This is a genomic window from Pseudomonas bohemica (assembly GCF_002934685.1).
In the GTDB taxonomy this organism is placed as follows: domain Bacteria; phylum Pseudomonadota; class Gammaproteobacteria; order Pseudomonadales; family Pseudomonadaceae; genus Aquipseudomonas; species Aquipseudomonas bohemica.
This window is the reverse complement of record NZ_NKHL01000105.1, coordinates 50,600-135,642: the sequence shown is the minus strand read 5'-3', so window position 1 is coordinate 135,642 and position 85,043 is coordinate 50,600. Positions and strand designations below refer to the sequence as shown.

72 protein-coding genes and 2 pseudogenes are annotated in these 85,043 nt (G+C 60.5%); 42 read left to right on the top strand and 32 right to left on the bottom strand.

Annotation, left to right across the window (positions count from 1 at the left end; all coding sequences use genetic code 11):
- Positions 1 to 103: 103 nt before the first annotated feature.
- Entirely contained in the window at positions 104 to 961 is an 858-nt protein-coding gene (locus CE491_RS12630; protein WP_110948680.1) for an SDR family oxidoreductase, read from the bottom strand.
- A gap of 258 nt (positions 962 to 1,219) precedes the next feature.
- Here CE491_RS12630 and CE491_RS12625 point away from each other — a divergent pair, with 258 nt between their 5' ends.
- A complete protein-coding gene (locus CE491_RS12625) occupies positions 1,220 to 2,200 on the top strand; it encodes an aldo/keto reductase (RefSeq protein WP_110948679.1) in 981 nt (326 codons plus the stop codon).
- Positions 2,201 to 2,255: 55 nt separating this feature from the next.
- On the opposite strand, the gene CE491_RS12620 is transcribed toward CE491_RS12625, so the two are convergent.
- The 9 genes from CE491_RS12620 to CE491_RS12580 form a co-directional block, all read right to left on the bottom strand.
- Complete coding sequence (locus CE491_RS12620; protein WP_407681341.1) at positions 2,256 to 2,606, bottom strand: RidA family protein; 351 nt, start codon at positions 2,604 to 2,606, stop codon at positions 2,256 to 2,258.
- A gap of 12 nt (positions 2,607 to 2,618) precedes the next feature.
- Positions 2,619 to 3,812, bottom strand: a complete 1,194-nt coding sequence (locus tag CE491_RS12615) for an NAD(P)/FAD-dependent oxidoreductase (RefSeq protein ID WP_234407582.1) — start codon at positions 3,810 to 3,812, stop codon at positions 2,619 to 2,621.
- A complete protein-coding gene (locus CE491_RS12610; RefSeq protein WP_110948676.1) occupies positions 3,805 to 5,181 on the bottom strand; it encodes an NAD(P)/FAD-dependent oxidoreductase in 1,377 nt (458 codons plus the stop codon). Before CE491_RS12610 ends, CE491_RS12615 begins: the two co-directional genes overlap by 8 nt.
- The gene (locus CE491_RS12605) at positions 5,178 to 5,531 is read right to left on the bottom strand and encodes a (2Fe-2S)-binding protein (protein WP_110948675.1); all 354 of its coding nucleotides are present in this window, start codon (positions 5,529 to 5,531) and stop codon (positions 5,178 to 5,180) included. The genes CE491_RS12610 and CE491_RS12605 overlap by 4 nt, the downstream gene beginning before the upstream one ends.
- Positions 5,521 to 6,663 carry an NAD(P)/FAD-dependent oxidoreductase gene (locus CE491_RS12600; protein WP_110948674.1) on the bottom strand — a complete coding sequence of 381 codons (1,143 nt, stop codon included), beginning with the start codon at positions 6,661 to 6,663 and terminating at the stop codon, positions 5,521 to 5,523. Before CE491_RS12600 ends, CE491_RS12605 begins: the two co-directional genes overlap by 11 nt.
- On the bottom strand, positions 6,660 to 7,457 hold the full coding sequence (locus tag CE491_RS12595; protein WP_110948673.1) for an ABC transporter permease: 798 nt from the start codon (positions 7,455 to 7,457) through the stop codon (positions 6,660 to 6,662). The genes CE491_RS12600 and CE491_RS12595 overlap by 4 nt, the downstream gene beginning before the upstream one ends.
- Before the next feature lie 6 nt (positions 7,458 to 7,463).
- The gene (locus CE491_RS12590; RefSeq protein ID WP_110948672.1) at positions 7,464 to 8,336 is read right to left on the bottom strand and encodes an ABC transporter permease; all 873 of its coding nucleotides are present in this window, start codon (positions 8,334 to 8,336) and stop codon (positions 7,464 to 7,466) included.
- The gene (locus CE491_RS12585; protein WP_110948671.1) at positions 8,323 to 9,396 is read right to left on the bottom strand and encodes an ABC transporter ATP-binding protein; all 1,074 of its coding nucleotides are present in this window, start codon (positions 9,394 to 9,396) and stop codon (positions 8,323 to 8,325) included. Before CE491_RS12585 ends, CE491_RS12590 begins: the two co-directional genes overlap by 14 nt.
- 78 nt (positions 9,397 to 9,474) lie before the next feature.
- Complete coding sequence (locus CE491_RS12580; protein ID WP_110948670.1) at positions 9,475 to 10,551, bottom strand: ABC transporter substrate-binding protein; 1,077 nt, start codon at positions 10,549 to 10,551, stop codon at positions 9,475 to 9,477.
- Between the two features lie 221 nt (positions 10,552 to 10,772).
- Here CE491_RS12580 and CE491_RS12575 point away from each other — a divergent pair, with 221 nt between their 5' ends.
- On the top strand, positions 10,773 to 11,705 hold the full coding sequence (locus tag CE491_RS12575; protein ID WP_110948669.1) for a LysR substrate-binding domain-containing protein: 933 nt from the start codon (positions 10,773 to 10,775) through the stop codon (positions 11,703 to 11,705).
- On the opposite strand, the gene CE491_RS12570 is transcribed toward CE491_RS12575, so the two are convergent.
- Positions 11,699 to 12,700: a quinone oxidoreductase family protein gene (locus CE491_RS12570; RefSeq protein ID WP_110948668.1), complete on the bottom strand. Its 1,002-nt coding sequence runs from the start codon at positions 12,698 to 12,700 to the stop codon at positions 11,699 to 11,701. The genes CE491_RS12575 and CE491_RS12570 overlap by 7 nt on opposite strands.
- 138 nt (positions 12,701 to 12,838) lie before the next feature.
- Between CE491_RS12570 and CE491_RS12565 the strand changes: the two genes are divergently transcribed.
- From CE491_RS12565 to CE491_RS12555, 3 genes are all read left to right on the top strand, one after another.
- Positions 12,839 to 13,708, top strand: a complete 870-nt coding sequence (locus CE491_RS12565) for a LysR family transcriptional regulator (protein ID WP_110948667.1) — start codon at positions 12,839 to 12,841, stop codon at positions 13,706 to 13,708.
- Between the two features lie 168 nt (positions 13,709 to 13,876).
- On the top strand, positions 13,877 to 14,329 hold the full coding sequence (locus tag CE491_RS12560) for a GlcG/HbpS family heme-binding protein (protein ID WP_199885081.1): 453 nt from the start codon (positions 13,877 to 13,879) through the stop codon (positions 14,327 to 14,329).
- Between the two features lie 231 nt (positions 14,330 to 14,560).
- On the top strand, positions 14,561 to 14,794 hold the full coding sequence (locus CE491_RS12555) for a hypothetical protein (RefSeq protein ID WP_110948665.1): 234 nt from the start codon (positions 14,561 to 14,563) through the stop codon (positions 14,792 to 14,794).
- 8 nt (positions 14,795 to 14,802) lie between these two features.
- On the opposite strand, the gene CE491_RS12550 is transcribed toward CE491_RS12555, so the two are convergent.
- Positions 14,803 to 15,120: a hypothetical protein gene (locus CE491_RS12550; protein ID WP_110948664.1), complete on the bottom strand. Its 318-nt coding sequence runs from the start codon at positions 15,118 to 15,120 to the stop codon at positions 14,803 to 14,805.
- A gap of 197 nt (positions 15,121 to 15,317) precedes the next feature.
- Here CE491_RS12550 and CE491_RS12545 point away from each other — a divergent pair, with 197 nt between their 5' ends.
- Positions 15,318 to 15,776, top strand: a complete 459-nt coding sequence (locus CE491_RS12545) for an REP-associated tyrosine transposase (RefSeq protein WP_110948663.1) — start codon at positions 15,318 to 15,320, stop codon at positions 15,774 to 15,776.
- Between the two features lie 194 nt (positions 15,777 to 15,970).
- Here the strand turns inward: CE491_RS12545 and ydiJ are convergent, their stop codons facing one another.
- Positions 15,971 to 18,994 carry a D-2-hydroxyglutarate dehydrogenase YdiJ gene (gene ydiJ / locus CE491_RS12540; RefSeq protein ID WP_110948662.1) on the bottom strand — a complete coding sequence of 1,008 codons (3,024 nt, stop codon included), beginning with the start codon at positions 18,992 to 18,994 and terminating at the stop codon, positions 15,971 to 15,973.
- Between the two features lie 159 nt (positions 18,995 to 19,153).
- Here ydiJ and CE491_RS12535 point away from each other — a divergent pair, with 159 nt between their 5' ends.
- Complete coding sequence (locus tag CE491_RS12535) at positions 19,154 to 20,038, top strand: LysR substrate-binding domain-containing protein (RefSeq protein WP_110948661.1); 885 nt, start codon at positions 19,154 to 19,156, stop codon at positions 20,036 to 20,038.
- Between the two features lie 210 nt (positions 20,039 to 20,248).
- On the opposite strand, the gene CE491_RS12530 is transcribed toward CE491_RS12535, so the two are convergent.
- Both CE491_RS12530 and CE491_RS12525 read right to left on the bottom strand, forming a co-directional pair.
- Positions 20,249 to 22,591 carry an FdhF/YdeP family oxidoreductase gene (locus CE491_RS12530; protein WP_110948660.1) on the bottom strand — a complete coding sequence of 781 codons (2,343 nt, stop codon included), beginning with the start codon at positions 22,589 to 22,591 and terminating at the stop codon, positions 20,249 to 20,251.
- 26 nt (positions 22,592 to 22,617) lie between these two features.
- On the bottom strand, positions 22,618 to 23,733 hold the full coding sequence (locus tag CE491_RS12525; RefSeq protein WP_110948659.1) for a catalase family protein: 1,116 nt from the start codon (positions 23,731 to 23,733) through the stop codon (positions 22,618 to 22,620).
- A gap of 317 nt (positions 23,734 to 24,050) precedes the next feature.
- Between CE491_RS12525 and CE491_RS12520 the strand changes: the two genes are divergently transcribed.
- Both CE491_RS12520 and CE491_RS12515 read left to right on the top strand, forming a co-directional pair.
- Positions 24,051 to 25,424 (top strand): iron-containing redox enzyme family protein, encoded by a 1,374-nt coding sequence (locus tag CE491_RS12520; RefSeq protein WP_110948658.1) that lies wholly within the window; start codon positions 24,051 to 24,053, stop codon positions 25,422 to 25,424.
- Positions 25,425 to 25,428: 4 nt separating this feature from the next.
- Positions 25,429 to 26,412, top strand: a complete 984-nt coding sequence (locus tag CE491_RS12515) for a N5-glutamine methyltransferase family protein (RefSeq protein WP_110948657.1) — start codon at positions 25,429 to 25,431, stop codon at positions 26,410 to 26,412.
- Between the two features lie 127 nt (positions 26,413 to 26,539).
- Here the strand turns inward: CE491_RS12515 and CE491_RS12510 are convergent, their stop codons facing one another.
- Complete coding sequence (locus CE491_RS12510) at positions 26,540 to 27,790, bottom strand: IS256 family transposase (protein WP_110948656.1); 1,251 nt, start codon at positions 27,788 to 27,790, stop codon at positions 26,540 to 26,542.
- A 249-nt stretch (positions 27,791 to 28,039) separates the two neighbouring features.
- Between CE491_RS12510 and CE491_RS12505 the strand changes: the two genes are divergently transcribed.
- The 10 genes from CE491_RS12505 (at position 28,040) to CE491_RS12460 (ending at position 38,726) form a co-directional block, all read left to right on the top strand.
- Positions 28,040 to 28,639, top strand: a complete 600-nt coding sequence (locus CE491_RS12505; RefSeq protein WP_110948655.1) for a biliverdin-producing heme oxygenase — start codon at positions 28,040 to 28,042, stop codon at positions 28,637 to 28,639.
- 92 nt (positions 28,640 to 28,731) lie between these two features.
- Positions 28,732 to 29,157, top strand: a complete 426-nt coding sequence (locus tag CE491_RS12500; protein ID WP_110948654.1) for a YbaN family protein — start codon at positions 28,732 to 28,734, stop codon at positions 29,155 to 29,157.
- A 62-nt stretch (positions 29,158 to 29,219) separates the two neighbouring features.
- The gene (locus CE491_RS12495) at positions 29,220 to 29,570 is read left to right on the top strand and encodes a DUF5064 family protein (protein ID WP_110948653.1); all 351 of its coding nucleotides are present in this window, start codon (positions 29,220 to 29,222) and stop codon (positions 29,568 to 29,570) included.
- Between the two features lie 148 nt (positions 29,571 to 29,718).
- Positions 29,719 to 31,227 carry a sigma-54-dependent transcriptional regulator gene (locus CE491_RS12490; RefSeq protein WP_110948652.1) on the top strand — a complete coding sequence of 503 codons (1,509 nt, stop codon included), beginning with the start codon at positions 29,719 to 29,721 and terminating at the stop codon, positions 31,225 to 31,227.
- A 364-nt stretch (positions 31,228 to 31,591) separates the two neighbouring features.
- Complete coding sequence (gcvH, locus tag CE491_RS12485; protein ID WP_110948651.1) at positions 31,592 to 31,975, top strand: glycine cleavage system protein GcvH; 384 nt, start codon at positions 31,592 to 31,594, stop codon at positions 31,973 to 31,975.
- A 10-nt stretch (positions 31,976 to 31,985) separates the two neighbouring features.
- Positions 31,986 to 34,844 (top strand): aminomethyl-transferring glycine dehydrogenase, encoded by a 2,859-nt coding sequence (gcvP, locus tag CE491_RS12480; protein ID WP_110948650.1) that lies wholly within the window; start codon positions 31,986 to 31,988, stop codon positions 34,842 to 34,844.
- Positions 34,845 to 34,956: 112 nt separating this feature from the next.
- Positions 34,957 to 36,333, top strand: a complete 1,377-nt coding sequence (locus tag CE491_RS12475; RefSeq protein WP_110948649.1) for an L-serine ammonia-lyase — start codon at positions 34,957 to 34,959, stop codon at positions 36,331 to 36,333.
- 70 nt (positions 36,334 to 36,403) lie between these two features.
- Complete coding sequence (gcvT, locus tag CE491_RS12470) at positions 36,404 to 37,525, top strand: glycine cleavage system aminomethyltransferase GcvT (RefSeq protein ID WP_110948648.1); 1,122 nt, start codon at positions 36,404 to 36,406, stop codon at positions 37,523 to 37,525.
- A gap of 402 nt (positions 37,526 to 37,927) precedes the next feature.
- The gene (locus CE491_RS12465; RefSeq protein ID WP_110948647.1) at positions 37,928 to 38,140 is read left to right on the top strand and encodes a cold-shock protein; all 213 of its coding nucleotides are present in this window, start codon (positions 37,928 to 37,930) and stop codon (positions 38,138 to 38,140) included.
- Between the two features lie 97 nt (positions 38,141 to 38,237).
- Complete coding sequence (locus tag CE491_RS12460) at positions 38,238 to 38,726, top strand: RDD family protein (protein WP_110948646.1); 489 nt, start codon at positions 38,238 to 38,240, stop codon at positions 38,724 to 38,726.
- Positions 38,727 to 38,823: 97 nt separating this feature from the next.
- On the opposite strand, the gene lptG is transcribed toward CE491_RS12460, so the two are convergent.
- Complete coding sequence (gene lptG, locus CE491_RS12455; protein ID WP_110948645.1) at positions 38,824 to 39,885, bottom strand: LPS export ABC transporter permease LptG; 1,062 nt, start codon at positions 39,883 to 39,885, stop codon at positions 38,824 to 38,826.
- Positions 39,878 to 40,993: an LPS export ABC transporter permease LptF gene (gene lptF, locus CE491_RS12450; protein WP_110948644.1), complete on the bottom strand. Its 1,116-nt coding sequence runs from the start codon at positions 40,991 to 40,993 to the stop codon at positions 39,878 to 39,880. Before lptF ends, lptG begins: the two co-directional genes overlap by 8 nt.
- 304 nt (positions 40,994 to 41,297) lie before the next feature.
- Here lptF and CE491_RS12445 point away from each other — a divergent pair, with 304 nt between their 5' ends.
- The 5 genes from CE491_RS12445 (at position 41,298) to rlmF (ending at position 48,022) form a co-directional block, all read left to right on the top strand.
- The gene (locus tag CE491_RS12445) at positions 41,298 to 42,788 is read left to right on the top strand and encodes a leucyl aminopeptidase (RefSeq protein WP_110948643.1); all 1,491 of its coding nucleotides are present in this window, start codon (positions 41,298 to 41,300) and stop codon (positions 42,786 to 42,788) included.
- A gap of 65 nt (positions 42,789 to 42,853) precedes the next feature.
- Positions 42,854 to 43,282, top strand: coding sequence for a DNA polymerase III subunit chi (locus CE491_RS12440; protein WP_110948642.1), 429 nt, complete (start codon positions 42,854 to 42,856; stop codon positions 43,280 to 43,282).
- Positions 43,283 to 43,289: 7 nt separating this feature from the next.
- A complete protein-coding gene (locus CE491_RS12435) occupies positions 43,290 to 43,727 on the top strand; it encodes a DNA polymerase III subunit chi (RefSeq protein ID WP_110948641.1) in 438 nt (145 codons plus the stop codon).
- Positions 43,728 to 43,953: 226 nt separating this feature from the next.
- Complete coding sequence (locus tag CE491_RS12430; protein WP_110948640.1) at positions 43,954 to 46,800, top strand: valine--tRNA ligase; 2,847 nt, start codon at positions 43,954 to 43,956, stop codon at positions 46,798 to 46,800.
- A gap of 202 nt (positions 46,801 to 47,002) precedes the next feature.
- Positions 47,003 to 48,022, top strand: coding sequence for a 23S rRNA (adenine(1618)-N(6))-methyltransferase RlmF (gene rlmF / locus CE491_RS12425; RefSeq protein ID WP_110948639.1), 1,020 nt, complete (start codon positions 47,003 to 47,005; stop codon positions 48,020 to 48,022).
- Between the two features lie 188 nt (positions 48,023 to 48,210).
- On the opposite strand, the gene CE491_RS12420 is transcribed toward rlmF, so the two are convergent.
- Entirely contained in the window at positions 48,211 to 48,492 is a 282-nt protein-coding gene (locus tag CE491_RS12420; RefSeq protein WP_110948638.1) for an HU family DNA-binding protein, read from the bottom strand.
- Positions 48,493 to 48,845: 353 nt separating this feature from the next.
- Here CE491_RS12420 and yejK point away from each other — a divergent pair, with 353 nt between their 5' ends.
- On the top strand, positions 48,846 to 49,847 hold the full coding sequence (gene yejK, locus CE491_RS12415; protein WP_110948637.1) for a nucleoid-associated protein YejK: 1,002 nt from the start codon (positions 48,846 to 48,848) through the stop codon (positions 49,845 to 49,847).
- A gap of 5 nt (positions 49,848 to 49,852) precedes the next feature.
- Positions 49,853 to 50,203: a glutaredoxin family protein gene (locus tag CE491_RS12410; protein WP_110948636.1), complete on the top strand. Its 351-nt coding sequence runs from the start codon at positions 49,853 to 49,855 to the stop codon at positions 50,201 to 50,203.
- A 1-nt stretch (position 50,204) separates the two neighbouring features.
- Here the strand turns inward: CE491_RS12410 and CE491_RS12405 are convergent, their stop codons facing one another.
- Positions 50,205 to 51,137, bottom strand: coding sequence for a glutathione S-transferase family protein (locus CE491_RS12405; protein WP_110948635.1), 933 nt, complete (start codon positions 51,135 to 51,137; stop codon positions 50,205 to 50,207).
- A gap of 191 nt (positions 51,138 to 51,328) precedes the next feature.
- Here CE491_RS12405 and CE491_RS12400 point away from each other — a divergent pair, with 191 nt between their 5' ends.
- Positions 51,329 to 52,294: a hypothetical protein gene (locus CE491_RS12400; RefSeq protein ID WP_110948634.1), complete on the top strand. Its 966-nt coding sequence runs from the start codon at positions 51,329 to 51,331 to the stop codon at positions 52,292 to 52,294.
- On the opposite strand, the gene CE491_RS12395 is transcribed toward CE491_RS12400, so the two are convergent.
- The 7 genes from CE491_RS12395 to CE491_RS12365 all read right to left on the bottom strand — a co-directional run bounded on the left by CE491_RS12395 (position 52,278) and on the right by CE491_RS12365 (position 58,886).
- The gene (locus CE491_RS12395) at positions 52,278 to 52,613 is read right to left on the bottom strand and encodes a GIY-YIG nuclease family protein (protein ID WP_110948633.1); all 336 of its coding nucleotides are present in this window, start codon (positions 52,611 to 52,613) and stop codon (positions 52,278 to 52,280) included. The two genes, CE491_RS12400 and CE491_RS12395, sit on opposite strands and share 17 nt — an antisense overlap.
- Positions 52,614 to 52,659: 46 nt before the next feature.
- Entirely contained in the window at positions 52,660 to 53,145 is a 486-nt protein-coding gene (locus tag CE491_RS12390; RefSeq protein WP_110948632.1) for a nuclear transport factor 2 family protein, read from the bottom strand.
- Between the two features lie 88 nt (positions 53,146 to 53,233).
- On the bottom strand, positions 53,234 to 54,541 hold the full coding sequence (locus tag CE491_RS12385; RefSeq protein ID WP_110948631.1) for a CynX/NimT family MFS transporter: 1,308 nt from the start codon (positions 54,539 to 54,541) through the stop codon (positions 53,234 to 53,236).
- A 183-nt stretch (positions 54,542 to 54,724) separates the two neighbouring features.
- Positions 54,725 to 55,489 carry an amino acid ABC transporter ATP-binding protein gene (locus CE491_RS12380; RefSeq protein ID WP_110948630.1) on the bottom strand — a complete coding sequence of 255 codons (765 nt, stop codon included), beginning with the start codon at positions 55,487 to 55,489 and terminating at the stop codon, positions 54,725 to 54,727.
- A gap of 10 nt (positions 55,490 to 55,499) precedes the next feature.
- Positions 55,500 to 56,597, bottom strand: a complete 1,098-nt coding sequence (locus tag CE491_RS12375) for an amino acid ABC transporter permease (RefSeq protein ID WP_110948629.1) — start codon at positions 56,595 to 56,597, stop codon at positions 55,500 to 55,502.
- A 10-nt stretch (positions 56,598 to 56,607) separates the two neighbouring features.
- Positions 56,608 to 57,789, bottom strand: coding sequence for an amino acid ABC transporter permease (locus CE491_RS12370; protein ID WP_110948628.1), 1,182 nt, complete (start codon positions 57,787 to 57,789; stop codon positions 56,608 to 56,610).
- A gap of 65 nt (positions 57,790 to 57,854) precedes the next feature.
- The gene (locus tag CE491_RS12365) at positions 57,855 to 58,886 is read right to left on the bottom strand and encodes an amino acid ABC transporter substrate-binding protein (RefSeq protein ID WP_110948627.1); all 1,032 of its coding nucleotides are present in this window, start codon (positions 58,884 to 58,886) and stop codon (positions 57,855 to 57,857) included.
- Positions 58,887 to 59,380: 494 nt separating this feature from the next.
- On the opposite strand from CE491_RS12365, the gene CE491_RS12355 reads away from it, so the two are divergent.
- Positions 59,381 to 60,037: an alpha/beta hydrolase gene (locus CE491_RS12355; RefSeq protein ID WP_110948625.1), complete on the top strand. Its 657-nt coding sequence runs from the start codon at positions 59,381 to 59,383 to the stop codon at positions 60,035 to 60,037.
- A 282-nt stretch (positions 60,038 to 60,319) separates the two neighbouring features.
- A pseudogene (gene rhlB / locus CE491_RS12350) lies at positions 60,320 to 61,615 on the top strand (ATP-dependent RNA helicase RhlB); the annotation flags it as partial.
- 148 nt (positions 61,616 to 61,763) lie between these two features.
- Here rhlB and moaE read toward each other — a convergent pair.
- The 5 genes and pseudogenes from moaE to CE491_RS12325 all read right to left on the bottom strand — a co-directional run.
- Positions 61,764 to 62,213 (bottom strand): molybdopterin synthase catalytic subunit MoaE, encoded by a 450-nt coding sequence (gene moaE / locus CE491_RS12345; RefSeq protein WP_110948624.1) that lies wholly within the window; start codon positions 62,211 to 62,213, stop codon positions 61,764 to 61,766.
- A 2-nt stretch (positions 62,214 to 62,215) separates the two neighbouring features.
- Positions 62,216 to 62,467, bottom strand: a complete 252-nt coding sequence (locus CE491_RS12340; protein WP_407681340.1) for a MoaD/ThiS family protein — start codon at positions 62,465 to 62,467, stop codon at positions 62,216 to 62,218.
- Positions 62,464 to 62,949 carry a cyclic pyranopterin monophosphate synthase MoaC gene (gene moaC / locus CE491_RS12335; RefSeq protein ID WP_110948623.1) on the bottom strand — a complete coding sequence of 162 codons (486 nt, stop codon included), beginning with the start codon at positions 62,947 to 62,949 and terminating at the stop codon, positions 62,464 to 62,466. Before moaC ends, CE491_RS12340 begins: the two co-directional genes overlap by 4 nt.
- 224 nt (positions 62,950 to 63,173) lie before the next feature.
- Positions 63,174 to 64,568, bottom strand: coding sequence for a PhoH family protein (locus CE491_RS12330; RefSeq protein ID WP_110948622.1), 1,395 nt, complete (start codon positions 64,566 to 64,568; stop codon positions 63,174 to 63,176).
- Between the two features lie 413 nt (positions 64,569 to 64,981).
- A pseudogene (locus CE491_RS12325) lies at positions 64,982 to 66,145 on the bottom strand (polysaccharide deacetylase family protein); the annotation flags it as partial.
- 285 nt (positions 66,146 to 66,430) lie between these two features.
- Between CE491_RS12325 and yaaA the strand changes: the two are divergent.
- The 13 genes from yaaA (at position 66,431) to CE491_RS12255 (ending at position 84,955) form a co-directional block, all read left to right on the top strand.
- Complete coding sequence (yaaA, locus tag CE491_RS12320; protein WP_110948620.1) at positions 66,431 to 67,210, top strand: peroxide stress protein YaaA; 780 nt, start codon at positions 66,431 to 66,433, stop codon at positions 67,208 to 67,210.
- A 1,044-nt stretch (positions 67,211 to 68,254) separates the two neighbouring features.
- On the top strand, positions 68,255 to 69,571 hold the full coding sequence (locus CE491_RS12315; protein ID WP_110948619.1) for a nucleotide sugar dehydrogenase: 1,317 nt from the start codon (positions 68,255 to 68,257) through the stop codon (positions 69,569 to 69,571).
- A gap of 132 nt (positions 69,572 to 69,703) precedes the next feature.
- Positions 69,704 to 71,185: a mannuronan synthase gene (gene alg8 / locus CE491_RS12310; protein ID WP_110948618.1), complete on the top strand. Its 1,482-nt coding sequence runs from the start codon at positions 69,704 to 69,706 to the stop codon at positions 71,183 to 71,185.
- A gap of 53 nt (positions 71,186 to 71,238) precedes the next feature.
- Positions 71,239 to 72,411 carry an alginate biosynthesis protein Alg44 gene (locus tag CE491_RS12300; RefSeq protein ID WP_110948617.1) on the top strand — a complete coding sequence of 391 codons (1,173 nt, stop codon included), beginning with the start codon at positions 71,239 to 71,241 and terminating at the stop codon, positions 72,409 to 72,411.
- Between the two features lie 2 nt (positions 72,412 to 72,413).
- On the top strand, positions 72,414 to 73,826 hold the full coding sequence (gene algK / locus CE491_RS12295; RefSeq protein WP_110948616.1) for an alginate biosynthesis TPR repeat lipoprotein AlgK: 1,413 nt from the start codon (positions 72,414 to 72,416) through the stop codon (positions 73,824 to 73,826).
- Positions 73,823 to 75,328: an alginate export family protein gene (locus CE491_RS12290; RefSeq protein WP_110948615.1), complete on the top strand. Its 1,506-nt coding sequence runs from the start codon at positions 73,823 to 73,825 to the stop codon at positions 75,326 to 75,328. The genes algK and CE491_RS12290 overlap by 4 nt, the downstream gene beginning before the upstream one ends.
- A 27-nt stretch (positions 75,329 to 75,355) precedes the next feature.
- Positions 75,356 to 76,987, top strand: coding sequence for a mannuronan 5-epimerase AlgG (algG, locus tag CE491_RS12285; protein ID WP_110948614.1), 1,632 nt, complete (start codon positions 75,356 to 75,358; stop codon positions 76,985 to 76,987).
- A 13-nt stretch (positions 76,988 to 77,000) separates the two neighbouring features.
- Positions 77,001 to 78,440, top strand: coding sequence for an alginate O-acetyltransferase (locus CE491_RS12280; RefSeq protein ID WP_110948613.1), 1,440 nt, complete (start codon positions 77,001 to 77,003; stop codon positions 78,438 to 78,440).
- Positions 78,441 to 78,447: 7 nt separating this feature from the next.
- A complete protein-coding gene (locus CE491_RS12275) occupies positions 78,448 to 79,584 on the top strand; it encodes a mannuronate-specific alginate lyase (protein ID WP_110948686.1) in 1,137 nt (378 codons plus the stop codon).
- A 200-nt stretch (positions 79,585 to 79,784) separates the two neighbouring features.
- Positions 79,785 to 81,350 carry an MBOAT family O-acyltransferase gene (locus CE491_RS12270; RefSeq protein ID WP_110948612.1) on the top strand — a complete coding sequence of 522 codons (1,566 nt, stop codon included), beginning with the start codon at positions 79,785 to 79,787 and terminating at the stop codon, positions 81,348 to 81,350.
- A 10-nt stretch (positions 81,351 to 81,360) separates the two neighbouring features.
- Entirely contained in the window at positions 81,361 to 82,551 is a 1,191-nt protein-coding gene (locus CE491_RS12265; RefSeq protein WP_110948611.1) for an alginate O-acetyltransferase, read from the top strand.
- A 38-nt stretch (positions 82,552 to 82,589) separates the two neighbouring features.
- Complete coding sequence (locus CE491_RS12260; RefSeq protein WP_110948685.1) at positions 82,590 to 83,246, top strand: alginate O-acetyltransferase AlgF; 657 nt, start codon at positions 82,590 to 82,592, stop codon at positions 83,244 to 83,246.
- A 254-nt stretch (positions 83,247 to 83,500) separates the two neighbouring features.
- A complete protein-coding gene (locus CE491_RS12255; RefSeq protein ID WP_110948610.1) occupies positions 83,501 to 84,955 on the top strand; it encodes a mannose-1-phosphate guanylyltransferase/mannose-6-phosphate isomerase in 1,455 nt (484 codons plus the stop codon).
- The last annotated feature ends 88 nt before the right edge of the window (positions 84,956 to 85,043 follow it).

Genomic DNA, 85,043 nt, shown 5'->3' with positions numbered 1-85,043 from the left:
CGAATGAAAAGAGCCCCTGACAAAGGAGCTCTCCTGATAAAACGCGTTTGAAAAAAACGCAGTGCGGACGGCGGGTGGTATCGCCGCCCGCAGCGGTGTTGCGTCACAGTATCGGCTTACCGCCGGTCACGCCATACCGCGTTCCGGAGATGTAGCTCGCTTCATCCGAGGCGAGAAGGACGTAGATCGGCGCCACCTCAACCGGCTGGCCTGGCCTGCCCAAAGGCGTTTCCTCGCCGAAGCTTTTCACGTCGTCTTCGGTCATGGTCGATACGATCAGCGGCGTCCAGATCGGCCCCGGCGCTACGCTGTTCACCCGGATACCCCGCGGCCCGAGCATCTGCGCAAGCCCGGCGGTGAAGTTGGCGATCGCACCCTTGGTGGCCGCGTAAGGCAGCAATGTCGGCTTGGGGGTGTCTGAGTTGACCGAGCTGGTGTTGATGATCGAGCCGCCCGCCGCCATCGACGGCAACGCCGCCTTGCAGATGCGAAACATGGCAGTGATATTGATATCGAAAGTCTTGACCCACTCTTCGTCGGGAATCTCTTCCAGTGTCTTGTGGTTCATCTGGAAGGCGGCGTTGTTCACCAGTACATCGATGCGCCCGAACCTGGCAACTGTGTCGTTGACGATGGCAGAACAATGCTCTTTTTGCGCAAGATCCCCAGGCAGCAACAGACACTGCCTGCCCGCCTCTTCGACCCAGCGCGCGGTCTCCTTGGCGTCTTCATGCTCATCCAGATACGAGATGGCAACGTCAGCACCTTCACGCGCGAAGGCGATGGCCACCGCACGGCCGATGCCGCTGTCGGCACCAGTGATCAGGGCGATCTTGTTGTCCAGCCGGCCCGACCCCTTGTAGCTGGTCTCGCCGCAATCCGGGTACGGCTCCATCCGGCTCTGATCGCCAGGCACCGGCTGCTGCTGCGGTTTAAAAGGCGGTTTGGGGTAATCCGTCATGACACTCTCCTCAAAGGGTCCACACGCAACGTGCGCATTGAAGGTGGACTTTGTGTCGTGGCGATGAGTTCGGGTTTTTTGCCAACAGGTATCCTGTCCGGTCACTATCGTGCTTCAGCAAAGCGGGGTAGCTTGCGGCGAGACCATTGGATCGCAGCGATGGCTAGCCCTCCTCACCCGACGGCCCAGGGCGGCGCGGAACAAATTCCCGCCGGGCTCAATCAATACCCCGATCGAAAGCGCTTTGGAGGAATGCACATGAAGTATTCGAAACTCGGAAAGACCGGCCTTGACGTCTCACCCATCTGCCTGGGTTGCATGACCTATGGCGTGCCGGGGCGTGGAACGCACCCGTGGACGTTGGACGAAGATCAGAGTCGCCCACTCATTCGTCAGGCGGTCGAGGCCGGGATCAACTTTTCCGATACCGCCAACGTCTATTCCGACGGCACCTCCGAAGAGATCGTTGGACGAGCGCTCAAGGATTTCGCCCGCCGCGACGAAATCGTCATCGCCACCAAGGTCAACGGACGCATGCATGAAGGCCCCAACGGCGCTGGTTTGAGTCGCAAGGCCATTTTGCAGGAAGCAGATAATTCACTTCGCCGGCTGGGCACTGACTACATCGATCTGTATCAGATTCACCGCTTCGACTACGACACCCCGATCGAGGAAACGCTGGAGGCATTGCACGATCTGGTCAAGGCCGGGAAGGTCCGCTACATCGGTGCCTCATCCATGTTCGCCTGGCAATTTGCGACGATGCTGCATACCTCAAGTGCCAATGGCTGGACACGTTTTTCGACCATGCAGAATTACGTAAACCTGCTGTACCGCGAAGAAGAACGCGAAATGCTGCCGCTGTGTCAGGCGCAAGGCATTGGCGTCATGCCCTGGAGCCCGCTCGCCCGCGGCCGCCTCACACGCCCCTGGAATGAAAGCAGTGAACGGGCCGAGTCCGACGAGTTCGGCAAGACGCTGTACGCCCACACCGCGGACGCCGATCGCAAGGTGGTCGAAGCCGTTGCCAGGGTAGCCGAGGCGCGAGGTGTAGCACCGGCACAGGTGGCCCTGGCCTGGGTGCTCTCGCATCCCGGCATCAGCGCACCGATTGTCGGCGCTTCGCGCACCGGGCACCTGGACGACGCATTGGCGGCCGTCGAGCTCAAGCTCAGCGACAGCGAACGCGCCGAGCTGGAAGCGCCGTACGTTCCGCATGCCGTGGTGGGATTCGCCTGAGGCGCTTACGCCATACAGGGCCAGTAGCACGCTTCTGGCCCTGTATCTAGTTGCCTCAGCCTGCAGCAACGACCGTGATTTCAACCAGCAGATCCGGCGCGGCCAGGCGTGACTCAACCGTGGCGCGAGCCGGCGCCTGTCCTTCCGGCGCCCAGGCGTCCCACACTTCGTTCATGCCGGCGAAGTTAGCCTGAATGTCCGACAGCCACACCTGCGCACTGAGGATCCGCGTCTTGTCCAGTCCGGCCTTGGCCAGGAAGTTGTCGATCTTTTCCAGCACCTGTGCGGTCTGGCCTTTGATGTCCAGGGTGCGGTCGGTAGCGGTCTGGCCGCCGAGAAAAGTGAAACCGTTGCACTGGACGACGCGGCTCATGCGCTGATTGGTTTCGATACGGGTGATTTCCAGCATGTGAACTCCTCAATGGTGCGGGATGGTTGTAGCGGGTTGAAAAACCGGGGTGGGCGCGGGGCTCGCTGCGTCGAATCGATCGACCGCGAACGCGTCCAGGGAGATCTCCGAATGTTCGCCGAGTATCTGCTGCGCCAGGCGTTTTCCGGTGCCGGGCCCCATCTGGAAGCCACTGCCGCAAAAGCCGAACGAATAGCTCAGGTTGCTGGCCTTGCGGCTCGGGCCAATGACCGGAAGATCGTCGGCCGTGAATGCCTCGACTCCGGCCCAGACGCGATTGACGCCCAGATGCTTCAAGTGTGGAAAAAGATCGGTCACCGTGCGGGCGCTGGTACCGAGGCGCGTCATATCGACTTCGCCGTGACGCGCGGGAAAGTCCAGTGAGCCAATCAGCTTGCCGCCGATCACTACGGTGCCGTTGGCAAATTGCTTGAACGACAGCGAACGGCCCGTCGCACCCAATACCGGCGCGCAGAACGGCGCGACGCGGTGCGTGACCATCAGCATCAGCCCTTCCGGGTGGGCCGGCACTGCTTCGCCCACCTGCGCCGCCAGCTCCCGCGCCCATGCGCCTGCGGTAACCACCAAGTGCTCAGCGCTGAATACACCGCCAGGCGTCGTGACTTTCCACAGGCTGCCACTTTGTTCGATGCGTTGCGCCGGGGCGCTTTCGTGCACCCGCACGCCAAGTTTTTCCGCCGCCAGGCGGAACGCCGTGACCGTTTTGTAGGGCACCGCGTAGCCGTCGTCCTTGACCCAGATGCCGCCGACGACGTGCCGGGCGACCGTGGGAATGATCTCGAAGACCGCTTGCTGATCGATCAGCACTTCGTGTTCGAATCCCAGCGTCTGAAGCTGCTGCACTCGCTGGCGGCATTGCTCAAGCTCGGCGGGGTTTTCCGCCAGTTTCAGCTGACCGCTGGGCACGAAACCACCGTCGTCACCCACGGTGTGCTTGAGTTCGTGCCAAAGGGCTCGCGACGACAGGGCCAAAGGAATTTCCTCGATGTGACGCCCGAGGGTGCGCACCCCGCCCGCATTCACCCCGGAGGCATGGCGCCCGCAATAATCGGCTTCAAGCACGGTGACCGCGACCCCGCGCCGAGCCAGATGAAAGGCCGTGCTGAGGCCATGAATACCGCCGCCGATGACCAGCACATCGCGCTGCCTCGCGCTCGACTCTCTCACCGGGGGCCTATTCACCGGCGAGTTCCCCCAACGTGATCGGCTTGATCGGCGGACGAATGCGGTAATAGCCCACTTCTCCTGCCGACACGCCCCGCGCCTTGGCGATGACTTCGGTCACGGTCAGGCCACACATGCGGCCCTGACACGGCCCCATGCCGCAACGGCCGAAGGCTTTGGCCTGATTGGGTCCGGCGCATCCCAAGGCCACGAACTTGCGCAATTCGCCAGCGCTGACTTCCTCGCAGCGACAAACCATGACCTCGTCTGCGGGAATGCGATTTTCTTCCTTGGCTTGATAAACCGCATCGAGAAACGGCCGGATTCGCAGATTGGCCTCAAGGCCAGTGCGCAACGGCGCGGCCTGACGCTCACGCTCGGCATCGCTGAGCCTACCCAGACGCGAGGCAATCCCCAGCGCTGCCAGCTTGCCCTGCAACGCTGCCGCCTGAGCGCCACCAATACCAGCGCCGTCTCCGGCGACGTAGATGCCGGGCACATCCAGCTGGCCCCAAGCGTCGCTCACCGGGCTGAAACACAGCTGGTTCTCGTCCCAGTGATGCCGGGCGCGCAGCGATTGACTGAACTGGATGTTCGGCACCACGCCCTGATGCAGCAGCACGCAGCGCGTCGCCACCCGTTGCGCCTTGCCGCCGACGCTGAAAGTCAGCGCGCTGGCGGCCTCGCTGCCTTCTACCGCCAACTGCTCGGCGCCGGTGTAATGGGCGATACCCGCACTGCGCAGGCTGCGCATCAGGTCCAGCCCCTTGCGCAGATACGGCCAGGCGCGCAGCGCCGCGAACAGATGCCGCCGCGCACGCCAGTAATCTTCAGGGCGCGTGGTATCGACCAGTGCCTTGATCTGCACCCCGGCGCGCAGGTATTGCCAGCCAAGCAGGTAGAGCAACGGCCCGCAGCCCGCCAGTACCACCGGCTCGGCGGGCGCCAAGCCTGAGCTTTTCAGCAGAATCTGCGCGGCGCCGGCACTCATCACGCCGGGCAGGGTCCAGCCGGGGATCGGAAAAGGTCGTTCCATCGCCCCGGTCGCCAACAGCACGGCCCTGGCCTGCACGGTCTGCAAGCGTCCGTCGCGCAGGTAAGTGACCTTATGCTCGCGGGTCACCTGCCACACTGCGGCGCCTTTCTCGTAGCGCACGGTGGAAGCCGCAAGCGCCTGAGCCAAAGTGTGGCCGTGCGCGTAATCCGGTCCGAGCATGTCGCGGCGCGACAGAGGCGCCAGCGTGATGCCCCGGTAAATCTGCCCGCCGGGACTGCCCTGCTCGTCGAGCAAGACCACCTGCAAGCCCAGGCCTGCCAGCGCAACCGAGGCCGACATGCCCGCGGCGCCCGCGCCTATCACCGCCACATCGACACTCAAAAGGCTCATGACGGCACCTCGAGGGTCTGCACATTCACAGGTTGAAAAATCAGATCCCGGGCGCCTTCCTGAGAGCGAATGCGCATGCCTTCACGGACCTCGATCAGGCAGCTCTGGCGATTGGGCACACCGTCGATTTCCACCAGGCATTCGAAGCACACACCCATCATGCAATACGGTGCGCGGGGCGATTCACTGACGGGCGTGGCGCGCAAGCGGCTGATACCGGACATCAGCAGTGCCGCGGCGACGCTGCTGCCCGCGGGCACGCTCAGCGGTTGGTCGTTGAAGGTCAGGGCCACGGTGCGTGTCGAGCTGACTTCGCTGGCGACCGGTTTGAACAGCGGATCAGTGCGCATGGGAAAACACCTTGTCAGTCAGAAAACGCTCGCCGGAAAAAACGCCCAGTTCGTCAGGCATCGCGCCGCCCAGAATCCACGGCGCGATGCGCAGCGCATGGGCGGCGGCCAACGTGACGCCGCTGTGGCAGGTGACCACGAACGCGCCGGGATGCTGGGCCGATTGCTGGTAAATCGGGAAACCATCGGGACTCATCACCCGCAACGCGCCCCAGGCACGGATCAGCCGAACGTCGCGTAACAGCGGGAACGTTGACACACCGCGCCGGGCAATCGCGGCGAGCACTTCGGTGGAGGTGCTGTCGTCGAAACCCACCTCCTCCATCGAGTCGCCCAACTGCACGGTGCCCTCATCGGTCTGTCGCACGTTGATGGTCGGGTAATCGAGAAACGGCCGGACACGCTCGCTGATCAGCACCTGCCCGCGATTGGGCGCGACCGGCGCATGCAACCCGACCTGCCGCGCCAGCCCCGGATTGCCCAAGCCGGCAGCGAGGACGACGCGCGGGGCGACGAAGCGACGCTGGCCTGCCGTGACGCAGAATTCTCCCGGCGCGCCGTCGATGCGATCGACGTGCACCCCAGCGTGGAACCTCGCGCCGTTTGCCTGGGCCGACGTGTGCAAGGCGCGCAGCAGTTTCAGCGGATTGACGTGGCCATCCTGGGGCGTGTAACTGGCGCCGACCACGGCGGGACCGATCAATGGCAGGCGTGCCTTCAGCTCAGCGGCGTCGAGCATTTGGAAGGGATAGTCGCCCAGTGCATCCTGCAGGGTCTGCAAGCGCGACTGGCGCTCCAGCAGTTCTTCGTCACTGAAGCACATGTGAAAACCGCCAGGTTGTTTAAGCTGCACATCGATGCCGCTGTCGGCCATCAACGCCTCGGCAAAGCCCGGCCAGCGGCTGGCGGATGAGCGGGTCCAGCGCGAGTAGTCCGGCAGGTCGTGGCCTTTGCCCTGTACCCAGACCAGCCCGAAATTGCCCCGCGAAGCGCGGAACGCATCGTCGCCCTGGTCCAACACCACGGTGTCGGCACCGCTGCGCGACAGCCCATAGGCCACCGCCGTGCCCACCAGCCCGCCGCCGATAACGATCACCTGGGCCTGGGTGACGTCCTGTATCTGCTGGCTCATTTGCCTTCTCCGATCAATACCCGGTCAAGCCCGACCATGCGGTCGAGTATCAGCATCAACAACAGAGTGCCGATGATCAGCACCGTGGATATCGCCGTAATCAACGGGTCGATCGTCTGGGATATCTGGTTGTACATCGCCACCGGCAAGGTCGTGGTGCCGGGAGTCGCCACGAACACGGTCATGGTCAGCTCGTCGAAACTCTGGATAAACGCGAGCATCCAGCCGCCGACCACACCGGTGCGGATGCGCGGCAACACCACTCGGTAAAACGCCGTCCAGCGACTGGCGCCGAGCGACATCGCCGCCTGCTCGATGTCGCGCTCCAGGCCAATGGTCGAGGCCAGGGTCAGGCGCAGCGCATAGGGCAGCACCACGATCACGTGGGTCAGGGTCAGCGCCCAGAGCGAACCGCCGATGTGCGCCAGGGAAAAGAAGCGCAGGAACGCGATGCCCAGCACCACTGACGGAATCATCAGCGGCGACAGCAGAAACCCGGTTACCGCGCCGCGTCCGGGAAAGTCGTAGCGGCTGATGGCCAGGGCCGCCGGGATCGCCAGCAATGCAGCAATGGTTGCCGACGCCAGCCCCAGCTTGATCGATAACATGAAGGCGTCGAGCATTTCCTGATTGTCCAGCAACGCCCCAAACCAACGCAGCGACAGGCCATCAGTGGGCAGCGACAGGTAGCCCTTGCCAGTGAACGCCATCGCAACCACCACCAGCAGCGGCGCGACGATGAAGGCGACGAAGGCGGCATGAAACAGCAGCGAGAAAAATCCGTTCTTGTGCATGGTCGTCTACTCGAAGACTTGCTTGAAGCGGCGCTCGGCCAGCTTGCTGCAACCCAGAATGATGATCAGGTTCGCCAGCAGAAGCAGCATCGCAATGGCCGCGCCAAGGGGCCAGTTGAGGGTGCCGAGGAACTCGTCATAAGCAGCGGTTGCCACCACCTTCAAACGCCGCCCGCCGATGATGGCCGGGGTGGCGAAAGCCGAGGCTGCCAGGGCGAACACGATGATCGACCCGGACAGCACACCGGGCATGATCTGCGGCAGGATGATCCGGCGAAACACGGTCAGCCGCGAAGCACCGAGGGACAGCCCCGCCCACTCGACCTGCAGGTCCAGACGCTGCAGCGTGGCCCAGACCGCGATGACCATGAACGGCACCAGCACGTGAGTCAGGGCGATGATCACGCCGACCTGGGTGAAGAGCATTTTTACCGGTTGATCGACGATCCCCAGCGCCTGCAAGGCGTCGTTGATCAAACCGTTGTTGCCCAGCAGGATCGCCCAGCCCAGGGTGCGCACCACCACTGAAATCAGCAAAGGTCCCAGCACCACCAGCAAGAACAGCGAGCGCCAGCGTGGCGCCATGCGCGCAATGATGATGGTCTCCGGAATGCCCAGCAGCACGCACAGCACCGTTACCGCCAGGGCCATGCCGCCGGTGCGCAGGAAGATCTCGTGGAAATAACTGTCCTTGAACACCTCAAGGTAATTGCCGAGGCTGTAACCCGGCATCACCCCCTCGCTGTCACTGAACAGATTCAGCGACAGCACAGCGGTCAGCAGCAGCGGCGCCAGCAGCAAGGCGATGAACACCAGCAGCGCCGGACCACTGAGAATCCACGGGGCGGCACCGACGCGTTCGGCGTCATACATGGCCATGGGCAACCTCCCTGTCGAGCAGACGCAAGTCGTCATCGGACCAGTCCAGCCCCACCTCGCTGCCCTCCTCTGGCGGCGGCGTGCCGAGGTTGGGCTGAGTCATGTGCACCAGGCCCAAACGGCTTTCCACGGCGATCAGCCACAGATTGCCAAGGAACACCCGCAAACGGATGCGGCCGTTGACACGGCCGTTGTCCACAGCGGTGAGGCGTACTTTCTCCGGACGGATGTAGACGTTGACGTCGTTGCCCAGCGCGCGGTCTTCGTGGGGCACGTGTAGCACGGTGTCGTGAACCTGCACGTGACAGCAGCGTTCATTACGCAATTGCACGGCGCCAGCGAAGGCGTTGGTTTTGCCCAGAAACGCCGAAGCGAACGGTGAATGTGGTCGCTCGTAGGCTTCGAACGGGGTGTCGATCTGCACGATGCGGCCCTTCTGCATTACCGCGATCCGGTCGCTCATGGTCATGGCTTCCACCTGATCGTGGGTCACCAGAATCGTGGTGATGCCCAACTCCCGTTGAATCGCCCGCAATTCGATGTGCATCTCTTCGCGCAGCTTGGCGTCGAGGTTGGACATCGGCTCGTCGAGCAACAGCAGATTCGGTCGAATGGCCAACGCCCGGGCAATTGCCACACGTTGCCGCTGCCCGCCCGACAACGCTTTGGGATAGCGCTCGCCGAGGCCAGCCAGGCGCACTAGATCCAGGGCCTCATCGATGCGCTTGCCGCGCTCGGCCTTGGGCACGCCGCGCATCTCCAGGCCGAAGCTGATGTTCTGCGCCACGGTCATGTGCGGGAACAGCGCGTAGCTTTGAAAGACAATACCCAGGCCGCGCTGCTCGGGGCGCACGTGGGTGATATCGCGACCGTCGAGGATGATCCGCCCTTCAGTGGGCTGAACGAAGCCGGCGATCGATTGCAGGGTGGTGGTCTTACCGCAGCCGGACGGACCGAGCAAGGCGACGAACTCGCCATGCCGGACTTCCAGATTCAAACCGTCAATCGCCTTGAAATTGCCGTAGGTCTTGACGATGCCTTCGAGCGTGAGAAATGCCATTGGCGTGCCACGCAGGCGAACCTGCGTCTCCAGTATGGTTTTCGGAAGGATCGGGGCGTTGTGCGATCAGGTCAGCGATCAGCGCTCGACGGTACGATTCCAGCGGGTCGTCCACTCGCCGCGCTGCTGGTTGATGGTGTCCCAGTCAACCTTGATCAACGCGTTGACCTTGTCCGGTCCATAGGGCATCCGCGCGGCAATGTCCGGCGGCAAGGTGACGGTCTGGTTGACCGGTGCAAAGCCGTTCTCCCGGGCCTGGATTTGCTGGACTTCGGGCGACAGTACGTATTGGATGAACGCTTGGGCGATTTCCGATTGCGCATTGGGGGTGACGCTGCACGCCGCGATCTGCAACGCGATACCGCCTTCCTTGGGGTAGATGAATTTCAGCGGGAAACCGGTGCCCTGCAGGGCCACCGCACGGCCGCTGCCATACACCGCCATGACCACGTCGCCGTTCTGCATCATGCCGTCCATCTCGCCGGGCGCCGACACCCAGGCCAGGACGTTCGGGCCGATTTCATCCTTGAGCGCCTTGAAGCCGGGGTCGATATTCTTCTCGCCGCCGCCGCGCAGACGAGCCATTTCCACCAGCGTGTGCAGGCCATAGGTGTTGGTCACCGGAGGCATACCCAGCAGTTGCTTGTAACGGGGGTCAGTGAGGTTTTCCCACGAGTCGGGCGCCGCCCAGCCCCGTTTCTTGAAGGCCTCTTCGTTGTAGCCGATGCCGGTCGCCACGACGCCGATCCCGGTCGCTTCAGGACTCAATCGCGCGAGGGGGTAAAGGTCCTTGTACACCGGCGCGTCGCTGAGCTTTTCACACAGCCCCATCTGCAATGCCTGGTACATCGGGCCGTCATCCATCATCGCCACGTTGATCTGCTGGCGCCCCTTCTGCGCCTGCAACTTGGCCAGGGTTTCGGTGGAGTTACCGGCGACGTAGACCACCTTGACGCCATGCTGCTTCTCGAATGCGGGAATGATCCTGGTCTTGTACATCTGCTCGGTGGAGCCGCCGACACCGGCGACGTACAGCGTCGATTCGGCGAACGCCGGAGCGCTGCTCAAACCCGCGAGCGTCAGGGTAACGGCAACCGCGAGACGGTTGAACGGGCGAAACGGCTGTGTTGCTGAGGTCGAGTTAGGGCTAATCACAGACTATCTCCGAAGTGCGTGGGGCAGATCGAACAATGCGTCAGTCGCTTCAGGATGAACCGAAGCCATGCATGCACGGTGCATGCTCCCGGCGAATCCATCGCGGGGTGGCGCATCTTCATGTGCGCTTTGGGTTGCTGATTCGAGTATTGCGACAGCCCTCCCATATGGTCAAATACGGATATCCGGGTTAGTTATTCATATTTGATATGGAGGTCAGCATGAATTTGCGGCAGATCGAAGCGTTTCGCAGCGTCATGCGTCTGGGATCGATGACGGCGGCCGCCGAGGTGCTGTACACCTCTCAGCCCAACGTCAGCCGGCTGATTTCCCAGCTGGAATTGAGCACGGGGCTGACCTTGTTCAAGCGTGCAGGCGTGCGGCTGATCCCGACGCAAGAAGGCCAAGCGTTCTTTCAGGAGGTCGAGCGGGCCTATGTCGGCATGGACAGCCTGAGACTCTCGGCCAAGAACATCCGCAACCTGGGCACTGGGCGGTTAAGGGTGGCCGCCGTGCCGTCGACCGGCCTGAGCGTGATTCCGAGGGTGCTGAAAACCTTCACCGATTCGCGGCCCGAACTGACCGTGTCGCTGCACGTGAACTCCTCGCCCACGGTCGAGCAATGGGTCAAGTCGCAGTTCTGCGACCTGGGCATCGTGGTTCACCCGGGCGACGTCAGCAGCCAGCAGATCGAGTTGCTGGCGACGGTGGCAGCCGTCTGCGTCTTGCCTGCCTCACACCGATTGGCGGACCGCGCGCATATCGACTGCACCGACCTGGAAGGCGAAACCTTTGTCTCGCTGTGCCACGGCGACGGCACGCGATCTCTGGTCGATGGGGTGTTCGAAACGGCAGGCGTCGAGCGGGTCATGGCCGTGGAGGCGCAATACAGCGCGATCAACTGCGAGATGGTGGCGCTGGGCATGGGCGTCACCCTGGCCCATCCCCTGGTCGCGCGGGATTATCAGCACCGCGAGATTGTGATCCGCCCGTTCAAGCCGGACATTCTGTTCCCCACTTATGTCATCTGGCCGCCCGCGGAGAAACGCACCCGAATCGCCGAGGAGTTCATTGAAACGCTAAAGGCGTTTTATCAGGACTCGTTCGACGATCAGGGTTACGGAAGGGACGAGGTTTCAAACCACGCTCAATGAGCCCCGTCGATGCACATCACTGACTTGCCGATCTGCTCACGAGCCTCAATGCGCGCATGAATCGCCTGCACCTCTTCCATCCGGTAGCGCCCTTCGATCTCGATGTTCAGCGAGCCTTCGAGAATCGCCCCGAATACCGCATCGGCGCGGCGCTGGACGGTTTGGCCGTCACCCATGTGATCGGCCAACCGCGGGCGGGTCAAAAACAGCGAGCCGGCCTCGCCCAGCTCTATCGGGTCCAGGTCGGTCACCGAGCCGGAAACGTTGCCGTAGTTGACGATCAGGCCACGGGTACGGCAGGCCCGAAAGCTGTCACGCAAGGTACTTTTACCCAACGAATCGAACACCACATCCACGCCCCTGCCGAGGGTCGCTTCGCGGATTCGGTCAGCGAAATGACCTTCGTCATAGAGCATGGCGTGATCGGCGCCCCGGGCGACGGCGATCGCACATTTTTGCTCGGTGCTGGCCGTGGCGAACACCTTCGCCCCTCGCGCCCTGGCCATCTGCACCAGCAACTGCCCGATGCTGCCGGACGCCGCGTGAACCAGACAACTGCTGCCCGGACTCAAGTGCGCGATGTCCTCCACCAGATAGTGCGCCGTAGCGCCCTGGAAGATGGCCGCGGCGGCCAGATCGAAAGCGATACCGTCGGGAATCTTCGCGATTCGTTGCGCGGGAACAGCAGCGTATTCAGCATAACTGCCCCACGAGATGCACCAGGCCACGCGATCACCGACCGCAAGATGATGCACGCCTTCGCCCACTTCAACGATCACCCCCGAACCTTCCATACCCAGCGTGCACGGCGCACGAACCGGGTAAGTGACCGAGGCCGCGTACTTCCCCTGACGCGTGTGCACATCCATGAAATTGATCCCTGCACAGGCGACCTTGACCACCACCTGCCCCGGCGTCGCCGAAGGTTTGGGCAAGTCCGTGCGTAGCTGCACGACCTCAGGCCCGCCATAGTTTTCGATCATGATGCCTTTCATCAGGTGAAGACTCCTTGCGCAGAATGTTCAGAGGGCCGTGCGCAGCGCACGTCCCTCAATGACGGAATCCATGATAGAACGGTGCGCTCAGATCGATAATTCCCAAATCCCTCACACCCTCCGATCGGAAATTGACCGATGCTCGACTGGCAGGATCTTTATTTCTTCACTGTCCTGGCGCGGACGCAATCGCTCTCAGCCGCCGCCAGAGAACTGCGCGTCGAGCACGCCACCGTGGGTCGTCGCCTCGACGCGCTGGAAAAAGCCTTGGGCCTTCGATTGGTGGATCGGCTGCCCAGAAGCCGCCCATTGACGGAAGCCGGACGTGCGTTGAACCGCATCCTCTGCCCCCTGCCGAGGATCGCCGGTGAGGTACGGCAGCTATCGCGAGTAGCGTCGATTGACGTGGCGGGAACCGTCCGGGTCAGCGCCCCGCCCTCGTTGGCGATCCACACCCTTGCCCCGCACATCGCCGGATTGCGCCAGCAGCATCCCGGGCTGAACGTTGTCCTGCTGCCGTCGCTGTCCATGGCCGCTTTGGACAAAGGTGAAGCGGACATCGCCCTGCGCACGGTTCGCCCGGAAGAAGACGCGCTGGTGCGCCGAAAAATCGGCGTCGTCCGCTTCGCCTTGTACGGCAGCGTCGAGTTCTCCAGGCGCCCAGCCGAGCAGTGGACCTTCATCGCCTACGACGACAGTCGCGATCATCTGCCCCAGCAGGCCTGGCTTCACCAGATCCGCCGCCATCGTCCGGTGGTGTTCGCTGCCGGCGACCTGATGTCTCAGCAAATGGCCGCTAGGTCTGGCGTCGGCGCGGTGGTGCTGCCGACCACGGTTGGCGATAACGACCCTGCGCTCCAGCGCCTGCTCGTTGACAGCGAAGCTCCTGCGCGCGACCTGTGGCTGACGGTGTATCCCGACCTGCGTCGCTCGCCTTCCGTGAAGGCGGTTATGGATTTTCTGGTGGCATGCGTCGAGCGAGAGGCTCGTTTACGCAGCCAGGGTTAAGATGATCCGAGGTAAAACAGCCGAAGGAATATCATTACCCGAAGGTAACGATTTCGCCGTTTTCGTCTAATACTCGTCATCTGCTTCCGGTTTATCTTGGGTTTTTCCTCAAGAGTGACCGACACAATGCAGTCAAGATCCAATCGCTTGCTCATTACCTTCAGCCTCATGACGTTTGCATGGGGTGCTGGTGCACAAGCTGAAACCACCCCACCCACTGAACAGAAGCCGGTACTGGGCCTCGACTCGGCGATCAAGCTGGTACAGACCGCTCGCGCCTATGCCGACGCGCATCACTGGCCCTGCGCTATTTCGGTCGTTGATGACGGCGGCTGGAACCTGGCGTCGGCGCGAATGGATGGCGCGCCGGTGGTGGCAGGTTCCGATCTGGCGCAAGGCAAGGCGCGCACGGCGGCGTTGTTCAAGCGTCCTTCGGACGATCTGGAGAAAGCAGTCAATGGCGGGCGGTTCGCAGCAGTCACCGCAGGCCTGGTGATGATGAAAGGCGGTCAGCCGGTCACGCGCAACGGACAGGTGATCGGCGGCATCGGCGTCAGCGCCGACACCCCCGCCCACGACGATGAAATTGCACTGGCGGCATTGGGCGCATTGGTAGACTGAATCGAGCGCTCTAGTGTTGTCGCCGGTTCCGGATCGAGAAACCGAGGCCTGGACCGGCGCGAATCAAGCCATCTGCCGCCTCCCGACAAACCGTCTCACGCTTTCGATAAACCCGCCTACACTGCCCTGTGAAGTCCTCGGGGATGACGTCCAGCCGTCCGCTCGCCTCCGACAATCCCCGTCACCTCAATCGAACCGACCACTGCGTCCTCAACGCCGGGAGGTGTATGTATGCCGAACAGACGTCCCCCTTTCACCATGGATTGCTGGAACAAAGACTGGATCGTCCACGGGCACAAGCTGGTTTGCCGGTCGTGCGGCGCCAGCCAATGCCCTGCGACGGACGAGCCGTTCAGGCATACCGAAGCCTGTGCGATATCCGGTGCTGGCGCGCGGTACCCCTGGCGTGAACTCAACGACATCCTCAAGGAAGGAGTGGCGGAGTCCAGACGCATGGTGCATTGATTGTTCGCTCAGACGCTGCAAGTGCGTCTCACGACGTCGGAGAAAGTGAAATATTCGTCGGCCGCATACACCGCCTTCGCTGCCGTCGTAACCTCCGACGTCTTCCACAAGTTACGCGGCGTATCGGAATTATGCGCATACACACGATCCCCAGTAGCAGCCCGGCCGGGCCGGCCTTTGATCGTCGCGTTCGGCGGCGTCTGAACTTCGCGTTTGAAGAGCAAGATCGACAGCAGATGCAGATGCTCAAGCCCGGCGCAGAACCTGTGGGAGCTGCCGGAGCCGTGCGACTGCCGCGAAAGCGTAGTGCCAGACAGCACATCCATAACTGATCCACCGCCTTCGCTGCCGTCGTAACCTCCGACGTCTCCTACAGGGATTGTGCCAGCCCGAACAGCGGCGGCGAACCTGACTTGGTGGAAGCCAGCGAGCCATATGTTCACATTCTGAAGCAGACAACGGACACGCTTTCTCGCTCAACACAGTAGCCTTGGCGCCCCGCATAAAACCAGGAAGACATGGAATGTCCGTACCTGCCAGTTCCAGGCGACTGCGCCTCGGCCGTTACTCTCAAACAGGTCAGATTTACATGATCACGGCCGTCACTTATAACCGCCAGCCGTTTTTCAGCGACTGGCGGGCGGGCCGGCTGCTGGTGCATCAGTTTCGCAAAGTACAACAGGATGACTTGGCAGAGTCACTGGCTTGGGTGGTGATGCCAGATCACTTTCACTGGCTGGTCCAACTCAAACAGAGCGAGCTGTCGGCAATCGTGCACAGGGTCAAGTCCCGAGCCGCGCGAGAGGTGAATGCGTATCTGGACAGGTCTGGCCAGTTTTGGCAAAGAAGCTTCCATGACCGCGCTGTCCGCCATGAAGAAGACATACAGTCCACCGCCCGCTACATAATCGCCAATCCGATACGCGCAGGACTGGTAAAGCGGGTGCACGATTATCCGCTGTGGGACGCGGTCTGGCTTTGATGAAGGACATAACCTCTTCGCATTGTGCCGGTTTGCGGCAACCAACCGGCGTCCACAGCGCCGCGCTCCCTTCATATTCCGCCATGCAGTCCACCCTGTAGGAGACGTCGGAGGTTATGACGGCAGCGAACGCGGTGGGTCTGCAGGCGTATTAAGCAATTGACCCACCGCTTTCGCTGACGCACCAGCCTTCATTACGTCAACAACCGCTCCAATACCACTTCCAGCGGATGGCGCAATGCCCGGTCCGCCTGACGCTTGACCTGGCTGCGGCATGAATACCCCGTCGCCAATGCCTCGCCCGGCTTATCCAGCTTGGTCGCCCAGGACTGTTCGAAGATGATCTTCGAGGCTTCCTGATTGCGCGCCTCGTGGCCGTAGGTGCCGGACATGCCACAGCAACCAGTGGCTTCAGTGACCAGTTTGAGGCCGATGCGGGCGAAGACTTTCTCCCATTGCGAGGTGCTTGCCGGAACGTTGGTTTTTTCGGTGCAGTGGGCCATTAGCCGGAATGTAGCGGCCTGGTTGGCGCCTGTGGTTTCAGGCAGCGCGTCGATCAGCCATTCCTGAGGCAACAGAACTTTCGGGCTACCCTCCAGCCCCGGCACTTTCTGGTATTCCTGGCGATAGACCAGGGTCATCGCCGGGTCCAGGCCCATCAGCGGCACGCCGCAATCGGCCAATGCCTTGAGTTGCGTGGCGTTACGCACGGCGGCCTTGGCGAACGCGCCGAGGAAACCCTGAACGTGCAGCGGCTTGCCATTGGCGCTGTACGGCGCCAGGAACACCCGATAACCCAGTTGATGCACCAGTTGAATGAGCGACGCCAGCAACGGCGTTTCGAAGTAGCGGGTAAAGGCGTCCTGCACCAGCACCACACTGCGCTGACGCTGCGCATCGCTGAGTTCGCGCAGGGCCGGAACACTGGCGATCGCCACGTTGCAGCGGGTCAGTGTGCTCTGAAGGTTGTAGCGATGAATCAGCGGGCTATCGACCATCCCGACGTGGCGCTCGAGCAGGCCGCTGACCCACTTCGAGCCCATCACCGCGTTGTACAGGCCCGGCGCATAGGCCATGTACGGGATCGAGAACTCCAGCGAGCCGATCAGGTAATCGCGCAACGGACGCTGATAGCGACCGTGATACAACTCGAGAAACCGCGAGCGAAACTCCGGCACGTTGACTTTGATCGGGCACTGCCCGGCGCACGACTTGCACGCCAGGCAGCCAGCCATGGCGTCATAGACCTCATGGGAAAAGTCCGCCTGTCCCCGGGAGCGCGCCAGATTATTGCGCAGTCGCGTCGGCAGGCCTTTGATCCACGCTGCCTTGCCTTTGGCCGCTTCCAGCACATCAATATTGGCCGCGCCTTGCAGACGCAACCACTCGCGAATCAACGATGCACGACCTTTGGGCGAGTGCTGGCGGTCGCGTGTGGCTTTCCATGATGGGCACATTGCGTCGTTCGGGTCGAAGTTGTAGCAGGCGCCGTTGCCGTTGCAGTGCACGGCGGTGCCGAAGCTTTGCCAGACGCGCTCGTCGATCTGCCGGTCCAGGTCGCCGCGCAAGGTGACTTCGTTGACCTTGAGCAGGCCCTCGACAGCATCCGGTGGGGTGCAGATCTTGCCGGGGTTGAGCTGGTTATGCGGATCGAACGCGCCCTTGAGCGACTGCAGCGCCGGGTAGAGCTCGCCGAAAAACGCCGGCACGTATTCCGAGCGCAGGCCCTTGCCATGCTCGCCCCACAGCAGGCCGCCGTAGCGTTGAGTCAATGCGGCGACGGCATCGGAAATCGGCTTGACCAGCGCGGCCTGGGCCGGGTCTTTCATGTCCAGCGCCGGACGCACGTGCAGCACGCCCGCGTCGACATGACCGAACATGCCGTAGGCAAGGCCGTGGCTGTCGAGCAAGGCGCGGAACTGCGCGATGTAATCGGCCAGTTTTTCCGGCGGCACGGCCGTGTCTTCTACGAATGGCTGCGGACGAATCTCGCCCTCGACGTTGCCCAGCAGGCCCACCGAACGCTTGCGCATGGTGTAGACGCGCGTCACCGCTTCAGCGCCTTCGGACAGGGTGTGGCCGAGGCGCTCGATCGTCTTGTCGGCCCGCAGATGCTCGACGAATGCCGCGACTCGAGCGTTGACCTCGGCCACTTCGTCGCCGCTGAACTCCACGAGGTTGATGCCCAGGGTCGGGCGCTCGGCATCTTCCGGGAAATATTCGGCGACGCTGTGCCAGACGATGTCTTTCATCGCCAGCATCAGCACCTTGGAATCCACGGTTTCGATGGACAGCGGCTTGTGCGCCAGCAGCGCGTTGGCATCGCGCAGGGCATCCATGAAACTGCTGTAACGCACATTCACCAGCACCGAATATTTTGGAATCGGCAGCACATTGAGCTTGGCTTCGACCACATAGCCCAACGACCCCTCGGCGCCGCACAGCACACTGTTGAGGTTGAAACGTCCCTGCTCGTCTCGCAGGTGCGCCAGGTCGTAGCCGGTCAGGCAGCGATTGAGTTTGGGAAACACCGATTCGATCAGATCGGCCTGGGTTTCCTGGATCTGCCGTGCGGTGCGGTAGACCTCGCCGATACGACCGGGCTGGGCACAGGCTGACTCCAGTTGTTCGTCGGACAGTGGCTGGCTGTGCAGACGCTCGCCGCCCAGCAGCACGCTGTGCAGTTCCAGCACATGGTCACGTGTCTTGCCGTAGGTGCAGCTGCCCTGCCCGCTGGCATCGGTGTTGATCATGCCGCCGACCGTGGCGCGGTTGGAGGTCGACAATTCCGGGGCGAAGAACAGCCCATGAGCTTTGAGCGCGGCATTGAGCTGGTCCTTGACCACCCCCGCCTGCACCCGCACCCAGCGCTCGGCAACGTTGATTTCGAGGATGTGGTTCATGTGCCGCGAGAGATCGACCACGATGCCATCGGTCAACGACTGGCCGTTGGTCCCGGTGCCGCCGCCCCGCGGGGTGAGCTTGATCTGGCGGAAGCGAGGCTCGGCCATCAGCGTCGCGATGCGCGCGACGTCATCGGCGTCCTGTGGAAACACCGCCGCTTGCGGCAGGCGCTGATAGATGGAATTGTCGGTCGCCAGCACCGTGCGGGTGGCGTAGTCGGCGCTGAGCTGGCCGCGGAAACCGCTGGCGCGCAGCGCATCGAGAAATTCAGGGTACTGGGCAGCAGGCGTCGCGGTAGGCAGGTGGGCGATCATCGTGGGATGGCCTCTTGTCGGTCTGATCACGGAAAACAGCAAAATACTTGTCGCCCGAGCATTAATCGGTCAGCCTCGGGTGTTTGTTTGCGCCAATGATCCTGCAGGCTTGAGTGCTATACAAATGGATATTCCTGCCGCTATCGATGACTTTTCCGAATGAATTACCGCCATCTCACGCCGTCCATGTCTTTGCTGCTGGCTTTCGAGGCCGCGGCGCGGCATGAGAGCTACACCCGCGCCGCCGTCGAACTGTCGCTGACCCAAAGCGCGGTGAGTCGTCAGGTCCAGGCGCTGGAGCAGCAACTGGGCCTGACGCTGTTTCGCCGGGAAGGCCGGCAAGTGCAGTTGACCGACGTCGGACGCCTGTATCAGCGAGAAATGAGCGAGGCCCTGGGGCGCATTCGCAGCGCGACATTGCAGGCCATGGCGTATCAATCCGGGGGCGGCAGTTTACGTCTGGCGACCCTCCCGACGTTCGGTTCCAAGTGGCTGCTGCCGCGCCTGCATGACTTCTACAAGACCCACCCCGGCATGCTGGTGCACATCAACTCGCGGATCGACGCCGTGGACTTCGAAACCAGCGGCATCGATGCGGCGATCGTCGTGGGGCACGCCGGGTTGCCCGGCCTCATCAGCCATCGCCTGCATGCCGAAGAACTGGTGGTGATCGTCTCCCCACAGACCGCGAAAGGGCATGAACGCTGGAACCCCGAACACATCGCCGAACAGATGCTGCTCAACGTCGCCAACAACCCCAATGTCTGGGGCGACTGGTTCAGCCATCACCACCTGCCCCACCGAATGATGCGGCTGGGGCCGAGCTTCGAACTGACCTCCCACCTTATTCAGGCGGTGAAAGCCGGGATCGGCATCGGCCTGGTGCCGCGCATTCTGGTGGCCGACGAACTGGCCAGCGCCGAACTCATCACCCTCGACCTGCCTTTCGCCAGCCAGCGCAGCTACTTCCTGACCTACCCGCCCCGCAACGAAATGCTGCCGTCGTTGCAGGCGTTTCGGGGCTGGTTGTTGGGGCAGATTTGACGGAGGCGGTTCAGGGCGCCTGGCGTCAATCCCAATTCGGCCATCGGGTACGCCGCCGAACCTGTTGCAGACGCTGCAGGTTACGACGGCAGCGAACGCAATGTCGGGAACACTCATCGCAACTGACCTACTCCGACGCCTGCGGCAGGCTGCTGCCGTTTTCGGGCGGTGGGCCAAGCAGACAATGAATGGCCTTGACACTTTTGCTGACTACACCACCTGATCCTTCCTCGGCAGCGCTCGCTCTTGCGTATGTGCATCGGCCTGGGCCTTGTGCAGGGTGACCGGCACTGACTTGGCAGCTGGCACTTTGCTGCGCTCGGCGTGGTGCCAGAGCGGAACGAGGGGATTGCACTCGGGGTAATAAGCGGCCGCGCAACCGGTCGGGATGTCGTAGGCGATGATTTGCATTGGCCCGACTTCCCTGAGCACTTCAGGCTCGATGGCCGTGCGCAATGTCACCCAATCCCCAGGCGCGAACCCCAACCGCACCACGTCATTGCGGTTCATGAACACCACGCTGCGCGTCCCGTGCACGCCGCGAAAACGGTCGTCATAGCCGTAAATCGTGGTGTTGAATTGATCGTTGCTGCGCAGGGTCATCAACTGAATGACATCACGCGCCCCGAAGCCCGAAGATACATCGTCATTTTCATCGAGGCTGCGAGGCGAGACGAAACGCGCCGTGCCGGTTTCGGTTTTCCACTGCCGCTGTGCAGCGGGGATCGGCCGATGAAAGCCACCGTGCTCCCACATTCGCGACTCCATGTCATGAAAGATTTCCGGATAAACCTGAGCAATCGCCGCACGAATCTTCGCGTAATCCCGACGCCATTCTTCCCAGGGAATCTGTTCCCGACCGTCGAGAGTCGCCTGCGCCAGCCCGGCGATGATCGCGACCTCCGCGCGCAGCTGTTCGCCACCCGGCTCACTTCTGCCCTGCCAGGCGTGGATGCAACCCGTGCTGTCCTCGGTGCTATAGACCTGCTCGACACCGTCCTGCACATCCATCTCGATACGCCCCAGACACGGCAACAACCACGCACGCTGGCCAGGTATCAGGTGGGTGCGATTAAGCTTGGTGGCGACCTGAACATTGAGTTCGAGGCGCGACCATGCAGGTTCCATGCGATCGGTGTCGGGGACTGCGCGCAGAAAGTTTCCGCCCAGGCCGATGAAGGCTTTGACGCTGCCATCGAGAATGCCCATGCAGGCGTCGACCGTGGCCAGCCCTTTGCGTTGCGGCACCTTGAAGCCGAACAACGATTCGATCTTGTCCTTGGGTACCTTGGCCGGGTCTTCGGTAATACCCACCGTGCGCTGGCCCTGCACGTTGGAGTGGCCGCGCACCGGGCAGATGCCTGCGCCCAGCTTGCCAATGTTGCCGCGCAGCAGCAGAAGATTGACCAGCATCTGCACGTTCTCCACGCCGTGGCGATGCTGAGTCATGCCCATGCCGTAGATCACCATCACCCGCTCACTGCGGGCGTAGACCGTCGCTGCCGCCTCCAGCGCGTTGCGACCGAGGCCTGAGCGCCTTTCAAGCTCCTCCCAGCTATGGCGGTTCACTTCAGCAATGAACGCCTCAAAGCCATCGGTGTGCTCGGCGATAAACCCGTGATCGAGCACAGTGCCGCCGGCCGCCCGATCCATTTCCAGCAACGCCTTGGCCATGCCCATCACCGCCGCCGTATCGCCGCCAATGGCCACCTGGTGGTATTGCGTACTGATGATCGTAGACTCCGGCCCGAGCATTTCACGCGGCGACTGTGGATTGACGAAGCGCTCCAGTCCGCGTTCGCGAATCGGGTTGAAGGTGATGATCGGCACCCCTTTTTTGCGCACCTCTTGCAGCGGGTGCAGCATTCGTGGGCTGTTGCTGCCCACGTTCTGGCCGAAGAAAAAGATGCAGTCGGTGTGCTCGAAGTCGGCCAGGGTGACCGTACCCACCGGCACGCCGATGCTTTCTTGCAGCCCGACAGAGGTGCTCTCGTGGCACATGTTCGAGCTGTCGGGCAGGTTGTTGGTGCCATAGGCACGGGCGAACAACTGGTACATGAACGATGCTTCCAGCGACGCACGTCCAGACGCATAGAACACCGTCTGATCCGGCTCCAGCTGACGCAACTGCGCACCAATTTGCGCGTACGCCTCCTCCCAGGTGGTGGTCTGGTAGCGATCGGTTGCCGGGTCGTAACGCAGCGGATGCGTCAGACGTCCATGTTGCTCAAGATCGTAATCTTCCCAGTTCCGCAACTCAGTGAGCGAGTGCTTTTCGAAGAAATCCGGCCCGGTCCGCAGCGAGGTCAATTCCCAGGCCGTGGCCTTGGCACCGTTCTCGCAGAACTCCAGCGCGTGAGGGTTGCCCGGCTTGGCCCAGGCACAGCTGACACAGGCAAAACCCTTGGGCTTGTTCTGGCGGAACAATGCGATGGGCGCCTTGCGATAAGCCTGTTCACGCCAAAGGATATTCATCACCGAATGGGCCGAACCCCACCCTCCGGACGCGGAGGAATAGGGCCTGAAATGCGCAACGGGGTGTAGAAGCTGCATGGTGTAACCTCGCCCGAAGGCTGGACTCAGCGTTGACCCTGGGTAGGGCGTGGTTCGTGCATCGGGCAACCATTGTGCTCGGCGCGAAAGCCCGACGACATCTCGTACGACGGCTTACGCACCCGCATCACCCCGCCCAGCGGACGGTGCGCCTGCAGGCCATGCCACGGGCTGAATGCCATGCCGTCGTCGATCTCCCGAACGCTTTCAGGACTCCAGGCTGGCTGCGGATCAACTTCGATGCGGGCGACACTGACGTAAGGACTCAGGTCTTCGGGCCAGACGACCGAAGCATCTTCGATCGGCATTTTGTCCAGATCCGAAGCCAGCTGGATACGCACCTCCCAAACCCCGCCGTGCTGGGCGAAATAGTCGTTTACCGCCTTGCGCAAACCGTCCGGATTACCCTCGAAATCCACATGTTTATCGGTCAGCGCAGTCAACGATTCGGCAACCGGGACCACCGCCAATTTGGCGTAATAAGGGCCATAGAGAAACGGCACCACGCTGTAGAACGTCTCGCCAAGAATATGGGTTTGCGGGTGGCCGCCCAGACTCTTCAGGGTACCGCTCTCGCCGCCCATTGCCTCGATGGTCGACTCGACGCCGCGCAATAGCGCAGAGAACGCCTTCTTCATCCCCGCTGCCTTGTCAGTGGTTTTCGCCAGCAGCTTCAATGTTTTCAGGAACGCCTTGGGATCTGCCGCGGTGAACGCCTTGGCGTTTTGCATCACGAAGTCCTGCGTCACGTCACTCTCGGAACCCGGCAGACGCGGTCCTTCGACGCCGACGATCTTCAGCGCCAGGCCCCGTGGGGTAGAAACCTTGTCATCGAGGATGTCGCCAGGGTTGGTGGAAAAACGCATGACCACCGGCAGGGTGCCCGGTTTGGCGAAAGCGCCCTGGGCGAGCTGCGGCGCCAGGTTCTCGAGAACCGTGATCCGGCCACGGAGCAAGCCATGGGCTTTTGCATGAACACTGCGGTTGGCGTGCCCCTCGTCCTTGAAGGTAGTTTCCAGGATCGAATGCAGCGTCTCGGCCAGTTCTTTGCTGGTTTGAGCCTCGTCCTCGGGAATCACTTCAAACGACTGCTCAAAAGGCAAAGGCACCACGGCCAGGCGCGTTACAGGTAAGTCACTCATCAGGTTATCTCCGCTGGAATCAGCCATAGGTCACGGGTTGATCTGCCCGTCGGCGGCGCTGTTCCGCGCGTTTTCGACTGGACACATTGCAAGTGACTACTGCCGATTTGCCATCGTTCAGCGGATCGATACGACTCAACGACAGATGGTAAAACCACCTCCCGGCATGATTTGCGACCCGATTGCACTTGCCAATACCAAACAACAACGTCGATTCATTCCTGACCGGTCGCTCATCCATCGCTGCACAAGTCTTTTGAATTATCCGTAAATGCCCCTCTCTGACGTACATACCAAGAACGTCAGCAGGTTTTCACATGACATCCTTACAGCGGCTTTCCCAGCCATCTGCCGTTACACACACCACATCAGATACGAACTTCTCGCTCTATTCAGCGTTGCTTCATGCTCCCGCCGAAAGCGATCACCAGCGCGCCCGTGACTTTCTCCATCAGCAACTGGAAATCGCCAAGGCCCTGCCGTCAAATCTTCCTCAAGACGTGGCCGAACTGACCGCATGGGTGGCCAGCAACAGCCAGTCCGTCGCTGAACGCTATCGCACCTACCTGGAGGAACGGCATGCGGGCGGCGACCGACGTTTTTTCAGCAACAAGGCTCACGCGTTGTATTTCCTCCAGCACGTCGCCCCAAGCAAGCTGGTAGACGGAGCATGGCTGTACGGCGCGGTCCGCCATGCCGATGATTGGAGATACCACGGTTTGATCCGCACTTATCTTGAGGAGTTGGGGGACGGCGACCCGGCGCTCAATCATGTGCTGCTGTATCGCAATCTGCTGACCGAACACGACTGCGCGCCCAATGCGCCGCTCGAGGATGACCTGTATCTGCAAGGCGCTATCCAGTTGGCGCTGGGACATTTGTCTGACGAATTCCTGCCTGAGGTCATCGGCTACAACCTGGGCTACGAGCAATTGCCGCTGCATCTGCTGATCACCGCCTTCGAGCTCAGCGAACTGGGTATCGATCCTTATTACTTCACGCTGCACGTGACGGTCGATAACGCCAGCACCGGCCACGCGCAAAAAGCCGTCGCGGCAGTGATGAATATGCTGCCCAGCGACGACTCGCGCAGCGATTTCCTGCGACGTCTGCGCGCCGGTTATCTGCTCAATGATCTGGGCCTGAGCTCCAATGATGTGGTCGGTGAGTTCGATCTCGAGCGGGAGGTGGTCAGGATGCTTGAGAACAAGAGTACCTTCGGCCAGCACATGCACTCCGACTACTGCCGGCTTGAAGGCCGCACGATCAATGAATGGCTGGGCACGCCAGGGCAAAGCCGACAGCTGCTCGCCGCGCTGGAAAATCGCGGCTGGATCAAGCGTCACCAGGACCCTGCGCAGAGTCGCTTCTGGCAACTCATCAATGGCGCCGGTGCGGTCATGTTTGGGGTGTTCAGTGGTTATGAAATGCAATTGCTGAGCGACTGGATAGCGGGTGACTGGATGCCGGGTGAATCGTCGCGTCAGGCAAACCCGTTTCGAGCGCGATTTCGTAAAACCGCGAATCTCACGGCCGTCGATGCTTCCCGTGCGCATGGAGAACCGGACCGTGAAAGCGCTTCGCGCACGGTTGACGACCTCATTGCGCTGATGGCGCCCGCCTCTCATTCCACGCCGGAAGGCTTGAGTGCTACTCGAACCTACGCACAGCGACTTTCCCCTGGATACTGACACGATGAATAACCTCAACTCCCTGGACCCGACTCCGCCTGACGTATCCGCGGATGCCGATCACGATCTGGCCCTGCTGCGGTTGGGTCAGCATTTGAACGCCGAGCAGTACCGATTCGTGACGGTGACGCCGTTGACTCATCAACGGGTCAACCAGCGTGAGGAAAATCGCAAAGCGCGAAGCCTGCGGGATATTTTTGGCTGGAGTCGGCCGTTCGAGAGCGAGCTGCTGCCGGAGTCGGAACTGCAGGCGTTGCTGGACAGCGGCGTGTTGCGCGCCCATGCCGGGCTATGGGTCAGCGACGTACGCTGGTCCACCCTGGATGATCTGTTGTTCGTGCATTCCAGCTTTCCCACGGTGGCCAATGATTCGGTGTTTTTCGGCCCGGACACGTATCGCTTCGCTCAGGCGATCGAGGAACATCTTCGCACCTCCAGCCATCCGGTCCGCACAGCGGTGGACATCGGATGTGGCAGCGGGGTCGGTGCCATCCTGATTGCCAGGGCCAGGCGTGATGCGCAGGTGTTGGCGGTGGATATCAATCCGACGGCACTCAGGTTCACGACGATCAATGCGACGCTGGCGGGGGTGGAGAATGTTTCGGCGTACCACAGTGACATTCTGGCGGGCACTTCGGGTGAGTTCGATCTGATTGTTGCGAATCCTCCATACATGCAGGACACCCAGCAGCGGGCCTATCGTCACGGCGGGGAGCAATTGGGCTCTGAGCTTTCGGTGCGGATCCTCAAGCAAGCGGTGGAGCGGCTGACGGTGGGCGGGAGTCTGGTGCTGTATACCGGCGCGCCATCGGTTGAGGGGGTCGATCTTTTTCTGGACCAGGCTCGGGCAGTGGTCGACACGCCGGAGTTGGCGTGGACGTATCGGGAGATGGATCCGGATGTTTTTGGTGAGGAGCTGGAAGCGGCGCCTTATGAAAGCGCGGATCGGATTGCGGCGGTGGTTTTGACGGTTACGCGGAGTCGGTGAATTTTTTGGAGGCGGATTTGGCGCTGGTTTGTCGTAACGACGCCCCTCGGATACACATACACATCCGGGACTGTCAGATTTTTTGTGTGCGGGCCGGTAACGGCCTGCCGTCAGGCAGGCCGTGCTTTTACCAGGTCGGCCTGATAAATCGATCTCCGTACAGAATCGCGAATTGATTCATCGCATTCTTCCAATCATGGGCCGCAGAGCCCCAGTTTGCTGTGATATTGCGCAGCCCAAGCCAGATCAGTTTGGTTGCTGCATCGTCGGTCGGGAAGTGGCCGCGAGTCTTGATGATCTTTCGTAGCTGAGCGTTGATGCTCTCGATGGCGTTGGTCGTGTAGATCACTTTTCGGATCGCAGGCGGGAAAACGAAGAATGGAATCACGCGATCCCAAGCCCGTCGCCAAGCCGCCACTACCGTGGGATATTGCTTGCCCCAGGGCCCGCTTCCAAACGCATCCAGCGCTTGCTCGGCCGCTTCGGCGGTGACTGCCTGGTAAATCGGCTTGAGCGCCTTGGCCAGCTCGCGACGCTTATCCCAGGCCGCGTAATCAAGGCTGTTGCGGATCAGATGAACGATGCAGGTCTGCAGTGTCGTGTCTGGAAACACGGCGCCAAGGGCTTCTGGCATGCCTTTGAGGCCATCGGTCACGGCAATCAATACGTCTTCGACGCCGCGAGTCTTCAGATCGTTGAACACCTTCATCCAGAACTTGGCGCCCTCAGTATTTTCGATCCAGATGCCGAGAATATCGCGTGTCCCGTCAGGCAGAACACCCAGGGCTAGGTAGATCGCCTTGTTGCGAACCAGCCCCTCTTCGCGAATTTTGACCCGCAGGGCATCAAAGAAAATCACCGGATACATCGGCTCCAGAGGCCGCTGTTGCCACGCACCGATCTCTGCCATGACCTCGTCGGTGACAGAGCTGATGAAGTCAGGTGACACGTCCGTACCGTACTGCTCGGACAGAAACGCACGGATCTCTCTCACCGTCATTCCACGGGCGTACATGGCGATGATCTTGTCGTCGAAACCGGTGTAACGGCGCTCGTGCTTGGGGATCAGAATGGGCGAAAAACTGCCGTCCCGGTCGCGAGGGATATCCAACCGGATCGGGCCATCCCCGGTCAGAACCGTCTTACCGCTTTTGCCATTGCGCTGATTGGTTTCATCCTCTGGGCGCTCCGCGCCCGGCGGATAGCCCAGGTGATGACCGAGCTCGGCATTGAGGGCTCGCTCGATCAACGCCTTCTTGAACGCCGCAGAGGCGTCTTCGATGGCTTCAGCGGTCATCAGCCCGCCGCCGAACTGCTCGAGCAGCTCTTTAGGTATTTTTGGTAGCTCGCGTAACGCAGGTTTCTTTTTGGTTGGCATACATGCACCTCTTGCTCATGTTATGCCCGAACACAAAATTTCTGACACCCTCTCTAGGAGTCGGCGCACTGAAACCGCAGGCGCGCGCTTGCCCGCGCTTGCCTTCTGTCAGACCCGTAATTTTCGACTGACACACCGCAATCGCGGGCAAGCGCGCTCCTACACACGGTATGCGCTGCTCGCTACTTTTACGCTTTGTCCCCGCTCACTCGTCTCGTCTACAAGCGCCCTATTTGCAAGGAAGACACCATGCCCCAAGACCCGATTCGTCGATCCCAGCGCCTGAACCAGATCACTCACACACCTCACGAGCATCTGGACAAGGCAGTCAAGGCCAATGCGCCGTTCGAAACCCTGGCCAGCTATACCAGGTTCCTGACCGCCCAATACCTGTTTCAACAAGAACTCAAAGCGCTGTACACCGATCCTCAACTAATCGAACTGATCGCCGACTTGCCCGAGCGTTGCCGTGCCGAGCAGGCCAAGGCCGACCTTAACGACCTCCAAACGGCGATTCCTGAGCCGGTGGCCGGTGCTGTGGACAAACCGTCGCCCGCCGAAGCGCTGGGATGGTTGTTCGTCTCGGAAGGCTCGAAGCTCGGCGCAGCGTTTCTGATCAAGCGCGCCTGTGCTCTGAACCTCAGCGAGAACTTCGGCGCACGTCACCTGGGTGAGCCGGCCGGGGGCCGCGCCGAAGGCTGGAAACGCTTCATTAGCATCCTCGACGACCTGCCGTTCAGCGAGGAGCAGGAGGACGAAATCGACAAAGGCGCCGTGGCGGCATTCGAGCGGTTCAATGTGCTGCTGAACCACGCCTATACGTCGGCTCCGCAAGCCGAACTTGCCTGAATCGAAGCGTTTGGCGCCCGGCACTGTTAAGCTGGGCGCCTTTGCCGGGACGATCCGAGCAAAGCATCTTCACCCTGCCGTACCCGAGACTCATGACCAGCACACCCCCAGGCAGCAAACTGTCCCGCATCCTTTTCGGCATTCTGGCTTATGTCAGCCTCGCCATCGGCATCATCGCGATTTTCATTCCGGGCCTGCCGACCACCGAATTCATCCTGCTGGCCGCCTGGGCCGCGACCAAAAGTTCACCGCGCCTGAGCGCCTGGCTGGAGAATCATCGTCTGTTCGGCCCGATGCTGAGCAACTGGCGCAACGGCAAGCTCATCGCCCGCAGCGCCAAGATCAGCGCCACAGTGACCATGTTGATCTGCGCGGTGGTGATGCTGGTGGTGCTCAAGCACAACTGGTGGATCTATTTCGCGGTCACCGGCATGCTGCTGGTCAATCTGTGGATCTGGTCACGGCCTGAGCCTTGCGCGAGAGGCGCCAAGGGTGCAGAGTCTTCCGGCCCACGCTGAACCGAGGCACAAGCGAGCGGTCTGCTTGCTTACCGTCATCGTTATCAAAGGGGAGCAGTCACATGTTCGAGCCCGGCCATCTGCACATCGCCCACTTTGCCCTGCAGCCGCACGATGTTGGCTATGACATTCATATCCGTTACGAAGTCAGCCAGACCGATGCAGGCATTGGGATGCATTTCACCCTGCAAGGCGAGATCAACGGCAAGGCCGTCGACGAGACCTTCGACCTGCTCAAGGACAAGGCCTACAACTTCGCCAGCGACGCTTCACACATCCTCGAAAAGCACGGCCTGCCCAAAACCACCGATCTGCACAACATGCACGGTGAGTACGACGCAATGTTCGAAGACATCCGCCACCAGTTGCACATGAAATCCGGTGATCCAGTAAAACCGGAGCATTTGCAGTAACAGAAAGAACACCGCGCACCTTTGGGGGCTTCTGGAAATGCGCGACAGAAGCTCCCACGCTCAATCCTGCCCCAGACTGCGGTGGCAACGCACACGACGTTTACTGGCATAATCGCCTCCGTCTATCGCCCGAACCTCCTCCCAGCTCATGCGCATCCACGTTACGTTCATCGACCGCGTCGGTATTACCCAGGAAGTGCTGGCGATCCTCGGTGGGCGCAATCTGAACCTCGATGCAGTGGAAATGGTGCCGCCCAACGTCTACATCGACGCTCCGACGCTGAGCCACGAAGTTCTCGAAGAACTCAAGGACCGGCTGTTTCGCGTGCGCGGCGTTGAAGCAATCACCGTCGTCGACATCCTCCCCGGCCAGCGACGTCACCTTCAGCTCGATGCCCTGTTGGCAGCCATGACCGACCCGGTCCTGGCGCTGGACAGCGCGGGACACGTGTTGCTGGCGAACCCGGCGCTGGTGGCGTTGTGCGGTCGTGAGCCTGCTGGCGAGTCGGTGGGCGACCTGTTTTCCGACCCTGCGCTGCAAACCGCGTTGCTGGAAAATGGCTTCCGGCTGCCCCTGCGCGAGGTCACGCTCAATGGCGAGGCACTGCTGCTGGACGCCACCCCGATCACCGACGCGGGCGCGCTGCTGACGCTGTATCTGCCCAGTCGTATCGGCGAGCGGCTGTCGGCGCTGCATCATGATCACGCCGAAGGTTTCGACGCCCTGCTTGGCGACTCGGCGCCCATTCGAACTCTCAAGGCTCGCGCCCAGCGCGTGGCTGCACTGGATGCGCCGCTACTGATCCAGGGCGAAACCGGTACCGGCAAAGAGCTGGTCGCCCGCGCCTGTCATGCGGTAAGTGCGCGCAACGGCGCGCCGTTCTTGGCATTGAACTGCGCGGCCCTACCGGAAAGCCTCGCCGAAAGCGAGCTGTTCGGGTACGCCCCCGGCGCTTTCACGGGTGCGCAACGCGGTGGCAAGCCCGGCCTGATGGAGCTGGCCAACCAGGGCACGGTGTTTCTCGACGAGATCGGTGAAATGTCGCCCTATCTGCAAGCCAAGCTGCTGCGCTTTTTGAATGACGGCAGCTTCCGCCGCGTGGGTGGCGACAAAGAGGTGCAGGTCAACGTGCGGATCCTTAGCGCCACCCATCGCAATCTGGAGAAAATGGTCGCCGAAGGCACCTTCCGCGAAGACCTGTTCTATCGCCTGAACGTGCTGAATCTGGACGTCCCACCGCTGCGTGAACGCGGCCAGGACATTCTGTTGCTGGCGCGCTATTTCATGGAACAGGCGTGCACCCAGATCCAGCGCCCAGTCTGCCGTCTTGCGCCAGGCACCTACCCGGCACTGCTCGGCAACCGCTGGCCGGGCAACGTGCGGCAATTGCAGAACGTCATTTTCCGCGCGGCGGCGATCTGCGAGAGCGCACTGGTAGACATTGGGGATCTGGACATCGCTGGCACCTCGGTCGCGCGACAGAACGACGGTGAGATCGAAAGCCTGGAAGCCGCCGTCGAGGGCTTTGAAAAGTCGTTGCTGGAAAAGCTCTACAGCCACTATCCGTCGACCCGGCAACTGGCTGCACGGTTGCAGACTTCGCACACCGCGATTGCCCACCGCCTGCGCAAGTACGGGATTCCCGGAAAAGCCTGAACACCAGTAGCAGCGCTTGCCCGCAATGCGGTGGGTCATGCACATCGATGGCAGCCGACCCAACACATCACGGGCTTGTGCGCTCCTATTTCGATCCGGTGGTTTGCGGAACGGTTTCATAACGCCGTAACGAAAACGTTCCAATCGCGCCATATGCCCGGCCCACAAGGCGTTGATCGCACAAGACTTTTCAAACCCCATATATCCGTATCGATTTCGCTACACCCACATACTCCAAAAAAATCCAAATCCCTTTAAAAGCCTTGATCTACAGGCCTCGGCCAAGGTTGGCCGCAAATTTGCTATGACCATTCCCATCATGCTTGCGCCAACGACAAGCAGTTATTTATTCAGGGGAGTCTCCATGAGCGAGTTGCGTTTTACCGAGGATCACGAGTGGCTGCGGGCCGAAGCAGATGGCAGTGTCACCGTCGGCATCACGGCTTTCGCCCAGGATGCACTGGGTGACGTGGTTTTCGTGCAACTGCCCGAGCTTGCGTCCTATGACAAAGGCGCCGAAGCCGCGACCGTTGAGTCGGTCAAAGCCGCCAGCGGCGTGTACATGCCGTTGAATGGTGAGATCGTAGAGATCAATCCGGCGCTGGACGCCAACCCCGAACTGGTCAACGAAGATCCGCTGGGCCAAGGCTGGTTCTTCCGCTTCATCCCTTCCGACGCTGCTGCTGTCGGTCGTCTGCTGGATCAGCACGCTTACGACCGTCTGATCAAAGCCAACGCCGAAGCCTGAGGAACGCGTAATGACTGATCGCATCGAATTGAGCACCGCCAACGAATTCATTGCCCGTCACATCGGCCCGCGCGCCGACGACGAGCAGGCCATGCTCGCTACTCTGGGTTTCGACTCGCTGGAAGCCTTGAGCGCCAGTGTCATCCCCGAACCCATCAAAGGCACCAGCGTACTGGGCCTTGGCGCGGGTCAAAGCGAAGCTGACGCACTGGCCGACATCAAGGCCATCGCTGGCAAGAACCAGTTGTTCAAGACCTTCATCGGCCAGGGCTACTACAACACCCACACGCCGGCGCCGATCCTGCGCAACCTGCTGGAAAACCCGGCCTGGTACACCGCGTACACCCCGTATCAGCCAGAGATTTCCCAGGGTCGTCTGGAGTCGCTGCTGAACTTCCAGACCCTGATCAGTGACCTGACCGGCCTGCCGATCGCCAACGCTTCGCTGCTCGACGAAGCCACTGCCGCTGCCGAAGCCATGACCTTCTGCAAACGCCTGAGCAAGAACAAGGGCAGCCACAAATTCTTCGCCTCGACCCATTGCCACCCACAGACCCTGGACGTGCTGCGTACGCGCGCCGAGCCGCTGGGCATCGACGTGGTGGTGGCGGATGAAAGCCAACTGAGCGATGTCAGCGAATTCTTCGGCGCGCTGCTGCAATACCCGGCGAGCAATGGTGATGTGTTCGACTACCGTGAACTGGTCGAGCGCTTCCACGCCGCTAATGCCCTGGTCGCGGTCGCAGCCGATCTCCTCGCCCTTACCCTGCTGACCCCACCGGGCGAATTCGGCGCCGACGTGGCCATCGGCAGCGCTCAACGCTTCGGCGTTCCGCTGGGCTTCGGCGGCCCGCACGCGGCTTACTTCTCGACCCGCGATGCCTACAAGCGCGACATGCCAGGCCGTCTGGTCGGCGTGTCCATCGACCGTTTCGGCAAGACCGCCCTGCGTTTGGCCATGCAGACCCGCGAGCAACACATCCGTCGCGAGAAGGCCACCAGCAACATTTGCACCGCACAGGTGCTGCTCGCCAACATTGCCAGCATGTACGCCGTGTATCACGGCCCGCGCGGGCTGACCCGCATCGCTAACCGCGTGCATCACCTGACCGCGATTTTCGCCAAGGGCCTGAGCCAGTTGGGACTTAACATCGAGCAGGCGTTCTTCTTCGACAGCATCACCCTGAACACGGGCGCCAAGACAGCCGAGCTGCACGCCAAGGCACGCGCTCGGCAGATCAACTTGCGTGAAGTAGACGCCGAGCGTCTGGGCCTGTCGCTGGACGAAACCACCCAGCAGGGCGATGTCGAAGTGCTGTGGACACTGTTCGCCGCCGACGGTCAGGCCTTGCCTGATTTCGCCGCACTGGCCAGCAGTGTCGACGCGCGTCTGCCCGCTGAACTGAAGCGTCAATCGCCGATCCTCAGCCACCCGGTGTTCAACCGCTACCATTCCGAAACCGAACTGATGCGCTATCTGCGTCGTTTGGCCGACAAGGACCTGGCGCTGGATCGCGCCATGATCCCGCTGGGCTCGTGCACCATGAAGCTCAACGCCGCCAGCGAAATGATCCCGGTGACCTGGGCCGAATTCGGCAACCTGCACCCATTCGCTCCGGCCGAGCAGAGCGCCGGCTATCAGCAACTGACCGATGAACTGGAGGCGATGCTGTGTGCCGCCACCGGTTACGACGCGATTTCCCTGCAACCGAACGCCGGTTCTCAGGGTGAATACGCAGGTCTTTTGGCGATCCGCGCCTATCACCAGAGCCGTGGCGACGAGCGTCGCGACATCTGTCTGATCCCGTCGTCCGCTCACGGCACCAACCCAGCCACCGCCAACATGGCCGGCATGCGCGTGGTCGTAACGGCTTGCGACACTCGCGGCAACGTCGACATCGAAGACCTGCGCGCCAAAGCCATCGAGCACCGCGAACACCTCGCCGCACTGATGATCACCTATCCGTCGACCCACGGCGTGTTCGAGGAAGGCATCCGCGAAATCTGCGGCATCATTCACGACAACGGTGGCCAGGTGTACATCGACGGCGCCAACATGAACGCTATGGTCGGCCTCTGCGCGCCGGGCAAGTTCGGCGGCGACGTGTCTCACCTGAACCTGCACAAGACCTTCTGCATTCCCCACGGCGGTGGCGGCCCGGGTGTCGGCCCGATCGGCGTGAAATCGCACCTGGCGCCATTCCTGCCGGGCCACGGCAAGATGAAACGCAAGGAAGGCGCGGTCTGTGCGGCGCCGTTCGGCAGCGCGAGTATTCTGCCGATCACCTGGATGTACATCCGCATGATGGGCGGCGAAGGCCTTAAACGCGCTTCGCAGCTGGCGATCCTCAACGCCAACTACATCTCCCGTCGCCTGGAAGAGCATTACCCAGTGCTCTACACCGGCACCAGCGGTCTGGTGGCGCATGAATGCATCCTCGACCTGCGTCCGCTGAAAGAAACCAGCGGCATCAGCGTCGACGACGTGGCCAAGCGCCTGATCGACTTCGGCTTCCACGCCCCGACCATGTCGTTCCCGGTGGCGGGCACGCTGATGATCGAGCCGACCGAAAGTGAGTCCAGGGAAGAGCTGGATCGCTTCTGCGACGCCATGATCAAGATCCGCGAGGAAATCCGCGCGGTCGAAAGCGGCGCGCTGGACAAGGAAGACAACCCACTGAAAAACGCTCCGCACACGGCAGCGGAACTGGTCGGCGAGTGGCGCCATCCCTATAGCCGCGAGCAAGCCGTGTATCCGGTTGCCTCGTTGATCGAAGGCAAATACTGGCCTCCGGTCGGCCGTGTCGACAATGTGTTCGGCGATCGCAATCTGGTGTGCGCCTGCCCGTCCATCGAAGACTACGCCTGAACAGCCGCGAGCTTTAAGCCATAAGCGGTAAGTCAGACGCCGATCGGCTCTGGCTTGCGGCTTGTAGCTCGCAACTCGCAGCAGCGCCTATAACAACAACCGGAGCCTGACCATGTCCCTGAGCGTGTTTGACCTGTTCAAGATTGGCATTGGCCCCTCAAGCTCCCATACCGTGGGCCCGATGCGCGCTGCGGCGCGGTTCGCCGAAGGCCTGCGTCGTGACGACCTTCTTTCCAATACCGCCAGCGTGCGGGTCGAGCTGTATGGCTCACTCGGCGCCACCGGCAAGGGCCACGGCAGCGACAAGGCCGTATTGCTGGGCCTGGAAGGAGAACATCCGGACACCGTGGACACCGAGCACGTCGACGCGCGCCTGCAGCGAATCCGCAGCAGTGGGCAGATCAATCTGCTCGGTGAACACAGCATCGAATTCATCGAAAAACAGCATCTGGCGATGATCCGCAAACCCCTGGCCTACCATCCCAACGGCATGATTTTCCGCGCACTGGATGCCGCTGGCCTACAGATTCGCAGCCGTGAGTACTACTCGGTCGGTGGCGGATTCGTGGTGGACGAGGATGCAGCCGGGGCCGATCGCATCGTCGAGGACAGCACGCCTCTGCCCTACCCGTTCAAGACCGGCAAAGAATTGATGGCCCACTGCGCGAATAGCGGGTTGTCGATCAGTCAGGTGATGCTGACCAACGAAGCCGCCTGGCGACCGGAGGCCGAAACCCGCGCAGGGCTGCTGAAGATCTGGCAGGTCATGCAGGATTGTGTCGAAGCGGGCTGCCGCAACGAAGGCATTCTGCCGGGCGGTCTGAAGGTCAAACGGCGCGCCGCCGCGCTGCATCGACAGTTGTGCAAAAACCCGGAGGCCGCCCTGCGTGACGCCTTGTCCGTGCTGGACTGGGTCAACCTCTACGCGCTGGCCGTCAACGAGGAAAACGCCAACGGCGGCCGCGTGGTCACCGCCCCCACCAACGGCGCCGCGGGGATCATCCCGGCGGTGCTGCATTACTACATGCGCTTCATCACCGGTGCGAACGAAGACGGCGTCGTGCGTTTTCTGCTCACTGCGGCCGCCATCGGCATTCTTTATAAAGAGAACGCGTCGATTTCCGGCGCCGAAGTCGGCTGTCAGGGTGAAGTTGGCGTGGCCTGCTCCATGGCTGCCGGTGCGCTTTGCGAAGTGCTGGGCGGCAACGTGCAGCAAGTCGAGAACGCTGCCGAAATCGGCATGGAACACAACTTGGGCCTGACCTGCGACCCCATCGGCGGCCTGGTTCAGGTGCCGTGCATCGAGCGCAATGCGATGGGCTCGGTGAAGGCCATCAACGCGGTGCGTATGGCGTTGCGCGGTGATGGGCAGCACTTCGTCTCGCTGGACAAAGTGATCCGCACCATGCGCCAGACCGGCGCCGACATGAAAAGCAAATACAAGGAAACAGCCCGTGGTGGGCTGGCCGTGAACATTATCGAGTGCTGACCTCAGCCTATTTTCATCGTGTTCCGCGCCTGCGCGTGTGGAACCTGCAAACGCATTCAAGGAGTCATCGATGTCCACAGAATTGCTGAAAACCCCACTTAACGACCTGCATCGGGAACTGGGGGCCAAGATGGTCGAATTCGCTGGCTACGACATGCCCGTCCAATATCCGGCTGGCGTGATGAAGGAACACCTGCACACCCGCGAGCAGGCCGGCCTGTTCGACGTGTCGCACATGGGCCAGATCCTGTTGAGTGGCCCGCACGCCGCCCAGGCGCTGGAGACGTTGGTCCCGGTAGATATCATCGATCTGCCGGTGGGCATGCAGCGCTACGCCATGTTCACCAACGAAACCGGCGGCATTCTCGATGACCTGATGGTCGCCAATCTGGGTAATGACCAACTGATGCTGGTGGTCAATGCCGCGTGCAAGAATGAAGATCTGGCGCACCTGCGCCAGCAGATCGGCGACCAGTGCGAGATTACCCCTCTGTTCGAAGAGCGCGCCCTGCTCGCCTTGCAAGGTCCGCAAGCCGTCACCACGCTGGCCCGCCTTGCACCTGAGGTCGCGAAAATGACCTTCATGCAGTACACCACGCTGCAGATCGACGGCATTGACTGCTATGTCAGCCGCTCGGGCTATACCGGCGAAGACGGCTATGAGATTTCCGTACCGGCCGAGCAGGCAGAATCTCTGGCGCGTCGCCTGCTGACCGAGCCGGAAGTCGCACCGATCGGCTTGGGTGCGCGAGATTCATTGCGCCTGGAAGCCGGCCTGTGTCTGTATGGCCACGACATGAATATCCAGACCACGCCAGTTCAAGCGAGCCTTCTGTGGGCCATTTCCAAAGCGCGTCGCGCCGACGGAGCGCGCGCGGGGGGCTTCCCGGGCGCTGAACAGGTGTTCGCCCAGCACCAAAGCGGTGCAGCACGTAAGCGTGTCGGCCTGCTGCCGCAAGAGCGCACACCGGTACGAGAGGGCGCGGAAATCGTCGATGCCAATGATCAAGTCATCGGTACAGTCTGCAGCGGCGGCTTTGGCCCAACCCTTGGCGCTCCACTGGCCATGGGCTACCTGGATGCGGCTTTCACGGCACTTGAAACACAGGTCTGGGCCATTGTGCGCGCAAAGAAAGTGCCGATGCGGGTCAGCAAAATGCCTTTCGTTGCGCCACGTTACTTCCGCGGCTGATTCCCAACGTCAAAAAACTGCGGCACCGCAACAGTGCATTAGCTGTTCGGACGCCGCAGTCTAGCGCCTCTTAAAACAGCAATAAACCGCAATCGAACTGTCAAAAAATTGCACTTCCAAATGCCCTGCAATAGCAAAAACTATCGATCCCTACGGCTTGGTTAAACTTTTCAAAAAGTGGTCGAAACCCCCTGAAACCGGGCTTTCCGGGGGCTTGTTTTTTCTGCGAGAGTTAGCGTAGAGTTTCCCGACTGTGTTTGCATGGGTCGCTGAATCGTGACCTGGGCAGTAGCGCCAAAAGCAATGCTACATCCCGCTCTACGTTTCTTCTTCCTGCAACCAGCCCAGTACTCTTTCGTGTGAAAGGGACTGTCATTAATTTATGCTTCAAGGAATAAGAAAATGTCTCAACGTCAGAGCGGCACCGTTAAGTGGTTTAACGACGAGAAAGGTTTTGGTTTTATCACTCCAGAGAGCGGTGCGGATCTGTTCGTCCACTTCCGCGCCATTCAGGGTAGCGGCTTCAAAAGCCTGAAAGAAGGCCAGAAAGTGACCTTCGTCGCCGTGCAAGGCCAGAAAGGTATGCAGGCTGACGAAGTACAACCTGAAGGCTGATAGCTGAAAGCACAAGAGCCCCTGATGGCGACATCAGGGGCTTTTTTATGCCTGCGAATCAGTAAACTGCCTGCATCCAGGCGAGTGAGCGCTGAGCATGCCCAGACATCAACTACGTCCACAAGGTGATTTCCCCCCAGTCGGCCTGGGTCGGCGTCTGGCCGCGATCTGCTACGACACCCTGCTGTGCGTGGCGCTGCTGATGATGATCACCTTCATCTATAAGCTGGTATGGATGAGCATCGTCGGCGAAGCCAGGCTGCGTCAGCTTTCCGAATCCGGCGCGCTGGACGGCGACCCTCTGCTCTCGACCCTTCTGCTGTTCGCGCTGTTTGCCTTCTTCGCCAAGTTCTGGACCCATGCCGGGCAGACGCTGGGCATGCAGGTCTGGGGCATCCGCGTGCAGAATGCCGACGGCACTGGCATCAGCCTGTGGCAGGCGCTGCTGCGGTTCGTGGTGGCGATCGCTTCCTGGCTGTGCGTAGGGCTTGGGTTTTTCTGGAGCCTGTTCGACAAGCGCAAACGCAGCTGGCATGACATGTATTCCGAGACGCAGTTGGTAAGGATTCCAAAGCGTAAGAAGTAGTCGGCTCAGGCTGCGGCTGGGCTCTGACCGGACTGCTACGGGGGCGTGCACAAAAAAGCCGACGCTGAGGTCGGCTTTCTCCACTACAGGCTGACGATCAACCCGCTCGGCGCAGCAACCAGATACCCGCCAGTGCGCATATCCCAGCAGGCACCAGCACCGCGAAAAGCGGCGAGAAGCCGAATACCAGGCTCGATGGTCCCAGCAAATCCTGCGCAATGCGGAAGGTGAAGCCCACCAACACGCCCGTAAACACCCGCTGACCCAGAGTCACCGAACGCAGCGGGCCGAAGATGAACGAGATCGCCATCAGCACCAGCGCCACCGTCACCAACGGCTGCAGGATCTTGGTGTAGAACGCCAGCCAGTAACGACCGTTCGCCAGGCCCTGATCGGCCAGATAGTGCGCATAACCATAAAGCCCGGTCATGGACAGCGACTCCGGCGGCAGTACTACGGTGCTCAACAGCTGCGGGCTGAGGGCGATGTTCCAGCGCTCTTCCGGGGAGTTGACGACTTCGGTGCGCCCTTCGTGGAATACAGTCGTGGCGACGTCCTTGAGCTGCCAATAGTCGGTCTTGTAGTTCGCCTGCTTGGCGAAACTGGCGCTGATCATGTGACGCTGGTCGTCGAAACGGTAGCGGGTCACGCCGTACAACAAGCCGTTCGGCTGCACGGTGTTGATGTGGATGAACTCGTCACCCTGGCGATGCCACAGGCCGTGGCGCGCACTCTGCGCATCGCCCGTGCCCTGAACCAGGGAACGTGCGGCCTGCGCCTGCGCTTCGGTGACCGGCGCGACGTACTCACCAATCAGCAGACCCGCGATCATCAGCACCAGCATCGGCTTCATGACCGCCCAGACGATGCGCCCGATGGACACACCCGCCGCGCGCATGATGGTCAGTTCGCTGCTGCTCGCCAGGGCGCCCAGACCGATCAGGCAACCAATCAACGCTGCCATCGGCAACATGTCGTAGAGACGGCGCGGCGCAGTCATGAACACGAAGCTGCCAGCGTCCCAGAACGTGTAGGTGTCACTGATATCGGCCATTTCGTCGATGAACGCGAACAGCGAAGCCAGACCGAGAATGATGCCGAGCACTGCAAGAATGGCCATGAACACACTCTTGCCGATGTACCAGTCGAGCTTAGCCATGGGTCACCTCCGCATCACGGCGGCTCGCCATTTTCAAGCGCAAAGGCTCCCAGTAAAGCAGCCCAAGCCCGATGGAAAGGAAGATCGCATGCACCCACCACAAGCCCAGCGGCCCCGGAATCTTGCCTTTCTCCAGCGCACCGCGAGCGGCAATCAGGATGGTCAGGTAAGCCATGTACAGCAGGATCGCCGGCAGCAGCTTGAGGAAACGGCCCTGACGCGGGTTGACGCGCGCCAGCGGCACGGCCATCAACGTCACGATGAACACCAGAATCGGCAGCGAGATCCGCCATTGCAGCTCGGCCTTGTTGCGTAACGAATCTTCGCCGGTCAGTAGCTCACTGGTCGGGATCGCATCCCGGTCGGTGATCTCGTCACTGATGTCCGGTTTTGGCAGCAGCGCGCCATAGGTGTCGTACTTGATCGCGCGGTAATCGGCCTGGCCCGGATTACCGTCATAGCGGTAGCCGTTGTTCAGAATCAGGTAACGGCTGCCGTCGGGCTTGATTTCCTGCTTGCCCTTCTCGGCCACCAGCACGGTGATGCCGTGGTCCTTCTTCTCCTCCAGCTTCTTTTCGGAGATGAAGACGCCACCGAGATTGATGCGATCGTCAGTCATGGTTTCGGTATAGGTCACGCGGCTGCCGTCACGCAGCAACTGGAAACGGCCCGGCACCAGGGTGTCGAACTCGGTCATCGCGTCCTGTTTGTTGATCAGCAACTGGAACTGGGTCGCGCCCTGCGGTGCCAGGCTGAAGCTCAGCCAGGCCACGAGCAGGGACACCAGCGCGGCAGGCGCCAGAGTCATCCACAACAGGCGTTGCTGGCTCATGCCGGTGGCCGCCAGAACGGTCATTTCGCTTTCCAGATACAACCGGCCGTACGCCAGCAAAATGCCGAGGAACAGCCCCAGCGGCAGAATCAGTTGCATGAACCCCGGCAGACGGAAACCCATGATCAGAAACAGCACACCGGGATCGAGAGCACCGGAGGCGGCCTGGGCCAGATATTTGATGAAGCGGCCACTCATGATGATTACCAACAGCACAGCGCTCACAGCGCTCAAGGTAACCAGCACTTCTCGGGACAGGTAACGGAAGACAATCAAACCAGACACTCCAGGGTCGTCACGCTCAGACAGCCTGACAAGGAAATGGGTCCATCATGGTGCGCGCGACCGCGAACCAGCGAAAAAATATGCGGCATTATCCTGTGATTGGGTGTGTCTGTCACTGAGCGCGCCGGATACTTCCTTAACCCAAGCTGACGCAGGCGTACTTAACGGGGTTGTCATCGGTCCTTTGGCGGGGTCAAACTGCGGGCCTTGCCGCGAGCAGCAGCGCTGCGGTCTTGCAGCTGCCAAGCCGCACATTCATTTTGCGATAACCCACAGTTTATTCGGGGACCCCGACATGGAATTGGTTGTTAAAAGCGTCACAGCAGAAACCTTTAAGACCGCCACATTGGTGGTTGCCGTCGGTGAAGGCCGTACCCTGAGCGATGTTGCACAAAGTATCGACACCCTGAGCGGCGGCGCGATCAGCGCAGTGCTCAAGCGCGGCGACCTGGCTGGCAAAGTGGGCCAGAGCCTGCTGCTGCACAGCCTGCCCAACCTCAAGGCCGAGCGCGTTCTGCTGGTGGGCAGCGGTAAGGAGCCGGAGCTTTCCGACCGTCAATTCCGCAAGATCATCGGCGGCGTACTCAACACCCTGAAAAGCCTGGGCGGCACCGATGCGGCCTTTGCGCTGGATCACCTGAACGTCAAGAATCGCGACATCTATGGCAAGAACCGCCTGCTGGTCGAGACGCTGGCCGATGGCGAATATGTGTTCGATCGTTTCAAGAGCCAGAAAATCGACCCGCGCGCCCTGAAGAAAATCACGCTACTGACGGCCAAGTCCACCATCGCCGACGTCGAGCGCGCCGCCAGACACGCCCAGGCCATCGCCGCCGGCATGGCGGTGGCCCGCGATCTGGGCAACATGCCGCCGAACATCTGCCACCCGACTTACCTGGGCGAACAAGCCAAGGCGCTGGGCAAGGCGAATAAAGGGCTGAAGGTCGAAGTCTTCGACGAGAAGAAAATCGCCGACCTGGGCATGGGGTCGTTCCTGGCAGTCGGTCAGGGCAGCGCTCAGCCGCCACGCCTGATCGTCATGCAGTACTCCAACGGCAAGAAAAGCGAAAAACCGTTCGTGCTGGTGGGTAAAGGCATCACCTTCGACACCGGCGGCATCAGCCTGAAACCGGGTCTGGGCATGGACGAAATGAAGTTCGACATGTGTGGCGCTGCCAGCGTGTTCGGCACGCTGAACGCCGTGCTGCAACTGCAACTGCCGATCAACCTGGTGTGCATCATCGCAGCGGCGGAAAACATGCCGAGTGGCACCGCGACCCGTCCTGGCGACATCGTCAAAACCATGAGCGGCCAGACCGTGGAAATCCTCAACACTGACGCCGAAGGCCGTCTGGTGCTGTGTGACGCCCTGACCTACGCCGAACGCTTCAAGCCACAGGCCGTGATCGACATCGCCACCCTGACCGGCGCTTGCGTCGTCGCACTGGGCGGCCACACCTCGGGCCTGCTGGGTAACAGCGATGCGCTGATCAATCAAGTGCTGGACGCTGGCAAGCGCGCCGACGACCGCGCCTGGCAACTGCCGCTGTTCGATGAGTACCAGGAACAGCTGGACAGCCCGTTCGCCGATATCGCCAACATCGGCGGCCCGAAAGGCGGCACCATCACCGCGGCCTGCTTCCTGTCGCGCTTCGCCAAGGCCTACGAGTGGGCGCACCTGGACATCGCCGGCACGGCATGGCTGAGCGGCGGCAAGGACAAGGGCGCCACTGGCCGTCCGGTTCCGCTGCTGACGCAATACCTGCTCGACCGCGCGGGCGTGTAATACACCTTGAGTCTGCCGGCCCTGACATCCGTCACGGTCGGCAGGGCTGACGCTCTGGAATCTTCATGACCCAAGTCGACTTTTACATCCTGCCCAGCGCCGACCCGCTCGCGCGCCTGGACTTCGCCTGCAAACTGACCGACAAGGCCTGGCGCCTCGGTCACAAGGTGTATCTGCATTGCAGCGACGCCGAGCAACGTGCTGAGCTGGACGCCAGCCTGTGGCGTTTCAAGGGCGAAACCTTCGTGCCTCATGGCCCCGTGGAGGACGATCAGGACGCCCCCATAGCATTGGGCATTGGCGCCGATCCCGGCTCTCATCAGGATCTGCTGGTCAATCTCGACCTGCGCATCCCCGAATTCTTCAAACGATTCGCCCGCGTGGCGGAGATCGTCGTGGAAGATCCGTCCATCCGGCTGGCAGCGCGCGAGAGTTTCCGCTTCTACCGTGAACAGGGCTATCCTCTGCAGGATCACCGACTGCAGCGGCTTTGAGCATACGATGAATAATTCTAAAAACCTGAAAGACTCCGCGCACTTGCTGGACGACCTCGAGTCGATCCGCCAACTGCTCGGCGATGATTCCCTGCAACCGCCCTTGCTGACCGACACGGTCCACGGCGAAGGCCAGATTCCCCTGTTGTTCGATGTGGTCAGCGGTCAAGTGGTTGCGGCCGATGAGCAGCCGAATGCTGACGACATTCCTGTACTGACCGCCGAGCCTGAGGCCACCCTCGATACGCCCGCTGCGCAACAGCCAGCACCACAAGGCCGCACGCCGGGCCCGGACGACCTACTGCACCTGGACAGCGAACTGCGCGCCGCCGCGCAATTGATCATGCAAGAGGTGATCGACGATTTCGCCCCGCACATCGAGAACGAAATCAAACGCCGTCTGGATGCGCGGATGGAGCGATTGTTGAGTCAGTATCAGGATTGACGCCGACGACTAGCTGCTAGAGCGCTCGCCCGCGATGGCGTTCGTACATCCGATGCATCTTTATTGTGTGTCAAGGCCATTCGCGGGCGAGTGCGCTCCTACAAGGTGCTCGCACACCAAGGCTCGCTGGCCGAGAGCTTGGGTTACCGCTTGTAGCTTGCAGCGGCCTTGAAAAGCTATACTTCCCGGCTTTTCCGACTCAAAGCAGATCAGGTTCCCGCCGCGCATGGACAAGACCTACCAGCCGCACGCCATCGAAACTTCCTGGTACCAGACCTGGGAGTCCGAAAATCATTTCGCTCCGCAAGGCGCGGGCGACTCGTACACCATCATGATTCCGCCGCCGAACGTCACCGGCAGCCTGCACATGGGCCACGGTTTCAACAACGCGATCATGGACGCCCTGATCCGTTTCCGCCGCATGCAGGGTCGCAATACCCTGTGGCAGCCCGGCACCGACCACGCCGGTATCGCCACCCAGATGCTGGTCGAGCGTCAGCTCGAAGCGCAGGGCCAGAACCGTCATGATCTGGGCCGTGAGAAATTCCTCGAAAAAGTCTGGGAGTGGAAGGGTCAGTCCGGCGGCAACATCAGCCGTCAAATCCGCCGCCTGGGCTCGTCCGTGGACTGGAGCCGCGAGCGCTTCACCATGGACGACGGCCTGTCCGAAGCCGTTAAAGAAGCCTTCGTGCGCCTGCATGAAGACGGCCTGATCTATCGCGGCAAGCGCCTGGTCAACTGGGACACCAAGCTGCACACCGCCATCTCCGACCTCGAAGTGGAAAGCCACGACGAGAAAGGCAGCCTGTGGAACCTGCGCTACCCTCTGGCCGACGGTGCGAGGACCGCTGAAGGTCTGGATTACCTGATCGTCGCCACCACGCGTCCGGAAACCATGCTCGGCGACGCCGCCGTTGCCGTGAACCCGAACGACGAGCGCTACAAGGCTTTGATCGGCAAATTCGTCGAGCTGCCACTGGTGGGTCGTCGCATTCCGATCATCGCCGACGACTACTGCGACCCTGAGTTCGGCACCGGCTGTGTGAAGATCACCCCGGCCCACGACTTCAACGACTACGAAGTCGGCAAGCGCCACAACCTGCCGCTGCTGAACATCTTCGACAAGAACGCTGCCGTTTTGCCCACAGCTCAGGTGTTCAACCTCGACGGCACTCTGAACGAGTCCATCGACGGCACGCTGCCTGCCGAATACGCAGGCCTTGATCGCTTCGAAGCGCGCAAGCAGATCGTCGCCGCGTTCGACGCCGCGGGTCTGTTGGTCAGCGTTGACGACCACGCCCTGAAAGTGCCGAAAGGCGATCGCTCCGGCACCATCATCGAACCGTGGCTGACTGACCAGTGGTACGTGTCGACCAAGCCGCTGGCCGAGCCTGCCATCGCCGCTGTCGAGGACGGCCGCATCGCCTTCGTGCCCAAGCAGTACGAGAACATGTACTTCTCCTGGATGCGCGACATTCAGGACTGGTGCATCAGCCGTCAGCTCTGGTGGGGCCATCGCATCCCGGCCTGGTACGACGCCTCGGGCAAGGTCTATGTCGGTCGCGACGAAGCTGAAGTACGTGCCAAGCACAACCTCGGACCTGACGTTGCGCTGCAACAGGACAACGACGTGCTCGACACCTGGTTCAGTTCCGGCCTGTGGACCTTCTCCACACTCGGCTGGCCTGAGCAGACCGACTTCCTGAAGACCTTCCACCCCACCGACGTGCTGGTCTCGGGCTTCGACATCATCTTCTTCTGGGTCGCCCGGATGATCATGCTCACCATGCACCTGGTGAAGAATGAAGACGGCACCCCGCAGGTCCCATTCAAGACCGTTTACATGCATGGTCTGGTGCGCGACGGTCAGGGTCAGAAAATGTCCAAGTCCAAGGGCAACGTCCTGGACCCACTGGATATCATCGACGGTATCGACCTCGAGACGCTGGTGCAGAAGCGCACCTCGGGCCTTATGCAGCCGAAGCTGGCGAAGAAGATCGAAAAGCAGACCCGTGATGAGTTCCCTGACGGTATTGCCAGCTACGGCACAGACGCCCTGCGCTTCACCTTCTGCTCGCTGGCGTCCACCGGTCGCGACATCAAGTTCGACATGGGCCGCGTCGAAGGCTATCGCAACTTCTGCAACAAGATCTGGAACGCTGCGCGCTACGTGCTGGACAAGGGTGAGGACTGCGGCCAGAACGGTGAGGAGGTCGAACTGTCGCTGCCGGATCGCTGGATCATCTCGCAATTGCAACGTACCGAAGCCGAAGTGACCCGCCAGTTGGATCAGTTCCGTTTCGACCTGGCGGCGCAGGCGCTGTACGAGTTCATCTGGAACCAGTACTGCGACTGGTACCTGGAGCTGTCCAAGCCGGTATTGTGGGACGAGAACGCGCCGATCGAGCGTCAGCGTGGCACCCGTCGCACGCTGGTTCGCGTGCTGGAGGTGGCAATGCGCTTGGCTCACCCGTTCATGCCGTTCATCACCGAAGAAATCTGGCAGCGCCTGGCGCCGCTGGCCGGCGTGCAAGGCAAAACCATCATGCTGCAACCGTGGCCGGTGGCGAACGAAGCACGTATCGACGCGGCTGCCGAAGGCGACATCGAATGGCTCAAGGGCCTGATGCTCGGCGTGCGTAACATCCGCGGCGAGATGAACATCGGTCCGGGCAAGCCGCTGCAATTGTTCCTCAAGAACGTCAGCGCCGAAGACCAGCGCCGTCTGAACGAGAACGAGCACCTGCTCAAGAAGCTGGCCAAGCTCGAATCGTTCACCGTGCTGGCTGAAGGGGCAGAAGCGCCGCTGTCGGCGACCGCACTGGTGGGCGAGATGGAAGTGCTGGTGCCCATGGCCGGGTTGATCGACAAAGGCGCCGAGCTGGCCCGTCTGGACAAGGAAATCCAGCGTCTGCAAGGCGAAGTGCAACGTGTCGGCGGCAAGCTGTCCAATGCGTCATTCGTCGACAAGGCGCCGCCTGAAGTCATCGCCAAGGAACGCGCCAAGCTGACCGAAGCCGAACAGGCGCTGGGCAAATTGGCCGAGCAGCATGTGCGGATTGCCAGTTTGTAAGTGACCCCAAGCAGCCAGCCTGGAGACAGGCTGGCTGCTGACCACGAATCCTGTAGGAGCGCGCTTGCCTGCGATGAGGCCAGCCCGGACACCGCCATTCTGGGAACAGGGTGCGGTGCTCAATCCGACGTCATCGTCCGAATGCGGCCCAGACCAATCGCGCTCCTACCGGGCGCGGTGCCTGTCAATAGAACCGATTTCCATGACCATTGCCCGCCCCCCCAAAGCACCCCGCAAGAAGCCCGGACCCGCTCAACAGGCTCAGCCTGCCGAGCCGCGTGAAAAGGCCAGCCTGCACCCGCGCAATCGCCATCAGGGCCATTACGACTTCCCACGCCTGATCAAGAGCAGCCCCGAGCTGGGCAAGTTCGTGATCACCAACCCCTATGGCAAGGAGAGCATCGACTTTGCCAATCCGGCGGCGGTGCGGGTGTTCAACCGTGCGTTGCTCAAGGCGTTCTACGGCATCGTCCATTGGGACATTCCGGCGGATTACTTGTGCCCGCCGATCCCCGGCCGTGCAGACTACCTGCATTTTCTTGCCGACCTGCTGGCCGAGCACAACGACCGCGTTATCCCGCGCGGTGCGTCGGTCAAAGCGCTGGACGTCGGCACCGGTGCCAACTGCATCTATCCGCTGATTGGTCACAGCGAATATGGCTGGCACTTCCTGGGGTCGGACATCGACAACGTCGCCCTGGCATCGGCCACCACCATTGTCAAGGCCAACAGCCTGGGCAAGGCCATCAGCCTGCGCCAACAGAACAACCGCAAGCACATCCTCGTCGATCTGCTGCTGGCCGATGAGCGCTTCGACATCAGCCTGTGCAACCCGCCCTTTCACGCCTCCGCGGAGGAAGCCGTGCGCGGCAGCCAGCGCAAATGGCGTGCGCTGGGCAAGGCCGATCCCAAGCGCAAACTGCCGGTACTGAACTTCGGTGGCCAGGCGGCCGAATTGTGGTGTGAAGGAGGTGAAGCGCGTTTCGTCTCGCAACTGATCGCCGAGAGCGCACGGGTGCCGATGCAGGTGTTGTGGTTCAGCACGCTGGTGTCCAAGGCCTCGAATCTGCCACTGATTCAGAGCGCGCTGAAGAAAGCCGGGACCTTCGAGAGTAGGGTCGTAGAAATGTCGCAGGGGCAGAAGCAGAGCCGGTTCGTTGCCTGGACCTTTCATGACAAAGCGCAGCAGGCGGCCTGGCGGGCGGAACGTTGGGGGTCCTAACATAGCGTGCTGTAGGAGCGCGCCTGGCCGCGATTGCAATTGACCTGCCATTCATCATCGCCCGACACGGCCCATCGCGGGCAAGCGCGCGCCTACAGAAGCCACTATCCATTACCCAATCCCAGGCACAAAAAAACCGTGCCCGGATCGCTCCATCACACGGTTTTTCCAGCAAGCAGCGTTTTCGCTTACTTGTTGACTGCGTCGGTCAGGCCTTTAGCCACAACCAGCTTGATCACTTTCTTGGCAGCGATTTCGATGGCAGCGCCAGTCGAAGGGTTGCGGCCGGTGCGGGCAGGACGCTCGGTCACTTTCAGCTTGCCAATGCCAGGCAGGGTGATCTCGCCGCCATTTTCCAGTTGGTCAGCGACGATTTGACCCAATTGGTCGAGAGCGTTGCGCGCGGTGGTTTTAGGCGCGTCGATAGCTTCTGCGATATCGGCGATCAATTGGTCTTTACTCAGAGCCATGGTGGTGTTCCTTCCCTATCAAATTCATATGGTTTGCAGAGTGTGTACAGACGCGAAATGTAGATACTGAAATCGGCCTTTGGTTCGGCCGAACGCCCACAAACTGCGTGCTTGGCGCGCATCAGTGCGCAAGACCGGGCAAAACTAGCACAGAGCCACGCAAATATCCGCACCTACCTAGCCATTTGGTCAGCTTTATCACGGTTGAAACCCAAAAAAGTCATATTAATGGGCTTGGAACCCTGTTTCAGGCCCCGCCAGCGCGCTCCAAGCCGAGTCTGCGGTACACTTGCCGACTTTCGCACGGGTCTAGCTTGCCCCCGTTCAGTTCCACTTCAGCAGCCGAGAAATCCATGCCGATCCGTCATGCCATCGTTCACCTGATCGACAAGAAACCCGACGGTACGCCCGCAGTCCTCCACGCCCGAGATTCCGAACTCGCGGAGTCCCAGGCCATCGAGAACATGCTGGCCGACCTCAACGAGAGCTATAACGCCAAGCAAGGCAAAGCCTGGGGGTTGTTTCATCCGGAGTCCGGCGCGCACCCCTTCAGCGGCTGGCTGAAGGAATACGTCGACGAGGGCAAGGACTTCACCGCCTTCAGCCGCGTAGCGGTCGAGCACCTGCAGAAGCTGATGGAGGAGTCCAACCTGTCGGTGGGCGGCCACGTGCTTTTCGCCCACTACCAGCAAGGCATGACCGAATACCTGGCCATCGCCCTGCTGCACCACAGCGAAGGCGTGGCGGTGAACGAAGCGCTGGATGTCACGCCGTCGCGCCATCTGGACCTGGGTCAGCTGCATCTGGCCGCACGGATCAACATTTCCGAATGGCAGAACAACAAGGCGTCCAAGCAATACATCTCGTTCATCAAGGGCAAGAACGGCAAGAAGGTCTCCGAGTATTTCCGCGACTTCATCGGTTGTCAGGAAGGCGTGGACGGACCCGGCGAAACCCGCACCCTGCTCAAGGCCTTCAGCGATTTCGTCGAAAGCGAAGACCTGCCGGAAGAGTCCACCCGCGAGAAAACCAAGGCTCTGGTCGACTACGCCAGCAGCCAGAGCAAGATGGGCGAGCCTATCGCCCTGGAAGAGCTCTCCGGCCTGATCGACGAAGACCGCCCGCGCGCCTTCTACGAGCACATCCGCAACAAGGACTATGGCCTGTCGCCGGAAATCCCCGCCGATAAACGCACGCTCAACCAGTTCCGTCGTTTTACTGGCCGCGCCGAAGGGCTTTCGATCAGCTTCGAAGCGCATCTGCTGGGCGACAAGATCGAGTACGACGAAGAGAAAGGCACGCTAATCATCAAGGGCCTGCCAACCCAACTGACCGACCAGTTGAAGAGGCGCTGATTTCAATGCTCTGGCGCACGCTCAAGAAGTTCGTCCTGATCATGCTGGTGGTCGTGGTCTATCAGAACTGGGGCAAGATCGAACATTTCGTCAACCCGTCCCAGGCTGTGTCCACGCAGGCTCAGGCGCAGGCCAAAGTGGTGCTGTACGCCACCGACTGGTGTGGCTACTGCAAACAGACGCGGCGCTTCCTCGATAGCAAGGGCATCCCCTACACCGAGTTTGACATCGAGAAGTCCAAGGAAGGCCGCAAGGCTTATGAGGCGCTGGGTGGGCGCGGCATTCCTCTGATCGACGTCAACGGCACGCTGATCAGAGGGTTTTCGCCGGATGAGATATTGGCTGCGTTGAAGTGACTCAGCGCTTGGCGATACGAAATCCATAACGCGGAAAGTGCACATGCAACGTGCCTGCACGTCCGTCCTCGCGACGCACAATGATTTCCTCGCGGCCGTTGAATACCAGCTCGCCCTCCACCGGGTCCACGCCGTAGTCCACGGCTGACACGCTGACCTGGTCGCCCACGTTGAATCCGTTTGGATCAGTGAACGCCTCCTCGGGCAACTGCGCCGGGGTCGCGCTGTGCGCGATCTCGATGGCATCGGCCGGGCTCAACTCGCTGGCCGCCCCATGGCCGAAACCGATAACCCGTTGGTACCAGGCCAACACGGCCGGGTAGTCATCGACCAGCGGCGCGGTGACCGGCGTTTGTTTCAAAAACCACAGGGTGTGCGCCACCGAGAAGTCGGCAATCGACGGTACGCCCAGCAGGAAATCGCCATTGCGCTCCAGCTGAGTGTCGAGGCGACTCATCAAGGTCGGCCACTGATGCTGCGCCAGTTCCAGTGGCAGGCGGGTTGCGCTACCTCCGTCAAAGAACATCGAACGGTCGGCCACGAAAGCCTTCACGGCCTCAGGCGGCACCTTGGCGAAGCGTACGGCCAGTGACGCCGGCTGGAACACCAGGCTGACCGAGTGCAGAAACAGCACCGAATCCGCCCAGTTGGCCAGGCTCGCGGCGGTGAACTCCTGGCCTTCCGGGTAGAAGGTCGGCGCGGACTTTTCAGCCTCGAGACGACGAGCGATCAATGCAGTATCGCAGTAGATATCAGCACCAACCTGCAGCACCGGCGTCTTGCGATAACCGCCAGTAAGCGCCGTGACATCAGGCTTTGGCAGGATCGACGGGATGATCACCGAGCGCCATGAGAGCCCTTTGAAGCCGAGCATCAGGCGCGCTTTTTCGGAGAACAGGGATGTTGGGTAGTGATGCAGGATCAGTTCTGACATGTGCTCTCGAAGCCTCGTCTGGGGAGGGGTCAGACTAGTGGGTCTGTGAAAGTGCGTCGAGTGACGACACTGCCAAAACAGATGCTCGCAATAATCCACACTCGACTTATCGCAAGATGTTCCAACGTGAATCTCATGATCCGAATGCAGGCGCCTACCCTTGAGTGAGTACCAGGGAAGGAGCTCTCATCATGAAGATGTTCGTAAAATGCCTGACCATTTCCAGCTTGCTGCTGACCGGCTGCGAATCCGTCACACCGCAGCGTCCCACCCCGCCCGTGACCACGGCGCATAATCCGACACATACAGCTCAATCATTCGATGATCTGGTAGCGTCCCTTAATCGCCTGTACAACGATGAGCAACAGGACTGCAGAGAGATCGGCAGCAACCTCCCACGCGGCTTTTACTATTGCAGCGGCATCATCATCCGCGCGACCGCCGATGGCGATTATCTGCCCTGGACGCATAGCCCTGGCTCTATCGAGCGAGGATCAGCGTCATTTTCCTGGTTTCGAAAAGACGACCATCCGGAGCTGATGCTTCAACCTTCTGGCTTCATCCTGCGCAACGCGGTGGAGGGCAATCGCCTGGGATTGCCGGCCTTTGACGCAGGTTTCATCTGCCTGTTTCCAAAGGACGCTTCCACTACCGGCAACCCTCTGCACAATGGCTGCATAAGCCGGTTTGGCAAACCGGTTGTACACCAGGCACATCCGCAACCGGACGTACCTCATCGCAACGCGGAGTTTGCCTGGGGGTCCTGCGAAGACCTGGGTATCACGACGCTGCAACAGTGGATGGACTATGCCGGGGATATGTCGGGTAACTACTACACCGAAACCCAGTGTTCATGGAACGCGGACAGCCAGAATGGCTGGCGCAATTCGATCGCCATGCAGGCCCATTACCCCGAGTACGATTTCCTTTGGAATGAGTTGCTCATGGCAACCGTGGATGACGGCTATCCCTTGAAGGATCAGATTTCCGCCGTTTTCTTGAATGCCGCCAGCTACGACCAGGGGCTGGAGCCGGCACGAAACTTTCAGCGCAAGCTCGTCGCCAATGGCAGTTACGCCCCTATCGTGCGCCTGGATCTGTCATCGGCTCAGCCGTTTTCGTTCCACCAGGAAGATCAAGTCACAGCTGCGCCTTGATTTCGCTCACCTGCAGCGCGGCGCCGCCAACGGCGGCCAGCTTTTCTTTGGCCGCCTTACTGAGTTTCTTGATCGCCAGTTCCTGACGCAGCGCCGCACCCTTGCTTTCCAGAGCCTGGATATACACCAATGCCACCGCCGGACTGGAATGGAAGAACCGCGCGCCCTTGCCGCTCTGGTGCTTGGCGAAGCGCTTATGCGGGTCGTCGCTGATCCCGCAATATAACGAGCCGTTCGCGGCGCGCACCAGATACACAAACCAGGGCTTCGGCGTGGGGATTATGGCTATCGGAGCAGCAGCGATGGCGGTGTCAGTCATAAGGCATCGAGATTTAACGCAAGGGAGCGGCGATTCTAGCAGAGCATTACCGGCCGGCCTGAAATGCCTTCAACCCCTTCTGCGCCTGAGCACGGATCGCGCCCTGCACGAAAGGTGTCCAGCCCAACAGCGCGCCCTTTGCACCGAGTGCCTGTCGTGACCAGCGCCACAAATCGAAGCTGTCGTGATGCTCGCAGATCTTGCCGTCACGAAAGACGAAGCGCGCCTGAATATCGTTGATCACGGTGCGACCGGTCTGGCTGAACAGATAAGTCGCAACCCAATGCGCGCCACCGGTACGTTCGTCTGCCCGCACGGTATCGAACCGCAGCGAGAAGGCCTTCGCATGCGACGCCAGCATCCGCCACATGTCGCCGACCTCACGACCGCGCAACTGGCCGAATACCGGGTCGCTGAACAGCACATCGTCGGTGTAACAAGCGGCCATGGTTTCGGCGTCGAGGCGATTGAACGCTGCATAAAACCGGGTGATCAGCGCTTGGTTGTGCTCACTCTGGTGGTTTTCGCTCATGCGGCTGGCATCCAGGAAAAAAGACGCCTGCACGATAAGCGGCAATTCAGTGTTTTGCCACGGACATTCGCCGGACAAATACCCCGACTCAGACTTTTTCGCTGGTGACATCCACATAAAGCGCACGCCCCGCGCCCATACCCGCGAGGATCGCGGCCACGCCGATCACGCCGAAAATCCAGCCCACGGCGCTCCAGTTGCCGGTCCAGTCGTGCACCACGCCGACCGCGAACGGCCCCAGCGATGCCAGGGTATAACCCACGCCCTGAGCCATGCTCGACAGGTTGGCGGCGACGTGGGAATCCCGCGAGCGCAGGACGATCAGGGTCAGCGCCAGACTGAATGTGCCGCCCTGCCCCAGGCCCAGCACGACGGCCCAAAACCACAGCTGATTGACCGGCGCATACAGACAGCCGTAGAGACCGCCGAGGGTCAGCAGCATGACCACCAGAATCGCCAGCCGTTGATCCTTGCCACGGGTGGCGAGCCATGGAGCGGTGAGCGAGCTGATCAGCTGAACCATGATCGAGCCTGACAGCAGCAGGCCCGCTTCGGTGGGCGTCAGGCCGCGACCGATGAGAATTGAAGGCAGCCAGCCAAACACGATGTACGCCAACGAAGATTGCAGCCCCATGTACAGCGTGACCTGCCGAGCGAGCCGATCACGAAACAGGCCGCGCACGCGATAGGCCGCCTGGTGTTGGCCGTGGCTTTGACGTGTCTGCGGCCACCAGAAAACGGCAGCGAGCAGCGCCGGGACGATCCAGAAACCCAGGCCAATGGTCCAGCTGTCGCCGGCGCCGTTCCCCAGGGCTTGGCTCAACGGCACGGTCGAGCCCGCTGCCACCGCCGCGCCCAGACACAGCGCCATGGTGTAGACACCGGTCATGGTGCCCGCCTGTTTGGCGAAATCGCGTTTGACGATGCCCGGCAGCAGCACACCGATGATGCCGATGCTCGCACCGGCCATGATGCTGCCCGCGAACAGACCCACCTGGCCAAACGAACTGCGCAGCAGGATCCCGCACGTCAGGGTCATCAGAATGCCCAGCACCACGCGCTCACTGCCGAAGCGCCTCGCCAGAATCGGTGCCAATGGTGCGAAAAGCCCAAGGCACAAAACAGGCAAAGTCGTCAGAAGCCCGGCTTTGGCCGCGGACAATCCAAGGCTGGTCGACACTTCACTGAGCAACGGCGCCATGCTCGACAGCGCCGGGCGCAGGTTCAACGCCACCAGCACCAATCCGAACAGCAGAAACCACGGGCGTTTCAGCACCGGCCGATGCTGTTGAACCTGCTCGTCGTCAGCCTCCGCGTCGATCAGCAGCTCGTCGATTTCATGATGCTTGGGGGAAAGGGGTGGCGTGTCGCTCGTCGGTGGCGCCTTGGTCGTCATGGGGTTCTCGTGAGGGCAGGATGTGTAACAGCGCATTGCGCAAAGGTGCAATCCTGTTGGAGAACGGCAAAGAACACAAGTTTTGCGGGGATTGGGTACAGTTTTAACCGATTGGAACACTAATGATTTCGCGACAAAAACCCGGGCACAAGGCCCGGGTTTCTGGGTACAGCGGCTATTAACTCAGTGCAAAATCTGGCTGAGGAACAGTCGGGTGCGGTCGCTTTGCGGGTTGTCGAAGAAGTCGTTGGGGGCGGCCTGTTCGACGATCTCGCCTTTGTCCATGAAGATCACGCGGTTGGCCACGGTGCGGGCGAAGCCCATTTCGTGGGTCACGCAGAGCATGGTCATGCCTTCTTCAGCCAGACCGACCATGGTGTCCAGCACCTCTTTGACCATTTCCGGATCGAGTGCCGAGGTCGGTTCGTCGAACAGCATGATTTTCGGCTTCATGCACAGCGCGCGGGCGATGGCCACACGCTGCTGCTGGCCACCGGAGAGCTGGCCCGGAAATTTGTGCGCCTGCTCTGGAATGCGTACGCGCTCCAGGTAGTGCATGGCGATTTCTTCAGCCTTTTTCTTCGGCATCTTGCGTACCCACATCGGCGCCAGCGTGCAGTTCTGCAGGATGGTCAAGTGCGGGAACAGGTTGAAGTGCTGGAACACCATGCCGACTTCGCGGCGAATGGTTTCGATCTGCTTAAGGTCCGAAGTCAGTTCGGTGCCATCGACGACGATACGACCTTGCTGATGCTCTTCCAGGCGGTTGAGGCAGCGAATGGTGGTCGACTTGCCCGAGCCCGACGGGCCGCACAGAACGATACGCTCGCCCTGACGAACGTTCAGGTTGATGTCTTTCAACACGTGGAACTGGCCGTACCACTTGTGTACGCCCTCCATCCGGATCATGCCTTCGGCGCCCAGAGGCTTGCTGATAGCTTCACTCATCACATAACTCCTAACGCTTGTGGCCTGTGTCCAACTTACGCTCCAAATGCATGGAGTAGCGGGACATGCCGAAACAGAAGATCCAGAACACCAGGGCCGCGAAGACGTAACCCTCGGTCGCCATGCCGAGCCAGTTCGGGTCGGCGGCAGCTTGCTTGACGCTGTTGAGCAGATCGAACAGGCCGATGATGATCACAAGACTGGTGTCCTTGAACAACGCAATCACCGTGTTCACCAGACCGGGAATCACCAGCTTCAGGGCTTGCGGCAGAATCACCAGGCCCATGCGACGCCAGTAGCCCAGGCCCATGGCCGCGGCCGCTTCATACTGACCCTTGGGAATGGCCTGCATGCCGCCACGGACCACTTCGGCGACATACGCCGACTGGAACATGATCACCCCGATCAGGGCGCGCAGCAGCTTGTCGAAGTTCATGCCTTCAGGCAGGAACAGCGGCAGCATCACCGAGGACATGAACAGTACGGTGATCAGCGGAACCCCGCGCCAGAACTCGATGAAGGTCACGCAGAGCACGCGAATGGCCGGCATGTCGGAGCGACGCCCCAGCGCCAGAACGACGCCCAGCGGCAGCGCACCGGCGATACCGACCGTGGCGATGACCAGCGTCAGCATCAGACCGCCCCACTGGCTGGTTGCCACTTCGGTCATGCCGAAGATGCCGCCATGCAGCAGGAAGAACGCGACGATCGGGTAGATCACCAGAAAGCTCAGGCCGTAGATCGCTTTGCGGGGCATGGCTTTGATAAACAGCGGCGCTACGCCGATGATCGCCAACCAAACGGTCAGGTCGACCCTCCAGCGCAATTCCTGCGGGTAGTAGCCGTACATGAACTGGCCGAAACGCTGCTCGATGAAGACCCAGCAGGCGCCGGCCTTGGTGCAATCGGCGCGGGTGCTGCCGACCCAGTTGGCGTCGAACAGCGTCCAGCTCAGCAACGGTGGAACCACCAGCCAGATCAGATAGATCGCGAACAGGGTCAACAGCGTGTTGATCCAGTTTGAGAACAGGTTCTGGCGCATCCAGGCCACCGGGCCGAAGACTTTGCTCGGCGGCGGCATGTCGGGTTTGAAAGTATGGGATGTCATGCGCGTTTCCTCACCGCTCGATCAGCGCAATGCGCTTGTTGTACCAGTTCATCAGCAGGGAAATGCTGATACTGATCGCCAGGTACACGCTCATGGTGATGGCAATGACTTCAATGGCCTGACCGGTCTGGTTCAGCACGGTACCGGCGAACAGCGAAACCATTTCCGGATAACCGATACCGGCGGCCAGCGAAGAGTTCTTCGCCAGGTTCAGGTATTGGCTGGTCAATGGTGGAATGATCACCCGCAGCGCTTGCGGGATGATGACCTTGCGCAGGGTAGGACCCGGGCGCAGGCCCAGCGAGCGCGCGGCTTCGGTCTGGCCGTGGCTGACCGACTTGATGCCCGAACGCACGATTTCAGCGATGAACGCCGCGGTATACACCGTCAATGCAAGGGTCAGGGCCAACAGTTCGGGAATCAACACCCAACCACCGACGAAGTTGAACCCCTTGAGTTCAGGGAATTCCCAATGCACCGGCGCACCGAAGACCAGCGCGCACAGCGCCGGGATGACGATGAACAGCGCAAGGCCGGCCCAGAATTTGTGGAACGGAACGCCAGTGGCTTCAAAGCGTTTGTTCGCCCACTTGGCCATGAACACGATGGCGACGATGGCCAGCACGATGCTGATTACGAATGGCCAGGCAGCGTCGGTCGCGATCGCTGCCGGCATGTTCAGGCCGCGACTGCTGACATAAGACGAACCCAGGAAGCCGTGAGCGGCCCGTGGGCCAGGCAGGGTCAGGAACACTGCGAAGTACCAGAACAGGATCTGCAGCAGTGGCGGAATGTTACGGAACACTTCGACGTAAACCGTCGCCAGCTTGTTGATGATCCAGTTGTTGGACAGACGCGCCACGCCGACGATGAAGCCGAGCAGGGTCGCGAGAATCACGCCGATGAACGTCACCAGCAGCGTGTTGAGTAAGCCGATGAGGAAAACACGCGAATACGAGTCTGACTCCTTGAAGGGAATCAGGTGCTGCGCGATGCCGAAGCCGGCACTGTTTTCAAGGAACCCGAAACCTGAAGTGATGCCCCGGTGTTGCAGGTTGGTTTGAGTGTTATCGAACAGATACCAACCCATCGCGACTACTGCGATAACCGTGATTATCTGAAATAGCCACGCACGCACTTTGGGATCGCTGAGGGTTAGCCTCTGCTTGGGTGCGCTGATTTGATTTTGCATGGAGTGCCCCAGAAGAAATGCAACGAAGCACCCGGCTGCGGATCACGCGGCCGGGCGCAGGTCAATCAACGCACTGGTGGCGCGTATTGAATGCCGCCGTTGGTCCACAGAGCGTTCTGACCACGGTCGATTTCCAGAGGAGTGCCTTTACCCAGGTTCTTCTCGAAGATTTCGCCGTAGTTACCGACTTGTGCAACGATCTTGACGACCCAGTCCTTCGGCAGTTTCAGCTGCGGACCGTAGTCCCCGTCGGCACCCAGCAGTCGGGCAACGTCAGGGTTCTTGGTGGATTTGGCTTCGGCTTCGACGTTTTTCGACGTCACGCCAGCCTCTTCAGTGTTCAGCAGCGCATAGCCAACCCAGCGAACGATGGAGGTCCACTCGTCATCGCCACGGGCAACAACCGGCGCCAGAGGCTCTTTGGAGATGGTTTCAGGCAGAACGACGTAGTCTTTCGGCGAGGCCAGTTTGGAGCGTTGTGCGTAGAGCTGCGATTTGTCGGAGGTCAGCACGTCGCAACGACCGGATTCCAGCGACTTGGCGCTTTCATCGGAGGTGTCGAAGGTGATCGGGGTGTATTTGAGGTTGTTGGCGCGGAAGTAGTCGGACACGTTCAGTTCGGTAGTGGTACCGGCCTGAATACAGATGGTCGCGCCGTCCAGTTCCTTGGCACTTTTCACGCCCAGCTTGTTGTTGGCCAGGAAGCCAACGCCGTCGTAGTAAGTGACAAAGCCCGGGAATTCCAGCCCCATGCTCGCATCGCGGGAGCTGGTCCAGGTGGTGTTACGCGACAGGATGTCGATTTCGCCGGACTGCAGCGCAGTGAAACGCTCCTTGGCGTTCAGCTGGCTGAACTTGACCTTCTTGGCGTCGCCAAAAACGGCAGCCGCGACAGCGCGGCAGAAGTCCGCGTCGATACCCTGGATGGTGCCGCTTTTGTCAGGTACCGAGAAGCCTGGCAAGCCGTCGCTCACGCCACACTGGATGAAGCCTTTCTTTTGAATGGCATCCAGTTTCGCGCCCGCTTGAGCGAAACCGGTCATACCGAGCGCTGCTGCGGCAGCTACTACAGCCAGGGTGGATTTCAACATCTTCATTCAAACCTCCAGTTTGCTCTTTGTTGTGTGGGAGCTTTAGCCCGTCGCACCCTTGTGAGGCATTCATGACCCGTGCTGGCTTGTTTTTGGGTCATGCGACGCAAGACCCGGATCCGAGAGCGGCATCTGGCATCTCGTCCACCGTTAAATCGGATTGTCCGGGTCAAATGGACTGAAGCCCCATGATGTCCCTGAGCCCAAAGGGCTCAAGGCGAATCGTGCCGGAGATCCTGTCGATGGACTCCATGCTGCCTCGGCGTAACAATTTGCCCGCGTCATTCGTGACTGATAGCGCAGTAGTGTTACCGCCAAGGTGAGCGCCTTCACTCCGACTGATTAGTAGCAAAGCCCGTACCACCATGGTGGCAAACTCGAATTAGCGACAGGTCAAGATCAAAACTTGTAACCTTGCGACATCTTCTTTCAAATCTGAATACCTTGGTGCACCGCCTTGAAGCAGCGCGCCAAATCCATCGCACACAAATGGAGCGCACATGAGCGAACCCTTGATCATCGAGCCTGAAAAAACAGCCGACGCCTGCGTTATCTGGCTGCACGGCCTGGGTGCAGACCGTTACGACTTCCTGCCCGTGGCCGAAGCGCTACAGCAAACCTTGCTCACCACCCGCTTCATTCTTCCGCAGGCGCCGACCCGCGCGGTTACCGTCAATGGTGGCTATGAAATGCCCAGCTGGTACGACATCAAGGCCATGAGCCCGGCCCGCGCCATCGACCGCGATCAGCTGGAAGGCTCTGCGCAGCGCGTTCTGTCGCTGATCGAAGGGCAACGGGACAGCGGCATCGACCCGGCGAGAATCTTTCTGGCAGGGTTTTCTCAGGGGGGCGCGGTGGTTCTGCACACCGCGTTTCTGCGCTGGGAAGGTCCGCTGGGCGGGGTGTTGGCGCTGTCCACCTATGCACCGACATTCAGCGACGAGATGAGCCTGTCGGCCAGTCAGCAGCGCATTGCGGTGTGTTGCTTGCATGGCAGTTACGACGAAGTGGTGCACAACGCGATGGGCAGGACCGCCTACGAGCATCTGAAAGCCCAGGGCGTCACCGTGACATGGCAGGAATACCCAATGGGCCACGAAGTGTTACCGCAGGAAATTGCCGACATAGGCGTCTGGCTCGGGGATCGGCTGCGTTAAACAGCGCATTTGTTTCTTTCTTTTGTCTGGCGGATTTGGTATGGCACTACGCCGCGCCGGGTTCTTGCTTTACACTGCCCGGCGTATATTCCTTAATCAATCGATGAGATGACCGTGCTCAAAGCACTTAAAAAAATGTTCGGTAAAAGCGAGGCTGAGCAGCTCGCGCCAGCTGCTTCTCTCCCTGTTTCCAAGAGTCCGACCGAAGGCACTTCCCGAGAAACCGTCCCACCTGTTGCGCCAACAGCAGAACCAGAGGTCGTCAGCCCGGCTACGCCCGCGCGCCCCAGGGCCGAACGCCCACGCCGCGAACGCGCGCCCAAGCCTGTCGTTGCGCCGTGGAGTGTCGATGACTTCGTGGTCGAGCCTCAGGAAGGCAAAACCCGCTTTCATGATTTCCCGCTCGCCCCGGAACTGATGCATGCCATCCAGGATCTGGGTTTCCCGTATTGCACACCGATTCAGGCGGGCGTCCTGGGCTTCACCCTCAAGGGCAAGGATGCGATCGGTCGCGCGCAGACCGGCACCGGCAAAACCGCCGCCTTTCTGATCTCGATCATCACTCAGCTGACCCAGACTCCGCCGCCGAAAGAACGCTACATGGGCGAACCCCGTGCGCTGATCATCGCGCCGACCCGCGAGCTGGTGGTGCAAATCGCCAAGGACGCCGCGGCGCTGACCAAATACACCAACCTCAACGTCATGACGTTCGTTGGCGGCATGGACTTCGATAAACAGCTCAAGCAGCTCGAGGCCCGTCATTGCGACATTCTGGTCGCCACCCCGGGCCGTCTGCTGGATTTCAACCAGCGCGGCGAAGTGCACTTGGATATGGTCGAAGTGATGGTGCTGGACGAAGCAGACCGCATGCTGGACATGGGCTTTATCCCTCAGGTGCGCTCGATCATTCGGCAGACTCCGCACAAGGGCGAGCGCCAGACGCTGTTGTTCTCGGCGACCTTCACCGAGGACGTCATGAACCTTGCCAAGCAGTGGACCACCGATCCTGCAATCGTTGAGATCGAGTCGGAAAACGTTGCCAGCGATAACGTCGAGCAGCACATCTATGCAGTGGCGGCGGCGGATAAATACAAATTGCTCTTCAACCTGATCAACGACAACGGCTGGTCGCGGGTGATGGTCTTTGCCAACCGCAAGGACGAAGTGCGACGCATTGAAGAGCGTTTGGTGCGCGATGGCGTCAACGCGGCGCAGTTGTCCGGCGATGTCCCGCAGCATAAACGCATCAAGACGCTGGAAGGTTTCCGCGAAGGCAAGATCCGCGTGCTGGTAGCCACAGACGTTGCCGGGCGCGGGATTCACATCGACGGCATCAGCCATGTGATCAACTTCACTCTGCCGGAAGTGCCGGACGACTACGTGCACCGCATCGGCCGTACCGGTCGCGCCGGCGCCGATGGGGTGTCGATCAGTTTTGCGGGGGAAGACGACTCGTATCAGCTGCCTTCCATTGAGGAAAAGCTGGGCCGCAAGATCAGCTGTGAAATGCCGCCGACCGAGTTGCTGCGAGCGGTGGTGCGACAGCCGAAGGTGCAGCCTGCGCCGGAATCGGACTGACACTGCGTCTAACGTCGGACACAAAACTGTGGGAGTGAGCCAGCTCATGAAAGCGGCCGCTCAGTTACCTTGATGTAGCTGACAGAGCGCCTTCGTGAGCAAGCTCACTCCCACAGGCATTTCACCGCCACTCAGATCCCCAACCGGCCTATTTCCAGCGATCCGCGGCCTTGTGATCGCTCTCCCGCCCTTCCACCCAGCGCGGCCCCTCTGAGGTGGTTTCTTTTTTCCAGAACGGCGCACGGGTCTTCAGATAATCCATCACAAAGTCGCAGGCCTCGAATGCCGCCTGCCGATGAGCGCTGGCCACGCCGACAAACACGATCGGCTCTGCCGGCTCAAGCGCGCCGACACGGTGCAGCACCTCGACCTTGAGCAGCGGCCAGCGCTGTTGCGCCTCGTCAACGATCTTGCCCAGCGCCTTTTCGGTCATGCCCGGATAGTGCTCAAGAAACATCCCCGACACTTCCCGCCCGTCGTTGAAATCGCGCACGTAACCGACAAAGCTCACCACCGCGCCGACACCGACATTGGCATCGTGCATTGCATTGACTTCAGCCCCTGGATCGAACGCAGTGGCCTGCACACGAATGGCCATGCTCAACCTCCGGTAACGGTTGGAAAGAACGCCACTTCGTCCCCAGGCTCGACAGGCTCGCTCAACGAGCAGAGTTCCTGATTACGGGCGCACATGATGCTCTGCTCGCTCAGCACCTCCCACACACCGCCGCGCTGCAGCAAATACTGACGCACGGCGTCGACGGTGGCGAAGCTGCCTTCGAGATTTTCGCTCTCAATGCCCAGCGTCTCGCGAAAACGGGCGAAAAATTGCACCTGAACATGAATGGTCATGAGGCATCCACCTTGTTGTCGGCCACGAAATGCCCGCTCTTGCCGCCGGCTTTTTCAAGCAGTCGCACGTGCTCGATGACCATGCCACGGTCCACCGCCTTGCACATGTCATAGATCGTCAGCGCCGCGACGCTGGCAGCGGTCAGCGCTTCCATTTCCACCCCGGTCTGGCCGGAGAGTTTGCAGCGGGCGACGATGTGTACGGTGTCAGTGCCTTCGGCGTTGAGCTCGACCTTGACGCTGGTCAGCATCAACGGATGGCACAGGGGGATCAGATCGCTGGTTTTCTTCGCGGCCTGAATCCCGGCGATACGCGCCACGGCGAACACATCGCCTTTCGGGTGGCCGCCGGCAACGATCATTTGCAGGGTTTCGGGAAGCATGCGCACGCGCGCTTCGGCCACGGCTTCACGGGACGTCACGGCTTTTTCGGTGACGTCGACCATGTTGGCGCGACCTTGGGAATCGAGATGAGTAAGCACGGGATGACTCCTGGACAGGAGCCGGGAGTGTAGCGCTTGTACGGATCGAACTGTAGAAGCGCGCTTGCCCGCGATTGGGTCAGTTCAGCCACCTCGCGAGTAACTGATCCACCGCAATCGCGGGCAAGCGCGCTCCTACAAGTGACCTACAGCGATTCCCCTGTAGGGGTTGAGAAAAAATAGGCGCCGACACGTCGGCGCCCACGACATTGAGTAGCAACCTTTTACAAATGACTCTCCGCGTACTCGGCCAGGATCGAGCGCGGCACCCCTTGCAAGGTAATGTGCACGCCGTTGGGGAAATCCTTGAAGCGCTCCGTCAGGTAGGTCAGGCCAGAACTGGTGGCCGACAGGTAAGGGGTGTCGATCTGCGCCAGGTTACCCAGGCAGACCACCTTGGAACCGGCGCCGGCACGGGTGATGATGGTTTTCATCTGGTGCGGCGTGAGGTTCTGGCATTCGTCTATCAGGATCAGGCTTTGCTGGAAACTGCGGCCTCGAATGTAATTGAGTGATTTGAACTGCAAAGGCACTTTGCTGAGGATGTAATCGACACTGCCATGGGTGTTTTCGTCATCCATGTGCAGCGCTTCCAGGTTGTCGGTGATCGCGCCGAGCCACGGCTCCATCTTCTCCGCTTCGGTGCCGGGCAGGAAGCCGATCTCCTGATCCAGGCCCTGCACGCTGCGAGTGGCGATGATGCGGCGATAACGCTTGCTGACCATGGTCTGCTCGATGGCAGCGGCCAGCGCCAGGATGGTCTTGCCCGAGCCCGCGGCGCCAGACAGGTTGACCAGGTGGATGTCGGGGTCGAGCAGCGCGAACAACGCCAACCCTTGGTAGATGTCGCGTGGTTTCAGGCCCCAGGCTTCCTGATGCAGCAACGGCTCCTGGTGCATGTCCAGTAGCAGCAACTCATCAGGCTTGACGCCCTTGACCCAACCGACGAAGCCCTGCTCATCGATGATGAACTCATTGATGTGCACCGCTGGGATCTGCTCGGTCATCTGCACCTTATGCCAGGTGCGGCCGTGATCCTGACGGGTATCGACCTTGCTCACGCGGTCCCAGAAGGAACCGGTCATGGTGTGGTAGCCGCGCGAAAGCATCGACACGTCGTCGACCAGCTGATCGGTGCTGTAGTCCTCGGCTTCGATGCCGCAAGCGCGCGCCTTGAGGCGCATGTTGATGTCTTTGGTGACCAGCACGATGCGCACTTCCTTCTTGCGCGCGTGCATGTCGATCAGCTGATTGATGATGATGTTGTCGTTCAGGTGTTCTGGCAGAAGGCTGTTGGGCTCTTCGCGCTTGCTCATCAGGATGGACAGATAACCCTTTAAAACGCCTGTACCGCGATCAATCGGTACACCTTGTTCAACCTCCTCCGGGGTCGCTTCGCCGAGTGTCTTGTCGATCAGCCGGATAGCCTGGCGGCATTCCGCGGCGACCGAGTGCTTGCCCGCCTTGAGCTTGTCCAATTCTTCCAGGACGGTCATGGGGATTGCGACGTAGTGTTCTTCGAAATTCAGCAGTGCGTTTGGATCGTGAATCAGAACGTTGGTATCGAGCACATAGAGGATTGGCTGGTTAGAGGAAGGGGTGCGTCCGTGGTCATCCATACTCGCTCACCTTTGTAGAAGCCAGATAACGCAACACACAGCGATGCTGCGCTACGAAAAGGCCGCCGAGGCTTTCCCCTTATGGCAGGAGAAAATTGCGCAAAGTGGGGTCTGGGTGACGCCACCTGTGTTGCAGGGTTCGGCGGTCTGTTGTCGTAATACCGCAAAACCGATGACATAAAAAAGCGTTTTGATTGGAATTTGAAGTTTATTTCACCGCATGACGAATAGCCCTTGGCGGATGCCTGCCACGCGTTTACAGTCGGAAGTCCGGTCGGCGAGAAAGCCTGGTGAAATTCCGACCGTTCCTGCCTCTTATCTCCCTATTCCCCTTGATTTCCGGGCGTTTGCGCCTGATCCGTGGACTGCTGCGTCTGATCGGCTGGCTGCTCATCGGCGGGCTCGCCGCTGTCTTCATCCTCAGGCGCATCCTGATCGGTTTCGTCCGACAGTTGCTGTGGATAAATATGACAGTCTTCCCAGGAAATTCCGCTCTGAGCGGTATTGGCCATCAGCCACGGCACGGCCTGTTGCGCCTTGTCGGTGGTGTCGTGGAAAACGATGTTGCCGCGACGCCACAGCAGCATCAGGGTCAGCACACGGTGCGCGGTCTGCTCGGCGCTGATGCGTCCGGTGCCGTCCTGGGAGTCGATGTTCCAGAGCGAGACGCGCAGCTGTTGATCACGGAAAAACTGGGCGCTGTCGGCCCGACGATGCCCGTAAGGTGGGCGGAACAGCGGGACGAAATTGTCTGGGAGCATCTGCTGGGTCAGCGCTGCAGTGCGTTCAATGGAGTCCTGCCAATCGTTCCAGTGCGCATGGGAGCGATATTCCCAACCCTGAATACCCACGCACTGCTTACGGTAGAGCGTCTGCAGGGCCTGGGGCGAGGTGCTGTCGATGCGAGCTTGCAGGTTCTTGCCGAGGACGAAGAAAGTCGCGTTGATCTTCTGCTGGCGCATGAAATCGGCCAACCAGTCGGTCGCACCATCAGCAACCGTCGGACCGCTCTCGAAATTGAGCAGGAAGGTGCGATCCGGCATTTCGTCGCCGCTCAGCTCATCCGAGTTAAAGCGTTCGACCTCACTGCTGGTCTGTGGGAACAATGCTGCCATGCGCAGCAGTTCGTTCAGATAACGCTGATTGAAAGCATCGCCATGCGCCGCCCAGCGCGCATAAAAGGAATCTTCGGCGACTTTGTACTCCGCCGCACGCTGACGCAGCATGGGTACGTCGTCAACCAGCACACAGAATGAAGCATCGGCTTCACAGGAGCGCTCGGCGGCTTGCCAGTTATCGAACAGACGCGCCCATAAACGAGTGCGAATGAGGTTCACCGTGGCCATATTCAGCTGGCGCAATCCCAACCTGTCGGCCAACTGGACATCGCTGAGGTTCTCACTCTCCAGCAACTGGTGGGCGAAGCTCAGGATCTCAGCGCGGGAGGCCACATCGAACAACTGCGGGCTCTCCAGAACCTCCGGCCAGACACTGCGATCGATCGTCGCGATATCCCCGGTCGCCGCCTGGGCGTTAAGCCCCAGCAGACAGGCACCGATCAATAACAACATGCGCAAAACGATGTGCTCCCAAACCTTGAACAAAGAGGCCGAAACCGGCGAGGCACTATAGCGGATTAACTGTCGTACTCAGAGCCCGAATGCAAGCTCGATCCCGTAGGCGTGCGCTTGTCCGCGATCGCGACGAGCCTGCGCAGAAACGATATCTGACGCACCGCGATCGCGGGCAAGCGCGCTTCTGGAAAGGTAGCCATCATCCGCGGTACACCCTATCACCACCATAGCTGGAGTCCTCAGCGCGCAACCCCTAGAATCGCCCTCACGATTAAAGGAGACGACCGCATGCTGATGGTGATATCCCCAGCGAAAACCCTCGATTTCGAAACACCGCCGACCATTGAGCGCTTCACTCAGCCGCAATATCTGGATCATTCCCAGGAGCTGATCACTCAGCTGCGCGAACTGAGTCCGGCGCAGATCGGCGAGTTGATGCACCTTTCCGACAAACTCAGCGGCCTGAACGCCGCCCGTTTCGGGAGCTGGACTCCGGCCTTCACGCCGAAAAATGCCAAGCAGGCCATCCTGGCATTCAAGGGTGACGTATACACCGGCCTGGACGCGCAAACCCTTGGCGACACCGACCTGGATTACGCCCAGCAACACCTGCGCATGCTCTCCGGCCTCTACGGCCTGTTGCGCCCGCTGGACCTGATGCAGCCCTATCGCCTGGAAATGGGCACCAAACTGGCCAACGCCCGCGGCAAGGATCTCTATGCATTCTGGGGCAATCGCATCAGCGAATGGCTCAACGAAGCCCTGGCTGAGCAAGGCGACGATATCCTGCTAAACCTCGCATCCAATGAATACTTCTCGGCCGTCAAACGCCCTGCGTTGAAAGCCCGCGTTATCGACACCGAATTCCGAGACCAGAAAAACGGCCAATATAAAATCATCAGCTTCTACGCCAAAAAAGCGCGCGGCATGATGAGCCGATTCGTCATCTCCGAGCGCATCGGCAAGCCAGAACACCTGAAACAGTTCGACGTGCAGGGATACCGGTTCAGCAACGACCTCTCGACTGCGGACAAGCTGGTTTTCCTGCGGGATGAGGCCCACGCCTGAGGCCAGCGCCCAGATACGCCACTCTCCATAGCGGTCCGGTTTGCCGGCGGCAGTGATCTCAAGAACGCCACTCGGCAAGCCAGGCTGCTACGGACACTTTTGCGCGATATCTCCACACTTTCGAACGCGCCACTCAGATGACGGATGTTCACCTCCCCCCACGCTCCCAAACACCTCAACCAACCCTTCTAGATAGCCGCTAACCTGCGCGCGCACCAAAACCACTCCCAACTATCACCGCCCTCTTCGCAACTTTCCAAGTTCCCCAACTCCCTATTTGGCAGACGAACGGCATCCAAGCCAAAGCCTTGGCGCCAATAACCAGACACTCCCCAACCTCGGAACTTTTTTCTCAAAAACTTAACAACATTTTTTTAAAGCGATGCATACCTTTTCGCATAGGTGGCCAACTAACATGAACTACGCCCAACCCCTTTAATATAAAGGACCAAGCAGGAAGTGCTATCACTTTGCAATCACATCCAAAAACCAAGCTGTACCGAAAATTCTCGAAAAGAGGACGAGCGGCCAGGAACTTATGGGGAAACCTCACGCTCCTACATCCCGTAACAATTCTCGTCCACCGTGTGAGACATCTCTTACATGGCATAAGGACAGATCTGGAAGTTACTAATCAACGTAGTAAGGCCGGACAGGTCTGTGTGGTACGTGTAGGAGAGAACGCACCAAACTAGTTGAAGTAGATTGAGCAAGCACCAATCGGGTGCTCAAAGCCACTGACGAGCAGGACAATACTGAATCATGGCCAAAAGCCCTGAGCCAGAGGCGCGGCAGCGACTCAAAGCGATTCCGTGGAGTGTTATGCCATATCCCAGATCGGGAACTCATGTACATATATATGAGCTACCCGACGCTTGAAACTTGTGACATTCGAGCCCGCCTGATGCATTAAGGCCGCTCCTGTTAAATTCTGCCTGCGCTTGTGTCACGACATTAACTTGTTGTGCGGACGAGTGCGCGAAAGTTGAAAAAGAAAGTTCCTATATCCAGCCAAGTTATGGCGTGAAACTCAAGGAGATTACGATGCATATCAGCATCTTTGGTTTGGGCTATGTCGGTGCAGTATGTGCTGGTTGCCTCTCGGCACGTGGTCATGATGTGGTCGGTGTGGATATTTCCAGCGCCAAGATCGATCTGATCAATCAGGGCAAGTCTCCAATCGTGGAACCGGGTCTGGGCGAACTTCTGGACAAAGGCATCAAGACCGGAAAATTGCGCGGTACCACCGACTTCTCCGAGGCAATTCGCGCCACTGACTTGTCGATGATCTGCGTCGGCACGCCAAGCAAGAAAAACGGCGACCTGGAACTGGATTTCATCGAGTCCGTATGCCGCGAAATCGGTTTCGTACTGCGTGAAAAAACCTCGCGCCACACCATCGTCGTGCGCAGCACCGTGCTGCCGGGCACCGTCGCCAACGTGGTCATCCCGATTCTGGAAGACTGCTCGGGCAAGAAAGCCGGCGTCGACTTCGGCGTTGCAGTGAACCCTGAGTTCCTGCGTGAAAGCACCGCGATCAAAGACTACGACCATCCTCCGATGACCGTGATCGGCGAGTTCGACAAGGCCTCCGGTGACGTTCTGCAATCGCTGTATGAAGAACTCGACGCTCCGGTCATCCGCAAGGACATCGCCGTTGCCGAGATGATCAAGTACACCTGCAACGTCTGGCACGCGACCAAGGTCACCTTCGCCAATGAAATCGGCAACATCGCCAAGGCGGTCGGCGTCGACGGTCGTGAAGTGATGGACGTGGTCTGCCAGGACAAGTCCCTGAACCTGTCGCAGTACTACATGCGCCCAGGCTTCGCATTCGGCGGCTCTTGCCTGCCCAAGGACGTGCGCGCTCTCACCTACCGTGCCAGCTTCCTGGATGTCGAAGCACCGCTGCTCAACTCCCTGATGCGCAGCAACGTGTCCCAGGTGCAGAACGCCTTCGACATCGTTGCCGCCAGCGATACACGCAAGGTCGCGCTGCTGGGCCTGAGCTTCAAGGCTGGTACCGATGACCTGCGTGAAAGCCCGCTGGTCGAACTGGCCGAGATGCTGATCGGTAAAGGTTTCGACCTGAGCATCTACGACAGCAACGTCGAATACGCCCGTGTTCACGGTGCCAACAAGGATTACATCGAGTCCAAGATCCCGCACGTTTCGTCCCTGCTCAACTCGGACTTCGACGCCGTGATCGACAACTCCGACGTGATCATTCTCGGTAACCGCGACGAGCGCTTCCGCTCTCTGGCCAACAATGCGCCGGCGGGCAAGAAGGTCATCGACCTCGTCGGCTTCATGACCGGCACCACCAGCGAGAACGGTCAGACCGAAGGCATCTGCTGGTAAAGCAGCGGCAAGCTGCCAGCTTCAAGCGACAAGCGACAAGTTCAAAGCCAGCCTCAGGCCCAGGTCCAAAGCGTTTCGCGTGGACTTGCGGCTTGAAGCTCGCGGCTTGCAACTGATTTTAAGGATCCGACTATGCACAGGCTCAGACATGGCCTTCTTCAGGCCGCCGGTTGGCTGTTTTATTTAAGTTTGCTGGCTGCCATTGCCATGGCGCTGCCGGCAACTCTGTTCGACTCGCAGTCCAAAGACTTTATCTTCCTCGTGGGTATCGTCGGAATCTGGCGTTACTCCATGGGCGCAACGCACTTTGTGCGCGGCATGATCTTTCTCTACATCGTTTATCCACACTTGCGCCGCAAAGTACGCAAGTTGGGCAAGGCGGCCGATCCGTCCCATGTATTCCTGATGGTTACCAGCTTTCGGATCGATGCGCTGACCACCGCCCAGGTATACAGCTCTGTCATTGAGGAAGCGATCGCCTGCGGTTACCCGACTACCGTGGTCTGCTCACTCGTCGAAATGTCCGACGAGCTGCTGGTCAAGGCATTGTGGGCCAAACACAACCCGCCCAAGCACGTCACCCTGGACTTCGTGCGCATCGCCGGTACCGGCAAACGTGACGGTCTGGCCTTCGGCTTCCGCGCCATCTCGCGCCACATGCCGGACGATCGCGCCGTGGTTGCCGTGATCGATGGCGACACCGTCCTGGCCGAAGGCGTGGTGAGGAAAACCGTGCCGTGGTTCCAGTTGTTCGGCAACGTCGGCGGTCTGACCACCAACGAATTCTGTGAAGTGCGCGGGGGTTACATCATGAGCGAGTGGCACAAGCTGCGCTTCGCTCAACGCCACATCAACATGTGCTCGATGGCCCTGTCCAAGCGCGTCCTGACCATGACCGGGCGCATGTCGGTATTCCGCGCCGCCGTGGTCACCGACCCTGACTTCATCGCCGACGTCGAAAGCGATTCGCTGCAGCACTGGCGTCTGGGCCGTTTCAAGTTCCTGACCGGCGACGACAAGTCCAGCTGGTTCAGCTTGATGCGCCTGGGCTACGACACCTTCTACGTTCCGGATGCCGCGATCAACACGGTCGAGCACCCACCGGAGAAGAGCTTCCTCAAAGCCAGCCGCAAGCTGATGTATCGCTGGTACGGCAATAACCTGCGCCAGAACTCCCGCGCGTTGGGTCTGGGCGTGCGCCGCCTGGGCATCTTCACCAGCATCGTACTGTTCGACCAGCGCGTGTCGATGTGGACCTCGATCCTGGGCCTGACCGTTGCCGCACTCGCCAGTTTCAAATTCGGCATGGGTGTTCTGTTGGCTTACCTGCTGTGGATCGGCATCACACGCCTGATTCTGACGCTGCTGCTGTCCTGCTCGGGGCACAGCATCGGTCCGGCCTACCCCGTGATTCTTTATTACAACCAGATCGTCGGCGCGCTGATGAAGATCTACGTCTTCTTCCGCCTCGACCGCCAGTCCTGGACACGCCAGGACACCAAACTGAGCCGCGACATGGCCAGCTTCCAGGGTTGGTTCAACACCTGGTCGTCTCGAACCATGACGTTCTCGGCTGGCAGCATCTTCGTTGCCGTGCTGCTGACAATGGTCTGACGGGGTCTTTGACCGCACCAATGGATCAACTTGATTAATCAGGAATTACCGCCATGAATACAGCCGTGAATGCAAACGTCGTCCATGAATCCGAAGCCCAGCGTCAACATGCACGGGTCAGGATCCCAGCCAAGCTGCGCCTGCTCAATGGCCAGCCGAACGCTCCGCTGGTGCGCGTCGAAGACCTTTCCGCTGGTGGTCTGAGCTACGTTGCACCCAGCAACCAGCGCCCCGCCGTGGGTGAAATCGTCAGGGGCCGCCTGCAGTTCCTGATCGACAATCTTGGCCTGGCGATGGACGTCGCCCTACAGGTTCGTAGCGTGGACTCGGCCAGCGGCCGCATCGGCTGCCAGTTCCAACACCTGGAAGCTCAGGACATTGCCACCCTGCGCCACCTGATCACTTCTCACCTGTCCGGCGACATCGTCAGCATGGGCGAAGTGCTCGCCACCCTGCAGCGCGACAACTTCACCAAGGCGCGCAAGGTCAAGGACAGCGGCAGTGGCATGAGCGCGTTCGGTCGTCTGCGTGCGGTCACGTTCAGCGCGGGTATCTTCGTCGTCGGCCTGGTGGCGTTCGGTTTCGTGGCCAAATCGGTATACGGCATGTACTTCGTCAGCCACTCCACTTCCGGTCTGGTCAGCGTACCAACCATGGATGTGACCATGCCGCGTGACGGCACCGTGACCAGCCTGGTCGCACCGAACGGCCAAGTATCCAAAGGCGCGCCGCTGGCTTCGTTCAACACCAGCATGCTGGACGTGCTCAAGGGCAACCTGGACCCGGATGAAATGCAGCCTGCGAAGATCGAAGAACTCTTCGGTCGCCAACTCGCCGGCACGCTGACCAGCCCATGCGACTGTGTGATCGGCAAGCAACTGGTCGCCAACGGTCAGTACGCCGCCAAAGGCGATGTGATCTTCCAGATGATCCCACGCAATATTGCGGCCACCGTCGATGCTCGCTTCACCTATCGTCAGTTCGCCGACGTCCAGCCGGGCGCTCGCGTCAACTTCCAGGTAGCCGGCGAAGAAGGTACTCACAGCGGCAAAATCGTCAGCTCCACGGCGCTGAGCCCGGCCGACCTGTCTTCGGACCTTCGCGTGCAGATCCAGCCTGACGAGTCCCTCAGCAGCAGCCTGGCAGGCCGTCCGGTGGAAGTGGTCAGCGATCGCGGCCCGTCGCTGAACTGGCTGATCGATAAAGCCACGGCCGCGGGTCTCTAAACATGGCTAGCCCACTACGAAGCTTGTCAGCCCCTACGTTGTTGAGCCTGGCGATCGCAATCGGTCTTGGCGGCTGTGCCGGCCTGCCCGATCAACGCCTGGCCAATGAAGCCTTGCAGCGCGGCGATACCGCGCTGGCGGAGCAGAACTATCGGCAACTGGCGGACCTGGGTTATAGCGATGCACAGGTCGGTCTTGCGGACATTCAGGTCGGCACCCGGGATCCGGAGCTGATCAAGCAGGCCGAAGCGACTTATCGCGCCGCAGCCGAAACATCGCCAAGGGCGCAATCGCGTCTGGGCAAGCTGTTGGCGGTCAAACCCAACTCCACCGAGGCCGAGCAGCGCGAAGCCGAAGGTCTGTTGAAGAAAGCCTTTGCCAACGGCGAAACCGGCACCCTGATTCCGCTGGCGATGCTCTATCTGCAATACCCGCACACGTTTCCCAACGTGAACGCGCAGCAGAAGATCAACGATTGGCGCGCGCAGGGTTATCCCGAAGCCGGTCTTGCCCAAGTGTTGCTGTATCGCACTCAAGGCACCTACGACCAGCATCTGGCTGACGTAGAAAGCATCTGCAAACAGGCACTGCGCACCAACGACGTCTGCTACATGGAACTGGCCACGGTCTATCAGAAACGTGGCGAAGCCGACAAGCAGGCGGCGCTGCTCGCGCAGATGCAAAGCGGCTATTCCTCGGGCAGCGTCCCGGCGATGCGGGTCGACACCGTCGCTCGCGTGCTGGCGGACTCGACCCTCGGCAAGCCGGATGAGAAGACTGCTCAGCAGTTGCTCGAAAAGGTCGCCCCTGGTTACCCCGCTTCCTGGGTGAGCCTGGCGCAACTGCTCTACGACTATCCCGAGCTGGGTGACGTCAACAAGATGATGGAATACCTGGACAACGGCCGTGCCGCGGACCAACCGCGCGCTGAACTGCTGCTGGGCAAGCTGTACTACGAAGGCAAGCTGGTGTTGCCCGATGCGAAAAAAGCCGAGGAGCACCTGACCAAGGCCGCTCCGACGCAGATTTCCGCCCACTACTACCTGGGCCAGTTGTATCGCCGTGGCTACCTTGGCCACCCGGACGCGCAAAAAGCCGTCGACGAGTTGCTGACCTCTGCCCGCGGCGGGCAGAACAGCGCCGACTTCGCCCTCGCGCAGTTGTTCTCGCAAGGCAAAGGCATCAAGCCCGACCCGGTCAACGCCTGGGTATTCGGCCAGTTGGCACAGGCCCAAGGCACTCCGCAGGCAGCGGACCTGATGCAGCAACTCAACGATCAACTGCCGCCTGAGAAGCGTGCCCAGGCGCAGAGTCTTCTCCAACGCGAACAGCAGGTCCGAGGCACCACTGCGCAGAACGCGCTGGCCTTGCAGACCCTGCAAGAAGAAAAAGACGGCGAGGACGCACCTCTATGAAGCTTAAGTTGAACCCTCTGATGGCGGCCGGGCTCGGTCTGGGCTTCACCCTGATCTGGGCCACGCCGACATTGGCTGCCTTGACCGAAGAAAAGAATTTCGGCATCGAAGTCAAAGCCACCGGCCAGATGGAAGACGACCGTGACCTCGGCACCCGTGGCGGTGGCGACGTCAACGGTATCGGTCTGGACCTGCGGCCTTGGATGTACGGTCAATGGGGCAACTGGAGCGGCTATGCGATGGGCCAGGTGGTGACCGCCACCGACACCATCCAGACCGACCCGCTGGATCAGCAAGTGAACGACGCAACTGGCCAGGCCAGCCAGCATGCCCGCAAAACCTCCAGCAGTCGTGAAGTGGACGATAGCTACGCGGCCCTGCGTGAATTCTGGGTCGGCTACAGCGGATTCACGCCCTACCCCGGCGAGATCCTCAAGTTCGGGCGTCAGCGCCTGCGCAATGACGACGGCCAATGGCACGACACCAACATCGAGGCGCTGAACTGGACCTTCGACACCACGCTGCTCAAAGCGGAAGTCGGCGCCGCTCAACGCTTCAGCGAATACCGCACCGACCTGACTGAACTGTCGGCCGAAGACAAGGATCGCCAGCACGTGTTCGGTGACGTGGCTTACCAGTGGACGCCTGGCCAATGGGCTGGAGTACGCGCCCATTACAGTCATGACGGCGGCAGCCTGAAACATCAGGGCGAAGCCATCGACGATCTGGACAAGACGTCCCGTGGCGATCTGACCTGGCTGGGCATTCAGGCCAACAGCGACGCCTACAACTATCGCAATCTGAATACCGTCAATTACTGGGGCAGCCTGACCTGGCTGACGGGCGACCGTGACCGGCTCGGCACCTCCTACGACGTCCCGAGCGATCAGTATGTCGCGGGTCAGAAAAACAACGAAAACGTCAACGGCTGGGCAACCGACCTGGGGCTGCGTTTGCGTCTCGACCCGATGTGGCAAGTGGGCGGCGCCTATTCCCGCGCCAGCAAGAACTACGAACAGAACGGCCTTGAGAGCAACCGCTCGAACTGGACCGGTACCCGCTCGCGCGTGCATCGCTTCGGTGAAGCCTTCCAGGGCGAAATGGCCAATGTGGAATCCGGATCGCTGTTCGCCTCCTGGCAGATGCAGGACGAATACGACGCCTCGCTGATCTACCACAAATTCCGTCGCGTCGATGGCCACGCCGGTATCGGTGGCGCGGGCATCAACCCGGCGCGCGAGAATGTCGATTCCGATGGCATCAGCACCTTCGACTCCCTGCCGCTGGAAGACGGCCGCAAGGATCTGGGTCAGGAGATGGACCTGGTGGTCACCAAGTACTTCAAACAAGGCCTGCTGCCCGCTTCGGTCAGCCAGTCCTTCGACGAACCGTCGGCGCTGATTCGTCTGCGCGCAGGCGTGTTCAAGCCAGGCGATGCGTACCACAGCGGTGTCGACGACTACATGCACCGCGCCATCGTCGACGTCATCTGGCGCTTCTGATGCAAGCCGCTATAGGAGTGCAGTGAGATGAACAGCCAAGCAAACAATCCGCGGCATAGGGCCTGGCCCCATGCTCTGCTTGAAAGCGCAGTGCTCAGCAGCGCCTTGCTGTTGGCGAGCGCCTCGGCCATGGCCAATACCGCTCCGGCGGCACCTGCGGCTGCAGCACAACCTGCGGCTGACGAGCAAGTGGTCAAGGGCCTGCATCAGGCCAAGACTTACGCCATCAGCAGCCCGGACGCCGCGCCGTTGATGATGGACAAGCCCAAATTGCCGGACCTCTCGGGGTACACCCAGCAGGCCATGCAGAAGAAGATCGTGCGCAGCAAAGCGGGCAAGGTCTCGATTCGCCGCATGATGCAGGAAGACTCGCTGAAGGAATTCATCGGCGGCGATAACAAGATGGAGGAATGGGTAGCCCGTCAGCACGGTATCCCGCAGGCGATCTTCATCGAAGACGGCTACATCACGTTGCAGGATCTGGCGAAAAAGGTGCCTAAACAATACCTGAGCGAGACCTCGCCGGGCGTGTTCCTGGCGCGTCTGCCGATTGTGGTCGGCAAGAAAGGCATTCTCGAAGTCGACAAGAAAACCGCCGAGCTTCGCCTGTCTCAGGAAGCCGGTGCGTTTCTGGTCAACGACAACCAGCTGTTCATGGCCGACACCAAGCTGACCGGCTGGAGCGAGAAGGCCAACGGCCCATCTACCTTCAAGGCGCCGAAGGAATTCCGTCCGTTCCTGCTGTCCTGGGGCGGCACCCAGACCTACATGTTCAACACCAAGGTCGCGAGCCTGGGTTACAACAACAGCAAGTCGTACGGCATCAGTATTTCCCAGTACACGCCGAACATGAAGGCGCAGATGAACCGCCCGGATCCGACCGGCTGGATCGTCAACTCCGAGTTCTCGGATATGTGGTACGGGTTTTACTGCTATGAAACCCGTGACTTCGTGGTCAAGAGCAACACCTACCACGACAACATCATCTACGGCATCGACCCCCACGACCGCTCGCACGGTCTGATCATTGCCGAGAACACGGTGTACGGGACCAAGAAGAAGCACGGGATCATCATTTCCCGTGAGGTGAACGACAGCTTCATCATCAATAACAAGAGCTACGAGAACCACCTTTCCGGCATCGTGCTCGACCGTAACAGCGTGAACAATCTGGTGGCCTACAACCAGATCTACCGCAACCACACCGACGGCATCACCTTGTATGAAAGCGCCGACAACCTGCTGTGGGGCAACCGCGTGTTCGCCAACAAACGCCACGGTATTCGAGTTCGCAACAGCACCAACATCAAGCTGTACGAAAACCTGGCAATTGGTAACGGTCTGATGGGCGTCTATGGCCACATCAAGGACCTTTCCGACACCGATCGCGACATCAAGCTCGATCCGTTCGATGCCGAGGTGTCGCTGATTCTGGTCGGCGGCGAACTGACCTCCAACGGTTCCGGCCCGCTGTCCATCGACTCGCCGCTCAGCGTGGAGCTGTACAACGTGTCGATGCTGGCACCGACCAAGAGCAGCGGGATCAGCTTCAACGGGATACTCGGAGATCGTCAGGACGAAATCCTTGATCTGCTGGTGCGCCAACAAAAAGCCGTGTTGATCGACCCGGTCGAAAGCCAGAAACAACTCCGGGACTGAGGAAGCCATTTCTATGCACGCACATTTGATCAAATTGCTCAGCCTCTCGAGCCTGACTGTTGCCCTGTTCGCTGCCAGCAACGCCGCCAATGCCGACGATGCCGCAGCGCCGAGCTTCACCGCCGAGCCTTGCTGCAGCCTGTGCCCTGAGGCGCATGACGAAAAGAACTACGTCACCCGCTACCAGCAGAATTTCACCACGCTGGTCCAGGCGCAGGGCGACTGGCTGTTCCGTACACGTGAAGACCTGCGCACCGAGTTCGATACCACGCCCGAAGGCTACCGTCGCATGCAACAGCTGCACGACGCGTTCAAGAGCAAGGGCGTCGAGCTTGTCGTGGTGTATCAGCCAACTCGCGGGCTGGTCGATCGCAACAAACTGTTCCCGGCCGACCGCGACAAGTTCGACTACAACACGGCGCTGCGCAACTACCAGGCCATGCTCGGTCGCTTCGCGAAAATGGGCTACACCGTACCTGACCTGTCGCCGCTGACCAACGAGCAACAGGCGCACGATTTCTACTTCCGCGGCGACCAGCACTGGACGCCATACGGTGCCCAGCGCACGGCGAAAATCGTCGCCGAGTCGGTGAAGAAAATGCCCGAGTACGCGAGCATTCCCAAGCGCGAATTCGAGACCCATCTATCAGGTCGCATGGGCAAGAAAGGCACTCTGCATAACATGGCCGGTCAATTGTGCGGCACCAGCTACGCGATCCAGTACATGGATCAGTTCGAGACCGAACCCAAGGGCGAAGCGGGTGACGGCGATCTGTTCGGCGATTCCGGCAACCCGGAAATCACCCTGGTCGGTACCAGTCACAGCGGCAAGAACTACAACTTCGCCGGCTTTCTACAGGAATACATTGGTGCTGACGTGCTGAACGTTGCCTTCCCGGGCGGCGGCCTTGAAGGGTCGATGCTGCAGTACCTGGGCAGCGACGACTTCCAGAAACACCCTCCGAAAATTCTCATCTGGGAATTCTCGCCTCTGTACCGCCTGGATCAGGAGACCATCTATCGCCAGATGATGTCGCTACTGGACAACGGTTGTGAGGGCAAACCGGCGCTGATGACCACCAGCACCACTCTCAAGCCAGGCACCAACGAACTGTTGGTCAACGGCAAAAACGGCATCAAGGATGTGCGCAACGGCAGCAATCAGATCGACATCAAGTTCGCCGACACCTCGGTGAAAACCCTTCAGGCGCGCCTCTGGTACATGAACGGCCGCCATGAAGACCTGAAGATCGAAAAACCTGAAACATCTGAAACCGACGGGCGCTTCTCCTTCGAACTGCGCGATGACAAAGACTGGGCCGACCAGCAACTGCTCGCGCTGGAAGTGCAGGGTCCGGATGCGGGCACTGCGCCTCAGCAGGTCGAAGCGAAAGTATGCAAACGCAACGTGTTCCCGAATGTCGCGCATCAAACCGCGCAAGCCGGGTTATGAGGCTCTTATGCACACTCCAAAACTGATGCTCCCCACCCTTCTCTCGCTGGCAATGCTGTCTTCGGCAGCGTTCACCGCCAGTGCCAGCGCTGCGTCGACACTCGTGCCGCCGAAGGGTTACTACGAAGGCGTCGAGAAATTCAAGAGCGGCGAAGGCAAGTTCAGCTGTGACGCCACACCGCAGCCCTATACCGGCTCGCTGCAGTTTCGCAGCAAGTACGAGGGCTCGGACAAGGCTCGCGCCACGCTGAACGAGGCCTCGGAAAAAGCCTTCCGAGATACCACCAAGGACATCACCACCATGGAGCGCAACACCAGCAAAGTGGTGATGCAGTACATGCGTGATGGTCGTCCCGAACAGCTCGATTGCGCGCTGGGCATGCTCACCACCTGGGCCAAGGCCGATGCGCTGGAGTCCAAGGACTTCAACCACACCGGCAAGTCGATGCGCAAATGGGCGCTGGGCAGCATGTCCTCGTCGTATCTGCGCCTGAAGTTTTCCGAATCGCATCCGCTGGCAACGCGTCAGCAGGATGCGCAGGTCATCGAGGCCTGGTTCAGCAAGCTCGGCGATCAAGTGGTCAGCGACTGGGACAACCTGCCGCTGGACAAGACCAACAACCACTCGTACTGGGCAGCGTGGTCGGTGATGTCCACGGCTGTGGCGACCAACCGCAAGGATTTGTTCGATTGGTCCGTGAAGGAATTCAAGGTCGCGGCCAATCAGGTTGACCCGCAGGGCTTCCTGCCTAACGAACTCAAACGCAAGCAGCGTGCGCTGGCGTACCACAACTACGCCCTGCCGCCGCTGGCGATGATCGCCAGTTTCGCCCAGGCCAACGGTGTCGATCTGCGTCCTGAAAACAACGGCGCGCTGAAGCGTCTGGGTGATCGGGTGCTGGCCGGGGTCAAGGATTCGGGCAACGAATTCCAGGCCCGCGATGGCCAGAAGCAAGACATGACGGACCTGAAAACCGACATGAAATTCGCCTGGCTGGAACCCTACTGCTCGCTCTACGACTGCGGTCCGGACGTACTGGATCAGAAGCACAAGATGCAGCCGTTCAAGAACTTCCGCCTCGGCGGCGACCTGACCCGTACTTATGACCCGACTCATGAGAAAGGCGAGAAAGGCGGTTCGTAAGCACGACGATTGCCAACTGTAGGCGCGCGCTTGCCCGCGATTGCAATGTGTCAGAGGCACATGTGTATCGGACTTACTGGCCCATCGCGGCCAGGCACGCCCCTACAGGGACGCGGAGAGTTGGACGTTTTACCCCTCCATTTCCATGGGGGGTTTGGGGGGGCTTCGGCCCTTGATGTTGGACAAACGGAGAGATAAGGATGGTTTTCTCATCCAACGTGTTCCTGTTCCTGTTCTTGCCGGTGTTTCTCGGCTTGTACTACTTGAGCGGGCAACGCTATCGCAACCTGCTGCTGCTGGTGGCCAGCTACGTGTTCTATGCGTGGTGGCGAGTGGACTTCCTGGCACTGTTCGCAGGTGTGACGCTGTGGAACTACTGGATCGGCCTGCGCGTAGGTAAAGCCGGGGTCAGGACCAAACCCGCACAGCGCTGGCTGTTGCTGGGCGTGGCGGTCGACCTGTGCATCCTGGGCTATTTCAAATATGCCAATTTCGGCGTGGACAGCATCAACGCGATCATGACCTCGTTCGGCCTTGAGCCGTTCATCCTGACCCACGTGCTGTTGCCGATCGGGATCTCGTTCTACATCTTCGAGTCCATCAGCTACATCATCGACGTCTACCGTGGCGACACGCCTGCCACGCGCAACCTGATCGATTTTGCGGCGTTCGTCGCGATCTTCCCGCACCTGATCGCCGGCCCCGTGCTGCGGTTCCGCGACCTGGTGGACCAGTTCAACAACCGCACCCATACGCTGGACAAGTTCTCCGAAGGCGTGACCCGGTTCATGCAGGGCTTCATCAAGAAGGTCTTCATCGCCGACACCCTGGCCGTGGTGGTCGATCACTGCTTCGCCCTGCAGAACCCGACGACGGGCGATGCCTGGCTCGGCGCGCTGGCCTACACCGCGCAGCTGTACTTCGACTTCTCCGGCTACAGCGACATGGCTATCGGCCTGGGCTTAATGATGGGTTTCCGCTTCATGGAAAACTTCAAGCAGCCTTACGTCAGCCAGTCGATCACCGAGTTCTGGCGTCGCTGGCACATCAGCCTGTCGACCTGGCTGCGTGACTACCTGTACATCACCCTGGGCGGCAACCGTCGCGGCAAGGTGGCGACCTATCGCAACCTGTTCCTGACCATGCTGCTGGGCGGTCTGTGGCACGGCGCGAACATCACCTACATCGTCTGGGGCGCCTGGCACGGCGTGTGGCTGGCGATCGAAAAAGCATTGGGCATCAACACCACGCCACGCACCTTCAATGTGGTGCGCTGGGCCTTCACCTTCCTGCTGGTGGTGATGGGCTGGGTGATCTTCCGTGCCGAGAACCTGCACGTCGCCGCTCGTATGTATGGCGCCATGTTCAGCTTCAGCGAATGGCAATTGTCGGATCTGAACCGCGCCAGCCTCACCGGCCTGCAAGTGGCGACGCTGATCGTGGCGTACATCACCCTGGCGTTCTTCGGCCTGCGTGATTTCTATCAGAACCGCGCGCCCGCCAAGCCCAAAAGTGATCAGCCTGTTCAAGCGGACGGCCCTGCCTCTGCAGAGCCAGGTCTGATCAAGGCGGTGCCGGGCGACAAGCCGGGCAGCATCCATCAACCGGGTTACATCGTCGGGACCGAAGCGCAGGTCCAGCCTGCCTACTGGACTGCCGACTGGTCGCGCTACGTCATGCGCGCCCTGATCCTGCTGATGTTCGTCGCCTCGATTCTCAAACTCTCGGCAGCCAGCTTCTCGCCGTTCCTGTACTTCCAGTTCTGAGGACCCTGACATGACCCGTTCATTACGTTTCCTCTACATTTTCCTGTTCCTGGCGATCCTGCTGGTGCTGGGCCTGTGGTCGCTGCGCAGCTTCATCGGTTTCTCCACGTCCAAGGAAACCACGGTGCTCAACGGTCACTGGACCAAGGCCGTGGAAACCCGTTACGACGAGGAGTTCCCGATCAAGCGCCTGGGCACCAACCTCTGGGCGGCGCTGGATTACAAGGTGTTCAACGAAGGCCGTCCGGGCGTGATCCTGGGCAAGGACCAGTGGCTGTACACCGACGAAGAGTTCGACGCCGTCGCCAATGGCGAGCAGAACGAAGCCGACAACCTGGCGATCATCCAGGGCGTGCGCGACACCCTGAAGAAACAGGGCACCCAGCTGGTGCTGGCAATCGTTCCGGCCAAGACCCGTCTGTATCCGGAACATGTCGGCGACAACAAGCCAGCGGCGCTGCACACAGATCTGTATCAGCAGTTCCACGCTCAGGTGAGTCAGGCCGGCATCTTCGCGCCTGATCTGCTGGCCCCACTGCAAAGCGCCAAGGACAAGGGCCAGGTCTTCCTGCGCACCGACACCCACTGGACGCCGATGGGTGCCGAAGTCGTGGCTCAGCAGTTGGGCGAAGCAATCTCCAAAGAGACGCCACTCAGTGGCGATCCGCAGACATTCGTTACCGAAGCCAAGTCCAGCGCGCCATACAAGGGCGACCTGACCAACTTCCTGCCGCTGGATCCGCTGTTCAGCAACCTGCTGCCTAAACCGGACGACCTGCAGCAGCGCAGCACCAACCCGGCCCAGGCGGATGGTGACGGCGGCGACGCGCTGTTCGCCGATAACTCGGTAGCGGTTGGTCTGGTCGGCACCAGCTACAGCGCCAACCCCAACTGGAACTTCGCCGGCGCCCTGAAACAGGCGCTGCACAGCGATGTGGTGAATTACGCCGAAGACGGCCATGGCCCGATCCTGCCGATGCTCAAGTATCTGCAGACCGACGCCTTCAAGAGCAGCCCGCCGCAAGTGCTTATTTGGGAATTCCCTGAACGCTACCTGCCCGCTCACAACGACCTGACCGAGTTCGATCCACAGTGGATCGCCGAACTCAAGAAGGCTCGCGACCCTCAACAAAATCTGGCTCAGAACGCCAACAACTCCAGCTTCGTGACATCCGAGCCGCCCCACCGGGCGCAAAACTAAAGAGGACTACTCAAATGACCTTGCAGAACCCAACTCGTATGCCAACTCGTTCGACCCAATCCGGCCTGCTGAAAACCTGCGTTTTGGCCGCCAGCCTTGGCTTGGTTTCCCTCTCGGCCTTCGCCGGTGGCGACGCGGCCCTGTACGGCCCGACCGCACCGAAAGGCTCGGCATTCGTGCGTGTCTATAACGCCAGCAACGCCGAAGTCAGCGCCAGCGTCGGCAATACCAGCCTCAATGAAGTCGGCCCGCTGGCCAGCAGTGATTTCAGCTTCATGCCGCAGGGCGACTACAGCGCCAAGATCGGCAGCAATACGTTGCCGGTGAAACTGGCGGGCGATCACTACTACACCATCGTCAACAACACCTCCGGCGCACCGCAGCTGGTTGAAGAGCCGCCGTTCAAGAACAAGCAGAAGTCCCTGGTACGCGTGCAGAACCTCAGCGACAAGCCACTGACGCTGAAGACCGCAGACGGCAAGACCGACGTGGTCAAGGCAGTCTCCGCCAAAGGCACCGGCGAGCGCGAAATCAATCCGGTGAAAGTCAGCTTTGCCCTGTTCGACGGCGACAAAAAGGTCAGCGACCTCAAGCCTGTAGCGCTTGAACGCGGTGAAGCGGCCGTGCTGTACATCACCGGCAATGGCAACAACCTGTCGCCAGTCTGGGTCAAGCGCCCGACTTCGACGCAGTAAGCCGATTTGAATAGCCCTGTGGGAGCGAGCTTGCTCGCGAAGAGGTCGGTACATCCGATCTTTTTTGGCGGCCGACGCGTCGTATTCACGCGCAAGCTCGCTCCCACAGGATGGTTCAAGCAGTCGGTGCCAGGTGATGCGGAGCAACACACCATGAGGGCGCCGACCGCAGCGATACAACAACAAGACAGACGAAACGACAGAACAACCGACGTATAGCCCATTCAAACGCTATTGCTATTTGGAGAATTAAAATGATTCCAGTGATCTTGTCAGGTGGCAGCGGTTCCCGACTCTGGCCTCTTTCGCGTAAACAGTTTCCAAAACAATTCCTGGCACTGACCGGCGAACATACCCTCTTCCAGCAGACCCTCGAGCGCCTGCAGTTCGAAGGCATGCAGCACCCGGTGGTGGTGTGCAACAAGGACCATCGCTTCATCGTTGGCGAGCAGCTCGATGCGTTGGGCCTGGAAACTCAGGGCATCATCATGGAGCCGTTCGGTCGCAACACCGCGCCTGCAGTGGCCATCACCGCGATGATGCTGGCCAACGAAGGCCGTGACGAACTGATGCTGGTGCTGCCGGCGGACCACGTCATCGACGATCAGAAATCCCTGCAACGCGCACTGGCATTGGCGACCGTCGCCGCCGAGCGTGGCGAAATGGTGCTGTTCGGCGTGCCCGCGACCAAACCTGAAACCGGCTATGGCTACATCAAATCCACTGCCGATGCCCTGCTGCCGGAAGGCGTCAGCCGCGTCGCCCAGTTCGTCGAAAAGCCGGACGAAAAACGCGCCAGCGAATTCGTCGAAGCAGGCGGCTACTACTGGAACAGCGGCATGTTCCTGTTCCGCGCCAGCCGTTATCTGGAAGAGCTGAAAAAGCACGATCCGGACATCTACGACAACTGCCTGCTGACTCTTGAGCGCAGCAAGCATGACGGCGACAACATCGAACTGGATCAGGCCAGCTTCGCCTGCTGCCCGGACAACTCCATCGACTACGCCGTCATGGAAAAAACCCAGCGCGCCTGCGTGGTGCCACTGGAAGCCGGCTGGAGCGATGTGGGTTGCTGGTCATCGCTGTGGGACGTGCATCAGAAAGACGAAAACGGCAACGTCACCAAAGGCGACGTGGTGGTTCAGGACAGCCGTAACTGCATGATCCAGGGCAACGGCAAACTGGTCACCGTGATCGGTCTGGACAACATCGTCGTCGTCGAAACCAAGGACGCCATGATGATTGCCCACAAGGACAAGGTTCAGGGCGTCAAGCAGATGGTCAACACCCTCAACGAGCAGGGCCGCACCGAGACCCAGAACCATCTGGAAGTCTATCGCCCGTGGGGCTCGTACGACTCGGTGGACATGGGCGGCCGCTTCCAGGTCAAGCGCATTTCGGTCAAACCGGGCGCCAGCCTGTCGCTGCAGATGCACCACCACCGCGCCGAACACTGGATCGTCGTCTCGGGTACCGCACAGGTCACCTGTGACGAAAACGTGTTCCTGCTCACCGAAAACCAGTCGACCTACATCCCGATCGCCTCGGTCCATCGCCTGCGCAACCCGGGCAAGATCCCGCTGGAAATCATCGAAGTGCAATCGGGCAGCTACCTGGGCGAAGACGACATCGAACGCTTCGAAGACGTCTATGGCCGCTCCACTCCTGGCATTGAAGCCGGTGTGAGAACCCAAACCATCGCTCGCTGACCCAACGCTGAAACCTGCTGTAGCGCCCTCGCCCACCCTCTGCGTATTCCCCATCCGCAGAGGGTGGACGGGGGCTTTTTTATGAGTG

Excerpts from the sequence above, each read along its gene's own strand:
- CE491_RS12595 (WP_110948673.1), bottom strand. The coding sequence starts at position 7,457 with ATGCACAAGAACGGATTTTTCTCGCTGCTGTTTCATGCCGCCTTCGTC.
- moaE (WP_110948624.1), bottom strand. The coding sequence starts at position 62,213 with ATGGCCATTCGTGTGCAGGCCACTGCGTTCGATCCAGGGGCTGAAGTC.
- CE491_RS12600 (WP_110948674.1), bottom strand. The coding sequence starts at position 6,663 with ATGAGCCAGCAGATACAGGACGTCACCCAGGCCCAGGTGATCGTTATC.
- gcvT (WP_110948648.1), top strand. The coding sequence starts at position 36,404 with ATGTCCACAGAATTGCTGAAAACCCCACTTAACGACCTGCATCGGGAA.
- CE491_RS12530 (WP_110948660.1), bottom strand. The coding sequence starts at position 22,591 with ATGCAGCTTCTACACCCCGTTGCGCATTTCAGGCCCTATTCCTCCGCG.
- CE491_RS12260 (WP_110948685.1), top strand. The coding sequence starts at position 82,590 with ATGCCAACTCGTTCGACCCAATCCGGCCTGCTGAAAACCTGCGTTTTG.
- CE491_RS12420 (WP_110948638.1), bottom strand. The coding sequence starts at position 48,492 with ATGGCTCTGAGTAAAGACCAATTGATCGCCGATATCGCAGAAGCTATC.
- CE491_RS12430 (WP_110948640.1), top strand. The coding sequence starts at position 43,954 with ATGGACAAGACCTACCAGCCGCACGCCATCGAAACTTCCTGGTACCAG.
- CE491_RS12330 (WP_110948622.1), bottom strand. The coding sequence starts at position 64,568 with ATGGATGACCACGGACGCACCCCTTCCTCTAACCAGCCAATCCTCTAT.
- CE491_RS12560 (WP_199885081.1), top strand. The coding sequence starts at position 13,877 with ATGACGTTTGCATGGGGTGCTGGTGCACAAGCTGAAACCACCCCACCC.
- CE491_RS12270 (WP_110948612.1), top strand. The coding sequence starts at position 79,785 with ATGGTTTTCTCATCCAACGTGTTCCTGTTCCTGTTCTTGCCGGTGTTT.
- CE491_RS12555 (WP_110948665.1), top strand. The coding sequence starts at position 14,561 with ATGCCGAACAGACGTCCCCCTTTCACCATGGATTGCTGGAACAAAGAC.
- CE491_RS12610 (WP_110948676.1), bottom strand. The coding sequence starts at position 5,181 with ATGAGCCTTTTGAGTGTCGATGTGGCGGTGATAGGCGCGGGCGCCGCG.
- CE491_RS12570 (WP_110948668.1), bottom strand. The coding sequence starts at position 12,700 with ATGAAAGGCATCATGATCGAAAACTATGGCGGGCCTGAGGTCGTGCAG.
- CE491_RS12435 (WP_110948641.1), top strand. The coding sequence starts at position 43,290 with ATGAATAATTCTAAAAACCTGAAAGACTCCGCGCACTTGCTGGACGAC.
- CE491_RS12380 (WP_110948630.1), bottom strand. The coding sequence starts at position 55,489 with ATGAGTGAAGCTATCAGCAAGCCTCTGGGCGCCGAAGGCATGATCCGG.
- CE491_RS12550 (WP_110948664.1), bottom strand. The coding sequence starts at position 15,120 with ATGGATGTGCTGTCTGGCACTACGCTTTCGCGGCAGTCGCACGGCTCC.
- CE491_RS12440 (WP_110948642.1), top strand. The coding sequence starts at position 42,854 with ATGACCCAAGTCGACTTTTACATCCTGCCCAGCGCCGACCCGCTCGCG.
- CE491_RS12290 (WP_110948615.1), top strand. The coding sequence starts at position 73,823 with ATGAAGCTTAAGTTGAACCCTCTGATGGCGGCCGGGCTCGGTCTGGGC.
- CE491_RS12520 (WP_110948658.1), top strand. The coding sequence starts at position 24,051 with ATGACATCCTTACAGCGGCTTTCCCAGCCATCTGCCGTTACACACACC.
- CE491_RS12300 (WP_110948617.1), top strand. The coding sequence starts at position 71,239 with ATGAATACAGCCGTGAATGCAAACGTCGTCCATGAATCCGAAGCCCAG.
- CE491_RS12495 (WP_110948653.1), top strand. The coding sequence starts at position 29,220 with ATGTTCGAGCCCGGCCATCTGCACATCGCCCACTTTGCCCTGCAGCCG.
- CE491_RS12280 (WP_110948613.1), top strand. The coding sequence starts at position 77,001 with ATGCACGCACATTTGATCAAATTGCTCAGCCTCTCGAGCCTGACTGTT.
- CE491_RS12460 (WP_110948646.1), top strand. The coding sequence starts at position 38,238 with ATGCCCAGACATCAACTACGTCCACAAGGTGATTTCCCCCCAGTCGGC.
- CE491_RS12490 (WP_110948652.1), top strand. The coding sequence starts at position 29,719 with ATGCGCATCCACGTTACGTTCATCGACCGCGTCGGTATTACCCAGGAA.
- CE491_RS12375 (WP_110948629.1), bottom strand. The coding sequence starts at position 56,597 with ATGACATCCCATACTTTCAAACCCGACATGCCGCCGCCGAGCAAAGTC.
- CE491_RS12475 (WP_110948649.1), top strand. The coding sequence starts at position 34,957 with ATGTCCCTGAGCGTGTTTGACCTGTTCAAGATTGGCATTGGCCCCTCA.
- CE491_RS12275 (WP_110948686.1), top strand. The coding sequence starts at position 78,448 with ATGCACACTCCAAAACTGATGCTCCCCACCCTTCTCTCGCTGGCAATG.
- CE491_RS12545 (WP_110948663.1), top strand. The coding sequence starts at position 15,318 with ATGTCCGTACCTGCCAGTTCCAGGCGACTGCGCCTCGGCCGTTACTCT.
- CE491_RS12585 (WP_110948671.1), bottom strand. The coding sequence starts at position 9,396 with ATGGCATTTCTCACGCTCGAAGGCATCGTCAAGACCTACGGCAATTTC.
- CE491_RS12575 (WP_110948669.1), top strand. The coding sequence starts at position 10,773 with ATGAATTTGCGGCAGATCGAAGCGTTTCGCAGCGTCATGCGTCTGGGA.
- algK (WP_110948616.1), top strand. The coding sequence starts at position 72,414 with ATGGCTAGCCCACTACGAAGCTTGTCAGCCCCTACGTTGTTGAGCCTG.
- CE491_RS12510 (WP_110948656.1), bottom strand. The coding sequence starts at position 27,790 with ATGCCAACCAAAAAGAAACCTGCGTTACGCGAGCTACCAAAAATACCT.
- CE491_RS12525 (WP_110948659.1), bottom strand. The coding sequence starts at position 23,733 with ATGAGTGACTTACCTGTAACGCGCCTGGCCGTGGTGCCTTTGCCTTTT.
- lptG (WP_110948645.1), bottom strand. The coding sequence starts at position 39,885 with ATGGCTAAGCTCGACTGGTACATCGGCAAGAGTGTGTTCATGGCCATT.
- CE491_RS12500 (WP_110948654.1), top strand. The coding sequence starts at position 28,732 with ATGACCAGCACACCCCCAGGCAGCAAACTGTCCCGCATCCTTTTCGGC.
- CE491_RS12355 (WP_110948625.1), top strand. The coding sequence starts at position 59,381 with ATGAGCGAACCCTTGATCATCGAGCCTGAAAAAACAGCCGACGCCTGC.
- CE491_RS12565 (WP_110948667.1), top strand. The coding sequence starts at position 12,839 with ATGCTCGACTGGCAGGATCTTTATTTCTTCACTGTCCTGGCGCGGACG.
- CE491_RS12410 (WP_110948636.1), top strand. The coding sequence starts at position 49,853 with ATGCTCTGGCGCACGCTCAAGAAGTTCGTCCTGATCATGCTGGTGGTC.
- CE491_RS12465 (WP_110948647.1), top strand. The coding sequence starts at position 37,928 with ATGTCTCAACGTCAGAGCGGCACCGTTAAGTGGTTTAACGACGAGAAA.
- CE491_RS12395 (WP_110948633.1), bottom strand. The coding sequence starts at position 52,613 with ATGACTGACACCGCCATCGCTGCTGCTCCGATAGCCATAATCCCCACG.
- yejK (WP_110948637.1), top strand. The coding sequence starts at position 48,846 with ATGCCGATCCGTCATGCCATCGTTCACCTGATCGACAAGAAACCCGAC.
- CE491_RS12505 (WP_110948655.1), top strand. The coding sequence starts at position 28,040 with ATGCCCCAAGACCCGATTCGTCGATCCCAGCGCCTGAACCAGATCACT.
- CE491_RS12255 (WP_110948610.1), top strand. The coding sequence starts at position 83,501 with ATGATTCCAGTGATCTTGTCAGGTGGCAGCGGTTCCCGACTCTGGCCT.
- CE491_RS12625 (WP_110948679.1), top strand. The coding sequence starts at position 1,220 with ATGAAGTATTCGAAACTCGGAAAGACCGGCCTTGACGTCTCACCCATC.
- CE491_RS12445 (WP_110948643.1), top strand. The coding sequence starts at position 41,298 with ATGGAATTGGTTGTTAAAAGCGTCACAGCAGAAACCTTTAAGACCGCC.
- CE491_RS12630 (WP_110948680.1), bottom strand. The coding sequence starts at position 961 with ATGACGGATTACCCCAAACCGCCTTTTAAACCGCAGCAGCAGCCGGTG.
- algG (WP_110948614.1), top strand. The coding sequence starts at position 75,356 with ATGAACAGCCAAGCAAACAATCCGCGGCATAGGGCCTGGCCCCATGCT.
- CE491_RS12405 (WP_110948635.1), bottom strand. The coding sequence starts at position 51,137 with ATGTCAGAACTGATCCTGCATCACTACCCAACATCCCTGTTCTCCGAA.
- CE491_RS12590 (WP_110948672.1), bottom strand. The coding sequence starts at position 8,336 with ATGGCCATGTATGACGCCGAACGCGTCGGTGCCGCCCCGTGGATTCTC.
- CE491_RS12515 (WP_110948657.1), top strand. The coding sequence starts at position 25,429 with ATGAATAACCTCAACTCCCTGGACCCGACTCCGCCTGACGTATCCGCG.
- alg8 (WP_110948618.1), top strand. The coding sequence starts at position 69,704 with ATGCACAGGCTCAGACATGGCCTTCTTCAGGCCGCCGGTTGGCTGTTT.
- CE491_RS12340 (WP_407681340.1), bottom strand. The coding sequence starts at position 62,467 with ATGACCATTCATGTTCAGGTGCAATTTTTCGCCCGTTTTCGCGAGACG.
- CE491_RS12400 (WP_110948634.1), top strand. The coding sequence starts at position 51,329 with ATGAAGATGTTCGTAAAATGCCTGACCATTTCCAGCTTGCTGCTGACC.
- CE491_RS12605 (WP_110948675.1), bottom strand. The coding sequence starts at position 5,531 with ATGCGCACTGATCCGCTGTTCAAACCGGTCGCCAGCGAAGTCAGCTCG.
- CE491_RS12370 (WP_110948628.1), bottom strand. The coding sequence starts at position 57,789 with ATGCAAAATCAAATCAGCGCACCCAAGCAGAGGCTAACCCTCAGCGAT.
- CE491_RS12365 (WP_110948627.1), bottom strand. The coding sequence starts at position 58,886 with ATGAAGATGTTGAAATCCACCCTGGCTGTAGTAGCTGCCGCAGCAGCG.
- yaaA (WP_110948620.1), top strand. The coding sequence starts at position 66,431 with ATGCTGATGGTGATATCCCCAGCGAAAACCCTCGATTTCGAAACACCG.
- CE491_RS12315 (WP_110948619.1), top strand. The coding sequence starts at position 68,255 with ATGCATATCAGCATCTTTGGTTTGGGCTATGTCGGTGCAGTATGTGCT.
- ydiJ (WP_110948662.1), bottom strand. The coding sequence starts at position 18,994 with ATGATCGCCCACCTGCCTACCGCGACGCCTGCTGCCCAGTACCCTGAA.
- gcvP (WP_110948650.1), top strand. The coding sequence starts at position 31,986 with ATGACTGATCGCATCGAATTGAGCACCGCCAACGAATTCATTGCCCGT.
- rlmF (WP_110948639.1), top strand. The coding sequence starts at position 47,003 with ATGACCATTGCCCGCCCCCCCAAAGCACCCCGCAAGAAGCCCGGACCC.
- CE491_RS12535 (WP_110948661.1), top strand. The coding sequence starts at position 19,154 with ATGAATTACCGCCATCTCACGCCGTCCATGTCTTTGCTGCTGGCTTTC.
- CE491_RS12385 (WP_110948631.1), bottom strand. The coding sequence starts at position 54,541 with ATGACGACCAAGGCGCCACCGACGAGCGACACGCCACCCCTTTCCCCC.
- CE491_RS12390 (WP_110948632.1), bottom strand. The coding sequence starts at position 53,145 with ATGAGCGAAAACCACCAGAGTGAGCACAACCAAGCGCTGATCACCCGG.
- gcvH (WP_110948651.1), top strand. The coding sequence starts at position 31,592 with ATGAGCGAGTTGCGTTTTACCGAGGATCACGAGTGGCTGCGGGCCGAA.
- CE491_RS12265 (WP_110948611.1), top strand. The coding sequence starts at position 81,361 with ATGACCCGTTCATTACGTTTCCTCTACATTTTCCTGTTCCTGGCGATC.